Source organism: Herbidospora sakaeratensis, from assembly GCF_001570525.1.
GTDB lineage: Bacteria > Actinomycetota > Actinomycetes > Streptosporangiales > Streptosporangiaceae > Herbidospora > Herbidospora sakaeratensis.
Window position 1 is genome coordinate 938,679 of sequence record NZ_BBXC01000007.1, and the last position, 112,954, is coordinate 1,051,632.

Sequence of the window (112,954 nt, forward strand, 5' to 3'; positions counted from 1 at the left end):
CCGCCGCGGCGTTCACCGCCGCGCTGGCCGGGGCCGATCCCGTCCGGGTACGCCTCACGCCCGGCGACGTCCTGCTGGTCGACAACCGCCGCACCCTGCACGGCCGGACCGCGTTCGCCGACCCCCGGCGGCTGATGCTGCGCGTCCGGGTGTGGTCGCGATGACGCTGACCCGCGACGACTCGGCCATGTGGGCCTGGGCGGCCGGGCGGGCCCTGGCGGCCGGGGACGTCCCGGCGTCGGGCGCGGAGGCGGCCGCCTGGACGGTCCGGGGGTGGGCCGAGATCGCCCTCGGCTGCGCCCTCCTGGGGCCGGCGGCCTTCGACGGCCTCGACGCGGTCGTCCAGGCCACCGGCGTCCGCCACGGCGGCCCGGCGGCCGACCGGCTGCGCGCGTTGCGGGCCCGGTGCGGGCCGGTCCCGCGCGGCTACCCGGACGCCGCCGACCCCGGTCCCGTCGACCCGCCGGGGGAGGAGACCCGGGAGGCCTGCCGACGGCTGGCCGCCTGGTGCGCGACCATCCCCGACGGCTCCGGCCGGAGCCGCCCGGTCCGCGACCCCCTGCGCTGGGGCGAACGCCACCGCCCCCACGCCACCCGCGACGTCACGGCCGTCGACGGGTCCCGGTTCGCGGGTCTGGCCTGGCGCACCTGGATGCGCCTGCCCGGCGAGCACGGCCCGATCACCGTCGTGGTCGAGGGCACCCACCGCGCGCCCGAACCGCGCAGGCGGGTGTGGCGGGGCGTGCACGACGGCGCGCACCTCGACCTGCTGGCCGCCTGCGGCGACGAGGTCGAGTTCGGCCGGGGGCTGCTGGCGGCCGAGAGCTACGCCATGGCCGTCGAGCTGGTCGCCCTGGCCGAGACGGCCGACCCGGTGGTCCGGCGTGTGCTGAAGCAGGGGGTCAGGGAGCGTATCGGCCGCATCGCGGGCCACCCGGAGCTCGGCCTCCTGCCCACGCTGGCGGCGGCCTACGTCACGGGGGCGCTCGGGCTCCTGGAGGGCGGGGCGGGGGGCGTACCGGAGGAACTGGCGGAGCCCCTGCGGGCCCGCTGGGGCCGGGTCGGTCAGGTCTCGTTAACGCCTCGGTGACGGGGCAGGGGCACCTGCGGCCGACACCGTCCGAGTTCGAGGGGATCCCGCGGATGCGAGCGAGCGCGAAGGCACGGCACCAGAGCGTCGACGTCGACGGCATCGAGGTCTTCTACCGGGAGGCCGGCACTCCGGACCGGCCGTGCGTGCTGCTGCTGCACGGCTTCCCCAGCTCCTCCCACTGCTTCCGGCGGGTGCTCGCGCCGCTCGCCGGCGTGAGCCGGGTCGTCGCGCCCGACCTGCCGGGCTTCGGGTTCTCCGCCGCGCCCACGATCGACGAGTACGAGTACACCTTCGCCAACCTGGCCCAGACCATGGAGGGCTTCCTGGAGCGGATCGGCGTCGAGGAGTTCTTCGTCTACCTGCACGACTTCGGCGCGCCGGTCGGCTACGAGCTCGCGCTGCGGCGTCCCGAGCGCATCCTGGGACTGATCGTGCAGAACGGCAACGCCCACGACGACGGGCTGGGCGAGCAGTGGGACGGCGCCCGCGCCTACTGGGCCGACCCGTCGGAGGAGAACCGGGCGAAGTTGCCCGAGTGGCTCAATTTCGAGGGCACCCGGGGGCAGTACCTCGACGGGCTGCCCGAGCGGCTGCGCGTCCTGCACCCGCCCGAGACCTGGCACCTCGACTGGGAGCGCATGTCGCGGCCGGGCGACCTCGACGTCCAGTTCCAGCTGTTCCGCGACTACGGCGGGTACGTCGGCCGGTTCGGCGAGCTGGCCGGCTACCACCGCGAACACCAGCCGCCGTGCCTGCTGTTGTGGGGCCGCCACGACGCGTTCTTCGACCTGGCCGAGATCATGGGCTACGCCCGCGACCTCGACCGGATCGAGATGCACGTCTACGACGCCGGCCACTACCTGCTGGAGACGCACGCCGACGAGAGCGCGGCGGCCATCGCCGCGTTCGTCGCCGACGTCTCACAGGCCCAGTAGGGCGCACACCGCCTCGGCCGCCTCGTCGGGCGAGCCGGTCCCGTCGATCACCAGGTCGGGGTGGCCGGGCGGCTCGTAGGGCTGGCCCTGGCCGGTCAGGTTCGGCAGCCGCCCTGCCTTGGCCTGGGCGTAGAGGCCCCTCGGGTCGCGGCGGGCGCACTCCTCGGGCGGGGTGTCGACCCAGACCTCGGTGAAGTCGCCGTCGGCGAACAGGTCCCGGGCCGCGGCCCGGTCGGTGCGGAACGGGGACACCAGCGCCACGACGACGATGAGCCCGGCGTCCACCAGGATGCGGGCCACCTCGGCGACCCGGCGCACGTTCTCGGCGCGGCCCTGCGGGGTGAAGCCGAGGTCCCTGTTCAGCCCGCCGCGCACGTTCTCGCCGTCGAGCACGTAGGTGTGCAGGCCCATGCCGTGCAGCCGCCGCTCCAGGGTGTTGGCGACGGTCGACTTGCCGGCGGCCGGCAGGCCGGTCAGCCACACCACCCGGGCCCGCTGGCCCTTGAGCCGCTGCCGGGCCTCGCGGTCGACGGTGTAGGCGTGCGGGGCGACGTTGCGGCCGCGCCGCAGCGCGTGCCGCACCATGCCGGCCGCGACCGTCTCCTTGGTGACCCGGTCGACGAGCAGCAGGCTGCCGGTGTGCCGCGACTCGCGGTAGGCGTCGAGGGCGACCGGGGTGTCGGTGGTCAGCTCGACGGTGCCGATGTCGTTGAGGTCGAGGGTGCGCGCGGCGAGCTTCTCGCCGCTCACCACGTCGAGCCGGTCGCGCACGGCGGTGACCACGGCGGGCATCGTGCGCCCGCCGACGCGCAGCAGGTAGGAGCGGCCGTTGCGGAGCGGCTCCTCGGCGGTCCAGATCAGCGTGACGGAGTAGGCGGTCGCCGGGGACAGGCCGTCGTCGGGCGGGGCCAGCAGGTCGCCGCGGCGCACGTCGACGTCGTCGGCCAGCGTCACCGTCACGGCGGCGCCGGGCGCGGCCCGGTCGAGGCCGGCCCCGCCGGGCGCGAGCAGCCGCTCGATCGTGGACGTCGTCCCACCGGCCGTCCCACCGACCCGCACAGGGTCGCCCGGCCTGACCGGGCCGCCGAACACGGTGCCCGCGAAGCCGCGGAAGCCGTCGGCGCGGATGACGTACTGGACCGGCAACCGGTAGCCCTCGTCGGGAGCGGGGCCCGGTTCCCAGGCGGTCAGCGCCCCCAGCAGGGTGGGGCCGTCGTACCAGGGCAGGCGGGGGGAGGGCTCGACCACGTTGTCGCCGTCGAGGGCGCTGGCCGGGATGACGTCGGCCCGCATGCCGAAGCCGTCGGCCGCCGCCCGCACCTCGCCCGCCAGGGTCTCGAACACCGGCTGCTCCCAGCCGACGGCGTCGAGCTTGTTCACCACCGCGATGACCGACGGCACCCCCATCAGCGCGCAGATCGCCAGGTGGCGGCGGGTCTGCTCGCGCACGCCCTTGGTGGCGTCCACGAGCAGCACCGCGACGTCGGCGGTGGACGCCGCGACCGCCATGTTCCGGGTGTACTGCTCGTGGCCGGGCGCGTCGGCGACGATCACCCGGCGGCCCGACGGCAGGTCCATGAACAGGTGGGCGACGTCGATGGTGATGCCCTGCTCGTGCTCGGCCTCCAGCCCGTCGGTCAGCAGCGAGTAGTCGACCTCCCCGGCCGCCACCGTGGAGCCGCCGCGCCGCGTCTCGCGGGCGTAGTCGAGCTGGTCGTCGGTGGCGCCGCCGGTGGCGGCCAGCAGCCGGCCGATCAGGGTGGACTTGCCGTCGTCGACCGAGCCGCACGCCACGACCCTCAGTACCGCGACCATCAGAAATACCCTTCCGACTTCTTGCTCTCCATGGACGTGCCGCCCTCGCCGTCGATGAGCCGCCCGGCGCGTTCGGACCTGCGGTCGCGCCGCATCTCGTCGATGACCTCGTCGACGTTCTCCGCCTTGGACTCCACGGCCGCCGTCAGCGGGTAGCAGCCGAGGGTGCGGAACCGGACCCGGCGCTCCTCCGGCCGCTCGCCGGGCTCCAGGGGGTAGCGGTCGTCGTCCACCATGATCAACGAGCCGTTCCGCTCGACGACCGGGCGCGGCGCGGTGAAGTAGAGCGGCACGACGGGGATGTCCTCGCGCCTGATGTAGCGCCAGACGTCGAGCTCGGTCCAGTTCGACAGCGGGAACACCCGCATCGTCTGGCCCTCGGCGAGCTCGGTGTTGGCCTGCCACCAGAACTCGGGGCGCTGCGAGCGGGGCTCCCAGCGGTGGCCGGGCTCGCGCAGCGAGAAGATGCGCTCCTTGGCCCGCGAGCGCTCCTCGTCGCGCCGCGCGCCGCCGATCGCCGCCTCGAACCCGCCGTCGTCGAGCGCCTTGCGCAGGGTGAGGGTCTTCTTGATCCGGGTGTACTCGTGGGCGCCGTGGGAAAAGGGGGTGGCCCCGTCGGGGTTGGTGTGCACCCGCAGGTCGAGCCCCAGCCGCTCGGCCGTGGCGTCGCGGAAGGCGATCATCTCGCGGAACTTCCAGCCGGTGTCGACGTGGACGACCGGGAACGGCATCCGGCCGGGCGCGAACGCCTTCAGCGCCAGGTGCAGCAGCACCGAGGAGTCCTTGCCGATCGAATAGAGCAGCACCGGCCGCCGGAACGCACCGGCGACCTCGCGCAGGATGTGCACCGCCTCGGCTTCGAGCGTGTCGAGGACGTCGTCTTCTCCGGCCATGTCCCGGACCTCCGGCTTCTGGTTGGAGTAACCTGTAAATAGATGTTCATGGGTTATCTGGAGGTGGCGCGATGAGTTCCCTGACCGTCAGAGAGCTGTCGAAGGAGACCTGGGGCGACTTCGAGTCGGTTCTGGGCGCCAACGGCGGCGCCCGCGGGTGCTGGTGCATGCACTGGCGGCTGTCCATCAAGGAGTGGACGGCGGGCAAGGGCGAGGGCAACAAGAAGGCCATGAAGCGCCTGGCCGGTCGCGAACCCGTGCCCGGCCTCGTCGTCTACGACGGGGACGCCCCCGTCGCGTGGTGCTCGCTCGGCCCGCGTTCGGCCTTCCCCCGGCTGGAGCGCTCGCCGCTGCTGTCGGGCGTCGACGACGAGGAGGTCTGCGCGATCGCGTGCGTGTACGTCGAGAAGGGACATCGTGGCTCCGGGTTGTTGCCGGGCATCCTGGAAGCGGTCTGCGACTGGGCCTCGGCGGCGGGCTACGCCACCGCCGAGGGCTATCCGGTCGAACCCCGTGCGGGGAGACGGGCCGGGGCCGACACGGCGATGACCGGCATCGCCAGCGCCTTCCTCGACGCCGGGTTCTCCGAGGTGGCCCGCCCGCGCGCCGACCGGCCGATCATGCGGCGGAAGGTCTAGCCCGCGCGAGGGCCTCGTAGTAGGGCCGGTGGTGGTCGGCGACGCGGCGCAGGTGCTCGTCGGTCGACGGCGTCGCCCGCGGCTTGGGCGCCGTCGCCACCAGCCCGCTGCTGCCGGCCACCTCCGTGTGCCACCGGTTGGTGCGCCGCCAGTCGGCCTGCTCGCCCGGGTCCCAGCGCATCGCCTCGGGCCGGAACTCCAGCCCGACGTGCGCGCAGTAGGCCCGGACGGTCTCCTCCGGCCGCGCCACCAGGTCGTCGCCGTCGATCACCAGCGGCGTCTCGCCGGTGGCCGACCGCACGGCCTCGAAGACGGCGTGCAGGTACTCGAAGCCGTACTCGTCGAGCGTCGCCTCGGGGTTGACGGCGTAGTGGGAGGCGATGGCGCTCTCGGGCTCGCGGATCATGAACGTGTTGATCACGTCGGTGAACAGGCGCTCGTCCTGGAACAGCGGCGTGTACGTGTAGTCGGAGGTGTCCTTGGCGAACACCCGCCGCCCGGCGGCCCCGAGGTCGAGCATCACGTCGAGCAGCTCGACCGGCGAGGTGACGGTCCGGCCGGCCAGCGTGAAGCTGCCGTCGTCCTGGAGGTAGGAGAACGGCTCGTGGGCCACCTCCAGGTCGCCGCGCTCCATCATGATGCGCAGGAACGCGGTCGACCGCGACCGGGGCACCGCCCACAACAGGATCGGCTTCACTGCGACCACTCCGTCGGCCGGCGGTCCCATCGGTGCTCGCGCAGCTCCGCCATCAGCGCCTCGCTCAGCGGTTCGGCGTCGCTCGCGGCCAGGTTGGCGCGGACGTGGGCGGGTTTGCGCATGCCCGGGATGACGGTGGAGACGTCGGGGTTCTGCAGGATGAACCGCAGGGCGAGCTCGGGCAGGGTCATGCCCTCGGGCAGTACGCGTTTGAGCCGCTCGGCCCGGTCGACGCTCGGCCCCAGGTTCTCCGGCACGAAGTAGGTGTTGCGCCAGTCGCCCTCGGGCCAGCGGCTGTCACGGGTGAGGGCGCCGGTGAGCGTGCCCTCGTCGAAGGGCACCCGGGCGACCACCGCGACGTCGAGCTCGCGGCAGGCCGGGAACAGCTCGTCTTCCGGGGCCTGGTCGAAGATGTTGTAGATGACCTGGACGGCGTCGATCAGCCCGGTCTTCAGGGTCTCCAGCACGTTCCAGGGCTCCCAGCGGTTGACGCTGACGCCCACCCCCTTGATCAGCCCGCGTTCGCGCATCTCGGCGACGGTGTCCTGCCACGAGCTGTCGTGGGCCCAGGCGTCCTCCCAGACGTGGAACTGGAACAGGTCGACCGAGGAGGTCCCCAGCGCGTCGAGGCTGCGGTGCAGGTACTCCCAGAGGTGGTCGGGCGGGTAGACGTCGGCCAGCTTGGAGTCGCGGGTGGACGGCCACGCGCGGTCCTTGGGCGGCGGTTTGGTGGCGACGTGGAGGCGGCGTTCGGGATGGCGTGCCAGCAGCCGGCCGAGCATGCGCTCGCTCTCGCCGCGGCCGTAGATCCAGGCGGTGTCGAAGTAGTCGCAGCCCAGCCCGACGGCCTCGTCGAGCGCGGCGTCGCCGGTCGCGTCGTCGGCGCCGGTCCAGCCGCCCTCGCCTCCCGCGATGCCCCACATGCCGTAGCCGACGTCGCCGACCGTCCAGCCGAGCCGGCCGAAGCGGCGCTCACGCATGGCCTTCTCCTTCCCGGCTCCAGCGGTTGCCGCCCGAGCCGAAGCGGGTCTGCTGCACGACGTGGCTCGCCGCCTTCATGCCCTCGGGGCGGGCCACGCCCCGGTGCACCGACAGGGTCACGCTGCCGCTGAGGTCGCCGACGAGCCGGTCGATCGCCTCGCGCGCCGCCTGGGCGGCGGGGTCGAGCCAGCGGGCCTCGTACACGGCGGCGCCCAGGACGGCGGCCAGCCGGTCGTAGAGCTCGCGGCCGGCCGCGTCGAGACCGGCCTGCAGAATGCGGGTCCAGGCGCGTTCGAGCAGCTCCAGGCCGGGCGACTCGTAGATGCCCCGGCAGACCGTGCCGATGATGCGCCGTTCGACGACGTCGCGCAGCCAGACGCCGTGGCGGGCGCCGACCGTGTTGGCCGCGGCCATCCAGGCGACCGGGTCGGGGCCGCTGCCCTCGACGTCGGCGACCCGCCCGTCGCGGAAGGTGATGGTGACGGTCTCGGGGTCGGCCGGGGCCTCGTGGGGCCAGGCGCTCCAGCGCGGCCGCAGCCGGGTGACCGGCGTCGCCAGGTCTTCGAGCTCGGCCGACTCGTGGGACGCGCCGGCGAGGTTGGCGTCGGTGGACCGGTCGGCGGCGCTGCCCCGGTCGAGGCGCAGCCCGCTTCGGGCGACCGCCGCCGCCATGGCGGTCCGGTCGGGGAACCGGCCGAGGGCGCCGGGGTCGGTCCACGGTTCGACGCGGGCCATCCCGGGGGCGACCTGGCCGCCGTAGCGCGCGAACCGGCGCTGGTCGTTGCCGCCGCCGACGCAGCCGTGCACGAAGGTCTCGCAACCGTCGGCCCGCATCAGCGGCAGCAGTTCGCTCACCAGCACGAAGCGGGACGCGCCGGTGGTGTTCCAGTAGCCGCCGTCGTGGCGGGCGCGGTAGCGCAGCAGGTCGGACGCGACGGCGGCCATCGCCGCCCGCAGGTCGACGACGACCACGTCGGCGCCGGAGTCGCGCAGGGAGGACGCCAGCGCGTCGATCTCCGCGCGGTCGGACTGGCCGAGGTCGGCGAGGTAGTGCCGCGCCGGGACGGACGTCTCACGCAGCCACACTCCGACGGCCAGAGAGGACAGCCCTCCTGATTGGAATAACCCCGTCGTCGGGGTGCCATCGGCTATTCCCACGACCTCCTCCTTGCGTTGGGAGATTTCTGACAATGTGTCAAGCCTTGCCCACGATACCCAAGGAAATCAAGTCCGCACGCCATTGTCGGCCGATGATTCGAATGTGTCTCCTGGTGCCTCTGTGACTCGGAATGATCGTTCACGCTTTTTTCGAGAAAGAACGCCGATCTGTGATTAGCCCCTGCGGCCTCGGGTATCGGGGCGCTCGGACACCGGTCGGCGCCTGCCGCCTGCCGGGTAGGGATAGAACAATCGTTTCCGCAGGTGAACGCTGTGTTTTGGGCGGCCTCGGCGACGTCCGGGCTTGCGGACCGCAGCCCGTTGGCACAGTATGGAGTAACCCGTAAGACCCGGAATGATGGTTACTCAATCTTTCCCAGAGGGGAGCGACCGGTCACGCCGAAAAGCATTTTCCTGCCCATCTGAATAGTGACTGATCTGCCTGACCTGACCATGGAAGCACGATGCCACGCCATCAGCAGACGCACTTTGACGAAAACGCTCATCCATTCCTCGGCCCGCAGCGCGAATTTCCGTCGCGAAGCACCGTCCTCGACCTTTTCCTCGAACAGGTGGAGAACGCGCCGGACCGTCCCGCCGTCCGATATCGCGACCTGACGACCACCTACGCCGACCTCGACGCGGCGGCCGGCGCGACCGCCCGCCGGCTGATCGGCGGCGGCGTGGAGAAGCACCGTCTGATCCCCGTTCTGGTGGCCGACGGACGCGAGTTCCCCGCCGCGCTCATCGCGGTGCTGAAGGCCGGCGCGGCGTTCGTGCCGCTCGATCCCGCCTGGCCCGCCGACCGGCTCAACGCGATCGTGGCCGAGCTGTCGCCGCCCGCCGTCGTGGTCTCCCCGGCGACCGCCGACATCCTCGCGGGCCTCGACGCACCCGTCCCGGCGGTGGTCGTCGACTGCGACGCGCCCGGCGACGCCGGGCCGATGCCCGCCGACCGGCGGCCCGCCCCCGGCGACCTCATCTACGGGTTCTACACCTCCGGTTCGACGGGCCGGCCCAAGTGCGCGCTCAACCGCCACCGCGGCCTGGTCAACCGCCTGACCACGATGTCGCGCCGCTTCGGCGACGGGGCCGGCCACGTGACCCTGCAGAACAGCCGCTCCACCTTCGACTCCTCGATGTGGCAGGTGCTCTGGCCGCTGACCTCCGGCGGGCAGGTCGTGCTGCCCGACCGCGACGGCATCCTCGACCTGGAGCAGACCGCGACCACCATCGGCCGGTACGGCGTCACGATGACCGACTTCGTGCCGTCGGTGCTGGCCGCGTTCGTGGCCCTGCTGGAGGAGCGCGACGACCTGCGCGCCGCGGTGTCGAGCCTGCGCCGCATGCTGATCGGCGGCGAGCCGGCCGGTCCCGGCGTGGTGCGCCGGCTGCGCGCGCTGCTGCCCGGCCTGGCCGTCACCAACACGTTCGGCCCGACGGAGTGCTCGATCGGATCGGTTTTCCACGACGTCACCGACCCCGACGCCGACCGGATCCCCATCGGCCGCCCCATCGACAACACCGCCGCGATCGTGCTCGACGGCGACCTGCGCCCCGTGCCGCCGAACACGCCCGGCGAGCTCTACCTCGGCGGCGAGTGCGTCGGCGCGGGCTACCTGGACGACCCGGCGCGGACCGCCCGCACGTTCGTGCCCAACCCGTTCCCGGAGATCCCCGGCCCCACCCTCTACCGCACCGGCGACCTGGCGCGGGCCGGCGACGACGGGCTGCTCCACTTCGCCGGCCGGCTCGACGAGCAGGTCAAGCTCGGCGGGGTGCGGGTGGAGCTCGGCGACGTCGCCGCCGCCCTGGAAAGCCATCCGCTCGTCGGCGACGCGACGGCGGTCGTGCTCGGCGAGGCCCCCGACGCCACGCTGGTCAGCTGCGTCACCCCGCGCTCGCCCGCCGAGACGCCCTCGGCCGAGCAGCTGCGCGGCTACGCCGCCGGCAAGCTCCCGGCCGAGCAGGTCCCGCACCGGATCGTGGTGCTCGACGAGCTGCCGCTCAACCACAACGGCAAGGCCGACCGCAAGGCGCTGGCCGCGCTGATCGTCGCCGAGAGCGGGGAGGAGCACGTCGAGCCCCCGGAAGGCCCGATGGAGGAACTGGTCCGCGCGGCCTGGCGCGAGGTGCTCGGCCGCGACCGGATCTCGGTGGTCGTGCCCTTCTCCGATTACGGCGGCACCTCGCTGCTGGCCTACCGGGTCGTCACCGCCGTCGGCGAACGGCTCGGCCGGCCGGTCCGCCCCCGCGACCTGCTCGCCGAGCCGACCGTGCGGGCCCAGGCCGCCCGCCTTTCGGGTGGCGTCGACGACGACAGCGCCGAACTGGCCTACGTCCGGCAGGACCTGGCCTGGCGGCCGCCCCGCACGCTGCTGCTGACCGGCGCGACCGGGTTCATCGGGGCGCACGTCCTGGCCGAGCTGCTGACCCGCACCAACGCCGAGGTGGTCTGCCTGGTCCGGTGCGCCGACCCGGCCGACGGCGCCGACCGGCTGACCGAGGTCCTCGACCGCTACGGGCTGACCTCCGCCTGGCGGCAGCTGCCCGCCGCGATCAGCGCCGGACGCGTCGAGGTGGTGCCCGGCGACCTGGCCGGGGACCTGCTCGGGCTGCCGCAGCGGCGTTTCGACGCCCTCGCCTCGACCGTGTCGGGCGTCGTCAACGCCGCGGGCGCGGTGAACTTCCTGTCGGGCTACCTCGACCACCGGCCGGCCAACGTGCTGGGCGTACAGGAGCTCATCAAGCTGGCCGCCGGCGGCGGCGCGCGGCTGCACCTGCTCTCCACCCTGAGCATCTTCGGCCCCGCCGACCGGACCGGCCCGCCCATCACCGAAGACCGCATCCCGGTGCCCGACGAGGTCGCCGCCGACGGCTACAACCGGTCGAAGTTCGTCGCCGAGAGCCTGGTCGCCGACGCGCACCGCCAGGGCGTGAGCTCGGTGGTCTACCGCCTCGGCGAGGTCTGGCCGCACCGCGCGACCGGCGCGGCCAACCCCGACTCGCTGGCCCACAACCTGCTGTACGCCTGCGCCCGCACCCGGTGCGTGTTCCCGACCGAGGCCGCGACCGACGTGACCCCGGTCGACGTGGTCGCCCGGTTCCTGGCCGGCGCCGCGACCGGCGACCTCGACGTGCCCGACGGCGCGATGCACGTGTTGTGGCCGACGGGGCTGCGCTTCGCCGACGCCCTCGACGCGCTCGCCGGGCGGTGCGGCGCCGACCGGGTCGGCTACGCGGAGTTCCGCGACCGCCTGGAGGCGATCGCTGAGCCCGACGAGCGGCTCACCGCGCTCAGCCTGCTGCTGCCGCCACCCGAGGCCGGCCGCGACGCCGCCCCGGCCGCGTTCGACGAGATGTTCACCGACGGATCCCGCCACTTCGACATCCGGCGGTTCGACCGCCACGGGGCCGCGCTCGCCCGCCCGGAGGCCGACGGCCTCGCCGCGATCGACCGCTACCTCACCCAGCTGACCGACACGCTGACCGACACCTCCGCCTTCGTACCTCAAGAAAGGTAGGCGCAATGGAAGAGCAGTTCGCCGTGGTGATCAACCACGAGGAGCAGTACTCAATATGGCCCGCCGGCCGCGAGATCCCGAACGGCTGGCGCGCGGCCGGATTCGAAGGCGGCAAGGACGAGTGCCTGGCGCACATCGCGAGCGTGTGGACGGATCTGCGACCGCTGAGCGTCCGACGGTGAAGGAGGAGAAGGAGACCATGTCCACGCCCGAAGAGCGCAACGTCGGCGACATCAAGCGCGCCCTACTGGAGCGGAAGGTCCGCCAGCGGGTGGCCGAGAAGGCCGAACGCGAGAAGATCGTCCCGGTTCCGCGCACCGGCAAGATGGCCATCGCGGAGCAGCAGCGATTCCTGTGGTTCCTGCACCAGATGGTGGCCGGCGCCCCCGTCTACAACGTCCCGTTCGCGATGCGCCTGCGCGGCCCGCTCGACGTCGACGCGCTCTCGCGGGCGCTGCGCGGCATCGTGACCCGCCACGAGAGCCTGCGTACCCGGTTCGGCGACGAGCACGGCGTGCCGTTCCAGACCGTCGACCCGCCGCCCGAGAAGTGGGACCTGCCGGTCACCGACGGGACCGAGGCCGGGATCCAGGAGTGGATCGACGGCCAGGTGCGCGAGGAGTTCGACCTGCGCAACCACCCGCCCTACCGGTTCGGCCTGCTGCGCCTGGGCGACGGCGACCACGTGCTGTCCATCGTCTGGCACCACATCGTCATCGACGGATGGTCCTCGCGCCAGTTCGCCGAGGAGCTGACCGCCCGCTACGCCGACCCGGAGGGGGCGCGGTTCCCCGACCTGACCCTGCACCCCGCCGACTTCGCGGCCTGGCAGCGGCTCTGGCTGCTCAGCGAGGAACCGGCCAAGCAGATCGAGTCGTGGCGCACCGCCCTGGAGGGCATGGAGCCGCTGGAGTGGCGCGGCGACCGCGAGCGCCCGTCGGCGCCCACCGGGGCCGGCCGCATCTACGAGGGCCGCCTGCCCGACGACCTCGCCCGCGGCATCCGCGACCTGGCCCAGGCCGAGAACGTGTCCCTGCTGGCCCTGACCATGACCGGCTACCAGATCGTGATCAACCGCTACACCGGCCAGGACGACATCGCCCTCGGCTCGGTCTTCTCCGGGCGCACCCGCTCGGAGACCGAACCCATGATGGGCTTCTTCGCCAACACCGTCGCGGTCCGCGGGAACCTCGCGGGCAACCCGGTCTTCCGCGACCTCGTCCACGTCACCAACGACACCGTGCTCGACGCCATGGCCCGCCAGGACATGCCGTTCGGCCGGATGATCGAGGAACTGAGCCCCGAGCGGGTGCCCGGCCGCAACCCGCTGGTCGCGCACCTGTTCACGCTGCTGCCCGAGCCGATGATCGCGCGCTGGGAGTTCCAGGGCCTGGACGTCGAGATGCTCACCCCGCAGCCCGAGACCACCCGGTTCGACCTCACCTTCCAGATCAACGACCTGCCCGACGGCGGCCTGGGCGTGTGGATCGAGTACTCCTCCGAGTTGTTCGACCACGAGCGGGTCGAGGCCCTCGTCGAGCACTTCACCACGGTCATGGCCGACGCGCTGGCGAACCCGGCCGCCCGGATCGACGAGCTCGACCTGATGTCCAACGAGGAGTACCTGCGGGTGCTCACCGCGTGGAACCCCGAGCCCCGCGAGCGCGACGAGCGCCTGCTGCACGAGCTGGTCGCGGCCCGCGCCGCCGAGGCGCCCGACGCGGTCGCCATGCGGTTCGGCGGCGACGACCTGACCTACCGGCAGCTCGACGAGCGGTCGAACCGCCTGGCCCACACGCTCGCCGACGAGTTCAAGGTGACCGCCGGGACCGTGGCAGGGGTGCTGCTGGAGCGCGGCTTCGACCTGCCGGCCGCCGAGCTCGGCGTGCTCAAGGCGGGCGGCGCGTGGTTGCCGCTCGACCCGCAGTACCCGCCCGACCGGCTGGCCTACCAGCTCGGCGACGCCGAGGTCGCGGTGGTCGTGACGACGTCCGACCTGGCCGACAAGGTGCCCGCCGAGGTGCCGCGCATCCTGCTCGACGGCGACGCGCTCGACGGCCGCGCCGACGCGCCGCCCTCGGTGACCGTGTCGCACGAGGACACCGCGTACGTCATCTACACCTCCGGCTCCACCGGCACCCCGAAGGGCGTCATGGTGCCGCACCGCGCGGTGGTCAACTTCTGCACCGCCTTCCAGCGCATGTTCCAGGTCACGCCCGACGACCGGATCCTGCAGTTCTCCAACCCGGCCTTCGACGTGAGCGTCTCGGACGTCTTCTCGACCCTCACCGCCGGCGGCACCATCGTCGGCGCGCCGCGCGCCGAGCTGCTCGACCCCGAGTCGCTGCAGGACCTGCTCGCCCGCGAGCGGGTGACGATGGTGGACATCCCGCCCGCCGTGCTCGGGCTGCTCGACCCCGCCACCCTCGACGACCTGCGGGTCTGCTTCATCGGCATGGAGCCCTTCGGCCCCGAGCTGGTCAACAGGTGGAGCCGGCCGGGCCGCGAGTTCCACAACGGCTACGGCCCCACCGAGGTCACCGTCACCTGCGTCGACTACCTGTGCCCGCCCGAGCCCATCGAGGGCGCCCCGCCGATCGGCCGGGCGATGGACAACCAGCGCGCCTACGTCCTGGACAGGGCCCTGCGGCCGGTCCCGGTCGGCGTGCCGGGCGAGCTGCACATGGCGGGCGCCGGGCTGGCCGTCGGCTACCTCGGCCGGCCCGACCAGACCGCCGAGAAGTTCCGGCCCGACCCCTTCGCCGCCAAACCCGGCGAGCGCATGTACGCCACCGGCGACCTGGCCCGCTGGAACTCCGACGGCCAGCTGGAGTTCCTCGGCCGGGCCGACCGCCAGGTGAAGCTGCGCGGCCTGCGCGTGGAGCTCGGCGAGATCGAGCACGCCATCGAGGGCGTCGACGGCGTGCGCCAGTGTGTCGTGACCGTGCGCGACCAGGGCACGCCCTCGGCGTGGCTGGCCGCCTACGTGGTCGGCGACGTCGAGCCGGACGCCCTGCGCGAGCACCTGTCCGGGCGGCTGCCCATGCACATGGTGCCCACCGACTACGTCACGCTCGACCAGCTCCCGCTGACCCCCGCGGGGAAGGTCGACCACAAGAAGCTGCCCGACCCCCGTCCCGGCGGCGGCGCGGCCAAGGTCGAGCTGACCACCGACACCGAACGCCGCATCGCCGAGATCTGGACCGGCCTGCTCGGCCTGGAGCCCGGCAGCGTCGGCGCGCAGGACAACTTCTTCGTCCTGGGCGGCAACTCGCTGCAGGTGACCCAGATGATCTCCCGGGTGCGGGACGCCTTCCAGGTGACGCTCGACCCCCGGCGGTTGTTCAGCTACCCGCTGCTCAGCCAGTTCTCCGCCCAGGTCGACGACGCGCAGCGCGCGCTGCTCGGCGACGACGAGGTGGCCAAGCTGGAGGCGCAGGTCGCCGACCTGTCCGAGGAGGAGCTCGACCGCCTGCTGAAAGAGCAGAGCTGATGGACGCCACCCTCGAGGAGAAACGGAAGGCGCTGCTGCGCCACGAACTGCGGCGCAGACGGGAGGAGGCCCTCCGGCTGCCGCGTCCCGAACGGCGGCCGGAGTCCGCCCTGGTCCCGCTGGGCGGGGCGGGGGACCAGCCGCCGCTGTTCCTGGTGCACGCCGCCGGCGGCTCGGTCGCCCCCTACGTCGCGCTGGCCGCGGCCCTGGGCGACGACCGCCCCGTCTACGCCCTGGAGGACCCGGGCCTGCACGAGGGCGTCACCGGCGACCGCGACCTCGCCGACCTGGCCGCCCGCTACCTGGCCGAGGTCCGCGAGCTGCGGCCCTACGGCCCGCTCCACCTGGGCGGCTGGTCGGTCGGCGGCGCGGTGGCGCTGGAGATGGCCCGCCTCGACGGCGGCGCCGCGCTCACGTTCCTCCTCGACACCGGCCTCGCCGACGAGCCGTCGAGGCCCGGCGACGACGAGCTGGCCGCCTGGTTCGACGCCGACCTCGCCGCGATGGACGCGGAACTCGACGACGCCGAACGGGCCCGGCGGTTCCCGGTGTTCGCCGCGAACGTGCGCGGCCTGCTGGCCTTCCGCCCCACGCGGGTGGAGGGCCGGGTGGTGCTGCTCTGCGCCGAGGGTTGCGAGCCGGCCAGGCTCGACCGCTGGCGGCCCTACGCCGACCACGTCCAGGTGGTGGCGGGCGACCACTACACGATGCTCCAGGCGGCGCGCGCCGAGGCGCTCGCCGCCGTGATGCGCGAGAGATTCAGCGAGGTGAGTGTGCGATGACCGACTTCAGGGAGGAAGTCTGCGCGCTGCTGTGCGAGGACGCGGTACGCGCGGAGATCGCCCAGTCGCGGCGGATGCCGTACGGGCAGGAGAGCGGGCTGCTCGACGTGCACCGGCGGCTCGGCAAGCTCGGCTGGCTCGCGATCAACTGGCCCGAGCGGTACGGCGGCTCGGGGGCCACGATCGTCGAGAAGGCGATCGTCACCGAGGAGATGATCCGGCATGGCGTGCCGGAGAACGTGCACTCGCTCGGCGTCGACATCGTCGGCAACGCCATCAACCTCATGGGCACCGACGAGCAGAAGGAGCGGTACCTGCCCGGCCTGGCGCGCGGCGAGACCACGGCCAACGTGCTGTTCAGCGAGCCCGACGTCGGATCCGACCTCGGTTCCCTCGGCGCGCGCGCCGAGCCCGACGGCGACGGCTACCGGCTGACCGGCCGCAAGATCTACAACATGAAGGCGCAGCACAGCGACTTCGCGTTGTGCGCGGCCCGCACCTCGACCGGCCCGGTGAACTACGCCGGGATCACCCTGTTCCTGGTCCCGCTGCACAGCCTGGGCACCGTCATCGAGCCGGTGTGGAACCTGTCGGAGGAGCGGTTCGACCTGATCACGCTCGACGGCATCAGGATCGGCCGTGAGGACGTGCTCGGCGAGGTCGACGACGGCTGGCAGGTGCTCAACCGGGTGCTGCCGTTCGAGCGCACCGGGCTCGACCACTCCGCCAAGGCCGAACGCACGCTGGCCGCGCTGCGCGAGCACGCGCCGCCCGGCTGCGAGGAGCGCCTGGACCGGCTGGAGACCCGGGTGCGCGCGGCCCGGCTGCTGGCCTGGCGGTGCATCGCCAACCTGCACGAGGGCAAGCCCGACGAGATCCACTCGGCGACCGCCAAGTGGTACACGTCCGAGACGGCCAAGGAGGTGTCGGTGGCGGCGGTCGAACTGCTCGGCCCGCGCGCCCTGCTCGACGCGCGCGACCCCGACGCGATCGCCGACGGCGTCTTCGACGCCGTGTTCCGGGAGGCCCCGGGGCTGACGCTGGCCCAGGGCTCCTCGGAGATCATGCTCTACTTCGTCGCCACATCGAAACTGGGGTTGCCGTCATGACGACCACGATCGCCGAGTTCTTCGAAGGGGACCTGGCCCCGCTGGTCCGGCGGATGGCCGACCGCCCGCGCGGCGAGGGCGGCGACACCGACGACGACCGCCGCGAGACCCGCGCGATGGTGTGGGAGGGCCTGGTCGGCCTCGGCGCCCTCGACGGCTCCGACGCCGTGGGCCTGGCCGAACTCCTCGGCTCGGTCCTCTACCAGGGGCCGCTCCTCGACACCCTGACCGCGCGGGAGCTGTTCCCCGACCTCGGTCCCGCGCCGGTGGCGCTCGCCGAGGGTTCCTGCTCCGACCAGGACGACACGGTCACCGCCCGGTGCGACTTCGTCGGGTTCGCCGCCGAGGTCGAGCACTTCGCCGTGGTCGGCGGGGCGCGGTCGGCGCTCGTCCGGGCCGGGCATCCGTCCATCACGACGCGGCGGCACGAGGAGACCGGCCGGGGCGAGCTCTACCGGGTCGACTTCGACGGCACGCCCGTGACCGCCTGGGCCGGCCCGCTCGACTGGGCGGGCGCCCAGGTCCGGCAGGCGGCCTATCTCGTCGGCCTGGCCCAGGCGGCGCTCGACCACGCGGTCGACCACGCCAAGACGCGCCGCCAGTTCGGCCGCGCCATCGGCGCCAACCAGGCGCTCTCCTTCCGGCTCGCCGAGATGTCGATGCGCGTCGACGCGGCCCGCCTGCTGGTCCACGACCCCGGCACGGCCGCGCACGCGGCGGCCACCCTCGCCGAGACCGCCGACCTGGCCCGGACGGTCACCACCCGGACCATGCAGATCCACGGCGCGGCGGGCATGCGGTCCGACGACGACGCGCAGCTCTACTACCGCAGGGCGGCGGCCGAATCGGTCCGGCTCCCGCAGCCGCGGGGGTGACCGATGAACCTGGTGATCCAGAAGTACGGCGGCACATCACTGGGTGACGTGGACAAGATCGCTCACGCGGCGAAGCGCATCGCCGCCGCGAACGCGTCGGTGGTGGCCGTCGTCTCCGCGATGGGCGGCGCCACCGACGCCATGCTCGGCCTGGCCCGCGAGCTCACCGACAACCCGCACGCCCGGGAACTCGACCTGCTGCTCAGCACCGGCGAGCAGGCGTCCGCCGCCGCGCTCGCCATGGCGCTGCACGAGCTGGGCGTGCCGGCCCGCTCGTTCAACGCCCGCGACGGCGGCATCGTCACCGACGGCGTCCACGGCTGCGCGAGCATCGTCAACGTGCGGCCCGCGCTGATCCGCGAGTGCGTGCGGACGGGCTACGTCCCGGTGGTGACCGGGTTCCAGGGCATCGCGGCCGGGAGCGGCGAGCTGACCACGCTCAGCCGGGGCGGCTCCGACACCACCGCCGTCGCGCTGGCGGCGGCGCTGCGGGCCGACGCCTGCGAGATCCTCACCGACGTCGAGGGCGTGTTCACCGCCGATCCGCGGCACGTCGCCGACGCCCGCAAGCTCGACCGCCTCTCCTACGAGGACATGGCCGAGCTGGCCGCCGGGGGAGCCACGGTGCTGGCCCACTCCAGCGTCGCACTCGCCGGGGCGCACCGCGTGCCCGTCCACGTGCGGTCGAGCACGACCGACGGCGCGGGCACCTGGGTGACCTCGGCCCCGCCCGACGACGGGACGTTCGCCGCCGTCGGCGTCGCCCACCGGACCGGCCGGCTCCGCGGCCGCCTCGACGGGGTCGACCCGGCCGCGCTGACCACGATCGCCGCCGCGCTGGCCGACCTCCCGCTGACCGTCGACCTGCTCGACCACTTCACCGCCGCGAGCGGCTACGCGTTGCGGTTCACGGCAGACGCCGACGACCGCGACCAGATCGAGGAGCTGCTCGACGGCCTGCGCGCGGCCGGGGCCTGCACCGGCTGCCACTGGTCGCCGCCCGTGGGCACGGTGTCGCTGGTCGGCCGGGGGTTCCGGCCGCACCACCCGCAGGTGCGTCTGCTCCCCGACACGCTCCGCGCGGCCGGCGTCCGGGTGCGCGACCTGACGGTCCGTCCCCGGCGGATCTCCGTCACCTGCCCCGAGCCCGACGTCCTGAAGGCGGTGACGCGACTGCACGGCCTGTTCCTGACCCCCGGCTGAACCGAAAGGCATGGGCATGAACCTGGCGACGCACGAGAACGGACGGGCCCACGGCACGTCCCGATCACGGCGGTTCTGGCCGCTGGCCGTCATCTGCGGCACCCAGTTCCTGATCGCCGTCGACTACTCGATCATCAACGTGGCCGCCCCGAGCATCCGGGAGGGCCTCGACTTCGGCCCCGGCGGCGGCGTCGCCTGGGTGTTGTCGGCCTACCCGCTCACCTTCTGCGGCTTCCTCCTGCTCGGCGGCCGGGTCGCCGACCTCTACGGCCGCAGGCGGGTGTTCGTCTGGGGCCTGGCCGCCTTCGGCCTCGCCTCGCTCCTCGCGGGCCTGGCCTGGTCGCCGGCCGCGCTGATCGCGGGCCGCGCCCTCCAGGGGGTGGCGGCGGCGTTCATCGCCCCGGCGGGCCTGGGCCTGCTCCAGGCGACCGTCCCGGAAGGGCCGCAACGCGAACGTGCTCTGGGCGTGTACGGGGCGGCGCTGTCGGCCGGGTTCGTCTCCGGCATGGTGCTCGGCGGCATCCTCACCGAGTACGCCGGATGGCGGTCGGTCTTCCTGGTCAACGTGCCGATCGTGGTGCTCTTCGGCGTCCTTGCCATCATGCACCTGGAGGAGAGCCGCGACACGAACGCCTCCCGCCACCTCGACCTCGCCGGGGTCGTGCTGGCCGCCACCGGCATGGTCGCCTTCGTGTTCGCGCTGACCGAGGGGGAGGAGTACGGCTGGACGTCGCCCCCGATCCTGCTGGCGGCGGCCGTCGCGATCCCGGCGGCGGCCCTGTTCGTCTGGCTGGAGTCGCGCAGGCGGGACGCCCTGGTGCCGATCTCGCTCTTCCGCACCGCCGCGATCGGCCCGGCCAACCTGATCACCGTCCTGCTGATCTGCTCGTACGGCGGCATGCTCTTCATCCTCACGCTCTACCTGCAGACCCACCTCGGCCTGGGCGCGCTCGCGACCGGCCTGGCGTTCGCCCTCTCCGGCGCGGTGGCGGTCGTCACCGGGATCTACGCCGGGAAGCTGGTCGAGCGGTTCGGGCTCTACCGGGTGCTGCTGGGCGGGATCGTCGTCGAGACCGCCGGCATCGTGGTCATGGTGGGCCTGCCGGACGACCACGGGCTCACGCTCGTGCTGGTCGGCACCTCGGTGAACGCCTTCGGCCACATCCTGGCCCTGATCACGACCAGCATCGCCGGCACGAACGGCGCGGAGGAGGGCCGCCGGGCCACCGCCGGGGCGCTGATCAACGTCTCGCAGCAGCTCGGGCTGGCCGTCGGGGTCGGCGTCGTGACATCGGTGGCGGCCCACTTCGCCGCCGGGCCGGGCGGCGAGTTGTCCGGCTGGCGCTGGGCCCTGTGGTGCTCGGTCGCGTTCGCGGCGGCGGCCGCCGTCGTGACCGTCGTGCTCCGGCGACGGCTGAAGGGGGAACCAGATATAGTGGGTTAAATGGTTACTCTGACGTCTCGGGTCAGGCCACCGTGGGAGGACGCCCACTTCGTCGGCGGCCACCTGGTCCTCGACCTCACGAACACCGTCTTCGACCGGACTCTCCCGGCCGGAGAGGACGTCGAACTGCTGCGCACCCCCTCCGACGTGCTGAGCTGGTGCCTGTCGGCCGGGCTGTTCGACGAGGCGCCCGATCCCGTCGCCGGCGCCCTCGTCACGGAGACGCGGACCGTCCGCGAACAGGCCTGGGCCGTGTTCGACACGATCGCCCGGGGCGGCGCCGCGCCCGCCGGCCCCTTCGGCGCGCTGCTGGAGCGGGCCGGGAAGGGCCTGCGGGCGTCCGCCGGCTGGGCCGCGCCCGGGGCGATCCCCGCCGCGCTCGCGCTCCAGGCGGTCGAGGCGGTGTTCACCCTGCCGCCCGCCCGGATCAGGGCGTGCGGCCGGTGCGGCTGGTTGTTCCTCGACTCCTCACGCGGCGGCCGCCGCCGCTGGTGCAGCATGAGCATCTGCGGCAACCGGGAGAAGGCCCGCCGTCACCGGCAGAACCTCACGAGTTGAGGAAGGCCGCCACCTCTTTGACGAAGCCGTCGGGATCCTCGGCGTGCACGCTGTGCCCGGCGCCGAGCACCACCCGCCGCCCGTCGGGCAGCGCCGCGGTGAACGCGGCCAGCGCCTCCTGCGGCACCAGCTCGCTGTACGCCCCTCCGACGACCAGCACCGGCATGGTCAGCTCGCCCAGCCGCGCCCACCACGTGGGGTCGACCGTGCGCACCCCGGTCCTGATCAGGTCGACCACGGCCGGGTCGAAGTCGACCTCGTCGCCCAGCTCGACGTAGGGCTCGATCACCTGCGGCTCGTGGGGGGCCGGGAACGAGTCCTCCAGCACCAGCCGCCGGACCAGCCCGGGCCGCTCGCGCGCCACCAGCGTGGCGACCCGGCCGCCCATCGAGTGGCCGACCAGGTCGATCTCGGTGAGGCCGCGGGCGTCGAGGAACGCCAGGGTGTCGGCGGCCATCAGGTCGAGGGTGTAGGCGGAGTGACGGGGGCTCGCCCCGTGACCGCGCATCTCGGGGGCGATCCAGTGCCGCCCGAGGGCGGGCGCGATCTGGTCCCACGTGCCGGAGGTGCCGGTCAGGCCGTGGATCAGGACGACCGGGACGTCTCCGGGCGGCCCGCCTTCTTTCCAAGCGAGGGGTAGCGCATCCATGGCGTCACCCTACGGGCCCGGGACCGTGATCCAGATGGCGCGCGCCCGCGCGACCACCCCGTCCGCCGACAGCAGAGCCGAGGCGCTGAACGACTTGCGCCCGGACGACCCCAGCGCCCACCCCACCGCCACCAGGCGTTCCCCGGCCCGCACCCCCCGGCCGATCTCGGCCTCCAGCGTGCCGAGGAGGGCGATGACGTCGGTGCCCTGGGCGAACGGCGGATAGCCGGCGCAGTCGAGCGCCGCCCACAGGATCTCCGGCCGCACGATCCCGTTCTCGGCGACGCTCTCGTCGGGTTCGAAGGGCGAGGCGCACACGTCGGCGTCCGGGAGCCGCCCGGGGGTGACCCGCAGCCCGTCGGCCCGGCCGTGCCCGCAGACGAAGCAGCCGGTCAGCAGGTTGCCGGCGCCGATCCACGGGTGCCGGTCCCGGGCCCGCGCCGCCTCCGCGAGGTCGGGGCGCACCGGCGGGTCGAGGAATCCGGCGTCCGAGGGCCCGGCCTCCATCACCAGCGCGCCGTCGTGCAGGACGCGGACGGCCCCGCCGTCGCGCACCACGTCGAGCGGGGTCTCCAGCGGCGGCGGCCGGCGCAGGGACACCCGCGCGGGGCCGTCGACGAACGCGGCGGCCAGCCCGGCGGCGTATCCGCCGTTGGCCGTGGTGGGCGGCCCGTTGTACCGGGCCCCGATGACGATCTGCGCTGCCACGCCCCCAGTGAACCGCACCCGGGCCGCCGGGAGAGGATCCGGGTATGGACACCGCCGACGTCTACCGCGCCTTCGGCCGCCGCGAGGCCCGGGGCGCGTACCGGGAGCTCGCCGTCGCGATCGCCGCAGACCCCGCCCTGATCGCCCTCATCGACGCCCTCCCGCAGCCGAAACGGCAGCCCAACCTGGTCCTGGCCGCGGTCCGGTTCGAGGGCGGCCCGGACACCGAGGAGGGCGGCTTCCGCGCCTGGGCCAGGGAGCACTGGCCCCGCGTCGAGCGCACCGTCCTGGCCCGCCGCACCCAGACCAACGAGGCCGGCCGCTGCGCCAGCCTCTTACCCGTCCTCGCGCGCATCCCCGGCCCGCTGGCCCTCGTCGAGGTCGGCGCCTCGGCCGGCCTCTGCCTCCAGCCCGACCGCTACCGGTACGCCTACGACGCCCGCCCGGCGGTCGGCACCGGGCCGGTGACCCTCACCTGCGCGACCGAGGGCGATCCGCCGATCCCCGGCGCGCTGCCCGAGATCGCCTGGCGGGCGGGCGTCGACCTGGCCCCGATCGACGTCACCGACCCCGAGGAGCGCCGCTGGCTCGAATGCCTGGTCTGGCCCGGGGAGGACGCCCGCCGCGACCGGCTGCGCGCCGCCCTCGCCCTCGCCGCCGGAGACCCGCCCCGGCTGGTGCGCGGCGACGCCGCCGAGGCCCTGCCCGGCCTGGTCGAGGAGGCGAGGGAGCACGGCACGGTGGTCGTCTACCACTCGGCGATGTTGCCCTATCTGACCCCCGAGGCCAGGGACCGGTTCGTCGGCCTGGTCACCGGCCTGGGGGTGCGGTGGATCTCCAACGAGGGCACGATGCGCCTCCCGGGGCTGGTGATCCCCGAGGGTGTGGTCCCCGGCGACCGGCTCGTGTTCGTGACCGCCCTCGACGGCGTGCCCCAGGCGATCACCGACCCGCACGGCTCCTGGTTGCGGTGGCTCTGAGGCGTCAGGCCCGGCGGCCTTCGGCGAGCAGGGTCTCGATGCGGATCAGGCGCTCCTCCAGCCGGGCGACGTCGGCCAGGGTCGCGTTCTCCTCCTCGGGCCGGAGCCGGACCACCACGGTCCCGCCCGGTTCGAGGGTCGCCTCGGCGACGTCCTCGACCCGGGTGCCGCCCTGGCGTTTGATCGCCACGTCGAGGTCGGCGTGCCGCAGGCCGAGGCGTCTCAGGGCGCGGTCGTCGTAGCGGCCGTCGTGGGCCAGGACCGTCGGCTTGCTCTCGAACAGCCTCGCCAGCCAGCCCCACTGGGCCGCCGCCCGGGTCAGCAGCGCGTTGCCCGACACCAGCACGACCGCCCCGATGATCCCGCCGAGCAGGGAGTTGTCGGGGCCGATGATGGCGTTCTGCACGACGTTCGACAGCAGCAGCATGACCACCAGGTCGAACGTGTTGAGCTGGGCCATGTCCCGCTTCCCGACCAGCCGGAGCAGGACCACCACGCAGAGGTAGACGGCGACGGTCCGGACCACCTTGTCCAGGACCGGCACCCCGAGGGTCAGGATGTCGCTCATGCGACACGGTAACGCAGCCAGACCAGGCCCCCGCGGAAGGTGTCGCTGTCGATCAGCTGGAGCGACCGCGCCGGCGGCGGGGCCTCGCCCCACCACGGCCGGGTGCCCGCGCCCATGACCGGATGGACCAGCAGGCTGACCTCGTCGACCAGCCCCGCGGCCAGCAGCCGGCCGACCAGCCGCCCGCCGCTGACCACCCGCACCACCGCGACGCCCGGCCGCCGCCCGATCGCGCGCAGCGCCGCCGCCAGGTCGACCTGGTCGTCGCCGACGACGAGTTCGGGCACGTAGCGGCCGACGGGGCGGGGCGGGGTGGCGCGGCAGTGCAGCGCGAGCACCTCCGACCAGTGGCCGGCGGCGCGCAGCTCCTCCCACTGGGTGACCCGGGCGCGGCCGTCGACCACGGCGAGCAGCGGCCCCGGGTCACGCGTGCGGGGGCCGTGGACGAGGGTGGGGTCGAAGGCCAGCACGGAGTCGGATCCGGCCAGGGTGGCGTCCTCGTGCCAGGTGGTGCCGACGAGCTGGTGGAAGCGGGTGCGGTCGAGGGGGAACCCGTCGGTCTTCCCGTCGAGCGAAACGGCCAGGTGGGCGACCACATAGGGCGTGTCGGTCGGCATGTCACCGAGCGTAGTCGAGGGTAAACCGGTTGCCCGGGTCGGCTCGCGTGACCACACTGACCGGATGCTGATCAGACGTGAGACCCCGGGCGACGTGGCCGCGATCCGCGAGGTCGTCCGGCGGGCCTTCGCCCGGCCCGAGACGCCCGACCCGGTCGAGTCCCCGCTGGTCGACGAGCTGCGCGCGGACAAGGGCTGGATCCCGGCCCTGTCGATGGTCGCCGAGGCCGACGGCGCGGTGGCCGGTCACGTGGTCTGCACCCGCGCCGACCTCGGCGGCGCGCCCGTGCTCGGCCTCGGCCCGCTCGCGGTCGCGCCCGAGCGGCAGCGCCAGGGGGTCGGGCTGGCGCTGATGCACGCGGTCCTCGGGGCCGCCGACGCGCTCGGGGAGCCCCTCGTGGTGCTGCTGGGCAACCCCGCCTACTACTCCCGCTACGGCTTCGGCCCCGCCGCCGACCTGGGCGTCGTCTCTCCCGACCCGCAGTGGGGCCACCACTTCCAGGCGCGGACGCTGTCGGCGTACCGGGGAGAGCGGGGCGTGTTCGCCTACGCCGAGCCGTTCACCCGGTTGTGAACGGCCGCAGGGCGGCCAGCTGCTGCTCGAACGGGATGAGCGTCTCCTCGGCCGGCCGTTTGGGCGCGGCGTGGGAGAGCAGGGCGGCCAGTTCGCCCGCCGCCCGGTCGACCCGGGAGGCCAGGCCGTCGCCCGAGGCGGCGCCCCAGTCCTCCGAGGCCGCGTAGACGGCCGTCGGCACGACGACCGCGCGCAGGTAGGTGAACATCGGCCGCAGCGCGTGCTCCAGCGCCAGCGAGTGGCGGGCGGTGCCGCCGGTCGCGGCGATCAGCACCGGGGTGCCCTGCAGGGCGGTGTTGTCGAGCACGTCGAAGAACGACTTGAACAACCCGCTGTACGACGCCGTGAAGATCGGCGTGACCGCGATCAGCCCGTCGGCCCGCTCCACCGTCTCCAGCGCCTCCTTCAGCGCGGGGGAGGGGAACCCGGTCACCAGGTTGTTGGCGATGTCGACGGCCAGGCCGCGCAGCTCGACGACGCGGATCTCGGTGTTCTCCGCGGCGAGGTGGCGGCCGGCGGCCTCGGCCAGGCGGTCGGCCAGCAGCCTCGTGGAGGAGGGCTGGCTGAGCCCGGCCGAGACGACGGCGATGACGGTCATGGGGGTCTCCTAACCGGCGACGAGGGCGGCGTCTCGCTTCTGCACGAGCGCGGCGTGGGTGGGGGCCTCGGCGACGCCCTGCTTGCGGCGGGCGGCGAACTCCTTGCGCAGCACCGGCACGACCTCCTCGCCGAGAAGGTCGAGCTGCTCCAGCACGGTCTTCAGCGGCAGGCCCGCGTGGTCCATCAGGAACAGCTGGCGCTGGTAGTCGCCGAAGGAGTCGCGGAAGGTCAGCGTCTTGTCGATGACCTCCTGCGGGCTGCCGACGGTCAGCGGCGTCTGCTCGGTGAAGTCCTCCAGCGACGGGCCGTTGCCGTAGACGGGGGCCTTGTCGAAGTAGGGGCGGAACTCGCGGACCGCGTCCTGGGAGTTCTTCCGCATGAACGCCTGGCCGCCGAGGCCGACGATCGCCTGGTCGGGGGTGCCGTGCCCGTAGTAGGCGAACCGGGTGCGGTAGAGCTCGATCAGCCGGGCGAAGTGCTCCTTCGGCCAGAAGATGTTGTTGGCGAAGAAGCCGTCGCCGTAGTAGGCGGCCTGCTCGGCGATCTCCGGGCTGCGGATCGAGCCGTGCCAGACGAACGGCGGCACGCCGTCGAGCGGCCGGGGCGTCGAGGTGAAGCCCTGGAGCGGGGTGCGGAAGTTGCCCTCCCAGTCGACGACGTCCTCGCGCCACAGGCGGTGCAGCAGCGCGTAGTTCTCGATGGCCAGGGGGATGCCGTTGCGGATGTCCTGCCCGAACCACGGGTAGACCGGGCCGGTGTTGCCGCGGCCCATCATCAGGTCGACCCGGCCGTCGGCCAGGTGCTGCAGCATCGCGTAGTCCTCGGCGATCTTCACCGGGTCGTTGGTGGTGATCAGGGTGGTGGACGTCGACAGGATGAGCTTGTCGGTCCTGGCGGCGATGTACCCGAGCATCGTGGTCGGCGACGAGGGCACGAACGGCGGGTTGTGGTGCTCGCCCATGGCGAAGACGTCGAGCCCGACCTCCTCGGCCTTCAGGGCGATCGTCACCATGGCCTTGATCCGCTCGGCCTCGGTGGGGGTGGTGCCGTTCGTCGGGTCCGTGGTGACGTCACCGACGGTGAAGATCCCGAACTGCATCTCTGCTCCTTTTTTCGAGTACGCGCCCTCAAGCGCCACCGCGCGCCAACTTATTCCGCGCCGCAAGTATCTCTGTCATGGGAGGCTGTGCCAATGCGACGTACCGGACAGACCTTGATTTTCGACGCGGATGACACCCTGTGGGAGAACAACGTCTTCTTCGAGCGGGTGATCGACGACTTCCTCGACTGGGCCGCGCATCCGACGCTCGACCGGGTCCAGATCCGGCAGATCCTGAACGACATCGAGCGGGCCAACGCGGTCACCCACGGCTACGGCAGCCGGGTCTTCCTGCGCAACCTGCACGAGACCTTCGAGCGGCTCCAGGAACGCCCCGCCTCGCTCGACGAGCGGGAGCGCATCGACCGGCTGGCCGACCGCCTGGTCCGGGGCGAGGTCGACCTGATCCCGGGCGTGGCCGACACCCTGGCCGAGCTGGCGTCGCGGCACGAGTTGTTCCTGCTGACCAAGGGCGACCCGGAGGAGCAGCAGCGCAAGATCGACGCCTCGGGCCTGTCCTCCTGGTTCCGCAAGGCGCACATCGTCCGGGAGAAGGACGCCGAGGTCTACCGGCGGCTCGCGCGGGAGTCGGGCTTCGCGGTCGACCGCACCTGGATGATCGGCAACTCCCCGAAGTCGGACATCGGCCCGGCCCGCGCCGCCGGGATGGGCGCCGTGTTCATCCCCCACGAGCACACGTGGGTGCTGGAGTTCGCCGAGCTCGACCCGTCGGACGCGGGCGTGCTGACCCTCCAGCGGTTCACCGAACTCGTGGACCATTTCTGAGCCCCGGTGATCCGTTGGCGGGGCATAGTGCGGCAAACTTAGGCGTATGGTGCATCAGCGTGCTGGGCAGCCCGCGCTGCCGACCGATCTGGTCGACGTCCCCCGCCTCCTGACCAGCTACTACGCGTTGCGCCCCGACGTGGAGCAGCCGTCGCAGCGGGTCGCCTTCGGCACCTCGGGACACCGGGGTTCGTCGCTGAACACGGCGTTCAACGAGGACCACATCCTGGCCACCACCCAGGCCATCTGCGAATACCGCCGCGCGCAGGGCGTCGACGGCCCGCTGTTCCTCGGCGTCGACACCCACGCCCTCTCGGAGCCCGCGCGGGTGTCGGCCCTGGAGGTGCTGGCGGCCAACGAGGTGCGGGTGCTGATCGACGTCCACGACGGCTTCACGCCCACCCCGTCGATCTCGCACGCCATCCTGACCCACAACCGGGGCAAGACCTCGGGCCTGGCCGACGGCATCGTCGTCACCCCCTCGCACAACCCCCCGCAGGACGGCGGCTTCAAGTACAACCCGCCCAACGGCGGCCCCGCCGACACCGACGCCACCGGCTGGATCCAGAACCGCGCCAACGAGCTGATCGCCGGCGGCCTGAAGGAGGTGCGCCGCATCCCGTTCGAGCGCGCCCTGAAGGCCGACACCACCGGGCGTTACGACTTCATGGGCTCCTACGTGGCCGACCTGCCCTCGGTGGTCGACCTCGACGCGATCCGGGCCGCGGGTGTACGGATCGGCGCCGACCCCCTCGGCGGCGCGAGCGTGGCCTACTGGGGCGAGATCGCCGACCGGCACCACCTCGACCTCACCGTGGTCAACCCGCTGACCGACCCGACGTGGCGCTTCATGACGCTCGACTGGGACGGCAAGATCCGCATGGACTGCTCCTCGCCCTACGCGATGGCCTCCCTGATCGCGTCCAAGGACACGTTCGACATCGCCACGGGCAACGACGCCGACAGCGACCGCCACGGCGTCGTGACCCCCGACGGCGGCCTGCTCAACCCCAACCACTACCTGGCCGTCGCCATCTCCTACCTGTACGCCCACCGCGACGGCTGGCGGGCCGACGCGGGCGTCGGCAAGACCCTGGTCAGCAGCAGCATGATCGACCGCGTCGTGGCCGGCCTGGGCCGCCGCCTGGTCGAGGTCCCGGTGGGCTTCAAGTGGTTCGTCCCCGGCCTGCTCGACGGCTCGCTCGGCTTCGGCGGCGAGGAGAGCGCGGGCGCGTCCTTCCTGCGCCGCGACGGCCACGTCTGGACGACCGACAAGGACGGCCTCATCCTGGCGCTGCTCGCCTCGGAGATCACCGCCGTGACCGGCAAGTCGCCCAGCGCCCACTACCGCGACCTGACCGAACGTTTCGGCGACCCCGCCTACGCCCGGGTCGACGCCCCCGCGTCACGCGAGGAGAAGGCGGTGCTGGCCAAGCTCTCGGCCGGTCAGGTGAGCGCCGACAGCCTGGCGGGCGAGCCGATCACCAACGTGCTGACCCACGCCCCGGGCAACGGCGCGGCCCTGGGCGGCCTGAAGGTCGAGACGGCCAACGCGTGGTTCGCGGCCCGGCCGTCGGGGACCGAGGACGTCTACAAGATCTACGCCGAGTCGTTCCTCGGGCCGGAGCACCTAGCCGAGGTTCAGCAGGAGGCAAAGACTGTGGTCTCGGCGGCACTCACCGCCTGAAAATCACCATAAAGGCCACTCTTTCTGGATTATTCGGGCAGCTAGTGTCCGAATGGTGGATCGTTGGCTGAGACGCGAGGACGAGCGCCTGCTCACCGGGGCGGGCCGCTTCGTCGCCGATCTGCGCGTGGACGGCCGCCTCGACGCCGTCTTCGTGCGCAGCGAGGTCGCCCACGGGGTGCTGCGCGAGGTCGACTGCTCGGCCGCCCGTGAGACGCCGGGCGTGGCCGGGGCGTGGTCGGCCGCCGACCTGCCCGGCCTGCCGCCGATGCCCGGGGGAGAACCCGCCCGGGAATGGCCCGCCCTGGTCGAGGACCGGGTGCGCTACCCCGGCGAGGCGCTGGCCGTGGTGCTGGGCGACGACCGCTACCACGCCGAGGACGGGGCCGCCCGGGTCCGGACGCGGATCGACCCGCTGCCCGCCGTGGTGACGGCGCGGGACGCGGCCGCCGATTCGGTCGCCTTGTTCGACGGGCTCAGCAACGTCGCCCTGCGCGGCGAGGCCGGGTCGCCGATCGCCGGCGAGGTGTGGGAGCGGGCGGCCGTCGTGGTCGAGAGCCGCTACCGGCAGCAGTTGCTGATGCCCTCGCCGATGGAGTGCCGGACCATCCTGTGCGTGCCCGAGGGCGACCGGCTGACCGTCTGGTCGGGCCACCAGGCCCCCCACCGGCTGCGGAGCGAACTCGCCGCGCTGCTCGACCGGCCCGAGGAGAGCGTGCGGGTCGTCGTGCCCGACACCGGGGGCGCGTTCGGCTCCAAGAGCGCGGTGTTCCCGGAGTTCATCGTCGTCGCCTGGCTGGCCGTCCGGCTCGGCCGCCCGGTCCGGTGGGTGGAGGACCGGCGCGAGTCCCTGCTGGTCGCGACCCGGGGGCGGGGGCAGGACCAGCACGTCCGGCTGGCCGCCGACGCCGACGGGCGGCTGCTGGCCTACGAGCTGACCGTCGAGGCCGACGTGGGCGCCTATCCGCACCTCGGCGTCGCCTTCCCGATGCAGACGGCGTGGATGGCGACGGGGCCGTACACCACCCCGCTCGTGCACGCCACGGTCCGCTCGGTGCTCACCAACACCATGATCACCTACCCCTACCGGGGCGCCGGCCGCCCCGAGGCCACCAGCCCCCTCGAACGCACCATGGACGTGCTGGCCAGGCGGCTGGACCTCGACCCGGCCGAGCTGCGCCGCCGCAACCTCATCCCGCCGGAGCTGTTCCCCTACCGCACCCCCACCGGCCGCACCTACGACAGCGGCGACCACCCCGCCGCCCTCGACCTGGCGCTGCGCACCCTCGGCTACGACGGCTGGCGCGCCGAGCAGGCCCGCCGCCGCGCCGACCCCGCCGCCCTGCCCGTCGGCATCGGCCTGTCCTGCTACGTCGAACGGTCCGGCGGCGAACGGGGCTCCCTCCACGACTACGTCGGCGTCGAGGCGGGCGAGGACGGCACCGTCGTCGCCCGCTGCGGCGCCGCGTCCAGCGGGCAGAGCCACTCGACCGTCTTCCCCGCGCTCGTCGCCGAGACCCTCGGCGTCGAACCGGCGCGGGTCCGCCTGATCGAGGGCGACACCGACGAGCTGCCCGGCGGCGTCGGCTCGTTCGGCAGCCGGTCGGCCCAGATCGACGGCGCCGGATTGCAACACGCCGCCGGCCTGCTCATCGAGGAGGCCAGGGAACGCGCCGCCCGGATGTGGGACCTCCCGGTGGAGGAGACCGCCTGGTCGGAGGGGGCCGTCCACCCGGTGCGCGGCACCGCCGCCATGGGCCTGTCGGAGCTGGTCAAGCGCACCGGCCCGCTGCGGATCGACGAACGCTACGAGGCCGACATGGCGTTCCCGTTCGGCACCCACGCGGCCGTGGTGGAGGTCGACCCCGACCTGGGGACGGTGCGCGTCCTCCGGCTGGTCGCCGTGGACGACTGCGGCCGCGCCCTCGACCCGGCGGTGGTCCGGGGGCAGGCGTTCGGCTCGATCGTCCAGGGCCTCGGGCAGGCGCTGTACGAAGGCGTGCCCTTCGGCGACGACGGCGTCCCGCTGCTGGCCAACGGGCTGCTCGACTACCTGCTGCCGACGTACGCCGAGATCCCGCCCATCGACCTGAGGGAGACCCGCACCCCGACGCCGCGCACCCCGCTGGGCGCGAAGGGCGCGGGGGAGTCGGGCTGCATCGGCACCCCGCCCGCGATCGTCAACGCCGTCGCCGACGCGCTCCGGCTCGACCACCCCGAGAGGCTCCAGATGCCGCTGACCCCCGACGTGGTCTGGCGGGCGGCGGCATGAAACCCTCCGCCTTCGACTACGTCGCGCCCCGGACGGTGGCGGACGCCGTCGACGCCCTCGCGGCCGGGGCCCAGGTGCTGGCCGGCGGGCAGAGCCTGCTGCTGGACATGCACCTCCAGCGCGCCCACCCGGCCCTGGTCGCCGACATCAACCACGTCCCCGGCCTCGACGAGCTGACCGCCTCCGACGGGACGCTGACGGTCGGCGCGCTGGTGCGCCACCAGACCTTCGAGTCGCCCGGCGCGGTGCCCGGCCCGCTCGGCGACCTGTTCGCGCGGGCCGTGGTCACCATCGCCCACCCGCCGATCCGCGCCCGCGGCACCATGGCCGGCAGCCTGGCGTGGGCCCACCCGGCCTCGGAGTGGTGCGCCCTGGCGGTCGCCCTGGACGCCGTCGTCGAACTCCGCAGCACCCGGGGCACACGGGAGATCCCGGCCGGAGAGTACTTCCTGGGCCCCTTCCAGACCGCCCGGGAGCCGGACGAACTCCTCACCGCCGTCCGCTACCCCCTGCTCGCCCCGGACACGGGCGTCGCCTTCACCGAGCACCGCCGCACCGGCTTCTCCTTCGCCCAGGTGGCGGTGGGGGCGGCCCTGACCGTGCGGGACGGAGTGATCACCGAGGCGAGGATCGGCCTGGCCAACTGCGCCGACCGCCCCCTGAGGGCCCACGCCGCCGAGCGGACGTTGATCGGCGCCGAGCCCTCGTCACCCGCCTTCACCATGGCCGGCGAGGCCGCGTCCACCGAGGACGCCGCCCCCGTGCCCGAGCCGTACGCCGACGTCGACTACCGCCGCCACGTCATCGCCGTCCTGGTCGCCCGCACCCTGAGAGAGGCCGCCCCGGTATGAAGATCACCCTCACCGTGAACGACGCGGCCTACCCGCTCGACGTCGAACCCCGCCGGGTCCTGGCCGACGCCCTCCGCGACGACTGCGGCCTCACCGGCACCCACCTGGGCTGCGAACAGGGCGTCTGCGGCGCGTGCACGGTCCTGGTCGACGGCGAGGCGGTGAGGTCGTGCCTGATGCTGGCCGTCCAGTGCGACGGCGTCCCCATCCGCACCGTAGAGGGCCTGGCCGGCCCCGGCGGCGAACCGCACCCCCTGCAACGCGCCTTCTCCGCCGAACGCGGCCTCCAGTGCGGCTTCTGCACCCCGGGCTTCCTGATGCTCGCCGCCGGAGCGCTGGACCACGACCCGCGACTCGGCGACGAGGAGGTGGCCGACCTGGTCCGCTCGAACCTGTGCCGCTGCACCGGCTACGAACCCATCCGCCGCGCCATCACCCGCGCCGCCCGAGATCACCAGAACGGCCAGGAGGGCCGCCACCGGTCGGTGTGAAGGACGTAGTGCCAGCCTTCCTGCCACCCGAAGGGCGCGTCGACCAGGTCCTCGATCGCGGCCTTGTCCAGCAGGCAGTCGAGCGCCCATTTGCTGGCCGAGTGGCCGATCAAGAGGATGCGTTGGCCGTCCCAGTCGGCGGCCAGGTCGTGCAGGAAGTCGCCCGTGGCCTCCAGCACCTGGCGATAGCTCTGGCCGCCGGGAAACGGATCGTCGACGTGTTCGGCCCGCATGGCGGCAACGACGCTCACCGGGCAGCCGTTGAACGCGCCGTAGTCGCACTCGCGCAGCCGCCGGTCCTGATGGACGGTGACGGGTGCGCCCGCGAAGGCGATCTGCGCGGTCTCCACCGCCCGGTGCAAGGTCGTGCGCCGTGAGGGCTCAGACGGCGAGGCCGATCGCCAGGAGCAGGGCGAACAGCCGGACCGCCTGCTCGTCGAGTTCGTTCAGGCCGCCCGCCACCGGCGAGTCGAGCGCCAGCACGCCGAACACCTGGTCGCCCAGGGCGACCGTGGCGCAGGTGAACGCCTTGTAGCTGCGCTCCCCGTTCCAGCCCTTCATGTCCCATCCGGGTGGACGCCCCCCGGGCGAGTCGACGTCGCGGACCAGGACGTGGCCGCGTTCGTCGACCATGCGGAGCATGTAGGAACCCCGGTCGGTGCCTTCGGCGAATATCGTCCGGGGAGGCCGGTCGCGGCCGTGCCAGAGATTGTCGGCGCAGAAAAGGCGCCGGCCCGCCGGCGTCGCCGAATAGGTCAGGAACGACGCCCGGACATTCTGCTGGTCGATGCGGTTGCACAGCAGGTCGACGGCCAATCTTTTGAGCTGGCCTTTTCTGATGTCGCGCCGGTTGGCGTCGTTTTCTTCCACGATCGCGGCCACTTGGGTGGAAAGGACGAAAACGCGGTCCTGTAATCCGCTGCGCACCTTCGCCGCCTCGATCGTGGCCAGCGTCGTCGCCTCCTGGGTGAGGATCTCCTGCTTCTTCTGCTCGCGCAGCGGGAGGACGATGGCGACCGCGGCGCTCAGCGCTCCACCGGCCAGCAGTCCGATGTGCCCCCAGAAGGGAAGTTCCTGGCCGAGCTGCACCTGGGCGATGTAGCCCACCCCGGAAAGGGCGGCCGCGCCATAAGTGATGCGCCTCCAGCGCGGCCATTGTGTAGCCGGGCCCTTCTCCTCTGTCACGAGCCGCAGATTACACCCAAGATTGGGGCCAAGTGGCTCTCATGGTCACATGTCGGCCACAAGGTAAATATGATGAAATCGGGCAGGCGCTTACCCGGGTTTCGGGCCCGACATCCAGGTTTCGAAGATGCGGCCCCCACGCCCGACCTACGATCGGTGCCAACAGTGTCACTTGACGTTAATTCGCCCCCAAGATTGAATGCAGACAATCGCCGATCGAGGAGGTGGCCGATGCGGAACGACGATTTGATCGACGAAGTGCTCGCCGATTCCGACGCCTATCTGATCCGCGCCAACGACCTGCGCAGGCGGGAGGCCAGGGAGTTCGTGCAAGAACGAATGGAACAGGCCGCCGAGAAAATCCGGGAGCGCAGTTTCGGCCAGAAGGCGTTGCGCATCCTGCGGGGCATGAAACCGTCGGCGTGAAAGTTTCGTGAAGTTCGCTGCGGGCTGATCGCCAATCGGGGACGAAACCCCAGATGATGGCCTCATGCCCTTCTCCGATCTGCCGCTGCCCCAGCTGCGCGCCCACGTCTCCGCCGTCGCCGAGCCCGACGACTTCGACGACTTCTGGGCCGCGACCCTGTCCGAGACCCGCTCCCACGAGCTGGCCCCCGTCTTCTCGCCCGTCGCCACGGGCCTGACCACGGTCGACGTCTTCGACGTCGCGTTCCAGGGGTGGGGCGGGCAGCCGGTGCGGGGCTGGTTCCTCGTCCCGGCCAATGCGGAGGGGCCGCTGCCCTGCGTGGTGCGCTACCAGGGCTACGGCGGCGGCCGGGGCCTGCCGCACCAGTGGCTCTACTGGCCGAGCGCCGGCTTCGCCCACCTCGTCATGGACACCCGGGGTCAGGGCAGCGGCTGGTCCACCGGCGACACCCCCGACCCCGAGGGCTCGGCCCCGGCCCACCCCGGCTACATGACTCGCGGCATCGGCGACCCGGCCACCTACTACTACCGCCGCGTGTTCAGCGACGCCGTCAGGGCGGTCGAGACGGTGCGGCAACATCCGCTCGTCGACCCGGCCAAGGTCGCGATCACCGGCGGCAGCCAGGGCGGCGGCATCACCCTGGCCGTGTCGGCGCTGCTGCCCGACGTCGCGGCGGCCATGCCCGACGTGCCGTTCCTGTCGGACTTCCCGCGCTCGATCCGGGTGACCGGCAAGGATCCGTACACCGAGATCGCCCGCTACCTGAAGATCCACCGCACCGAGGTGGCCCGGGTGGAGAACACCCTGTCCTACTTCGACGGCGTCAACTTCGCCAAGCGGGCCGCCGCCCCGGCGCTGTTCTCGGTCGGGCTGATGGACGAGATCTGCCTGCCCTCGACCGTCTACGCCGCCTACAACGCCTACGCGGGGGCCGCCAAGCACATGGAGGAGTACGCCTTCAACGACCACGAGGGCGGCGCCGACGCCCACCTGCCGGTGCAGCTGGCCTGGCTGAAGACCTGGGTCACCGCTCAGTAAGCAGCGCGGAGGTCTCCGCCGACACCGGCGTGGCCAGCACCGACGCGACGACGTCGATCAGGTGGCTGGTGAAGAGCCGCTCGTCGCGGCCCTCGCCGGTCTCGGCGCGGCGGGCCAGTTCCGTGTACGTCACCCGGATCGCCGTGAACCGCCGGTGCAGCCGCGTCACGGCGATCTCGGGCAGCAGCGGCCCGACCGTCTCCCGCCACCGGTTGACGCTCGTCGGCTCCTGGGTCGAGGCCCGCAGCGCGCCGGGGCTCGCCCGGCGCACCACCTGGTCGAGCAGCCGCAGGTAACGCCGGCCGCCGGGCTCGGCCAGGCAGGCGGCGAGGGGCCGCACGAACGCCGCCGCCAGGGGCCGCAGCGGCTCGGCGGGCGGGGCGGCGTCGAAGGCGTCGAGCAGCGCGTGGCGGGCCGTCTCCACCGACGGGTGGTGCCGGGCCAGGACCGCCCGCAGCAGGCCCTCCCGGTCGCCGAAGTGATATTGCAGCGCCGACGCGTTCCGCTGCCCGGCGGCGGCGTTGACCTCCCGGAGCGACACGGCGTCGATGCCCCGCTCGGCGAACAGCTCCTCGGCGGCCAGCGTCAGCTTCAGGCGGCCGTCCACGATGCACCCCCTGTGCGGATTAAGGCGATCGCATTAATATACGGCCCATGGCCATCGACTTCACGCTCGATCCCGAGCACGAGGAGATCCGCCGCCGGGTCCGCGCGTTCGTCCAGGACGTCGTCGTCCCGGCGAAGACCGAGGGCCTGCCGCGCGACGACTACCTGCGCACGATCTTCGGCCTCCGCGAGAAGGCCAGGGCCGAGGGCCTGTGGTTGCCGCACATGCCCGTCGCGGTCGGCGGCATGGGCCTCGGGCACGTCGCGCTCGCGATGGTGCAGTCGGAGGCGGCCAAGACCCGGCTCGGCCCGTGGGTGCTCAACTGCCAGGCGCCCGACGAGGGCAACATGCACACGCTGCTCCACTGGGCCACCGAGGAGCAGAAGGAGAAGTACCTCCGGCCGTTGCTGGAGGGCCGGGCCATGTCGTGCTTCGCGATGACCGAACCCGAGGTGGCCGGCTCCGATCCCACGCTGATCCGCACGACCGCCGTCCAGGACGGCGACGAATGGATCGTCAACGGCCACAAGTGGTTCATCTCCAACGCCCGCCGGGCGAACTTCGCGATCCTCATCGCCCGCACCGAACCGGACGTGCCGGAAGGACAACGGGGAGCCACCACGGCGTTCCTGGTCGACCTGCCGTCACCGGGCTGGACCGACGTGCGCGAGGTCGAGACGATGCACGGCTCGACCGGCCACAGCGAGATCGTCATCGAGGACCTGCGCCTGCCGGAGTCGCAGATCCTGGGCGGCCGGGGCAACGGCCACCGCCTGGGGCAGTACCGGCTGGGCCCGGCCCGGCTGGCGCACTGCATGCGGTGGATCTCCCAGGCCGAGACGGCGCTCGACATGATGGTCGACCGGGCGCTCAACCGCTACAGCCACGGCTCGCTGCTGGCCGACAAACAGGGTGTGCAGTGGCTGATCGCCGACTCGGCGATGGAGCTCTACCAGTGCAAGCTGATGGTCCTGCACGCCGCCTCGAAGATCGACAAGGGCGACGACTTCCGCACCGAGGTCTCCATGGCCAAACACTTCGTGGCCAACTCGCTCAACCGCATCGTCGACCGGGCGATCCAGGTGCACGGCGCGCTCGGCTACTCGACCGACACCCCGCTGGCGAGCATGTTCCAGCACGCCCGCTGGGCGCGCTTCGCCGACGGCGCCGACGAGATCCACCAGATGCGCATCGCCGAACGCACCATCGCCGCCTATCGTGACACCGGCTCGACGCGGGCCGCGACGGGAGGACTGCCGCTGTGAATGACACGGTGAAGGTCGCACTGGTCACCGGGGGCAGCAGCGGCATCGGCGCGGGCGTCGCCCGCCGCCTGCGGGCTTCCGGGACGAAGGTCGTGGTCGCCGACGTCGCCGAGCCGGCCGACGTGCGCTGCGACGTCTCCGTCTTGGAGGACAACCTCAACGCCGTCGACTTCGTGATGAAGGAGCACGGCCGCCTCGACCTGGCCTTCCTCAACGCGGGCGTGGCCTCCGGCTGCGGCGTCGGCGACGACTTCGACCCGGCCCTCTACCGCCGCGCCATGGGCGTCAACCTCGACGGCGTCGTCTTCGGCGCGCACGCCGCCATCCCCGCGCTGAAGGCGTCGGGCGGCGGCGTCATCGTCGCGACCGCGTCGATGGCCGGCATCGTCGGCATCCCGCTCGACCCGATCTACGCGGCCAACAAACACGCCGTCGTCGGCCTGATCCGCTCCCTGGGCGCGACCCTGGCCGCCGACGGCATCAGGGCCCAGGCCCTCTGCCCGTCGTTCGCCGACACCGCGATCCTGGGCGACGCCCGCGTCCTGCTCGAATCCGAGGGCTTCCCGATCCTGCGGGTCGACGACGTCGTCGACGCCTTCGAGCAGGTCGTCGCCAGCGAGGGCACCGGCGAATGCTGGTTCGTCGTCCCCGGCCGCGAAAGCCAGCCCTTCGCCTTCCGCCGCGCTCCCGGACCCCGATAGACATTCTTTCCGTTACGGCTCCGCCCACCCCGGCCCCGCCCGCCGCTCGGGGCCCCTGCCGCAGCCGGCGCCAACCGGCCGCGCGGGCCCGGCTCCGCACCGAGAAACCCGAATGCGCCGGTTCGACGTGATCGGTTATGGTTCGGCCATGACCTGGCGACATTGATCCACACCTGAGTCCCGATTCGCCCGGCGTCTCTACGCCCTGGCGTTCTTCGAGGAGTTCGTCCTCCTCTACCCCGTCTACGCGCTGCTGTTCGCCGACCACGGGCTCTCACCCGGCCAGATCTCGACGCTCTTCGTCATCTGGTCGCTGACCTCGTTCCTGCTGGAGATCCCCTCGGGCGCGTGGGCCGACGCGTTCTCGCGCCGCCGCCTGCTGGTGCTGTCGCCGCTGCTCACCGCCGCCGGTTTCGGGTTGTGGACCTTCCTGCCGGGCTACTGGTCGTTCGTCGCCGGGTTCGTGTTGTGGGGGGTCGCGACCGCGATCGGCTCTGGCACCTCCGAGGCCCTCGTCTATGAGGAACTGGCCCGGCTCGACGCCGCCGACGCCTACCCCCGGATCACCGGCCGCGCCGAGGCCGTCGGCACCACCGCCATGATGATCGCCAGCGGCATCGCCGCCCCGGCGATGGCCTGGGGCGGCTACGAGGCGGTCGGCGTCGCGTCCATGGCCACCCTCGTCGTCGCCGCCCTGGTCGCCCGCACCCTCCCCGAGACCCGGGAGGAGCGGGACGAGGACGACGGCTACCTCGACGTCCTGACGGCGGGCTTCCGCGAGGTGCGCGGCTCCAGGACGCTTGGGCGGCGGTTGCTGCTGGTCTCGACCGTCACCGGCCTGAGCGCCTTCGACGAGTACCTGCCGCTGCTGGCCCAGGGCACCGGCGTCGGCGACGAATGGGTGCCGCCGCTGATGGTGCTCGTCTCGGCCGGGTTCGCCGCCGGGGGTTTCCTGGCCGGTCGCGGCCTGCGGTGGACCGGCCCGATCACCTGCGCCGGCGGCCTGCTGCTGATCGCGGGGGCGGCGGTGCGCAGCCCGTGGGGCTTCGTGTTCGTGGCCGCCGCGTTCGGGGTGATCCAGTGGGCGATCACGGCGGCCGACACCCGCCTCCAGCACGGCCTGTCGGACCGGTCACGCGCGACGGTGACCTCGATGTCGGGCTTGGGCACCGAGGTCATGGCGGTGCTGACCTTCGCCTTCTACGGGTTCGGGTCGGCGCTCGCGCCGTCGTGGGTGCTGTTCGCCGTGCTGGCGGTGCCGTACACGCTGATCGGGGCCTTTCAGGGCCGCAGGGCCGAGTAGAGCACCTGGTCGTGCCAGGCCCCCTCGCGCCACTGCCCCCGGCGGATCACCCCTTCGCGGACGAACCCGGCCTTCTCCAGCGCCCGCTGCTCGGCGACGTTCTCGGCGTCGGTGAACGACTGGATGCGCTCGGCCCGGGTGTGCGAGAACAGGTAGGCGGCCAGCTGGACCTGCGCCTGGGTGCCGACGCCCTTGCCCCGGTAGCCGGAGAACACGCAGATCCCCGTCGACCAGCACCACGAGGTCAGGTCGGGCCCCCACGAGTTCATCCACCACGCCACCCACCCGACGGGCACCCCGTCGCCCTCGATGGTCATCCGGCCGGAGTCGGGCCCGAGGAACCCGTTCTCGGCGAACTCGCGGTGGAACGGCTGCGGCGGGCGGTGCCCGAACCACTGGTAGGGGCCGGTGCCCTCCCGGTCGGCGCGCTCCCGCTCGAAGAGCTCGAGATCCTTGGCCCGGACGGGGCGAAGTGTGACCTCCATGGAAACTCCTTTCATGCGGGTATGACGCAATCTTCCTCCTATACACCCGGGCGGCGGAAAGATTCGTACACAAACGGAAACCCCACGTCCGGGGGCCGCACGCTGGTCGGGATGGACCGATCCCCGCGCGAGCGCGCGTTCACCGCGATCTACGACCGGCAGCTCCGGGGGATCGCCGCCTGCCGCTGCGGCCAGGTCGACGTCGAGGACCTCCATGAGCACCTGATCGCCGCCTACCACGACCACGCCCCCTGGGCCCCGTGGCCCGGCCACGGCGACTGCCCGCCGTCGCGGGGGCCGTCCGACGACCAGGTCCGCCGCCTGCTCGACCAGGTGGCGGCCGGGCTGCCGGCCCGCGACCGGCGGCTCTACGACCTGGTGGTCCGGCGCGGCGCGAGCGGCCGGGAGGTGGCCGAGGCGCACTGCGTCGACCTGCCCCGGGCCGGGCTGCTGCTGCGCGACCTGCGCCGGACGCTGACCGGCGGGCTCCGCCTGCTGCTGCTGGCCCGGGAGGCGCCCGGCTGCCTCGACGCCGGCGGCTGGGACGGGGTGACGCTGACCCGGCCGGTCCGGCTGGCCGCCGAGCGGCACCTGAGGACGTGCGACGCGTGCGGGAAGACGGCCGAGGAGGCGGTGCGCCGCCAGCTGCCCGGCCTGGTGCCGGTGCTGCTGCCCGCGATGCGGGAGGAGATGCTGGCCCGGATCGCCCGGCCCGCGCGCGGGTTCGGGCCGTTGTGGCAGCGGGCGGGCGCGGTCGTGCTGGTGGTGGCGGCGCTGGTGCTGCTGGCCGCGTGGGCGGCGGGCGGCTGAGGTCAGACGTCGAGTTCCAGGCGTGACAGCGGCTCGACGAGTTCCTCCTCCTCGTACGCCAGATGCGACAGCAGCGCCTCGGTCAGGGCGGCCACCTGGCGGCGGACCTCGTCGAGGCCCGAGGGGTCGGTCACCATCGCCACCAGGGCCGCGTCGAGGCCGGTGAGGAGGCCCGCGATGACCTCGTGCTCCTCCTCCAGCCGCCCGATCACCGGGGCCAGCGACGCCTCGGCCGCGACCAGGCCGGGGAACATGTGGGCGTCCTCGATCGAGTGGTGGGCGGTCAGCACGCGGCAGTAGGAGGCGCAGAAGCTGCCCAGCGTCCAGTAGTTCTGCCGCATGGTCAGGTCGTTGATCAGCGACCGGACCTCCGCCGCCTCGGCCCGGCCCTGCGCGACCTGCTCGACGGCCGTGCCGATGCGGGCGAGCTCCTGCCGGAGGTGGTCGTGGATGAGGACCAGCCGGTTGCCGATCTCCCGCTGCCGGGGGGACAGCAGGGCGAAGTCACGCTTGGCCGACCTCGGCCGCGTCGCGTCGTCGATGCCGGTCTTGGTGGTTTCCGTCCGGATAAGATCGCCCACGCCGCCCAACGCTACCAAAGGAAGCAGGTCAGCCCATGTCCGTGCTCGTCGCGTTCAGCGTCACCCCGATCGGCGCCGGCGAGGAGGTGGGGGAGCACGTCGCGGAGGCCGTCAGGGTGGTCCGGGCCTCCGGCCTGCCGAACCGGACCGACGCGATGTTCACCACCGTCGAGGGGGAGAGCTGGGATCAGGTGATGGCGGTCGTGCAGGCCGCGGTGGCCGCCGTCGAGGCCCGTTGCGACCGGGTGAGCCTGGTGCTGAAGGCCGACATCCGGACCGGCGCGGCCGGGCGCATGGAGGAGAAGGTGGCCTCGATCGAACGCCACCTGGCCTGACTCAGAACTCCTCCTGCTGCACCATGAGCCGCACGTCGTCGAGGTAGGGGTCGAGCTCGCCCGGGTCGAAGCGGCACATCGCGATGGCGAACCAGAACTCGCCGTGGACGTTGCCCTCCTGCTTGTAACGCCCGTCGGGGGCGAAGGCGGCCCACCCGCCGGGCACCCCGAGCAGGCTGACCCTGCGGACCGGTTCGGGGCCCGACAGGTCCCACAGGATGATCAGGCCGTCGTTCCCGGCCGAGGCCAGCAGCGGCTCGGCCGGGCTGAACGCCACCGACACCACCCGGCGCGAGTGGCCCGCCAGCGTGTGCAGGTGACGGCCGGTGGCGACGTCCCACAACCGCACGAGCCGGTCGTCGCCGGCCGTCGCAAGGATCGAGCCGTCGGTGCTGAAGTCGCCCGTCCACAGGCGGCCCGTGCCGGTGGCCAGCGCCTGCAGCTCACGGCCGGTGGTGTGGTCCCAGATCCGGGCCACGCCGTCGTTGCCGATGCTGGCCAGCGCCGTGCCCATCGGGTTGAACACCACCCGGTAGACGCGGTCGGTGTGCCCCGACATGATCCGCAGGCACTCGCCCGTGGCGGCGTCCCAGACGCGGACCAGCCGGTCGTCGCAGCCCGTCGCCACCAGGCGGCCGTCGGGGCTGAAGTCGATCGAGCGCACCCGGCCCTGGTGCGGGGCCGGCCTGGTGACGTGGGTGTTGCTGGTCCGGTACCAGAGCTGGAGCGTGTCGTCGTCGTTGGCGGTGGCCAGCACCTTGCCGTCCGGGCTGAACGCCTGCGCCCAGACCGACTCGGTGTTGGTGTCGAGTTCGCGTTCGAAGTCCCAGCCCGCCGTCTGCCGCAGGTGCACCGCGCCGTCGTTGGTGGTGGTGGCGATGCGCTCGCCGTCGGGGCTGAACACCGCCGAGGTGAGCTGGTCGTTGACCCCGCTGAACTCCTTGATCAGCCGCCCGGTCGGCGGCTCCCAGATGCGCACCGCCCCGTCGTTGCCGCTGCTGGCCAGCATCGTGCCGTCGGGGGAGAAGTTCACCGAGGTGACCCGGCGGCCGTGCCCGCGCAGGGTGCGCGTCAGCTGGCCGGTGCCCAGGTCCCACAACCGGATCGAGTCGTCGTTGCTGGTGGTGGCCAGCTGCGCGCCGTTGGGGTGGATCGCGAACGGCCAGATCGACCCCCGGTGCCCGGCCAGCCCCGCCCTCGGCTGCCCCAGCTCGCCCTGCCACATGCGCAGCGACCCGTTGCTGTCGACGCTGATGAGGTTCTTCCCGTCGGGGGTGTACGACACCTGGTAGACCGCCCCGGTGTGCCCGGCCAGCTGGCGCGGCACCAGCGGGGCGCGCAGGTTCCACACCCGGATGGTGCCCATGGTGTCGCCGGTGGCCAGGTGGGTGCCCTCGGGGTGGAAGTCGACGGCGTAGACCCGCCCGGGGTGGCCGCGCAGCTCGTGCACGACCCGCCCGCTCGCCGTCTCGAACAGCCGGATCAGGCCGTAGTGGTCGCCGGCGGCCAGCAGCGACCCGTCGGGGCTGAGCGCCAGCCGGTAGACCGGCCCGGTGCCCTCCGACAGCACCACCCGCAGCTCGCCGGTGGTCAGGTCCCACACCCGGACGTTGGCGGAGGCGTCGCCGGTGATCAGGCTGGTGCCGTCGGGGCCGAACACCGCCGTGTAGACGGGCGGGGTGTGCCCCGGCAGCTCGCAGCGCAGCGCACCGGTCGCGGTCTCCCACACCAGCAGCGTGCCGTCGGGCGACCCGGCCGCCAGCAGGGTGCCGCCCTCGTTGAACAGCAGCGGCCAGACCCCCTTGGGATGCACCGGCAGCACGTGGGCGCACTCGCCGGTCGCGGTGTCCCAGATCCGCACGTCGCCGTCGGCCGACCCGGTGGCCAGCAGATCCTGCGCGCCGAAGGCCAGGGCGTAGGCCCGGTCGCGGTGCCCCCACAGGGTGCGGACCGGCCGCCCCGAGGGCGCCTCGAAGACCATCACCCCGCCGTTGTCGCAGCCCACCGCGAAGATCTGCCCGTCGGTGTTGTACGCGATCGGGTTCGGCAACCGGGTCGTCAGCGGGTCGAACCCGTAGGGCACGCCCACCGCCGGGGGAGCGACCTGCACCTCGATCGAGCAGCCCGGCACCACGGCGGCGTCGCGCAGCTCCGGGGCGCGCAGCACCCGGTCGCCCGCCGTCACGTTGACCAGCGTGGCCCGCGTCCACCGGCTGCCCGACACGACCGCGTCGCGCAGGTCGGTTCTGGCCAGCCGGGCCCGGGTCAGGTCGGCCCCGCGCAGGTCGGCGCCGGTCAGCCGGGCCTCGTCGAGCCAGGCGCCGGCCAGCTTGGTGCCGCGCAGGATCGCCCGCGACAGGTTGGTGCCCACCAGCCGGGCGTCGGTCAGGTCGGCGTCGGTGAGGTCGACCTCCTGCAGGTCGCGGTGGGACAGGTCCTCGCCGCGCAGCTGCGCGCCGCGCAGGCTCGTCTGGGCGGGGGTGCGCAGCCTGGTGATGATCTTGAGGGCGTTCTTGCGCGCGGTGTTCCCGGCCCCGGGGTCGGCCAGCACCCGGTCGGCCCACAGCTGGCAGTCGTGCGCCTCGGCCAGGTCGCACAGGAAGTCGACGGTCAGCTGCGACAACTCCCGGCGGCTCAGCGCGGTCGGGTTGGCGCGGTCGCGGCCGAACTCGTCGGCGATGAAGTGGGCGACCAGCCACTCGGCCACCGACCCGTGGATGAACCCGAACAGGCCGTCGTAGGTGCGCACCAGCAAGCTCGCGGTGCCCACGGTGTGGGTGGCCTGCTCGCCCGACATGCGCCCGTCGGCCAGCCCCGACAACGTCTCGGCGACCTCGGCCAGCTCGGCCAGCCGCAGGTAGGGCTCGTTGGTCTCCCAGAGCCGCATCGCCAGGGTGCGCACGGCGTGCCACAGGTCGGCCTCGTCGAGCCCGGCCTGCGCGCCGCGCTGGTTGCCCAGCCGCCGCTGCTCGTAGCGCAACCAGGTGCCGAGGATCTCCTGGTAGAGCGTGGCCGCGCTGACGGTCCGGTGGGCGTGCGCGACCGCGCGCAGCCGGTCGTCGGCCAGGTCGGCGATGAAGGTCAGCATGCGCGGGTTGCGGGCCAGCCCGCTCAGGTCCTGGATGCTGCGCAGCAGCCGGAGCCGCTCTTCGGCCAGCGCCCGGTCGCCGTAGGCGTTGATCAGGTAGGCCAGGACCTGCTCGGACGAGAAGCCCTCGATGCTGAAGACCCGCCGCTGCGGCAGGATGCCGACCATCTCGCCGAGCTTGGTGAACACCTGGGCGTCCGACTTGAAGTGCTGGGTGCGGCTCGCGACGACGATCTTCGCCTGGTCCTGCGCCGCCTGGAGCAGGGTCTCGAGGTGGTCGGCGGCCCGGTCGTAGGTGACCCGGGTGACCAGTTCGTCGAACCCGTCGAAGAACAACACGATCCGGCCCTGCCGGAGCATGTACTGGACGGCCTTGAGGTCGATCTGGTCTTCGCCGTGGTTGGCCAGGTGGGCGGCGATCAGGGTCTCGACCGAGTGGGCCTTGTCGAGGGTGCGCAGGTCGATCAGGATCGGCGTCAGGTGGGGGGTCTCGGTGGCCATCCGCCGGACCACCTGGCGCAGCACGAACGTCTTGCCGCGCCCGAAGTCGCCCAGCACCAGCACGAACCTGCCCTGGTCGCCGTGGAGCTGGGAGATCAGCTCACCGGCCAGGTCGTGGCGGATCTCGCCGCCGGTCGGGTCGAGCTCGCGGTAGTCCTGGGTGACGTAGAGGTGGGCGGGGTAGGTCGTGTCGGCGTTCAGCTGCCGGGTCTGCGCCGCGACGTAGCCCGACAGGTCGACCAGGCCCTGGAACTCGATCAGGCTGCGCAGCCGCACGCCCCGGCGGGCCGCGTCCTCGCGCAGGCTGCGCGGCGGGGTCGGGCCCAGGTAGACCAGCTCGGCCGACTGCCCCATGTGGCCCGCGTGCACGTGGCGGACGAACTCGTCGACCTCGTCGGCCGTCGGCTCGCCCACGATCACGCCGGCCCAGAACTCCCGGACGAACCCGCCGTCGCGGTAGCTGACCCGCAGGTGGGGCGGGTCGTCGTCGACGGTCCGGATGACGGCGTGGTCGAAGCGGGTCTCGCACGCCTCGGCGACCCGGTCGAGCAGCTGGGCGCGCGGCCCCTGCGCCCGCGCCGGGGCCGGCCGGTCGGGCTCGGGACCGCCGACGGCCAGCGGCACCGGCACCGCGCCCGGCGCGGGGAAGATCCCGCCGGCCGAGATCCAGCGCCGTTCGACCGTGTTGGGCGGCGCGCTGGTGCGGTGGACGACCAGGCCGTCGGGGGTGAACTCGAGCACCTGCTGGCGGCCCGGCTCCAGTGGCGGCAGCACGAGCGCGCCGGCCCCCAGCTCCGACGGGTCGCCGTCGCGCCCGCCGCCCTGCAGGATCGTGTGCAGCTTGCCGCCGAGCAGCCCCTCGACGACGGCCGCGTCGGTGAGCGACTCGGGGTGGCCCGGCGTCAGGGCGTGGTGGACCACGCCGAGGCGTAACCAGCCCTCCCGCTCGAAGGCGCGCACCCGCTCGGCGAACCACGCCGCCTGCGACTCGCCCACCAGGCCGAACCGGTGCTCGGTCCGGTGGCTGATCGCCATCGTCGAGTTGAGCCCGGCCACCACGACCTTGATCTCGGGGATCGCGAAGAGCGTCCACGGCTGGGCGCTGTCGAACATGACCGAGTCGACGCCCTGGTAGAACTCGCGGAACAACGACGCGAAGTGCCGCCACTTCGGCCAGTAGGGCGCCTCGGGGCGTTCGTCGTCGGCCTTGCAGTCGTTGAAGTAGGCCTCGCAGGCGGCCAGGTTCACGTCGCGCGCGCCCGGCACCAGCACCACCCGCTGGGGTTCGAGCCCGGCGAGCGCGCGCAGCCCCGTGAGGAAGGTGAGCGCGTCGGTCATCTGCTTGCGGCTGCCCGCCGCCGTCAGGTCGCCGGCCACCACCATCAGCTCGGGCCGGGGCACCCCCGCGTCGGTCAGCCGGGTCAGCTCGGCGAAGATGTGGGACTGCAGGCCGGCGGGGCTCAGGGGCGGCTCGGCGCCCATCGTGCGGCCGAACCGGGGGCCCGCGACGTGGAGCACGCTCAGGCTGTCGCGCCGGGCCGGCGGCTCGAAGTCGGCCGGATAACCCGGCGGCACCACCGGCACCCGGCGGGCCCGCCGCTGCCCGGTGAGCACGGTCGGCCGGGGCGAGGTGAGCGGCGCGGGCGGCTCGGCGCCGGACCCGGGGGTCGGGAAGGCGGGGCGTGACTCGGGCTTGGCCCGCCCGGCCAGCGCCTCGCGGATGCGGGTCAGCACCAGCCCTCGCGCGTGTTCGGGGGTGGTCACCCCGACGAGGTCGACCCACGTGATGTTCGAGAGGAGCCCGTCGACCCGGCAATCCTCGATGCGCACCGTGATGAGTTTGTTTTCTGGATTATCCGGATTGGCGCGGAGCGCCGCCTGCCATTCGAGTTTCCCGTAACGCGAACCCAAATAGTTCTCGGTCAGCAGGGCGAGGACGACGGCGGCCTCCCGGACACCTCGGTCCATGAAGTCGACGAAATTGGTGCCGGGTACGAAATCCCAGGCCTGCAGCATGGTGCGGTATCCTGCTGCCTCGAGTTCCCAGCCCAGCCACGACGCCCAGCGTTCGTCAGCCGGAGAGTAGCTGATGAAAATGTCGATCGGCCGCTCCATGACGCCGGTATCACCCGCCTCGCCGGAATGAAGTCATGATACTTTCTACCGTGGGCGACGAAGGGTCACCGTCCGTGCCGTTCTGGAAACGGGCCGTACGAGCACCGAGTGTACTCGATTGGATTCGAATCGGCCTGCTTTTCATCGGGGTCGGTTGCGTATTGACGGGTCTGCTGCCGATTGCCGAGGCGCGGGCGAGCGTCGAGCGAATAGCTCCGCTCATGCTGTTTCTGGTCAGCGTTATCGTGCTGGCCGAACTCACCAAAGAGGCGCAGGTATTCGACGTCATCGCGGCGCGGCTCGCGCTGCTGGGCCGGGGGGCCTATCCGGCGCTGTTCCTGCTGTGCGTCGCGTTCGCCTCGGCCACCACGATCTTCCTCAACCTCGACACCACGGCGGTGCTGCTCACGCCCGTCATGCTGGCGCTCGCCCCGCGGGCGAAGATCGCGCCGCTGCCCCTGGCGATGACCACGGTCTGGCTGGCCAACACCGCCAGCCTGCTGCTCCCGGTGAGCAACCTGACCAATCTGCTGGCGCTCAACAAGCTGGGCCTGTCGGCGCCCGAGTTCGCGGTCCGCATGTGGCTCGCGCAGACGGTCGCGATCGCCGGCACGATGGTGTTGTTGTGGGTGTTCTACTGGCGGCGCGGGGTGCGCGGGGCCGACCGCTACGAGCCCGCCCCGCCCGAGCCGATCAGAGACCCGGTGCTGTTCTGGGGCACCGGCGCGGCCTGCCTGCTGTTCATCGCGGCGATCCTGGCCGGGGTGCACATCGAGGTCGCGGCGATCGTCGCCGCCGCGCTGGCGGTCACCGCCTACCTGTTCCGCGACCGCGCCGCGCTGCGCCCCTCGCTCATCCCGTGGCAGCTGATCGTGTTCGTGACCGGGTTGTTCCTGGTGGTGCCGACGCTGATGCGCCACGGCCTGAACGACCTGATGACCTGGCTCGTCGGCACGGGCGAGGGGTTCGCCGGGCTGCTGCGCACCGCCGCCGCCGGCGCGGGCCTGTCGAACACGGTCAACAACCTGCCCGCCTATGTCGCGGGCGAGCAGGTCGTGCCCGCCGCCAATCTCGACCAGTTGCTGGCCCTTCTGGCGGGCACCAATGTCGGCTCGGTCATCACGCCCTGGGCGTCGCTGGCCACGCTGCTCTGGTTCGAATGGTGCCGCCGCCGCGACGTCAAGGTGCCATTGGGGAAATTCGTGCTGACCGGGGCGGTGCTCGCCATTGTCCTGCTGCCCTCGGTGGTCTGGGTGCTGACGTTCACCTGAAATATAGACTGAGCCCATGTCGGGTCTTCCGGTTTACGACGCGGTGCTGTTGCCCGGCGCCGAAGTCGAAGAACGTTCGACACGCCTGAGCGCGTGGTGCGCGGAATTCGCGCCGGTCGAATTCACGCTGCGGAGCGGTGCGCTCTATCCGCACATCTCGCTTTACATGGCGAATTTCGAATCATCCCGGCTGGGCGAGGTGGGCGAGACGCTGCGCCGCGTCGGCGCGGCGACCCCCGGGATCCCGCTCGAAGGCGGCCATTTCGCCGCCAACGACCAGGGCATGTTCGAACTGTTCTACCGGAAGACCGCCGCGGTCACCCGGCTCCAGGAAGACCTGCTCGCCGGGCTCGGCCCGCTGCGCACCGGGCTGCGCGAACGCGACCCGGTCGGCCGGGTGCTGGCCGAGCACCGGCTCGTCGCGCCGCCGGAGGCCCGCGCCAACCTCGACCGCCACGGCTACGACGAGATCGGCGGGCTGTTCCGCCCCCACATCACCCTGACCCGGTTCCGCGACCGGGGCCGCCAGGTGCCCGCCGACCTGCTGCCGCCGGTCGGCTCGTTCGACGAGGTCTACCGCACCCTCGCGTTGTGCGTGATGGGGGAGCACGGCACCTGCACCGAGGTCGTCGAGGTGGTGGAGCTGGGCTCAGCCGTCTGAGGGCCAGACCCGGGCGGCGGCGACGGCCACGGCGGCGCCCTCAGCCGGTGGTGTACTGGGCGGCCAGGCCGGCGGTCGCGACGGCGGCGGCCCTGGCCGACTCGGCGTCGCCGCACACGTGCCGGCGCTGGGTGTGGCTGGGCGCGTCGAGCGGCCCGAGCGACAGGTCGGCGCCCGAGCGGATCATCCGCCCGAGCGCGACGGTCGCCGCCTCGCCCGAGCCCTCGATCACCGTGCTGTGGAAGACGCCGGCGGCCAGCGAGTAGCTGTCGCCCGCGCCGAACCGCTCCAGGCGTTCGGGCCGGTAGTCGACCACCCGGCCGGTGGCCGTGATGACGTCGTCGTCGCCGCGCCCGCCCACCTCGAAGAGCCGGTGGACGGTCCCGTCGGAGACCCGGCCGAGGACGTTGCACACCCGGCCGTACAGGACGAAGCTCAGCAGGTCCCAGCTGTGGCAGTGCACCAGCGAGGTGCTGCTGCCCGAGGTGGTCAGCTGCGGCGACCAGATGTGCAGGCAGACGCCCAGGTCGCCGTCGCGTTCGACGGGCAGGCAGAAGAAGCCGAGCGGGTGGCGCACCGCCGGGACGCGCAGGGCCCCGGCGGTGACCGCCTGGAGCACCGACCCGGCCCATGCCGGGATGGTCGAGGCGGCGGTGCCCTGGTCGATCTCGTGCCGTAGATCGGAGTAGCGCATGTCGCCTCTCTGGGTTCTATCTCACCGGTAGGGCTCGGCGGGCGGCAGCGCGCGGCGGGTCAGGTCGGCCACCTCCGGGTCGTCGAGGTGGTCGAGTGACAGGCCGAGCATCTCGAAGACGTCGCGCACCTCGTCGACCGTCGGCTCGTCGCCGAGCGAGGCGGTCAGCACGTTCTCGACGGGCAGCTTCCGCGACTGGGCGAAGCTGGCGTTCAGCTCGGTCTCGCACCAGGCGTAGTAGAGCTTGCCCTGGTGGGCCAGCAGCGCCGGGGCGGTCGGATCCTCGCGGGTGACCACGACGCGCGAGGCGGACATGTCCCAGCGGCAGGTCGACATCGTCGCCGACAACCCGACCCGGATGGTGAGGAAGTCGGTGTGCCGGGCGTACCAGCTCGCGGCCAGGATCGTCGCGTACGCCTCCCTGCGGACGCGGTCGGCCGTCCAGGGGTCGGCGCGGTTGGTGAGGAGCGACTGGCGGAACCGGGCGTACACCTCGCAGGTGATCGGGTTCTCGGGGTCGATGATCTCCAGCTGCACCTGGAGGCGGCGGCGGGCGACCCGGGAGTGCTCCACGCACTCGGGCAGGGTGACGCCGCGGACGAAGGCGCCGGTGCCGCCCTTGAAGATCCACGTGTTGGTGTGCTGGGCCGCCGCCAGGAGTTCGGCCCCCACCTGCGCGCCCGGCAGCAGCGACACCACCGACATCTGGTCGATCGCCTGCCGCGACTTCTCCAGCAGTTCGGAGACCTCGCCGAGCCGCTCGGGCACCTGGTGCAGCGCCTCGCCCGAGTCGGTCAGCGCCCGCCGCAGCTCGTTCTCGACCGCCCCGGTGCGCATCCGGCTGCGCACCAGCGTGCTGGCGATCAGGGCGAGCACGACGAGCGTGGCCTCCTGCACCGGCTGGTCCACGGCGTCGGTCAGGCCCCAGATCGCGACGCCCACGGCGATCAGGAACGCGATGACGACCTCGGGTTCGTCGCGCAGCCAGGCGAACCGTTCCGCCAGCGACTGCCTGCGCGTATCGCCCCCGCCGTGCTCGACCGACATGAACCCATCCCCATGGACCGCATTCCGGCTTACCCCGCGTATATCGTCCCTGGCGTGGTGGAAATCCGCCACCCAAAAGCCGCAGCGCCCGTGGATCAGGTCGAGATCGTCGTCGCCCATTCCGAGCGCGCCCCCTGCGCGTCGGCGAGCCGTTCCTGAAGGTGGACGCCGACCGGGCGCGCCTCGACGCCGAAGCCGAGGCGATGGCCCTGGTGCCGGTCCCGACCCCGGAGATCCTGTGGCGCCGGCCGCACGTGCTCGCGCTCGCCGCCCTGCCGGGGACGGCGCTCGCCCGCCTCGGCGAGCCGTCGCCCGCGTCACCGGCGCCGCGATCCGGAGACTGCACGACGCGCCGCCGCCCCGGTGTTCACCCACGGCGACCTGCGGGCCGATCACGTGTTCGTCGACGGTGACGAGGTCACCGGCGTGCTCGACTGGTCGGAGGCGGGCCGCGGCGACGCCCTGTTCGACCTCGCCGTCGTGACGCTCGGGCACGAGGAGAACCTCGGCGACCTCCTCAACGGCTACGGCAACGGCTACGGCGCCGGCGTCGACCTCGACGTGATCCGCGGGTGGCGGGCGCTGCGCAGCCTGGTCGCGATCCGCTGGCCGACCGGGCACGGCTTCGACCCGTTCGCGCCGGGGTGCGAGGTCGACGTGCTCAGGCGGACACCAGCTTCACCACGTCGAGGGCGCAGCCCCAGCTCATGCTGACCCCAACGCCGCCGTGCCCGTAGTTGTGGATGAGCCGCCCCTGATCGACCTGCTGCTCCTCCAGGCGGATCGAGGGCCGGGCCGGGCGCAGGCCGACGTCCACCTTGATCACCCGGGCGTCGGCCAGGCGGGGCTCGACCTCGGCGCAGCGCCGCAGGATGTCGGCCGTCTGGGCCTCGTCGGGTTCGAGGTTCCAGTCGCCCTTGCGGGCGTTGCCGCCCAGGACGACGCGGTCGCCGTGCGGGAAGAAGCCGGTCCAGTCGTCGTCGGCGCCGCCCTCGTAGAAGAACTCGGTCAGGCCGGGGTTCTCGACGACGACGTGCTGGCCGCGCACGGGGGTCACCGAGTCGTCGCAGGCCAGCGTGCCCCCGGCCACGCCGGCGCAGTTGACCACGACGGGCGCGTGGGAGGTGGGCTGCTCCAGCGAGGCCACCGTGCAGATCTCCAGGTCGCCGCCCGCGCGGCAGAGCCGGTCGACGAGGTAGTCGAGGTAACACGGCATGTCGGCGATCGGGCTGGTGATCCAGAAGCCCGCCTTGAACCCGGCCAGTTCGTCGGGGGAGCACTCGGCGAAGCCGGGCAGCTCGTGCGCCCACGGCGGGGTGCCCTCGTCCATGCGGGTGACCAGGCGGCCGCGCGCGGCGGTCACGCCGCTGTGAGCGTGGGTGGCCAGCTCGTCGAAGATCTCCAGCCCGGTCTTCTGCCAGCGCACCGCCTCGTCGCGGGGCTCGGTCATGACGGGACCGCCCAGCAGGGCGCCCGCGACGGCGGAGGTGGTCAGCCGGGGGACCTCGGCGGTCCACACGACCGTCCGGAGCCCGGCCTCGTTCAGGGCGATCGCGGTCGTGAGACCGACGACGCCTCCCCCCACCACGACGACATCGGCATGCTGCGCCATCGACGACGACCTCCTCGGCAAACGAATGGTGCGGAACTTCCCGCAAAAAGGGCCCGCATGCACGAGACCCGCCCCTCACCTGTCGAGGGGCGGGATCGCGGTGCATTCAGCGGTGCATTCAGTGGTGCGGTTCGCGATCGGCCGGGGCGGCCAGCCGATCGGCTTCCCATTGGAGGGCCTCCACGAGGACGAGCTCCAGCCGGAGATCTCCGTCGAGGAGGGTGTCCAGGACGTCCATACGGGCCTCCCTTGCCAGACAGGACGCCCCAGGGGTCACTTCGGTTCACCGGATTGAACCACCGCCGTCCACCCCGCGTATCCCCGGGCGTGCTGACTGTTTCGCGCCATGCCGCCTTCGCCGCCGCCGCTCTGGCGGTCGCGTCGCTGTCCGCCTGCTCGGGCGGCGATCCATCGCCCGCCGGGGGCGCCTACCAGGTGTCCGACCCGGCCCCCGCCGCGGCCGCCGCACCCGTCGAGGCCGGGCCCGCCCCGACCGTCGAGGAACTCGCCGAGAAGGTCGGGTGCGACGTCAAGATCCAGGTCGACGCCGAGGAGCTGCGCACCGGCGCCTGCTCGACCAAGGCCGGGGACTTCTTCGTCAACACCTTCGCCACCGAGAAGGGCAAGGACGCCTGGATGGACCAGGCGCCCGAGTACAACCCCCATCTCGTGGGCCGGCTCTGGACCGTGCTCGGGACCCGGGAGACCCTCGACAAGCTGCGCCCCGACCTCGGCGGCGACCTGCACCTCAGCGACCACCGGGTGACCCCGAAGGCGGTGCCGTCGGCCCCGGCCGCGTACTGAAACGATCTTGTGGTTGAGTTCGGTGCGTGGAGATCCTCGTCCTTGCCCTGGTGGGGGTCGCGACGGGGATCGTGAGCACGGTCGTGTCACTCGCCTCGATCGTCTCCTACCCGGCTCTGCTGGCCTTCGGGCTGCCGCCGCTGGCGGCCAACGTCACCAACACGGTGTCGCTCACCTTCACCGGGGTCGGGTCGGCCGCGGCGTCGCGGCCGGAGCTCAGGGGCCAGGGGCCCCTGGTGCTGCGCCTGTGCGCGGTGACCGCGCTCGGCGGCGCCACCGGGGCCGCGCTCCTGCTGCTGACCCCGCCGACGGCGTTCGAACTGGTCGCGCCCGTGCTGGTCGCGGGCGCGTCGCTGGCCCTGCTGCGGGTGCCCAGGCCCGCGGCCCTGCGCGGGTGGGCGTTCTACGCGGGGGTGTACGCCGTCGCGATCTACACCGGCTACTTCGGGGCGGCCGGCGGGGTGATCATGTTCGCCATCCTGACGGCGGCCCTCGACCAGAGCCCGGCCCGCGTCAACGCCGTGAAGAACGTGATCGCGATGTCCTCCAACGGCGTGGCCGCCCTCGGCTTCGCGCTGTTCGGGCCCGTGCGCTGGGACGTGGTCGTGCCGCTGTCGGCCGGCATGGTCGTCGGCGGCTGGATCGGCCCGCTGATCGCCCGCCGGCTGCCCGGCCGGTCGCTGCGGATGCTGACCGCCGTGGCGGGGCTGGTCGTCGCGGTCAAGCTCGGGCTCGACACCTACACCTAGGACACCTGGGAGCGGCGCCGGGCGTCCTCGTCACCGCCCGGCACCGCCGTCTCAGAGGGTGCGCCGGGCCATCAGCGTCGACAACGCCGTGAGCTCGGCCGCCGGGCGGGCCGCGCAGCCCGCCTCCGCCAGGTGCACGGGCGCCCGCGCGAGCAGCCCGTCGGCGGTCTCCCGGCACCAGTCGCGGCCCCCGGCCCGCTCGACCAGGTCGGCGGCCCTGGCCAGCTCGGCGTCGGACAACACGGTGCCCGACCGGTAGATCGCGGCCAGCTCCGCGGCCTCCCCGGTCGCGGAGGTGAGCGCGGCCACCACCGGCAGCGACTTCTTCCGGTTGGCCAGGTCGGAGAACACCGGCTTGCCGGTCACCTCCGGGTCGCCCCAGATGCCGAGCAGGTCGTCGGCCAGCTGGAAGGCCAGCCCCAGCTCGGCGCCGAACGTGCGCAGGTGCTCGATCGCCCGCGCGTCGGCTCCCCCGTAGAGGGCGCCCAGCGCGCAGGCGCACGCGATGAGCGCGCCGGTCTTCGACCCGGCCATCCGGATGCACTCCGGCAGCGTCACGTCGGCCCGGTCCTCGAACCCGACGTCGGCGCTCTGCCCGTCGAGCAGGTCGAGCACCGTCGCGTTCAGCAGGCCCGCCCCCTCGTGGGCCAGCGGATGGCCGCTCTCGGCCAGCCGCGCGAACGCCAGCGACACCAGCGCGTCACCGGCCAGGATCGCCTGGCTCACCCCGAACACCCGCCACGCCGTGGGCCGGTGCCGCCGGGTGGCGTCGCCGTCCATCACGTCGTCGTGCAGCAGCGAGAAGTCGTGGACGAGCTCGACCGCCACCGCGGCAGGCAGCGCCCCCTCGGCCGTCCCGCCCACCGCCTCGGCGGCCAGCAGCGCCAGCGCCGGGCGCACCGACTTGCCGGAACCGTTCGCGGTCGGCCGGCCCCGCTCGTCCCACCAGCCCATGTGGTAGCCGGAGATGTGCCGCATCGAGGCCGGCAGGGTGGCGGCCGCCTCCCGGATCGCCGGCTGCACCAGGTCGCGGCTCCAGGCGAGCACCTCCGCGACGTCGCGAGCCCCCGTCTCGGTCGTCGTCATCGATGCCCGAGTTCCACGTTCTCCAGGACGCCGAGCGCGTCCGGGATCAGGATCGCCGCCGAGTAGTAGGCGCTGACCAGATAGTTGATCACCGCCCGGTCGTCGACGCCCATGAACCGCACGTTGAGGCCGGGCTGGTATTCGTCGGGGATGCCGGTCTGGTGCAGGCCCACCACGCCCTGGTTGTCCTCGCCGAGCCGCATCGCCATGATCGAGGTGGTGCGGGCCTCGCTGATGGGCAGCTTGTTGCACGGCAGGATCGGCACCCCCCGCCACGCGGTCAGCCGCACCCCCTCGACCTCCACGTTGGTCGGGTAGACGCCCCGCTTGGTGCACTCGCGGCCGAACGCGGCGATGGCCTGGGGGTGGGCCACGAAGTACTGCGTCTTGCGGCGGCGGCAGAGCAGGTCGTCCATGTCGTCGGGGGTGGGCGGGCCCGACCGCGACTGGAGCCGCTGCTTCAGGTCGGCGTTGGCGAGCAGGCCGAACTCGCGGTTGTTGACGATCTCGTGTTCCTGGCGCTCGCGCAGCGCCTCGATGGTCAGCCGGAGCTGCTGCTCGACCTGGTCCATCGGGTCGTTGTAGAGGTCGGCCACCCGCGAGTGCACCCGCAGCACGGTCTGCGCGACGCTCAGCTCGTACTCGCGGGGCGAGGTCTCGTAGTCGACGAACGTGCCCGGCAGCGCCGCCTCGCCGTGGTGGCCGGCTGCGAGCGCGATCTCGGCCTGCCCGTGCCGGTCCTGCGGTCGTTCGGGGCTGCTCCGGTACGCGTCCACGTGGGCCCGCAGCGTCTCGAAGCGGTCGGCCAGCTCCTCGAACGCGCGCCGGCCCAGCGTCAGCACCGTGCCCGCCGTCGTGGCCTTCACGGTGAACTCCCACGTGCCGGGCGCGAGCAGGGCGTGATCGCCGACGTGGTCGCCGTCGCCGAGGAGGCCGAGCGCGGTCTCGCCCCCGTAGGCGCCGGTGCCGACCTTGGTGAGCTTGCCGTGCGCGACCAGGATGACCTCGTCGGCCTGGTCGCCCTGCCCGGCGATGACGTCGCCGGCGGCGAAGTCGCGCTGGGAGAACCGCCCCGCGAGGGCCTCGAGGGCCTCGGGGTCGTCGAAACCGCGGAGGAGGGGGAGTTCGGTGAGCTCGGCCGGGATGACCCGCACCTGGCCCGACTGGACGGTGAAGGTGACCCGCCCGTCGCCGACGGCGTAGGACAGGCGCCGGTTGACCCGGTAGGCGCCGCCGGAGACCTCGACCCAGGGCAGCACCTTCAGCAACCACCGGCTGCTGATGCCCTGCATCTGGGGGACGGTCTTGGTGGTGGTGGCCAGTTTCCTGGCTGCCGCCGTGCCCAGGCTCAGTTGATCGTTCACGGCACTCCCTTGCTGGTGGGAATCAAAAAGGGCGGCCCGGGAATTCACGCGTGGGCCGCCCTGGGGGAACCTTTTTCTAATGACCGACTTCGACGTTCTCCAGAATTCCGAGGGCGTCGGGGACGAGGATCGCGGCCGAATAGTAGGCGCTCACCAGATATTTGATGATGGCCTTCTCGTCGATGCCCATGAAGCGCACCGAGAGGCTCGGCTGGTATTCGTCGGGGATGCCGACCTGGTGGAGGCCGACCACCCCCTGCTTCTCCTCGCCGAGCCGCATCACGATCATCGAGGAGGTGCGGGTGTCGGTCACCGGGATCTTGTTGCAGGGCAGGATCGGCACCCCGCGCCACGACGGGAAGTGGTGCCCCCCGACGTCGACGCTGGTCGGGTAGACCCCGCGGGCGCTGCACTCCCGCCCGAAGGCCGCGATGGCCAGCGGGTGGGCCAGGATGTACGACGGCTCCCGCCACACCAGCGACAGCAGCTCGTCGACGTCGTCGGGGGTCGGCGGGCCCGACCGGGTGTGGGTGCGCTGCTTGAGGTCGGCGTTGGCGAGCAGGCCGAACTCGCGGTTGTTGACGATCTCGTGCTCCTGGCGCTCTCGCAGCGCCTCGATGGTCAGCCGGAGCTGCTGCTCGATCTGGTCCATCGGGTCGTTGTAGAGGTCGGCCACCCGCGAGTGCACCCGCAGCACGGTCTGCGCGACGCTCAGCTCGTACTCGCGCGGTGAGGTCTCGTAGTCGACGAACGTGCCGGGCAGCGAGGGCTCGCCGTGGTGGCCGGAGGAGACCTCGATGGCGGCCTCGCCGTATTCGTCCTGCGGGCGGCCCGAGCCGGCCTGGTAGGACTCGACGTGGGCGCGCAGCGCGTCGGACTGGTCGACCAGCCGCTCGAACTCGCCGCGGGGGAGGGTCAGCACGGTGCCGGCGGTGGTGGCCTTGACCGTGTAGTCCCAGGTGCCGGAGGCCAGCAGGGTCTGGTCGCCGATGTGGTCGCCGTCGGCCAGCAGGCCCAGGGCGACCTGGTCGCCGTAGGGGCCGGTGCCGATCTTGGTCAGCTTGCCGTGGGCCACCAGGATCACCTGGTCGGCGGGCTGGCCCGCCTCCACGATGACGTCGCCGGCGGCGAAGTCGCGCTGGGTGAAGCGCTCGGACAGGGCGGTCAGGGTGTCGGGGTCGTCGAATCCGCGGAGCAGGGGCAACTCGGTGAGCTCGGCCGGGATCACCCGGACCTGGCCCGACTGGACGGTGAAGGTGACCCGCCCGTCGCCGACGGCGTAGGACAGGCGGCGGTTGACGCGGTAGGCGCCGCCGGAGACCTGGACCCAGGGCAGCACCTTCAGCAACCACCTGCTGCTGATGCCCTGCATCTGCGGGACGGTTTTCGTGGTGGTGGCCAGTTTCCTGGCCGCCGCCGTGCCCAGGCTCAATTGCTCGTTCTCAACGGTCAACTCGACTCCTGTTCCTGCGGCGAAGCGAAAACAATTCAGGGGGGCCCGCGCGAGAAACCTCATTGGGCTGGCCGAACGGATCAATAATGCAGGGGCGATCTTCGGAGTGTCAATTGCGAGTTTGCATTCGAATGACTCAACCCCAAAACACCGAAATAGGTGGTGATTATCCGTAGTGGGTCCGTTACCCCTTTTGGTAGATTGTTCCCGTGTTAACCTCTGAAAGGGCCGCGTCTGTGGGGTCGGGGCCCGTAGGAGGCGAGGGCAGTGCAGCAGCGTGCACTGGCGACCCGTGAACGGCTGCTCCGGGCGGCCGCCGAGATCTTCGCGGCCAACGGGTACGCCGGGACCAGCCTGACCGAGATCCACGAGCGGGCCGGTGTGACCAAGGGCGCGATCTACTTCCACTACCCGAACAAGGAGTCGGTGGCCGAGGCCATCGTCGAGCGGCAGCTCGAACGCTGGCCCGCCCTCGTCAAACGGTTCTGCGGCGAGGAGTCCGACCCGGTCGTGGTGGTGGTCGCGCTGACCTTCGCCATCACCCGCGCGTTCCGCGACGAACCGGTCATGCGCGCGGGGGCCCGGCTGGCCCTCGACCGCAACGTCGGCGCGTGGGAGGCCGCGTTCACCCAGGTGCTCCAGCCGGCCGAGCGGGCCGGCGAGCTCGCCGAGGGCGTCACCGCCGAGAAGGCCGCGCGGGTCGTCGTCAGCTCGTTCTTCGGGGTCTTCCAGGTCAGCGACACGCTCGGCCGGGCCGACACCGAGGAGCGGCTGCGCGAGATGTGGCGCGTCGTGCTGTTCGGCATCCAGGCCGAACCCTCGCCGCGGACCACCGTCCGGCGGGCCGAGGCGCTCGCCCTCACCTGAGCGACAGGTTCTGCTGTCCCCCCTTCAGTTCGCCCCGAGTCGGCCCTATAAAAATACATTCCGGTCGGTTTTTTTCGGGGACGTCTAACGCGCTGAAGGGACCGTCATGGAACGGATCGGCACGCTGGCCAAAGCCATGATCGTGCTGCGCACTCTGGCCACGTCGCCGGAGCCGGTCAGCCTCACCACCCTGGCACGCCAGGTCCAGATGCCCAAGTCCACGGTCCACCGGCTGCTCGCCGCTTTGGAGGCCGACGACCTGGTGGGCCGTACCGGAGCCGACTACCGCGTCGCCGCCACGCTGCGCCCCTACGCGCAGCCCGAGCGGGTCCGGCACTTCCAGTGGTTGCGCCGCATGGCCACGCCCCACCTGCTGGAGCTCTACGAGAACACCCGCCAGATCGTCTCGATCGCGGTGCTGACCGACCGCCAGGCCGAGTACGTGATGACGCTCTATCCGCGCACCCACACCAAGGCGTTGTGGCGCACCGCCGAACTCGCCCCCGCCCACTGCACGGCGGCCGGGAAGGTGCTGCTGGCCTACCAGGGCGGCCCGCCCGACCTGCGCGTCCCGCTGCGCCGCCACACCGATCGCACCATCACCGACCCGGGCGTGCTCGACCGCCAGCTGGCCGTGATCCGCCGCCAGGGGGTGGCGTGGTGCGTCGAGGAGTACGTCCAGGGGCTCAGCGCCATCGCGGTCCCGGTGCTCGGCGTGCCCAACTTCGGGGTGGTGGCGGTGGGCGTGTCCGGGCCGATGAAGCTGCTGCAGGCCGGCCCGGCCGAGGCGGCGGTGCGCCGGGCGGGACACGAGCTGGCGGTCACCCTGCGGACGGCCCGGCTGGCCGGATGAACGGCCCCCGCCTTAGGTGCCATTTGTTCCAATATTTGGAACGTGTCGTGGCGTCCCGGAAAAATCCCGACTTACGCTCTCGGTCCGAGAGCACGCCCCCCTCTCCGACCGAGGAGCGCCCCATGCCTCCACAACGGACCTGCGCAGCGATCCCCCGCCCCCGGCTCCTGTCCGGGCTCGCCCCGAACGCACCGCGCGGCCGGGCATCCGCGCGGCCGGGCAGCGGGCCCGGCCAGGACGGTCCCGCGCTCGACGCGCGCGACACCCGGGTGATCGACGCGCGCACCGACGAGATCCTCTACGGCCCCGTGCTGCGGCGGGCCGTCCAGCGGGCCGCGCTGCGGCTGGCGCGGCTGCCCGGCGGGCTGCTGATGCTGGCCGCGTCGGCCACCGCCGAGGTGATCGTCACCTACCTGGCCGCCCTGCGCGCGGGGCGGCCGGTCGCGCCGGTCGATCCGCGGCTCGTCCGCTCCCGCGCGGGCGACCTCGTGACCCGGTTCGCGCCGGCCGCCCTGCTCGGGGCGCCGGGGGCACCGCCGCCCGGATACCGCGCCGACGGGCGGGCGTGGGTGCGCACGGACCCCGGCGCCCCGGTCCACCCCGATCTGGCGGTGGTGCTGCTCGACGGGCCCGGCGGGATGCGACTGTCCCGCCGGGCCGTGCGGGCCGAGGGCGAGGCGGTGGCGCGGGCGCTGCGCATCCGCTCCGGCGAGGCCACGCTGACCAGCCCGCCCCTCTTCACCGGCGCGGGGCTGGCGCTGCTCAACGCCCACCTCGCCGCCGGTGCGGCCGTCGTCGCGGCCGAGGGCTCGGTCGCGGGCGCGGAGTTCTGGGCCGCCGCCGAACGGTGGGCGTGCGGGTCGTTCGCCGCCTCCCCGTGCGTGTTCGCGCTGCTGCACCGGCTCGGCTGGGCGCCCGTCCGGCACCGCTCCCTGCGCACGCTGACCATGGTCGGCGGCGCGCCGCCGGAGGGCTTCGCCTCTCTGCTGTACGGGGTCGCCGCCACCCCGCCCGGCCAGGCCCGCCCCGGTTCGGTCGGCCCGGCGCTGCCCGGCGGGCGGTTGTCGATCACCCGCGGCGAGGTCGTCTACGAGGGCGACACCGTCGGCATGGGCCCGGCCCGGTCGGCCCGCGACCTGGCCCGGGGCGACGACCTGCGCGGCGTGCTGCGCACCGGCGAACGCGGCCGCCTCGACGCCGACGGCTTCCTCCACCTGGCCCGCGACCACCGCTACCTGTTCGACTCCGGATTCGGCACGGTGGCCTGAACACGGTGGCCTGAGAGCGGACGGCCCGCGCGCGAAACAGGAGCCCCCCACCCGCTCCCGTCTTGGTTCGCCGCGCGCGGGCCGTTCAGGTCAGCAGCCGCACCAGCTCGACCCGCGACCGGATGTCGAGCTTGGCGAAGATGTTGCGCAGGTGGTGCTCGACCGTCCGGGGGCTCAGGTAGAGCTGGGCGGCGACCTCCCGGTTCGTCGCGCCGTCGGCGACCATGCGGGCGATCTGGAACTGCTGGGCGGTCAGCTCCTCGGCCGCCTTCGGCCGGGCCGTCCTGACCGGCTCGCCGGCCGCGCGCAGCTCGCTCCGCGCCTGGTCGGTCCAGAGCCGGGCCCCGTAGCGGTCGAAGGTGTCGAGGGCGCTGTAGAGGTGTTCCCTGGCGGCGCCCGGACGGCGGTCGCGGCGCAGGGCGGAGCCGTACAACAACTCGGTTCTGGCCGTCTCGAACTCCGAGAAGCCCTGGTGATGCAGGTCGAGGGCGGCGCGGAACAGGTCGTCGGCCTCGCCCGGCGGGGCGAGCAGGGCGCGGGAGCGCACGGCGAGCGCCCGCCGGTCGGGGCTGGCCGTGCTGTCGGCCCAGCGTTCGAAGACGCGCAGCGCGCGGACGGCCTGGTCGCGCTCGCCGGTCCGGGCGGCCGCCTCGACGAAGTGCGGGGTCGCGGTGACCTGCACGACCAGGTGGGTGTTGCGCACGTCGGCCCGCGCGGTCGGCCGCAACCGCTGCACCGCCGCCGCCGGCCGGCCCGAGGCCAGGTCGATCTGGGCCAGCGCCCAGTTGCCCAGCGCCCCCGCGATGCTCACGCCGTGGGCGCCGGCCAGCTCGATCGCGGCGCGGGCCCGGGTCTGCACGGTCTCCTCGTCGCCCTGGACGGCGGCCATCATCGACAACCAGCCCAGGTGCTGCCCGGCGCTGCCGCGCTGACCGGTCTCCTGGGCCAGCCGCAGCCCCTCCGAGGCGTTGGCGGCGGCCGAGGCGAACCGGCCGAGCCAGAACTCGCTGTTGATCGCGAACTCCAGCACCTGCGGCACGGTCGCCACCGCGCCCAGCGCGCGGGCCGTCTCGACGGCGCGGGTGGAGAGCCGGAACGCCTGCGCGTCGTCGCCCAGCATCAGGCTCGACACGGCCGCCCACACCAGCACAGACGGGCTGTGCACGTGCGGCGCGAGCTCGACCACCCGGCGCAGCGGCCCGGCCGCCTCGCCGTGGCGGCCCCGGAACGAGGCGGCCATGCCGGTCAGGTACTCGAACATGAGCCGGATCGCGGGCGGGTCGTCGTCGCGCCGCAGCGTCAGGGCGTCGCGGGCGATGGCGACGAACCGCTGGTGGTCGCCGGCCAGGTAACTGGCCTCGGCGGCGCGCACCAGGGCCCTGACCGCCATCGTGCGGTCGCGGTCGAGCAGAGAGGAGGCGACCGCGAGGAGCTCGTCGCGGGCGAAGCTGGTCTCGCCGCCGCGTAACTCCAGCCGCGCCCGGATGCTCTCGGCCTGCTGCCGGAGCTCGGCCGAGACCGCGCCGGTGCGCAGCCGGTCGAGCAGGGCGTGCGCGCGGTGCGGGCGGCCTTCGAGGCGGGCGTACTGGGCGGCGGCGGCCAGCCGGGCGGCCTTGGCGTCGGCGCGGGTGCTCAGCTCGGCGGCCCGCTCGTAGGCCAGCGACAACGCCGGGAACGGGCAGGGCGAACCGGTCGCGGTGGCGGCGGCGTCGAGTTCGTCGGCCAAATCCTCGGGCGGCCCGTCGAGGGCGGCGGCCCGGTGCCAGGCCCGCCGGAGGCGGTGGTGGGCCAGCGCTCCGGCGAGCGATCGGTGGGCGGCGCGGCGGGCCAGCAGCGACGTGCCGTGGTAGACCACCGGCCCGGCCGCCGGGTCGCGGAACCGGAACCGGTCGCCGGCCACCTCGACGACCCCGGCCCGCTCGGCCGCCTCCAGCGCCGTGAAGGCGTCGCCGTCGAACGCCCGCACCAGCGTGGCCGTGTCGAGGCGCGGGTCGGCGGCCAGCAGGAGCAGCAGGGCGCGCGTCGGGCCGGGCAGGTCCTCGATCTGGCTCGTGTACGCCCGCCACAACCGCCCCTCGCGCGGCAGGGTCGCCGGAGGGGCGGCCGTCCCGGCGAGCTGCTCGGGCGTGAGGGCGGCGGCGAGTTCGGTGAGCGCCAGCGGGTTGCCCCGGGCGATCTGGTCGAGCGCGGCCCGCAGGTCGTCGGGCAGCCCGCCGGGCACCAGGTCGTCGGTGAGCTCCCGGGCGGCCCGTTCGTCGAGGTTGTCGAGCTGCCGCACCGGCACCGCCCCCGCCCACACGTCGGAGCGTGCGGCCGCGACCAGCGCCACGGGTTCACCGGCCAGGCGCCGGGCGGTGAACAGCAGGGCCTCGCGGCTGGGCGCGTCGAGGTGGTGCAGGTCGTCCACGACCGCGACGACCGGACGCTCGGCCGCCGCCAGCGACAGCAGCGTGAGCACGGCGGCCGGGACGACCAGGCGGCCCGCCGGCGCCCCCAGGTCCAGGGCCTCGGTCAGCGCCTCGCCCTGCGCCTTCGGCAGCGCCGCCAGCCGGTCGCGCAGCGGGCGCAGCAGGCCGTGCAGCCCGGCGTAGGGCAGGTCGCGTTCGCACGCCACCCCGCGCGCGTGCAGCACCAGCAGGCCGGCCGCCTCGGCGGCGCAGAGGTCGAGCAGCGCCGACTTGCCCGTTCCCGCCGCGCCGACGAGAAGGAGGGCGCCGCCCGACCCGGCCCGCGCGCCGGCCGGCACCTCCCGCAGCGCGGCCAGTTCGGCCTCACGGCCCCGCAGGTGTTGGGCTGCTGACATCTCCTCAGTGTTACGGCCGCCTGACATCGCTGAAAGAGGGATATGCCGGAAAAGTCGTGACACCTTTCGTCACCTGCGACGCACAGGCCAAGACTGGTGATTCCACCGATGCGCGACCCGGTCACCGCTGCCGAGACTCTGCACCGTTCCCCGGACAGGCGACAAGGCGATGGTGCCCATGCTTGAAATCGGCCGGCTGACCGTGCGCTTCGGCGGGGTCACCGCACTCGACGCGGTCGGCCTGGTGGTCGGCCCGGGAGAGGTGGTGGGCCTGATCGGCCCCAACGGCGCGGGCAAGAGCACCCTGTTCGACTGCGTGACACGCCGCCGCGACCCCGACGACGGCGTCATCCGCTTCGCGGGCCAGGACGTGCTGGCCCGCCCGCCCCACCTCGTGGCCGGCACGGGCATCGCCCGCACCTTCCAGCACCCGGCCGTCTTCCCCGGGTTGTCGGTCCGGGAGAACGTCATGACGGGGGCGCACCGGTTCGGGGCGGCGGGCTTCTGGCGGGCCGCCTTCGCCCGCGACGGCGAACGGCGGTTGCGCGCGCACGCCGACCGGGTGCTCGACCTGTTCGGCCTGCTCGGCCTCGGCGACCACCCGGCCGCCGGGTTGCCCCACGGGGTGCTGAAGCGGGTGGAGATCGCCCGCGCGGTCGCCGCCGAGCCTCGGCTGCTGCTGCTCGACGAACCGGCCGGCGGGCTCGGCCCGGAGGAGGCGCTGGCTCTGTCGGGCCTGATCAGGGACCTGCACCGGGCGACCGGACTGACGGTCGTGGTGGTCGAGCACCACATGGAGTTCGTGCTCGGCCTGTGCGGGCGCATCGTCTGCCTCGACCTCGGCCAAAAGATCGCCGACGGGCCGACGCACGTGGTGCGCCGCGACCCGGCCGTGATCGCGGCCTGCCTGGGGGCCCGATGAGCGGCCTGGAGGTCGGCGGGCTGCGCGCCGGATACGGCGCGGTGCGGGTGCTGCACGGGGTCGACCTGGTCGTGGGGGAGCGCGAGGTCGTGGTCGTGCTCGGGCCCAACGGGGCCGGGAAGACGACGCTGTTGCGGGCGCTGTCGGGGCTGGTGGCGGCCCGGGGCGTGGTCAAGGTCGGCGGGACGCCGGTGCTCGGGCTCGCGCCCGAGGAGATCGTGCGGCGGGGCCTGGGGCACGTGACGGAGGAACGCGGCGTGTTCGGGCCGCTGACCGTGGAGGAGAACCTGCGGGCCGGGGCGTTCGCGCGGCCGTGGCCGCGCCGGGGCGTCGACGACGACCTCGCGCGCGTGTTCACCTACTTCCCGGTGCTCCAAGCCCACCTGCGGCAACCCGCCGGCACCCTCAGCGGCGGCGAGCAGGGCCTGCTCGCGATCGGGCGGGCGCTGATGGGGCGGCCCCGGGTGCTGCTGCTCGACGAGCCGTCGCGCGGGTTGTCCCCCGGGCTGACCGACCGGCTGTTCCAGACCCTCGCGGTCGTCGCGGCGCGCGAGGGCGGCACGATCGTGGTGGCCGAGCAGAACGCGCGGGCCGCCACCCGGGTCGCGCACCGCGTGTACACCCTCGACGGCGGGCGGCTGGCCGCATGATCGGGCAGATCGTCCACGGGCTGGGGACCGGCGCGGTCTACGCGGCGCTCGCGCTGGCGCTGGTGCTCGTCCACCGGTTCACCGGCGTCGTCAACTTCGCGCAGGGCGAGCTGGCGATGGTGTCGGCCTACGTGGCGTGGCAGCTCGTCGAGGCCGGCCTGTCCTACTGGGCGGCGCTGCCGCTCACCATGGCCGTGGCGTTCGCCGCCGGCGCGCTGGCGCAGCGGGTCGTCATGCGGTGGGCCGGCGACGCGGCGCTGATCATGACGATCGGCCTGTACGTCCTCGTCCACGCCCTGGCCGCGCAGATCTGGACCTCGGCGCTGCGCACCTTCCCCAACCCCTTCCCCGGCGGGCCACTGGGGGTTGCCGGCCCGCTGGCCGTGGTGGCCGCCGTGCTGGCGCTGCTCTACCTGGTGATCCGGCACAGCGGCGCCGGGCTGACGCTGCGCGCGGTCGCCGCCGACCCCCGGGCGGCCCGGCTGGCGGGCATCCGCGTGGGCCGCGTGCACGCCCTCGGCTGGGGCCTGGCCGCCGTCGCGGGCGCGGTGTCGGGGGTGCTGGTCGCGCCGGTGGTGTTCCTGGAGCCCGGGATGATGGGCAACGCGCTCGTCTCGGCCCTGGCCGCCGCGGCGGCGGGCGGGTTCGTCCACCCCGTCGCGGCCGTCGCGGGCGGGCTGCTGATCGGGGTGGCCGAGACGCTGGCCGGCACCTACCTGTGGGCCGACCTGCGGGTGGTGGTGCCGCTCGCGGTCCTGCTGGCGCTGCCGGCCGTCCGGTCCGGCGGGCTCGCGCGGGTGCGGGCATGAGCGCGCGTCCGGCCACGGGGCTGCGCGCGGGCACCGGGCACCGCCGCCCCGCCGTCGGACAGTACGCGGGCGACCGGCGGCGGGCCTGGCCCTACCCCCGGACGACGCTCGGCGCGGCCGCCGCCGGGGCCGTCGCGGTGCCGTTCCTGGTGCCGCCCTACCCGCTGCACCAGGTGACGCTCGTGCTCGTCTACGTCGTGGCGCTGCTCGGGCTCGACCTGGTGACCGGGCACGGCGGGCTGATCTCGCTGGGCCACGGCGCGTTCTTCGGCGTCGGCGCCTACACCGCCGCGATCCTGCTCTCCTCCGGGGCGCCCTATCCGGTCACGCTGCCGGCCGCCGGGCTGGTCGCCTACGGGCTCGGGCACGCCTTCGGGCGGCCGGCGGTCCGGCTGAGCGGGCTCTACCTGGCGGTCGTGACGTTCGCGGTGGCGGTGGCCGTACCGCCGCTCATCAGGCGGCTGGCCCCGGGCGGCGCGATGGGGCTGCCGGTGCGCACCCCGGGCGCGCCCTCCTTCACCGGCCTCGACGACGACCAGTGGGTCTACCTGCTCGTGCTCGCCGTCGCGGCGGCCGCGTTCACGCTGATGCGCTCGGTGATCCGGTCGAGCCTCGGACGGGCGCTGGTGGCGCTGCGCGCCGACGCGGGCGCGGCCGAGCTCCTCGGCATCCACCCCTCCGCCACCCGGGCGCACGCCTTCGCCTGGTCGGCCGTGTACGCGGGCCTGGCCGGCTGCCTGTTCACCTGGACGACCGGGTTCGTCGCGCCCGAGTCGTTCACCGTCACGTTGTCGATCACCCTGCTGGCCGGGATCGTCATCGGCGGCCTCGGCACCGTGTCGGGCGCGGTGATCGGGGCGGTCGTGGTGACCTTCCTGCCCGCGCCGGGCCTGGTCTCCGGCCTGGCCCTCGTCCTGGTGCTCGCGGTCGCCCCCCACGGGGTGACCGGGCTGGTGCGGCGCGCGCCGGCGTTCCTCGGAAGGAGGCGCCCGTGAGACGACTCGCCCTCGTGGCGCTGCTGCTGGTCTCGGCCTGCCGGCCGACCTCGGCGGAGGTGGTCCTGAGCGGTCCTGCCGGATGCGCCGGGCAGCACGCCGACGGGCTCACCCCCGCGACGGTGCGCGTGGGCGGCGTCTATCCGCTGTCGGGCCCCGCCTCGGCCTACGGGGCGGTCGCGCAGGGGGTGTCGGCGTACTTCGCCTGGGCGAACACGCGCGGCGGCGTGGCCGGACGCCAGGTCGAGTTCCTGGTCCGCGACGACGGCTACCAGCCCGCCCGCGCGGTCGAGGAGGCGCGGCGGCTGGTCGACTCCGACCGGGTCTTCGCGCTGTTCCAGACGCTCGGCACCCCCTCGACGGCCGCCGTGCGCGCCTACGCCGACCGGCGGAAGGTCCCGCAGCTGTTCGTCGCCTCCGGCGCCTCCGAATGGGGGGACGCCGCCTATCCGTGGACGATCGGCTTCCAGCCCACCTACGCCGCCGAGGCCCGCGTCTACGCCCGCCACCTGCTCCGGACCCGCCCGCACGCCACGGTCGCGGTGCTCTACCAGAACGACGACTTCGGCCGCGAACTGCTGACCGCCTTCGAGGACGCCGTCGCCGGGACCGGCGTCCAGGTGGTCGCCCGGCGCGGCTACGAGGTGATGGACGCCGACGTCCAGGCCCAGATGGCCGGCCTGGCCGAGTCGGGGGCCGGGGTCTTCCTCAACGTCGGCACCCCCAAGTTCGCCGCCCAGGCCCTGGCCGCCGACGCCGCCATGACGACGTGGAACCCGCTCCACCTGCTCAACGGCGTCGCCAACACGCCCTCGGTGATCGCCGCGGTCGGCCCGGCGGCGCTGCGCGACGTGCTGACGACCGGCTTCTACAAGGACCCGGTCACCTGGGAGACCGACCCGGACGTGCGGACCTTCGTCTCCGCGGTCCGGCGGCACGTGCCCGACGCCGACCCGGCGAGCTCGCAGGTGATGTTCGGCTGGACGTCGGCGGCGGCCTTCGCGGCGGCCCTGGAACGGATGGAGTGCCCGTCGCGGGAGGGCCTGATGGCGGCCGCCCGCGATCTGCGGGACGTCGAGATCGGCACCCTGCTGCCCGGCATCACCGTCTCGACCGGCCCCGGCGACCCCTATCCGGTGGAGGACCTGCGGGTGTTCCGGTTCGGCGACTCGGGGTGGGAAGCGGTTTAATCGGTTTTGCGATGTCTCACATTCACGTTGACCGTAAAACCCTGGAGGCGGGCGCGGTCTACCGCAACCTGCTCGTGTCGTCGACCGGCCTGACCCCCGACGAGCCGACGACCGTGACGACGGGCTGCGGGATCGAGGCGCCCTACGCCCTGACGTCGGTCCGGCCCGAGAGCGTGACGTGCCTGCCCTGCCGCGAGCACGCCGCCGCCGAGCACCTGCGCTACGCCGACCAGGTGGAGCGCCTGAGCCGGATGACCGGATCGGTCGTCGCCCCCGCCGAGGCCGACGCGGCCGCGGCGTGGGCGCGCGACACGGCCCGGAAGTTCGCGAACTGAGCCGCGCAGCTCGGCCGTTTCATGGTGATCATGTGATGACCGGCGGATATTCGGGGAGACGCGGTGGTTGATCGGTTGTTGCTCGACGTCGGCGACGCCGCCTGCCCGCCCGATCCGCCCGACCTCCGGTGGTATCTGGAGGACTACCGGCGGGTCCCCTACGGCGTCGGCGCCGCCCGGGGGGCCGAGGTCGCCGCCGCGCTCGCGGAGTGGGGCGAGGCGCTGTTCGCGGCCGTCTTCGCCGCCGACGACCGGCGGGCGGCCTACGAGGCGGCGCGCGAGGCGGCCGGCCCGGTCGAACTGGTGATGCGGGGCGGCGACCTGCCGTTCGAGCTGCTGCGCGACCCGGCGCGCGGCCGGTTCCTGGTCCTCGACCAGGTCGCGGTGGTCCGCGCCGCCCCCGGCGCCGAACCCGGCGAACCGGCGGCGGTGCCCGGCGAACGGCTGCGCGTCCTCTCCGTGGTGACCCGGGGAGAGCAGGCGATCGTCGCCCGCCCGCTGCTCGACCGGCTCGGCGGCGACGTCGACCTCGTCGTGCTGCGCCCGCCCACCGTGGCGAGGCTCCGCGAGGTGGTGGCCGGGTTCCACGTCGTGCACTTCGACGGCGGCGGCCTGCCCGGACCGGCCGGCGAGGTCGCCGAGGCGCTCGGGCACGCCGACGTGCCGCTGGTGGTCGCCAACGCCTGCCCGCCCGGGGACGCCGCCGTGCTGGCCGAGGCCGCCGGGTCGGTGGTGGCGCTGCCCCACCGCCTTGACGCGGCCGCCGCCGCCGACTTCCTGGCCGCCCTGTACGGCCGCCTGATCGCCGGCGACACCGTCACCGCCGCCGTCACGGCCGGTCGTGAGCGCCTGGCCGAACGGCCCGAGCGCCCCAGCCTCCGGGGCCCGCTGCGCCTCGACGACTGGCTGGTGCCCGTCCACCACCTGCGCCGCGACGCGCGCTTCCCCGACCTGCTCGATCCCAAGGGCGACCCCGCCGCCGACCGGGAGGCGTTCGTCGGCCGCGACGACCTCTTCCACGAGCTCGAAGACCACCTCCACCACCGGCGGGCCGCCGTCCTGCACGGGCCGCCCGGGATCGGGAAGACCGCGCTGGCCGAGGCGTTCGGCCGCTGGTGGGCCCGGACCGGCGGGGCCGAGCCCGGCGGCGTGGTCCGGCACGCCGCCTCCGGCCCCGACGGCGTCGTCGCGGCCCTCGGCCGGTCCCGCCTCGGCGCCGAGTTCGCCCGCGCGGGCCGCGACCGGCGCCGCGAGCTGGTGCGGGAGCTCCTCGCCGAACGGCGGCTGCTGCTGATCCTCGACGGCCTCGACGCCCTCGACGGCCTCGACGACGAGGGGCCCGCCGCCCTGCGCGACCTGGTGGAGGACATCACCGGTTCGGCGGGCGGCGCGGTGCTGATCACCAGCCGCGCCCCGGAGACCCGGCTCGGCGACCTGCCCCGGATCGAGGTGGCCGGACTGAACGCCGACGACGCCACCGGCTACGCCGACCGGCTGCTCGCCGCCGTCCCCGGCGCGGCGGCGCGCCGCCAGCGGTGGCTCTTCTCCGACCTGATGGCGGCCCTGGCCGGGCACCCCCTCGCCATGCGGCTGACCCTGCCCCGGCTGGCCGACACCGAGCCCGAGGAACTGCTCGACGCCCTGCGCCACCGGGGGCTCGGCCGCGACCTGCTCGGCGCGGGCGTGCACCACGCCCTCACCTACCTGTCGGCCGACGAGCGGCGGCGGCTGGGCGCCGCGGCCCTGTTCCCGGGGGTGGTGATCACCGACGTGCTGGCCGTGTTGTCGCGGTTCTGGTCGGCCCCCGACGCCTTCCGCGGCCTCGGCCCGGCGGCCTGGCGCGCGGAGCTCGACCGGGCCGTCGCGACCGGCCTGCTCACCCGGGTGCGCGTCAGCACCGAGACCGCCCACGGCCTGGGCACCGGCCCGGCGCTGGCCATGGCCCTCGGCATGTACGCCGTCCACCCGGCCCTGCGCCCCTACCTGGTCGAGGAGTGGCGGGCGGCCGGTCAGCGCGCCTTCGACCAGGAGTACGCCACCACCCGGTTCGCCCTGCTGGAGTCGACCGCCGAGTTCGCCGAACGGCTGCACCGGCAGCTCACCGAGGGCGACGCCGAACTGGCCGCCCGCGTGTTGCGCGTCCAGTACGACAGCCTGGCCGGGGTGTTCGGCGCGGCCCTCGACGGCCGCCAGTGGGGCACCGCGCAGCGCATCGCCACGGTGCTCACCGCGCGCTGGTCGGACGACCTCGACGACGACGCGCGCGAGTGGACCGCCCGGGGCCGCCGCGCCCTGGAGTTCGCCGGCGGCATCGCCCCGGCCCTCGACGGCCCCGCCGGGGAGTTGTGGTTCTCCCTGGTGGCCGGCGACGCCGAACGCCACCTCGCCGTCGGCCGCCTGGCCGAGGCCGGCCGCGCCTACCGCGACCTGCTCGCGGCGCTGCCGCAGCGGCCCCCCGGCGCGCAGCTGGCCGCCGTCCAGCACCAGCTCGGGCGGGTGGCCGAGGAGCGGGCGGAGTGGGACGAGGCCGAGGAGTGGTACCGCACCTCCCTGGCCACCGGCGAGGAGATCGACTACCGGCCGGTCATGGCCGGCAGCTGCCACGGCCTCGGCCGGGTGGCCTTCGAACGCGGGCGGCTCGACGAGGCCGACCGGTGGTTCCGCCGGTCGCTGGACGCCAACGGGCGTCTCGGCGACCGGCGGATGACGACCGCCACCTGTCGCCAGCTGGTGAGGGTGGCCGTGGCGCGGGGCGACGCGGACGCCGCGATCGACTGGCTCGTGCGCTGCGTCGCCCCGGCCGGGCCCGGCGAGATCGCCGACCGGTGGCGGGAGATCACCGGCGAGCCGGTCCCGCCCTTGATCCACGACCTGGTGGCCGAAGAAGGAGGCTAGGCGGGCGGGGGAACCTGGTACTCCTTGGCCAGGTCGGAGATCGTGTGCTCCTTGAAGATCACCGATCCGCCGATCGCGGCCTTGTCGGGCTTCACGATGTACGTCGACAACGACGCCGGCTTGTCGTAGACGGAGAAGTCCTGCGGGGTGCCGCCGAAGCCGCCGTCCCAGGCCGTCTGGGTCCGGTGGGCCTTGATGATGCCCTCGCGGCTCAGGTCCTTGGCCGCGCACGCGGCCTTCAGGGTGTCGCCGATGATGACGGCCTGCGTGTAGCCCGAGGCCACGCCGGAATCGAGCGGCTCACCGGGGAACTTCGCCTCGTAGTCCTTGATGAGCTTCTCGTACACCGGTAGCGGGGCCGAGATGGGCGCCCCGGCCGTGGCCACGTAGTAGTCCTTGAGCAGCGCGGGCGCGGCGGGCGTGTCGAGCAGCAGCGGGCTGTAGGCCGAGTTGCTGCCGACGAAGGGCACGTCGAGGCCCGAGGCGAGCGCCACGCCGACCAGCGAGGCGGCCTGGCGGGGGCCGACCGAGACGAGGATCGCGTTCACGCCGGCCTTCTTGAAGGCGGTCGCCTGGGCGGTCATGTCCTGGTCGGTGGCCTTGATCTTCTGCTCGACCAGTTCGAGGCCGACCTTCTCCGAGGCGAACTTCGAGCCGTTGAGCGCGCTCTCGCCGTAGTCGCCCTCGAAGTACAGGTGCCCGATCTTGTCGCCGGACTTGAGGCCCTTCTCCTTCGTCAGGAAGTCGACGGCGTTGATCATGTCGACGTCGTAGGTCGTGCCGGTGACCTGGATCGCGTCGCTGCCGAGCAGGCTGGTCGCCCACGCGTTCGGGAGCGTGAGGATCTTGTCGGCGGTGATCTTCTCCTTCAGCGCCGTCACCATCGGCGAGCCGATGAACTGCGGGATCGCGGCGGTGCGCGGCGCGACCTCCGCGTAGGCCGCCATCGCCTTCTGGACGTCGTACCCGTGGTCGCGGACCACCGTCTCGATGGTCCGCCCGCAGATCCCCCCGGCGGCGTTGAGCTGCTCGAAGTACATCTGCTGGGCCTGCGTGACGCTCTTGCCGAGCGAGGCGTAGGGCCCGGTCAGGTCGGTCAGCAGGCTCAGCGTGATCGTGGTCTCGGTGACGCCCGCGCCGGTCTTCACGCCGTCGCCGCCCGTCGCGGTGGCCGGGGCCGCCCCGCCGGTGGCCTTGTCGCTGGCGCAGGCCGACACGGCGAGCGCCAGGGCCGCGATGACGACCGCGGCCTTCCTGTCAGGGGACATGCGGACTCCTGGTTTCTGGTGAGGGGGAGGGAGGGGAGAGGGGCAGCCGCAGGCGCGGCGGTCGGATACGGATTTTCCTGATCAGCCCGAGGAGGCCGCCCGGCAGGAACAGCACGACCGTCACGACGGCCGCGCCGTAGAGGATGCGGGCGGCTTCGGCGGGGGAGACACCCCCCGGCGTCCCCGGGGCGGCCACCAGCGGGATCGAGTCGCTGTACTTGGTGAGCAGCTGCGGCAGCAGGGAGACGAACAGCGCGCCGAGGACCGCGCCGCCGACCGAGCCCAGGCCGCCGATGACGATCATGGCCAGGTAGTCGAGGGAGAGCAGCACGCCGAAGTACTCGGGCACCGTCCGCTGGAAGACCAGGGCGAGCAGGACGCCGGCGAGGCCGCCGTACATGCTGGAGAGCACGAAGACCCCGGCCCGGTACCGCGCGACCGGCACCCCCATCACGCCGGCCGCGATCTCGTGGTCGCGGATGGTGTTCATGGCCCGGCCGGGGCGGCCCTTGAGCACGCCCTGGGCGAAGGCCATCGACAGCGCCACCAGGACGAGCCCGAGGAACCACAACCGTTCCAGGGTGCCGAACGGCACCTGGAGCACGATCAGCTCCGGGGTGTCGCCGAAGGAGAAGCCGAACAGGTCGAGCTCCGGCACCGCCCGGCCGTTGAAGCCGCCGGTCAGGTGCTCGGCGTTGAACAGCACGTGCTGGCCGCCGAAGATCAGCGCGAACGTGGCGATGCCCAGGTAGGCGCCCTTGAGCCGCCCCGCGATCGGGCTGAACAACCCCCCGGCGACGCCCGCGACGAGCACCGCCAGCACGGCCGCGATCCCGGTCGGCAGGCCCAGCCCGCCCAGCCGCTCGGTCGGCTCGGCGGAGAAGAACACGTACGCGTAGGCCCCGACCGCCAGGAAGAACGCGTGGCCCATCGACAACTGGCCGGTCGCCCCGGTCAGCAGGTTGATGCCGATCGCGCCGATGGCCGCCGACATCGCGAACAGCCCGGTCTGCAGCCAGAACCCGTCGAGGTAGAACGGCACCAGGCAGAGCACCGCCGCCACACCGGTCCAGGCGAGGTACCTATACACGGGCCAGCTCCTTCGTCCCGAACAGCCCGGCGGGCCGGATGAGCAGGATCACGAGCATCACCAGGAACGGCGCCACGTCGCCGATGCCGCGGCCGAGGAACGCCATGTCGTTCTGGTAGCCGCTCATCATCGACTCGGTCACGCCGATGATCAGGCCGCCGACCAGCGCCCCCGTGGTCGAGTCGAGCCCGCCGAGGATCGCGGCTGGGAACGCCTTCAGCGCGACCAGCGAGGTGCTGCGGTCGAGCCCGGGGGTGGGGAAGACGCACAGGAACAGCGCGGCAACCGCGGCCAGGCCGCCCGCCACCGCCCACGCGCTCATCGACACCCGGCCGAGGCGCACCCCCATCAGCGCGGCCGTCTCGGCGTCCTCGGCGGCGGCGCGCATCGCGACGCCCCAGCCGGTGTACTTGAACGCCAGCAGGAACGCGGTGATCAGCGCCGCCGCCGTCACGAGCGCCACGATCCGGGTCTCGGCCAGGGTCACCCCGCCGAACCGGACCACCTCGCTGCCCCAGGGGTCGCCCATGGCCAGCACGTCGGTGCCGATCTGCCGGGTCAGCTCGGTCGTGATCACGATGTCGACGCCGATCGTGACGATCGCGAGCACGCTGTGGGAGGCCACGTTGGCCCGGCGGATCACCAGGAACTCGATGGCCGCGGCGACCAGCGCCGCCGCCGCGACGCCGATCAGCAGCGCCGCCCAGAAGCCCACCACCGGCCACAACCGGGCCACCAGGTAGCCGCCGGCCAGCAGCAGCGAGGCGTGCGCGAAGTTCACCACCTCGGTCGCCTTGAAGATGATGACGAAGCCGAGCGCGATGAGCGCGTACACGGCCCCGATGGAGATCCCGTTGACGAGCAGCTCCACGAACGTGGTCACGTGCCCTCCGTCCCGAGGTAGGCGCCGATGACGGCGGGGTCGGCCTGCACCTCGGCGGGGCTGCCGTCGGCGATGCGCCTGCCGAAGTCGAGGACGGTGACCCGGTCGGCCAGCCGCATGACCATGCCCATGTCGTGCTCGACCAGCACGATCGAGATGCCGAGGCTGTCGCGGACCGAGAGGATGAGCTCGGCCATCTCCTGGCGTTCGCCGCTGTTCATCCCGGCCACCGGCTCGTCGAGGAGCAGCAGCCGGGGCTCCATGCACAGGGCGCGGGCCAGCTCCACCCGCTTCTGCACGCCGTAGGGCAGCAGCCCGACCGGGAACGCGAGCTTGCCGGTCAGCCCGACGAACTCGGCGATCTCGGCGACCCGCGCGGCGTGCCGCCGTTGCTCCCGCCGGGCGTTCGGCAGCCGCAGCCCGGCCGAGACGAACCCCGACGAGGTGAGCCGGTGGCGGCCCAGCAGCAGGTTGTCGTGCACCGGCAGCCGGGGCGACAACGCGATGTTCTGGAATGTCCGGGCCACGCCGAGCGCCGCGATGCGGTGCGGCTTCAGCGTGGTGAGCTCGGCGTCGCCGAACCTGACCGAGCCCGAGGTCGCCTTGTAGACGCCCGACAACACGTTGAAGCACGTCGACTTGCCGGCCCCGTTGGGCCCGATGACGGCGTGCACGGTGCCCGGGGCCACGGTGAAGCTCACGGCGTCGAGGGCGGTGAGCCCGGCGAACCGGACGGTCACGTCGCGGACTTCGAGCGGTTCCATACCGTCCGGTTGGTATGCCGTCGTCATACTACGACCACCTCGACAGGGTGCGTGTCTCGAGCGCGCCCTCCACGGCGTCGCCGATGCCGAGGTAGCGCCGGCGCACCTCGTCGCTCTCCCTGAGCTCGGCGGCGGTCCCTTCGAGGACCACCTCGCCGACCTCCAGGACGTAGGCGTGCGAGGCCAGCGACAGGGCCATCGCCACGTTCTGCTCCACGAGCAGGACCGAGGTGCCCAAACTGTTGATCTCCTTGATCGTCTCGGTGATGCGGGCGGCCATCAGCGGGGCCAGCCCCAGGGTGGGCTCGTCGAGCAGCAGCGTCGTCGGCCCGGCCATCAGCGCCCGCCCGATGGCGAGCATCTGCTGCTCGCCGCCCGACAGCAGCCCGGCCCGTTGCCGCGCCCGCTCCTTCAGGACCGGGAACAGCGCGGCCACCTGGTCGTGCGCCTTCGCGTAGTCGCGCCGGGACCGTCCCAGGCCGCCCGCCCGCAGGTTCTCCTCCACCGTCATCCGGGCGAACACCCGGCGTCCCTCGGGCACCTGCACGACCCCGCGGCCCACCACCGACGCGGCGTCGAGCCCGGTCAGCCGCTGGTCGCCCAGTGTCACGACGCCCTGGCAGCTGCCCCGGTGGAAACGCAGCGTGCCGGAGATCGCCCGCAGCAGGGTCGACTTGCCCGCGCCGTTCGCCCCGAGCACGGCGACGATCGACCCGGACGGCACCCGCATGGACACCCCGCGCAGCGCCCGCACCGGCCCGTAGCCCACCACCAGATCGCTGACAGCGAGATCGGCCATGACGTGATTCCTCCAAGAGCGTCGGTGGTGCACACCAAACCCCGCGCTCGCACGGCCGTCCAGAGCACGCGGTGAAGTCGCGGTGAAGTCGCGACCCCTGCCCACTCATGACGCGACCCGGTTGTGCAACCGCACAACGGCGTGTCACGAAACGAAACCGAACCTTGTTCCGGAACGGGCCGGGTGGCAGTTTGGGGAGATGCGCTCCCTTACGCAGTCCAACCATGACGCGGAGGTCCGTGAGCTGCTGCGCGGCGCGGCCGGGGCCCTCCTGGCCCGGCTCCCCGAGCTGACCGACGAACTGGTGACGCGGGTCCGCGGCGGCGACGAGGCCTACTGCACATTCGTGCCCGCCGACGACCACTGGCAGAGCACCCGCGAGGGCCTGCGCATCGGCATCACCACGATCCTCCAGGACCGCCACGAACGCCGCGACCTGCCGTTCACCGAGTCGATGGCCCGCCGCCGCGCCGAGCAGGGCCTCCCGGTCGACTCCCTCATGCGCATGTACCGGCTGGCCGCGCAGGTGATGTGGTCGGCCATCGTCGACTACGTCGAGCGCGAGCAGCCGGGCCGCATCGGCGTGCTGGTCAGGGTGGCCACCCATGTCTGGCACGCCATCGACCGGCAGGCGCTGGTGGCCGGCGACACCTACCGCAGAAGGGAGCAGGAGCTGCTCGGCCGCAACCACGAACGCGTGAACGCGCTGCTCGACGCCCTCCTCGACGGCACCACCGACGCCGGCGTGGTGCGCGGCGCCTCGGCCGCGCTCGACCTGCCCGAACGGGCCCGCTTCGCGGTCGTGACGGTGCGGTTCCCGATCCGGCACGACCACGAGGGGCCGCGGCTGCCCGACAAGATCGGCCAGATGCGTTTCATGTGGCGCATGCGGACCGGCCACGAGGTCGGCGTGGTCGCCCTCGGCGACGCCACGCTCGACGACCTGACCGAGGGGCTGCGCCTGGTCGTCAGCGGCGTGGCCGGGGTGAGCCCGGTGGTGGAGAGCCTGGTCGACCTCGGCGACGCCCACCGCCTGGCCGAACTCGCCATGCGCACCTGCGCCGACGCCGGGCCCGAGATCGCCCGCCTCGACCAGCGGCTGGCCACCGTGCTGGTCATCTGCCAGCCCGAGTTGTCGGGCCACCTGGTCGGGGGAGTGCTGGGGCCGCTGCTGGCGCTGGAGGGCGCCGACCGCGACGTGCTGCTGACGACGCTGGAGACCTGGTTGCTCTGCGAGGGCTCGGCCGCCCGCGCGGCCGGGCGGCTCTACTGCCACCGCAACACGATCATCAACCGGATCCGCCGGGTCGAGCAGCTCACCGGCCGTTCCCTGTCGCGCCCGCGCGACATCGTCGACCTCACCCTTGCCTTGGACGCCGTGCGCCTCTTACCCCTCTGATGGAGAGCGCTCTCCGCTAAAGTGGCGGATATGAGGGAAGATCGGGTGGCGTCGCCCACGCTGGAAGACGTGGCACGGGCCGCCGGGGTCTCCCGCGCGACGGTATCCCGGGTGATCAACGGCATCCGCAACGTCGACCCGTCGATCCAGGAGGTGGTCCGCCGGGCCATCGCCGAGGTGGGCTACGTGCCCAACCGGGCGGCCCGCCAGCTGGTCACCGGCAAGACCGGCTCGATCGCCCTGATCGTCTCCGGCGCGGGCCAGTTCTTCGCCCGTGTCTTCACCGACCCCTTCTTCGGCCGTGTCGTCGAGGGCATCAGCGGCCACCTGCGCCCGCTCGGCGTCCACCTGGTGCTGATGCTGGCCGAGGCCGCCGACGCGCGGGCCCAGGTGGTCGACTACGTCCGGCAGGGCCACGTCGACGGCGCGATCCTGGTCACCACGCACGCCGACGACCCCCTCCCGGCGATGCTGGCCGAGTCGGGCACCCCCGTCGTCCTGTTCGCCCGCCCCGACCAGCCCATTCCCATCTCGTACGTCGACCTCGCCCACGGCGCCGGCGCGCGCATGGCCGCCGACCACCTCGTCGCGCGCGGGTGCGAACGCGTCGCCACCATCTCCGGCCCCCTCGACGTGCTCGCCTCGATGGAGCGCCTGTCGGGCTTCCGCGAGGCGATGGCCCGGCACGGCCACGCCTACGTGCCGAGCGTGGCCGGCAACTTCACCAAGGAGAGCGGCGAGGCGGCCATGACGCGGCTGCTGGAGGAGCACCCGCAGATCGACGGCCTGTTCGTCGCCAACGACCTGATGGCCCAGGGCGCCCTGGAGGTCGCCGCCGCCCGGGGCCTGCGCATCCCGGGCGACCTGCGGGTCGTCGGCTTCGACGACAGCACCGCCGCGCTGGCCTGCCGCCCGCCGCTGACGACCATAAGGCACCCGGTCGAGGACATGTCGGCGGAGATGTCCCGGCTCCTCCTCGCCCAGATCGAAGACCCGTCCCGCCGCCCGAAGTCGGTCATCTTCGAGCCGGAACTGGTCGTCCGCGAATCGGCCTAGCGGAACAGCCGGGCCGGGACCGAGTCGGCGATGGCCTGGTAGCCCGCCGGGTTGAAGTGCAGGTGGTCGCCGGTGTCGTACGCCGGGAGCAGCTGGCGCGGGTTCGCCGGGTCACGGGTGACCCTGTCGAAGTCGACGACGGCGTCGAACCGCCCGCTCGTGCGGATCCAGTGGTTGACCCTCTGCCGGGTGGCCTCGCGCAGGCCCGCCGGGTCGTCGTAGCCGGTGTTGCCGCCGAAGGCGGTGATCGTGGCGCCGTACACGCGGATGTCCTGGGCCTGGGCCCGGACGACGATCTGCTCGTAGGCGGCGATCAGGTCGGCGGCGACCTGGGCCTGGGCGGCCTCGGTCGCCTCGGCGGTGCCGATGTCGTTCACGCCCTCGAAGACCAGCAGCCAGGCCACGCCGCTGGTCGCCAGCACGTCGCGGTCGAGGCGGGCCAGCACGTTCGGGCCGAGGCCGTCGTTGAGCACCCGGTTGCCGCCCGCCGCCTGGTTCAGCACGGGGGTGTCGCGCAGCCGGTCGAACAGCAGGTCGGGCCAGCGGTTGTTGCCGTTCGTCGTCGAGCCGCGCCCGTCGGTCAGCGAGTCGCCGACCATCACGACGGCCTTCTCGTCCGAGACGGTCTCGACGCCGCTGAGGAAGTACCAGTGGTCGGTCGGCGTCGCACCCGGCAGTTCGGCGGCCGCGACGTGGTCACCGGCGAGCAGGTGCGAGGTCGTGCGCGACCCCGGGTGGGAGGTCACCAGGTTGGAGGCCTGGCCCTGCGCCAGGTACAGGGTGACCGTGAGGTTGGTCCCGGCGGCGACCGGGAAGTTCAGCGGGTCGGAGACGGCCTGCGCGCCGATCGGCACGCTGACCGAGGTCCGCCCCTGGAAGGTGACCGGCCGCGACGACCCGGGCCGGATCGCGGCCACCCCGGCCTGCCCGTTCGCCGGAAGCGCGACCGCGACCTTGGTGATGGGCAGCGCGACGCCGCCGAACGCGTTGGAGAACCGCAACCGCAGCTGCCTGCCGCCCGCCGTGACCCGGACGGTCTGCCGCAGCGTGGTGTCGTTCATGACCAGGTTCTCCTGGGTGAACGGCGCCGGGGGCAGGTTGTGCGGCTCGGTGAGCTGCGGCATCGACGTCCAGGTGTGCACCCAGTCGGGGCGACCCTGGCCGAGGGCGGGCGTCACCCCCAGCAGCGCGACGGCGAGCACCGTCACGACGAGTAACCGGACACGCTTCATCAAGGAACCTCCCGCTTGTCTGGGTGGCGCAGACCGCCGGGAGCGTTCTTGATCGGCCCGCGGGAGGCCTCAGTGTCAGGGGCGCGCAGACGGCCCGTCAATCTCCGCCGTCAAGCGCCGAGGTCGCCGCCGAAAGGTTCATCAGGGCTCGCGGCCGGGGCTCGGCCACGGGTTGGGCTTGCAGCCGCGCAGGGAGATCGTCTGCTGCACCATCACCGGGGCCGCGCGCCCCCGGCCGGGGCAGTCGCGGTGCCCGTGCCCGAGGCCGTGGCCGACCTCATGGCTGATCACGTACTTCCGGTAGAGGTCGAGGTCCTTGTACGTCTCGGCGCCGAACGCCCAGCGGCGCGCGTTGATGACCGCCCGGCGGCCGTTCCAGCAGGACAACTGGCCGAAGGTGCGCAGCGGGAGGCACTCGCGGTTGGTCGTGCCGGGAGTGGCGAGGGTGACCCGGAGCCGGGCCGAGCCCTTGGAGACCCGCTCGAACCGGCCCCACCCCCGGGGGTCGTTCAGGATCTCGTGGACGGCCGCCGCGAACGCGTCCACGTCGAAGGGCAGCCCCTTCTCGACCTCGACCATGTACCTGATGACCGGCGCCTTGCCCGTGCGGGCCTCGGCCCCGCCGGCGGCCGTGCGGAACGTGCCGGAGCCCTTCTCGGGCACCTTGACCTTCTTCGGCGGCGGCGGCGTCGGGGCGGGCGGCGGGATGTAGGGCAGCGTCGCGCGCGGCGCGGCTGGCGTCGGTGGTGGCACGGTCCCGACTTGGGCCACGGGCTCCGGGACCTCTTCGGAGGGCAGCGCGAAACCCCAGGTCACCGCGCCCACCACGACGATCCCGGCCGCCGCGTACAGAACACGGTGGTTCACGACCCTCCCAAAACGAACTGAACGTGATCATACGGGAGGAGATCATCCGCACAGTTACGGTTGGGGGGTATTGCTCGCCCTTTCTGGTGAATCGGGAGCGTACTTCCGATTTCCGAATTACAGTCGAGGCATCGGGAGGCATGGAGGACAGAGCGGGTGGAACGTTCCCCAGAGACGATCACCAACGACCTTTTAGCCGTCGTCACCCGAGAGCTCGGATACCGGGAGAAGCCCGGACAGCACACCAAATATGGCGCGTGGTACGCCCAGACCGTCAAGGATCCGCAGTACCGCAACGCCGCGTGGTGTGACATGTTCATCGCCTGGGCCGCGGACAAGGCCGGAGTCACCGACTACGTCGGCGCCTTCGCCTGGACGCCCTCACACGCGCGCTGGTTCGAACAGCGCCAGGCGTGGACGGACGAACCCGAGCCGGGGGCCCTGGTCTTCTTCGACTGGGCGGGCGGCGACGACATCAAGGGCATCGACCACGTCGGCATCGTCGAGAGGGTCGACGGCGGCAAGATCCACACCATCGAGGCCAACGTCGACAAGGTCTGGCTGAAGCGCAAGGTACGCGACGAGAGCAAGGTCGTCGGTTACGGCATCCCCCGGATGGTGAAGCCCGACCTGACGGTCGAACCGGCCGACGTGACACTGGCGTTACGGCCCGACGCGGTCAGCGCCAGCACGAGCCAGGCGGCGGGGGTCGACCCGGTCGCGGCGATGGCGACGGGGGTGCTGGTGGTGGCGGTGGGGGTGAGCCTCATCTTCGGCGGCTTCCATGTACGCAAGCTCGCCTTCTCGGTCGGCCGCCACCGCAGGGCGGCACCGCCGCCGGAGCCGTCCCCGGAACCGCAACCGGAGGAGCGGCCCCTGGCGGGGGCCGTGGCGATCAGGTCGTCGACGGCGCCGGGGGAGACGCCGCCGCCCCGCAGACGTGCCCGGCCGTACGCGTAGCCCTCGGCGGCGTCCGCACCTCTGGCAGTTCCTGGCGCGGGCGATCGATGCAAGGCGGGCGATGGGAAGTGACGGATGTCCGGATCGCCCTCCGACCGATCACGGGTGGCGGCCCGGCCGGCCGCTCCTGGTTCGTCATGCTTTCGTCCGGACCGCTCGCCGCCGCGCTCGGCAGCCTGTGCCGCGAACTCGCCGATTCGTATGGGCACACGACCTTCGGCTGGACCCTGGTAAAGCGCCGGCTCGTGCCGGAAGCCGCAGGGGGTTCGTGTTCACCGATCAAGGCCATATAGCTTCTGGGAAGCGCGGTGGTCACTGGGTGAAAGTTGTCACCGTGGCGCTCGACATTGAGCGCCACGAATTGCCGTATATCGGTTGCAGCAACGCCGCCTGCGGCAGTCCGGCGCGCCGACTGTCGTACCGGCCGAGATTCCCGGCCGAACCGCACCCTGGCCATGGGCGAGCACGCGGTCGCGACTTCGAAGACCTGGAAATTCCTGGCCGAACTCCGCCGCTGCCCGCACCGGGCCACCGCGTTCGTGCGGGCGATCCGGAGGGCTCACTGATGTGATCGGCGCGGGTGGATCGCTCTGGACGACCGCATGCGACCGTCACTTTCTCCATCTGCGGTTGTGAATCACCCGTCCGCGTTCCCGCAGGAATAAGATCGGTCCATCCGGACCGCAGGGGTGCCCATGGATCTTGATCTCGGGCTCGTGGCCAATTTCTTGGTGCTCATCGAGGAAAAGCATTTCGGGCGTGCCGCAATTCGCCTCCACATGACCTCATCGGCACTGAGTAAGCGCATTAAGCGCCTGGAACGGCAGGTCGGGGCCGACCTCATAGAACACGATCCCGGCGGTGTGTTCGCGGTCACCCCGGCAGGGCGGCGGTTCGCGGCCGACGCCGTGCCGCTGATCGCCTGGGCCGACGCCGCCCGTGCGAACGCCAGGACCACGCCGACCCGCCACACGGTGCGGCTCGGCGTCCCGGCGGGCACGATGGCGATCCTCAGTAAGGTCGACCTGGGGGGCGTCACGCGGGAGGTCCGCCGCAGCTTCCCCGAAGCCCATCTGGTCCGTCAGGACGTCGCATTCACCGAACTCGCCACCTGCCTGCCCGACCGTCAGGTGGACCTCCTCTGGACGTTCGCTCCCGTGCGGCACCCCGTCGTCGACACCTGCCCGTTGCCCCTCAGCGCCCCACGCGTCGGCGTGGTCCCCGCCCGGCATGCCCTCGCCGATGCCGGGACGATGAAGGTGGAGGACTTCAGCGAGCAGCCGATCCTCTACAACCCGATCTGCCCCGAAGAGTGGATGAGCCAGTTCTGGCTCGGCGACGTCAGGCCGCGCCGGGAGGCGCGTCTGGTCGAGACCTACGCTCAGAGTTTCACCGGAGTCCTGCGCCACGCCTCCGGCGGGACGGCTGTGATCGCGACCGTTCTCGAAGTGAAACCGCTGCTGGGCGCCGCGTTCCGCCCCATCGAACTGACCGGCGCCGCCCCCGTGGACTTCCACCTCGCCCGCCGCCGCACTGATCGGCACGGCGCCGTCGACGCCTTCTGGAAGGCCTTCCAGGGCGTCAGCCCCCGCTGAGTAGCCGGCCCGCGAACCATTCCGTTGCGGGCTGTCGCCCCCGCACCGGATGTCTGAGCGTCATTCCCTCCGCTCCACCGCACGGGCACGGCTTTCGGCCACGCGGTTCGCAGAACCTGGCGATGAACGTCCGGCGGCTGTCAAGACCCGATTCCTCATCGGAACGAGGAGACGGCGCGCTCCACCGCTGCCGATAGAACGGAAGCACCCGATCCAGGGCTGCGTGGATCGCTGGGCCGAACGGAGAAGCCGACGCCTCGGGAGAGCGGAATGCCCGCTGAAAGACGTGCGGTGGTCATGCAGGCGTTCGCCACCGCGTGTTCGGACGCCCGGCCGCGCCGGAAACGTACGGCGACGTCCACGCGACCGGCGACCCCGAATGGGCCGCCAACGTGGAAGGCCCGCCCTACGAACTCGGGGCCACGGATCGCACCACTCGACACCTCCAGGAAACCCCGAAACTCATAGTCGACCGTGGTGGCGGTCGTTCGTGGCCACTGAACTTGTAAATCCCGTCGACCAGGACTGGCGGCCTTTCCGGGGTTCACCGATTTCGAAATCAGGTCCCGGAGCCGTGGTTGCCGCTCCAGGATCATATTGTGATACTGGGTGTTCCCCGATGAAGGGTGCAGCAGATGAATATCCGGATCTCCGTCGCCGCTTCGGACACCGATGAAGAGCTGAGATCCCTGTACACCTGGCTACGTGATGAGCCGGCCATTCGCGAAAACTGCCGTATCAGCCTCGACGGCAGAGGGATCGGTCCCGGAGAGATGGGCGAGATACTCGATGTCATCACATTGCTTGTAACCAGCGGCCTTCAACTTCCCGCCTTGGCTCAGACGCTCTCGGGCTGGGCGGCGACCCGCCGTAACCGGCCGACGGTGACCGTGAGCAGGGGTGATTTCCAGGTGGTGATCACCGGCGCGAACATCGATGAAGTGCTGGAGGTCCTCGACACCCTGGACGTCCGCGATCAAGGTTGACCCTTCGGGGCGTCCGGTCCCGGCGGGCAGATGTTCCGGGTAAATCTGTACACGCTTCAATGGGGGATATGGTCGGGCACGCTTTTCATTGCCGATGATCTCTCCTAAAGTTCTCGTATATATCTATCACTCGTAACAGGGTCGGGGGGCCGGAGGGGTGATCGGGTAGATGATCTGGCAGGGGAGCCGATGGAGCCGGGTGGCATCGTCAGGGAAACAGCAGTTCACCTCCAGGTGAACTCGCCGCGTAATGGCTGTTGGCCGATTTCACCGCCGGAGGCGGGCCCTGAATCCGCCGACCAGGGAATGACCGATGCGCCTGCCGGACCCTGAGAATTCCAACGCCGTGCTGGTGGGCGTGAGCACCTACCGGAACCGGCAGAAACTGCCTCCGCTGCCGTCGGTGGCCAACAACCTCACCGGTCTGGCCCGGGCGCTCACTCATCCGCGGACCGGCGGTCTTCCCACGGAACGTGTTCTGCTGCTCCGCGATACCCCCGACCCTTACTCCTTCCTCGAGAAGCTCAAGCCGATCGCCCACAGCACCAGAGACACCCTGCTGGTCTACTTCGCCGGGCACGGCAGCATCGGGCTCCGGAACGAGCTCCATCTGGATTTCGCGAACACCGACCCGGAGCCTTCGATCCTCCCGGCCTCCGCCCTGTCGATCAACACGCTCAGCGACCTCCTCCAGGAGAGCCCGGCCGCGAACCGCATCCTCATCCTCGACTGCTGCTACAGCGGCAGGGCGATTCGCGACATGGCCGGCCCGGTCGAAGAGCAGATCCTCAACGTGAGCGGCACCTACATCCTCACCGCGACCCCGGCCAACGCCCGCGCGCTCGCCCCCGTAGGCGAGCGGTACACGACCTTCACCGGAGAACTGTTGAATCTGCTCCGCGAAGGGGTGCCCGGCGAGGCGGAACTTCTCACTCTCGACCGGCTCTACGCCTGGCTGAACCACAACCTGGGCTCACGCTCCCTTCCGCTGCCCAGGCAACGCGGTGTCGACAGCACCGCCGTCCGGCTGGCCCTGACCCGCAATCCCGCCTTCCGCCACCCGGCGGCGCCCGCGGCGACGGCTACGCCGGAGGCCGGCCCAGAGCCGGTGTCCGCCGCCCGCGAAGGCGGCGGCGAACACCGCGACTCGCTTGATCAGCTCGATCGGCATCTGCTGCGCGGTGACACCGAGAGGGCCGATCGGTTGACCACGACGCTGGTGCTGGAAGCGGCGCGGCGCCGGGACGACGGGTGGATCTCCTCGGCTGCGGCGAAAGGGCTGCCGACGCATCTCCTCGAACAGATCGACGCGCGCTGGGCGGCCCACTCCGACCGGCGGCAGGGCTTCCGGATGCAGGCGGATCTGGTGCGGCCGGGCCGTGACACGTTCGCGCAGTTCGCCAAGGTGTCGGATGCGTTCGGCTGGCAGGTCTTCGCGGACGACGACGGCCCGGTCGGCCGTTACGAGGAGTTCGTCGCCCTGGGCGCCGGCGGCGGGCATGACGGCTTCTTCCCGACGCTCTACAACCCGGAGAACGAGCGGCGTCGCGACTGGCACGAACTGTGGTTCATGACCGTTCTGGCCGTTCATCGGCGATTCAGCGAGCTGAGCTTGCCAGGGAGGCGTTGATGTTGATCGTCCGGTTGCTGATGGTCGTGGTCGTCTTCGGGGGCCTGAAGATCCGCTACCAGGTTCCCGAAGGCAAGGTGGGCATCGTTTGGCGCTGGAGTCTCCGCACCGACTCGGAGTTCCCCAGCGTCACCCCAAGGGGCCTGCACGGCTGGCAGGCCGACACGATCACGGAAGGCCGCCGAGGGTGGCACATGCCCGGGGTGCACAAGGTCCATTACGTGCCCTGGACGGTCGTGCCGCCCGACCAGGTGGGACTGGTCACGGCCAAGGAAGGCCGCCGCCGGGGGCGGGGCCAGGTCGTCGGCGTCCTCAGCGACCAGGCGAGGGACGCGGTCGACGACTTCCAGAACGGGGCGGATTTCCTGCTCGGCGGCGGCTACCAAGGGCTTCAGGCGAGCGTCCTTCCCGGCGGTCAGCATTACGCGATCAACCCGCGCCTGTTCGACGTCACCTTCGCGCCGCGCACCGAGGTGCCCCAGGGGTCGATCGGGCTGGTGGTCGCCAAGGCGGGCCAGATCCCGTCGCACGACCGGCCGTTCTGCCGGCCCGTCGCCTGCGAGAACTTCCAGGACGGCGATGCCTTCCTGGCGGGCGGCGGGGAGCAGGGCAGGCAACTGGCGCTGCTGCCCGGCGGGGCCGTGTACGACATCAATCCCGTGCTCTTCGACGTGATCACCCGTAACAACGTCGACGCCCAGGGTGGCGGCCTGACGTCCGCGCACCTCGATCTGGTCGACATCCCGGCGGACCACGTCGGGGTCGTGATCACGTTGGCGGGCAAGATTTCGGGAGAACCGCTCGGACCCGTGGTGCCGGGACACTCCCAGTTCCGTGAACCGGCCGCTTTCCTGGCGGCAGGCGGGCACTTGGGCGTACAGCAGGAAACCCTCGGTGAGGGCGTCTACCAGCTCAATCCCTGGTTCGTGTCGGTGGTGACGGTGCCGACCCGGATGATCACCCTGGAGTGGAGCGTCAAGACCCCCTCCGACGCCGACAACTACGACGTCGAACTCGACCGGCTCACGGTCACGGTGCAGGGGTTCGCCGTGGAGATGGACCTCACCCAGACCCTGAAGATCCCCAGGGAGGCCGCCCCGAGACTGGTCAAGGAGTTCGGCGGCAAGCTGATATCGCCCGCGGGCGGCCTGGGCGGCCTGGTGAAGGACAGGAAGCCGGTCCAGCGTTTCGTCGAGCGTGTTCTCGGCGCAACCGTCACCAGTTATCTGAGCAGGGCCGCGTCGGAGACCACCATCGGGGAGTTCCTGTCCAGACACCGGGAGGTCAGTTCGAACCTCACCGATGAGGTGCGCAAGGCCCTGCGACGGCAGGGAGTCGAGCCGATCGACACGAGTCTGGGCCTGTTCCAGCCTGACGCCGAGCTCAAAGAGGAGCTGCAGAAGGAGGGCAAGGGGCAACTGGAGCTGGGGCGGTCCAGCCAGACCAAGGATCTCGCCACCAAGCAGGACGAGATCCACTCGATCACCAACAACCGGGTCAAGCGGGAACTCGCCAACAGCCTCGAGGTGCTGATCGAACAACTCGGCAGGGACAACGCGGTCGTGATCCAGATGATCGAGGCGATGAGCAACCTTCCGATGCCGTCCACGATCATGGGCGGCGACGTGTCGGGCCTTGTGCAGGCGCTCCCGTCGGCCCAGGTCGCCAAGCTGATCGACGGCCTGCGGGAACAGGCGGACAAGCGGGCGCTGCCGGGCGCGCACGCGAAGGCGCTCGGCGCCCCGAAGTTCGTGCTCAACCCCGACACCAAGGAGTTCGCGGTCGCCCTGGTGCTCTGTGAGGCCCGGTTGCGAGATCCCGGCCCGACGGGGCCTCCCCCCTCGAACCAGCAGATCGCCGACACGATCATGGAGCTGCTGAACTTCTCTCCGGGTCCGGGGGTCCGTGACCATTTCATCAGGGAAGTCGATCTCCAGCTGACGGCGGTACGCACCAGGATCCGCCGGGCCCGCCTGGTCCCCGCCACCCAGCAGCTGAAGACCGCCGCCTTCCCGGGGCTACTGCTCGACAACGCGGTGCTCGGCCCGCACCACCTGGCCTACCTGCAGGACCGCGACTGGCTCGACTACCAGGCTGCCGAGTGGCGGGAGGGCGTGTGACCGAGGAACCCGACGCCCGGGATCGGCTGCTCGCCGCGCTGGAACGCCAGCTGAGCGAGTTCCATCGTCGTTCCGCGCACCGTGAGGCCGTCATCGATCGCCTCCACGAGGAGAACAGGGTGCTGCGCGAGGGACTGCGCCGGTCGATCCTCGATCCCGTAGTGGCCGACCTGTTCCGCCTCCACGACGCCCTTCTCGGTGAGTCCGCGCGGCTGGCGGACGAACCCGCCGGGCCGAACTTCGCCGGCTTCGCCGACGAGACCGAGATCATCCTCGACCGTTGCGGCATGGAGGTGTTCGTCCCGCGTCCCGGTGATCCGTTCGAGCCGAACAGGCAGACCCCGGTGACCGTCGTGCCGACGGGCGACCCCGCCCTGCACAACACGGTCGAGCGGGTGCTGTCCACCGGGTTCACCGAACGGGAGACGGGCCGGATCCGTCGGACCGCCCGGGTCCGGGTCTGGCGGTTCGAGCGGTCCGACGACCTCCCCGAGGAGCACATCCGGCCATGACCACCTTCGGCATCGACCTCGGCACCACCTACTCCTGCATCGCCTACGTCGACGACTCGGGTCGGGCCGTGATCGCCAAGAACGCGGTCGGAGAGGACACCACCCCTTCGGTCGTCTACTTCGAGACCGCCGACAACGTGGTCGTCGGCCCCGAGGCCAAGAGATCGGCGCTGCTGGACCCCGACCGGGTCGTCTCCCTGGTCAAACGCAGCATGGGCCAGCGGCTCGACCTGGATTTCGACGGCGCGCGGCACACGCCGGAGTCGGTGTCCGCGATCATCCTGAGGGAACTGGCGCGGGCCGCCGCCGAGCAGACCCGGCTGGAGGTCCGCGACGTGGTGATCACCGTGCCCGCCCACTTCGGCGTCGCTGAACGGGAGGCCACCAGGAACGCGGGAAAGATCGCCGGACTGAACGTTCTCAACCTGGTTCCCGAACCGGTCGCCGCCGCCCTCCACTACGAGGCGATCACCGGCGCCGGCAATCGGACGATCTTCGTCTACGACCTCGGCGGCGGCACGTTCGACACCACCGTCCTCCGGATCGACGGCACGGAGATCAGCGTGGTGTGCACCGACGGCGACCACCGTCTCGGCGGCGCCGACTGGGATGCCCGCATCGTCGACCACCTCCTGTCCGAGTTCATGGACGCCAATCCGGAGTCGGCGGCCGACGGGAGCGAGGATTTCCTCCAAGGGCTCGCCATCGCCGCCGAGGAAATGAAGAAGGGACTGAGTTCCGCCCGCTCCCGCAGACACCACGTGCGCTTCGACGGCGAGGCGGCGAGGGTCGAGCTGAGCCGGGAGGAGTTCGAGGAACTCACCGCCGATCTGCTGGAGCGCACGTTCGAGATCACCCGGCGCACAGTCGGACTGGCGGCCGAGCGGGGTGTCACCGTCTTCGACGACGTGTTGCTGGTCGGCGGCGCCGGCCGGATGCCGGCGGTCGCGGCGGGCCTGCGGGAACAGTTCGGCTTCGAGGCCAAGCTGCACGACCCGGATCTGGCGGTGGCCAAGGGCGCGGCGCGATTCGCGCTCATCGAGTCGGTCAAGGTCAGGTTGCCCGGGGAGGACGCGTCCGACAACGCGGTGGTCTCCCAGGTCGCCGACCAGCTCGGCCTCGACGAAGCCGAGGTGCGGATGCTCGCGCGCAAGCGGATCACGACCGTGGTGCCCCGGGCCTTCGGCGTGAAGGTGCTGAAGTCGGGGCCGGGAGAAGCGGAGATCCACCAGATCGCCCATGTGCTCCAGGCCAACACCCCGCTGCCCGCTCACCTGGTTCCGCACCGGTTCCGCACGGTCTATCCGGACCAGACGGCGATCTTGGTGGAGATCTGGGAGCAGGCCGGGGCCGTCGCCTCCGCCGAGCTGCCCGACAACACCAAGATCGCTGAAGGTCTGGTCTCCGGGTTCCCGCCGCTGCCGGAACACTCCCCGCTGAACGTCACCTTCTCCATGGACGAGCTGGGCACGCTCCGCGTGCATGCGGTGGAGCTGACCACTGGCAAGGACCTGCGCTTGGAAGTCCGGATCGAGGGCCTGTCCGCCGCCGAGGTGGGCCTGGCCAGGGACACGGTCGCCCGCTACGACCTACGCGAATGATCGACGAGGCAGCCTACCGGCGAGACGTGCTGGATCCCGCGCACGCGAACGGCTCAACCCGGCCCGCGGATCTCTTCGTCCGTTACGGGCTCGACCCCCGGCGCCCGCTGGACGAGCCGCAGTTCCAGCAGCACGTCACCGACGTCGAGCGATACTGGCGCAGAATCGGGCGGCAGAAGCGTTACGGCAGGTTGGCGGAATCCCTGCTGGCCGGGCATCGCGAGCTGGTGGACGCGGGGGAACTGAGCTGGGCCGCCTTCGTCCGCCACCAGGAAACCCGCCTGGCGACGGCCCGGAGATCACTTGATCGCCGACTCGAGAACCTGGCGGCGAGCGGTCCCTGCGTGTCCGCCGCCACAGTCGCCCGCCTGGTCGCGCACACCGACGGCGCCTGCACGGCGGATTACGTCGCCGGGCGGCTGGCCCTGGCAGGGCTGCGCGTCGTCGATCCCCTGTGGGCGCTGCCGTCGGCCCCGCCGGGCCACGCCCTGCTCCGCGGGCATCTCCGGCTGCTCGGCGTCCGGTTCTCCCTCGACCTGGTGCTCGGAGCCCGGGAGCGCGAGTTCCGGTTCCGTCCCGGCTTCCAGGTGGACGGCTCTGGCCCGATCTCCGAGCTGATCCGCACGGCGCTGGAGCACAACCGCCGCAGGGCGAGGGACGAGCGGACGCCCGTCGTCGATGGGGTGCTCACCCTGCTGGAACGGGCGTCGCGCACGCCGGGCGCGCTCGACGAACTGCTGCTGTGGGAGCTCGCCGAGGTGCTGCGGCCATTGGCCGAATTCATGCCGACCAAGGAGGTCGCGGACGAGGCGACGTCGCTCGGCCTGGTCAGAAATGAGGCCGAGGAACTCGCTCTGGCCCTGCGCGAGCACCGAGCCGAACCCGTCGCGCGCCCTCAGGCGGAGGTCGAGGCCGCGCTTGCCGGCGGAGACCCGAGGGCGGCGCGACGACTGCTGGATCAGCTGCCGGAGGTGGAGGACGAGCTTCGCGAACGGGTCGAGGCCGCGCTGGCCCGCGTCGACGAGGCCCTGACGCGAGCCGGCAGGCTGGTCGACGAGGGCAGGTCCGAGGAGGCCGCCGAGGTGCTCTCCGCTGCGCGGCGGCTGGCGCCGGCCGACGAGTCGCTGGCCGGGCGGCTGGCGGCGATAGCGCCGCCCCCGGCCGTCGGTGTGGTGGCCGGAATCGAAGCCGGCCGGGCCGCCGTCTCCTGGACGTCGGGGGCCGCCCGGGTCGGCCCGGTCACGTACCGGGTGGTCCGGACCCTGACCGGCCCGGCCTCCTCTGCCTCGGCCGGAACGGTGGTCGCCGAGGTGACCGGCGTCAACGAAGCCGTCGACGGCACGCCGCCGCTCGCGGCCGATCTGTACTACACGGTGTTCGCCCGGAGGGAGGACGGTGTCTGGTCGGCGCCGTCGGCCGCGTCTGAGGTCCGGTTCGCGCCGGAGGTCGCGAACGTGATCGCGGTCGCGGATGAGCGGTCGATCCGGGTCTCCTGGCTGGCGCACCGTGACGCGGTGGACATCCGGGTGGTCCGGCTCGGCGACGGCAGGACCATCCCGGCCGGCATGAACGGCTTCACCGACCACGAGGCACGTCCCGGCGATACGCACCGATACCGGATTCAGGCCGTCTACACCCCGCCGTCAGGCGGCCGCCGGCTCACCCCGGGCGTTGAAGTGGCGGCCACTTCGCGGGAACGGCCGGCGCCGGTGTCCCGCCTCAGCGCCGTCCGGCAGGGTCCGGACTCGGTGATGCTCTCCTGGGAGCGGCCGAGAACGGGCCGGGTCGTCATCCGCGCCGGGCGGAACGCGCCCCCCTGGCGGGAGGGTGAGGCCCTGCGGCTCGGCGATGCCGACAGGTACGGCCGGGAACTGCCGGAATCCCCGCAGGTCACGGACGACGGACGGGTCACTCTGACCGCCGCCGTCGAGGCGGGCCCGGTTCACTTCGTCGCGGTGACCCTCGGAGACGGAGAGGCGGTCGCGGGTCCGGTCGCCGTCGTCCGCGCGGCCGATCCGGAACTCGGGCTGACCGCACGGCGCGTCGGTGATCAGGTGCGGCTGAACTGGGACTGGCCGCAGGACGCTGTCGCCGTCGAGGTGACGTGGAGCCCGTATTCCGGTACGGGTTTCGTCCTGGAGCTCACCCGCCGGGCCTTTCTCGCCGACGGGTGCGCGCTGTCCGTGGGGCCCGGCAGGGGATGGGCGGCGGTCAGGGTGATCCGGGAGGACCGCGCGACCTACGATTCCGCCCAATCCGCGGTTCAGGTGCCAGAAGCCCCGCCCCGGGTCGACTTCGAGTTCCGCCGCCGGGTGTTCCGGCCCGGTGTCGCGCTGTTGCGGCTGAGCGCCGAACGGCCTGTCCAGGTGCCCGAACTGATCGTCGTGCACGGCACCGGCCCGACGCTGCCGCTGCGGCCGAGCCAGGGCCGGATCGTGCACAGGGTGCCCCCGCAGCTGCTGAACCCCGGTTGGCCCTCGGAGAGCGAGATCATGGTCCCGAAGTCTCATCCGTCCTGGCTGGTGTGTTTCCCCGCCCACCCGGGCGACGGGGTGGCGCTGGTCCGGCGCCCGGGGAACTGGTGAGGCCCGTGTCCCTCGTCTGCCCGTACTGTTACGAGTCCTTCTCAAAGATCCTTTTCCGCTGCACCGGCCAGTTGGGCCCGACCGGCCGGAGGTGCGAGATGGGCCGCGACGAGCGGCTCTACGAGCGCTTCGGGCTGCAGGACGGGCTCCCGGTGACGGTGTTCCCGGCCGGATCGCGCTCGACGAGCGCCTTGTGCCCTGAGTGTGGATCTCAGACTCATCGCCGTATCTGCCCTTTGTGCCATAGCCAGCTTCCCCCGTACTTCGGGCAGATCCGCAGCGACCTGATCGCGATGATCGGTGCGAAGGAGAGTGGGAAGACCGTCTTCCTGACCGTTTTGCTGCACGAACTCGGCAACAGCGTCGCCCGAAGGTTCCGCCTCTCCGTCCAGGGTTCTGACGACCACACGCGCGACCAGCTCCGGCTGCACGGTAGCGGGCTCTACGGGGACGGCCGGTTGCCGTTCACGACCGTCAGCGCGGCGGCCCGGTACACCAGGCCTCTGGTTTTCAACGTGCAGCAGCCCGGCAACGGGCTGGTCGGCGGGCGGAGAGAGACGATCATGTCCTTCTTCGACACGGCGGGGGAAGATCTGAGCCTCCAGGAGAGCGTCGAGCTGAACACCCGCTACCTCGCCGCGGCAGGCGGCGTGATCCTGCTGCTCGATCCGCTGCGGATGCCCGGCGCGCGCAGGTTCACCTCGGGGCAGGACGTCGCAGCCGGTGTCCGTGGCGGCTTCGACACCCCGCTGAACATCCTGTCCCGGGTCACCGACCTGCTGCGCGTCACGAGCGGACGCGGCCCGGCCAAGAAGATCAGGGTGCCGATCGCCGTCGCCTTCTCCAAGCTGGACGCGCTGTGGGACTCCTTCGATCCGGGCAGCCCGCTGGCGCGCGAGCCCCACGACGGCAGGCCGGTGCTCGACCTGGACGACTGCACCGCCGTCCACGACCACGTACGGGCGCTGCTGTACGAGTGGGGCGAAGAACAGATCGACCAGCTGCTCGACGCCAACTACGAGCAGTACTCCTTTTTCGGGCTATCGGCTCTCGGCGGGCCGCCCCGTGAGGGCCGGGTGGTCGGCGCCGTTCGCCCCTATCGTGTCGAGGATCCGTTCCTCTGGCTGCTGGCCCAGTTCGGCGTCATTCCGGTCCGCTCCTCGAAACGGAGGAAACCGTGGCGGACATGACCTACCGGCAACTCCACTACACCTCCTGCGAGAAGGGGCTGACCGGCCGCTCGGGGTTCCAGTTCTCGGCGGCCACCCCCGGCACCTCCGCCGAGGCCATGCGCCGGGTGGAAGCCCTCGCCGGCTACGAGGCGCCCCGGTGGCTGGGGCCCGCGCCGACCCCCGGGCAGATCGCGGCCTGCCCGGTCAACCTCTGCTACATCCCCGGTGGACAACCGGTGATCGTCCGGGTCGTGTACGTCGGCGCCGACTACTCCGGCCGACTGGGGAACTACTTCGCGCACGCACTCGTCGCCGACCGCGCACCGGACGTGCTGCCGATCCAACTGTGGGGGGCCGGGATCTGGCGGGCGGCCCAGGCCGATCGGCCGGAGTTGCCACATCTCGACGGCCCGTTGTCGACCGGCCCGCTGACCCGGTCCCGGATCGACGAGTTTCTGCGGGACAACGGGGGTCTGCCGTTCCTGCCCGCATTGCTGACCGCCGTCGACCTCGCCGTCCACGAGGGCCGCCGGTCGGTCGTCATCCTTGACCGGGACGCCGACCGGGTGGCGTGCTGGATCGCGGCGATCTCCTATCTGCTGCCGCCGGCCACGGTGCGCGACATGTCGTTCGCCACCTACGAGCACCGCCCCCGGTTCAGCAGGCACCATGTGATCGGCACCGTGCCGGAGGCCGACTTCGCCGTCACTGACACGGCGCTCGAAAGCTTCTACGTCTTCGACTTCGTCGGGATGAGAGCCTCGGAGGTGCCGGCCGAGCCGCTCGCGCGGCACCTGGCCGGCGACCGCACGCTGGGAGCCGCGCCGTTGTGGGAGCGGGCGAGGACGCTGGCCGACGGATCAGAGCACCGGCTGGCCTCCTGGTATCCGGTGGTGCTGGCAGTCGACCTGCTCTCGGGGCGGCCGATCAGCGGGTCCGCCGCCGGGGTGCTGACACGCTGGCTCGTGCCGGCGCGATCCCGGCTGCCGGCGGCCGAGTTCGAGGCGCTCAGCCATGGCGTGCTCGGGGAGTCACGCCCGGACGCGGTCGCCGAGCTGGTCCTGCGGGACCTGGCGGCGTCGGGTCCCCGCGAGCTGACCGACTGGCTCGAACTGATCTCCCGGCATCGGGTCAGCTTGGATCCGCACACGCTCCGGCGGCTCGGCTTCGACCGAGTCGGTCCCTGGTTGCTGGACCGGGTGGAGCCCGAGATCGTGGGCGCGTCGCTGGCCGACCAGCCACTGATCCGGGACGGCGCACTGAGGTTCCTCGCCGCCGTCCCCGGAGAGCGGCTCCTCCCGGCTCTCGCCGCAGGGCTGAAGCACGACTCCGCACTACGCGATCTGGCCGGTCACCCCCGGCTTGCCGAGGCGATCACGCTGGTGGAGACGGCCGAGAGAGGGGAGCGGCCCGGCGGGAGTCTGCTGACGGTGGCCGGCGGGCTGCTCTCGGGGGAACTGCTCGGCTTTTTCTGGCGCGAACGCAAGTGGACGCTAGACGAGGCGGTCGCCGTGCTCGGAGAGGGCGCCGTCGCCGTCCGGGTGGCCCGGCCATGGCTGGAGTCGCTGATCGACGGCGGCCCGCACGACCACCCCGGAAACTACGCCCGATTGTGCCGCGCGCTGGAAGTCGCAGTCCAGCCGGACGAGGAGTACACCGAGCCGACGGTGAGCCGGCTCGCCGTCATGCACCGGGTTCTGGAGCGGGAGCACGTGTACCGCACGCCCGGCCGTGACTCGGCCCGCTACTCCGCCCTGGACGACCTGATCACCGGGTACGAGCACGAGTACCGGCCGGCGCGCGAGTACCTGCGGTTGCGGCTTCCCGCGTTGTTGCTGACCCTGCCACCGCGCATGGCGATCCGAGCCCTGCAATCCGCGCCGGGCGTCGTCCAGGCCGCTTTCGCCGACGCGGTCGACCACCTCTTGACGGGGCACGGCGAAGGCCGGCCGGTCGGCGCGGCGGCGGAACTGTTCGCCGTCGCGTGGCAGGCCCGCAGAGCCCTTCCCGAGCTGGCCCGTGCTGTGGAGGAACGCCTTGCGCTCACGCTCCGCGGGTGGCGGCGCAAAGACCTGGCGCAGGTCGGCCGACTGGTCGCCGACCTTGACGAAGGGCTCGAAGCCGCGTTCGAGTCATGGCGCCGAAGGCGTCTCGGGTGGTTGCCGCCGCCGGTCCGCAGGCTGGTTCGCCGACTCGGAGATCCCTGACGAGCGCGATCGTCTTCCTCCGCCCCGGGGTTCGAGACGTCGTCACGCGGCCCGGCTCTGAAGGGGACGAGCCGGATCCGATCACTGATCCAGAGCGGACCATCCGCCGGCGATGTCGGCTCGGCGGAGTCCTCCATCAGTATTCGCATGGCGCTCGGATGGAATTTTCGGCACTGACGAGGCGAGCGCGGGCTGGGTCCCCCGTGTGGTCGCTGTGGGGAGGGATCCGAGACCGTCGGTCTCCCTTCGGCCTTTCGGGTGGGGGACCGCGATCAAGGGGCTCCTAGAAGATACAGGTCAGGAGGTCACGAGATGGTGGGGCGCCAGGGATCCGAACCCTGAACCTACGGATTAAAGTTCGAGGCATTACTGCCGCCCAATGCCGCAGAATTTCAATTTCTATTGAGCCGCCCGGATTTGCCGCTGTCGAAGTGCCCCCTGGTGATGCGCGGTGTCGCCCCGTATCGCGTACCAATGAGCAACCACCGAGCAACCGTGAACTACCCGGCCGGGCTTTACCCGACCACAAGGACGTGGTGCTTAGTAGCTCCGGGAGCGGGCTCACGGCCCGCGAAGCCTGCCTGGCCTGAGCCTGCCCCACACTCGCAAGAACACCGTCGAAGGCGTCCGAGCCAAACTCAAACGCCTCGTCGGCCGGGATTTCGCCCCCGAACCCAGAACATGACTTTTCGCCGTCAAGGCATCAAGAACTAACGAAAAACCCTCTCAGATCTCTACATGGAGTCCCATGTGTCTCCGCCATCAAGCGACATGTCCGGCCGGCTTGCCGATTTCATGTCGCCCATGACCAGCCCCTAGGATCCAACACCCCGGCCACAAGGCTCCCGACTGATTGCGGCCACCGCTGATCTGTCAATCGTTTCGCTGGTCATGGGCGAAGCGCTCGCGCTGATGAGCGTTGCTCCAACGGCACCTGCCCTCCCACCTGGCAGATGTGGTGGATCGTCATCAGGCTGGTGGGTGCACCGCTCGTCGGGATCGTCTCGGTGGTGTGGCTGTCCAGGACCACGTGGCTCGATCCCTTCATGAAGGTCTTCTGCATCCTCGGGAGTGACCGCAACCGCACGGGCGCAGCCGATTCTGTTCGTGAAGGCGCTCGTTCCGGCTGAGGCACGCCGTTCACTGGGCGTCTGGTCGTAGCGGTGAGGCGCGCTGCCGTCGGCGTGCGCTGTAGCTCGAACCGGTGCAGGAGCACTCGTGTACGGCCTCTCCCAAGCATCGTCTCAGGGCTTTGCAACCTCGACGGTTCTGATCGCACTGATCGCGTCCGCAGCGCTGCTCGGCCACTTCGCCGTTCTCGAAAGCCGGAGCCGCGTCAGCCTGATTCAGTCGCCATGGACAGACTCCTCGATGTCCTGCCGGTCAACGCGCTCATGGCGCTCGTGACCGCCACGCTGTTCTTCCTGTCGCGGGGACCGGGCTGTGGCTCCCGCCGATGAGCGCGGTTGTGGTCCTAGTCGGGAGACGCAGGGTGAGCGGGCGCCGTAGGCGCGGATGAAGGTGTTGGCGCCGTCGGTCATGATCTGGCGGATGGCACCGATCGGCTGCTGATCTACGGTGAAGGCCATCTCCACAGAGTCCTGCAGGCATACGGACGGCAGTACAACCGCACTGTCCTCAGCACGAGACCGTCGGCCGCCTCAACCACCACATGCCTCGGCTCCACCCGCCGATCTCGATCAGGTCCGCCGGCAACGCCGACAGGTCCTCGACCAGTACCGGCGGGTCTGATAGACGGAGTCAATAACCGCCGTTCAGGGGCCATATCCTGGTATTTGCATCCCGCAGGGGGAGGTGGCCGAGGATTTCCGGCGCCGCGAAGCGCTCAGAACGCCTGCGACGTCACCCCGAGCAATCTCTGCGGTCGTGACCGGCTCCCGTTGTGCAAGCAGGAAGCCTTCCGGCACGTGTCGTACTCAGATCTCCGTGACCCGCCCCGCACTGACCCGCAGGCGACGGCTCACCTGCACCGCCTCGAGCATGCGCCGATCATGCGTGACCAGCAGCAGCGTGCCTGGATAGTGCGCGAGCGCCGACTCCAACTGCTCGATCGCGGGCAGGTCGAGATGGTTGGTCGGCTCGTCGAGCACGAGCAGGTTGACGCCCCGGGCCTGCAGCAACGCCAGAGCTGCCCGGGTCCGCTCGCCAGGTGACAGAGTCGCGGCCGGGCGCATCACGTGGGCGGCCTTCAACCCGAACTTGGCCAGCAGCGTACGCACCTCGGCGGGCGGCATCGGCGAGACCAGCGCCCCGAAGGCGTCCAGCAACGGCTCGCCTCCCAGGAAGAGTCCCCGTGCCTGGTCCACCTCCCCGACCACCACGCCGGGGCCGAGCGAGGACTGCCCTTCCTCAAGCGGGAGCCGGCCGAGCAACGCGGCCAGCAACGTGGACTTGCCTGTGCCGTTGGCCCCGGTGATGGCCACCCGGTCGGCCCAGCCGATCTCCAGATCGACAGGACCGAGTCTGAAGGAGCCGCGGCGGGCCACCGCCCCGCGCAGGGTGGCGACGACCGCTCCGGCGCGGGGCGCGGCGGCGATCTCCATCCGCAGTTCCCACTCCTTGCGCGGTTCCTCCGCCACCTCGAGTCGCTCGATCAGCCTTTCCGTCTGCCGGGCCTTGGCGGCCTGCTTCTCGGTCGTCTCGCCCCGGAGGTTCCGCCCGATCTTGTCGTTGTCGCTCATCTTGCGGCGCGCGTTCCTGACGCCCTTCTCCATCCATGCACGCTGGGTACGGGCGCGGGCCTCAAGCTGGGCGCGGGTCTCGGCGTACTGTTCGTACTGCTGTCTGGCGTGCGTCCGCGCGACCTCACGCTCGGACAGGTAGGCCTGGTAGCCGCCGCCGTACAGCCGAACCTGCTGCTGGGCCAGGTCGAGCTCGAGCACGCTGGTGACGGTCCTGGCGAGGAACTCGCGGTCGTGGCTGACCAGGACCGTGCCCGGGCGCAGGCCGGTCACGAATTTCTCCAGCCGGTCGAGCCCGTCGAGGTCGAGGTCGTTGGTCGGCTCGTCGAGCAGGAAGAGGTCATAGCGGCTCAGCAGCAACGAGGCGAGCCCCGCACGGGCCGCCTGGCCTCCGGACAGCGAGGTCATCGGCTGGTCGAGGCCGATTGTGAGGCCCAGGTCGGCGGCCACCTGGGCGGCGCGCTCGTCGAGGTCGGCGCCACCCAGCGAGAGCCAGCGTTCCAGGCCCGTGCTGTAGGCGTCCTCGGCGCCCGGCAGACCCTCCACCAGTGCCTGCGTGGCGGCGTCGAGGTCGCGCTGCGCCTGGGCGACGCCGGTACGTCGGGCCAGGAACAGACGGACGGTCTCGCCTGGCCGGCGCTCCGGCTCCTGGGGCAGGTGGCCGACGACCGCCGTGGCCGGGGCGAGGCTGATGCCGCCCTGCTCCGGCGCGTCGAGGCCGGCGAGCAGGCGCAGCAGCGTCGACTTGCCCGCGCCGTTGACCCCGACGAGCCCGATGACGTCGCCGGGGGCGACCACGAGGTCGAGCTCCGAGAACAGGACCCGCTCCCCGTGCCCGGCCGCGAGATCCTTCACGACGATTGTTGCGCTCATGTCCTGAACGATGGTAGCCGCCATCTCGCGCGCCACCTGTCGGTTACAACCGCAGTGACCGCCCTAGGCAGGGACTCCACTGACCGGCCCACCTCACCCAGCCCCAGTGACGAAAGCAATATCAGGCAGGCCGGAGATGAACTCATCGGCCAGGGCCGCCTTCGCCGCCGCGAAGTCAGGATGGCTGGACGGCGTCGAAGAGGGCGAGGTTCGCACCCGCCCCCAACGAGGGCATCAGGTGGGCGGCGTCGTCCAGCAGCGTCACCCGGGGACGTGGGCCCAGGTCGTGGGACACGGGCAGGACGTAAAGGGGCGGTGGACGAAAGCGGTGCCGCGGCGGAGGAGGTCGAGGACGGGAGCGGCCCAGCCGTCGAACAGAGCCAGAAGCTCTTCGGAGTGGCCTGCGGGCTGTGCGCCGACCCTGCGGTCCTCTTCCTCGACGAGCCGCTCGCCGGGGTCAGCCCGCACACCGCCGACGCGCTCCAGGAGGTCGTGCCGCGGCTGCGAGCCGGAGGGCGGACGCTCGTGATCATCGAACACAACAGCGATCTCGTCTCGACCGTGAGCGACACGGTCGTGGTGATGGAGTCCTCGCTCATCGGGCTGGGAGCCGAATCGTGATTCTCGAACTCCACGACGTCGTCTCGGGGTACGGCCGGTCGGCGAGCGTCCGCGGCGTGACCGCCGCCTTCCACGAGGGCAGCGCCACTACCGTGATCGGCCCCAACGGCACCGGGAAGTCCACGCTCATGAAGGCCGTCGGAGGTCTGCTTGTTGGCGTTCGAATGAGAACATGCCGACGCTCGGGGGCCAGGACGATCGCCGGGTCCGCGCCACGTATGGCGGGCGAGTCCATGACAGCGTTGCGATCGGAGTAGGGCGGCGTACTGGGCGCGGTATTCGGTGTGGAGCTCTGAGAGACGGTCGGCCCCCACCTCCAGAGGAGCGTCGGGGGCAGGTGCACGACGAGCGAGGAGACCTTGGTCCGAAGGAAGTGGCCGGAGCACGATGCGCCCAGAGGGCCAGGCGCGGGTGCTCCCGGGCGATGCGGCCCCCGGAGACCGCCCCGGCTCAGTTCCTCACCGTCGACGGAGGTCGCGATGGCGATGCCGCCGGCGGGGTGAGGTAGTCCACGCGGGCGGGCTTCTGGCGGTCACGCTCGCGCTGGGCGGGGGACTGCCTGGCCTATGTGGCGGTGCTGCGCTCCTCATCGCGACTGTTCGGGCCGGTGGCCTCCGACCCAACCGTCTCCCGCCTGATCACCGTGCTGGCCGAGGCCGGACCACCAGCATCACGCCTGATCCAGAAGGCGCGGGCGGCGGCACGGGAGCGGGTCTGGAAACTGGCCGGAGAAAGGGCCCCGGGCGCGGGAGGCGCGCTGATCCCGGTGGACCTGGACGCCACCCCGACCAGCACGTACACCGACGCCCGCGGCCTCACCACCGAGCTGCGCCAGCACAAGAGCGTCGGATACGACCGCACCCAGTACGGCTACACCCCGGCGGGACAGCTCTCCAGCGTGACCGACCCGGCGGGTAACCAGTGGACCTACACCTACGACCTGCGCGGCCGTAAGACCCAGGACGAGGACCCCGACAAGGGGACCACAACCTTCACGTACAACGACCTCGACCAGATCACCTCCACCACCGACGCCCGCGGCGTCACGCTCGCCTACACCTACGACACACTCGGCCGCAAGACCGGCCTCTACAAGGGCTCCGCCTCGGGCGCCAAGCTCGCCGACTGGACCTACGACACCCTGCTCAAGGGCACCCAGACGGCGTCGACCCGTTATGTCGACACACCAAACGGCGTCCAGACATACGTGACGAAGGTCGACACCTACGACGACGCCTATCGCCCCATCGCCCAGTCAGTGGTGATCCCATCGGCCGAAGGCACCAAGCTGGCCGGCACCTACCAGTACACGTTCGGCTACAACGTCGACGGGACGACAGCCCAGTACGCGATCCCCGCCGCGGGCGGGCTGCCACGCGAGCAGCTCATCACCGGCTATGACGAGCTCGGCAACCCGCTCACCACCAGCGGAATCTCCAGCTACGTCACCGAGACCCGCTACAGCAGCCTCAGCCAGCTCGAGTTGATCCGGATGCGGACGAGCGCCACCGCCAAGCAGACCGTGCGGCAGTGGAACTACGAAGCGGGCACCAACCGCGTGCAGCGGCTGGCCACCTACCGGGAAGTCGCGCCCATCATGGTCAGCGACCTGAACTATGGCTACGACACCGCCGGCAACATCACGTCGATCACCAACAAGGCGAGCCCGACCGACGCCCAGTGCTTCCAGTACGACCATCTGCGTCGCCTGACCCAGGCGTGGGCGCAAGGCACCGAAGGCTGCGCGGCCACTCCGGCGCAATCGGTGGTCGGTGGCCCGGCGCCATACTGGATGAGCTTCGGCTACGACGTCACCGGAAACCGCACCAGCGAGGTCAAGCACGCCGCCTCGGGTGACACGACGCGCACCTACTACTACCCCGCGGCCGGTGCGCCGCGCCCGCACGGGGTCACCGCGATCAGCGGCGGAGACACCTACACCTACGACGCCTCCGGCAACACGATCACTCGCAAGGCGGGTGCCGACCCGCAGCAGACACTGGACTGGGACGCCGAAGGTCATCTGTCCAAAGTCACCACGACGGCGGGTGTCACCAGCTATCTGTACGACGCCGACGGCAACCGGCTCATCCGCCGCGACCCGACGGGCACCACCCTGTACCTGCCCGACCAGGAGATCCGCCTGACGACGGCGACCAACACGACCACCTGTACCCGCTTCTACACCCACGCCGGGCAGACGGTCGCCCAGCGCGTGCTCGGCACGGTGACCTGGCTGGCCAGCGACCTGCAGGGCACCGCGAGCGCCTCGGTCGTCGGCAACGACACCCAGACCACGGCGGTCCGCCGCCAGACGCCGTTCGGCACCAGCCGAGACGCCACCACGGTGGTCTGGGCCAATGAGAAGGGCTTCGTCGGCGGCACCGCCGACCCGTCCACCTCACTGACGCACCTGGGCGCGCGCGAGTACGACCCACGCGCGGGCCGCTTCCTGTCGGTCGACCCGGTGCTGGACATCGGTGACCCGCAGCAGATGAACGGCTACAGCTACGCCGCCAACTCGCCGGTCACGTTCTCCGACCCCACCGGTCTGATCCCGGCCGACTACGCCAACGGACGGAACGGCGGCTACCGGGGCTGGCAGGCCGACGTGGCCGCCAAACAGGCCAACCGCCCGATCGTCCCGCACGCCGACTACAAGCCGATCGGCCGCTACACCGCCCATCCGGCGGCCAAACAGGGCTGCGGCACGTGGGACTTCGGGTGCAAGGCCCGCTCGGTCATCAGCGGCGCCGGCCAGTGGATCGCCGAACACAAGACAGTGATCATCTCCACGGCCGTCTCGATCGGCGTGGGCGCTCTGTGCACCACGATCACCGCGGGGGCGGGCGCCGTCGGCTGTGCCGTGCTGGGCGGCATGGCAGGACGGCTGGTCTCCGACGGGATGAGCGGCAACATCAACAGCCTGGGCGACGCCCTCACCTCAGCCGCATGGGGAGCCGGCGAAGGACTGCTCGGCCTGGGCATAGGGAAGCTGATCGGCGCCGGGGCGAGCAAAATCGGCGCAGGCTTCCGGCGCGCTCCCACCAGGGCGGCCCCGGCCTCGCCAACCCCCCGGGCGGCGACCTCCTGTACGACCAACAGTTTCACCTCCGCCACCCTGGTCCTGCTGGCAGGTGGCGCCAAACCGATCAGCGACGTCCGATTCGGCGACGAGGTCCTTGCGGCAGACCCGGCCACCGGCCACGTCGAGCCCAAGCCGGTCACCGCTCTGATCACCGGCACCGGCGCCAAACGCCTGGTCGACATCTCCGTCGGCGACGCGCCGATCATCACCGCGACCGCCGGCCATCCCTTCTGGGTGCCCGCGCTCAAGACGTGGGTGCCGGCGGAGGAACTGACCCCCGGCACGTGGCTGCAGACAGCCTCGGGCACCTACGTCCAGGTCACCGCGACCGCCCACCGGACCGCCGCCCAGCAGGTCCACAACCTGACCGTCGCCGGGCTGCACACTTACTACGTCCTGGCGGGCACGAACCCGGTTCTCGTCCACAACTGCGGAGACGCCTCCGAGGAGGTCTACCGGGTGATCAGGCCGGATGAGGACCCGACGGTCGGTCTGATGCCCAAGGACTCCACGGCGAAGGTGAGCGTCGACGAACACGTACGGTTCGGATCGCGACGTGACTTCGTCAGCCAGTACATCTCGACCACGAAGAATGAGGCGATCGCGCGGGGCTGGGCCGCCCGGTCGGGCAACCGGATAGTCGCGATCGACCTGGGTAAGGTGAAGGGCGAGATCATCGATCTCTCGACCTATCAGGACCGCGCGTACCACCTCCTTGACTGGAAGGGACGTGGATATGCGATGAAATCCGAAGAGGTCCTGATCAACGGGTCGGTCCCGCCGAACGCCGTCAGAGTGGTGGATTGATCATGAGTAACGCGGAGCGGACCCAGGCCGGACGAGAGTTACAGGAAGCAGCTGACGAGTTCATCGGCGCCCTTCGCCTCGCCCACGGAATGGACGAGACGGCTTTCGCCCGGCTGGCAGACGCGATCACCGGATTCGGGGCCGCCTGGGAGGCGGAGGAGCACCTGCCCAAATCCGCAGTGAACGCTCTGGTCGGACTGTTCTCCTGGATAGATTCGGCGAGCCACCTCTACGAAGGCGAGGAGGCCAAGCGCATCAGGCAGGCCGCCATGGAGGCCGAGACCCTGATCTTCCGCCATGTGGTCCCGGCTCGCGGCCCTGAGAGCTGACACGCCATCGCCATGAGGGCCGGGAAACCGCCAGCGGTCTCGGCCCTCATGGCGGCCCCTCTTCGGACCACGCGCGCTGAAACCCGATGGTCTCAGCGGCGCCGGATGTGCTCGCTCACATTGCCAGCCCGATCAGGCGCATGAAGTCGATTCTGTTCGGCACCTTCATGCTGACGACCTGCATCGAGGCCGCGGTCGCCGCCTCGGCGGGCTCGGGCCACAAGGTCCCGTGCAGGATGGCCAGGGTGTGAGCGGTCAGCTCCACCCGGTCGGCCTCGCGGCCGCCTCCGAGAGAGTGAACGCACGAACAATCACGACGATCCGTTCCGGGAGGAGCCGTCAAAACGGCTGCCATCCTGAAACGATGTTCCCTCGCGCGTCGGCGATTTGACCACTGCTTGACCATAAGCCGACCCGTTAGGGGAGGAACGGCACCCGTGAGCCCGCATCTGATGGGTGCTCTGTGGTCGTCACCTGCATCCGGCTTTACGCCGACGCCCTAAGCGATCTCCACGCCGCGCTGGGACGTACCAATGAGCAACCGCCGAGCAACCACAGCCGGTCTCGCCTCGCTGCCCGAGGCCCCAAACCGGGGTATAGCCACCGGTCAAATCGGGACAAGAGTGGTGGGGTGCCAGGGATCCGAACCCTGAACCTACGGATTAAAAGCGCCGCTATGGCCAGGATCGCCGATTGCACGGAAACAGATCGATGGCCCGAAGGAAGGTGGGTGTCAGCCGTCGGCCGCCCAGCTCCACGTCTTCTTCAGCACCGCCGCCACCCGCGCGAACCGCATCGGGTCGAGCACCGCCCCCTCGCGCCGGATGTCGTCCTCGTCCATCTCGAAGACGCGGTCGAGCCGGAGGAACGATGGCCGGTCGTCGCCGCCCCACACCCCCAGCGGCAGCCAGTCGGGGGAGTCGTCGCCCTTGCTCGACAACATCATGCCGAGCAGGCGGCGGCCGTGGCGGCCGACGACGAGCAGCGGGCGGTCCTTGCCGCGCGAGGGGTCCTCCTCGTAGGGGACCCACGTCCAGACCACCTCGCCCGGGTCGGCCAGGCCGTCGAGGTCGGGCGAGTACTCCATGCGGGCCGCCCGGTCGATCCGGTGGACCTCGCGGACGGCGCCCCGCGACGGGCGCGGGTCAGCTCCATGATCACGCACGATAGGAACCCTATCGGACGGTCTTCACCCAGTATGGGTCGTCATAGAGGACCGCTCCCGAATCGTCCAGAAGCTGTTCGGGCGCGGAGATGAGCGCGACCTCGCCCTCCTGCTGGAGCTGGAGCAGGACGTCGCGCACCCGGGGGCCGACCGGCAGCTTGCCCGGCGGCAGGTTGAGGCGTTCGCGCACCAGGTCGGCGAGCTCCGACAGGCGGAACGGCCGGGCCGGCAGCAGCGCCAGGACGACCCGGACGGGGATGACGGTCTCGGCTTCGGCGTGCGCCAGCTCCCACACGAGCTGCGGACCCCGTCGGCCGGTGCCGCCGCAGGCCAGGCAGCGCCGGCGCCAGCCGGGGAAGGGCTCCTCTTCGAGGGTGCCGAAGCAGGCCGTGCAGAGATTGGCCTCGGAGGCGTGGAGTTCGGCCGACATCTGGTCGGGCAGGTCGGCCCCGCAACTGCACCCCAGGGGCGCGGTCGACATGACATGGCGGGATTTTTCCTGGTTCATCTCTTGGCACTGTAGCCACTCGGAGGCCACTCGCGGCGCGACACGGCCTCTCCCGGCCGGGTGATCAAGGTGCTGTGACACCATTCCTCGTATGCGAAAAACCGGATGGCTTGTCGCGGGGGCACTGGCCGCTGGAGTCGCGTGGAAGCTGCGCGACGTCCCCGAGGCGATGGGCGCCCACCCCACCGGCGTGCGCGCCGATCGGGTCCGCCGTTCCCCGCAGTTCCGCGGCACCGCGTTCGCCAACTCGGCGCCTGCGGTCGTCACCCCGCGCGAGGAGACCGCCAAGATCCTCCGCGATCTCCTGTTCGGCCGCGAGCAGCGCCGCCCGCGCGGCGTCATCCCCGTGCTCACGCCCGCGCCCGACCCGATCAGCGACCTCGACCTCGTCTGGTACGGCCACGCGACCGTGCTGGCCGAGATCGAGGGCCGCCGGGTCATGTTCGACCCGGTGTGGAGCGACCGGTGCTCGCCGGTGCCCTTCGCCGGCCCCCGGCGCAACCACGAGCCGCCGCTGCCGATCGACATGGTGCCCCGGCTCGACGCCATCGTGATCTCCCACGACCACTACGACCACCTCGACATGCGGACCGTCCAGGCCCTCACCGGCTTCCAGGACGCGCCGTTCGTCGTCCCCCTCGGCGTGGGCGCCCACCTGGAGCGGTGGGGCGTGCCCGAGTCGCGCATCGTCGAGCTCGACTGGAACGAGAGCGTCACCATCAGGGGCCTCACCCTCACGGTCACCGAGGCCCGCCACTTCTCGGGCCGCTCCTTCACCCGCAACGGCACCCTGTGGGGCTCGTGGGTGGTGGCCGGCGAACGCCGCAAGATCTTCTACACCGGCGACTCCGGCTACTTCGAGGGGTACGCCGAGATCGGCCGCCGCCACGGCCCGTTCGACGCGGCGCTGGTCCAGATCGGCGCCTACAGCGAGAGCTGGCCCGACATCCACATGACGCCCGAGGAGGCGGTCCGGGCCCACCTCGACCTGAACGCCGGGCTGCTGGTGCCGGTCCACTGGTGCACCTTCACGCTGGCCTTCCACTCGTGGGGTGAGCCGGTCGACCGGCTGTGGCGGGAGGCGAAGGGCCGGGGCGTGCACCTGGCCGTGCCCAGGCCGGGAGAGCGGTTCGCGGTCGACGAGCCGCCGCTTGTGGACGGCTGGTGGCAGCAGATCGAATAGGCTGTCGGCTTCCGTAATCGTGAAGACCGGGGGAGTAGCCACGTGGCCGAGAAGGTCGTCCTGATCGATGATCTCGACGCGTCCGAAGGGGAAGACGTCTCGCGGCGGGAGTTCCGCCTGCTCGACAAGCTGTTCGCGATCGACCTGTCGGAGGCCAACAACGAACGCCTCGCCGAGGCCGTCGGCCTCATCGAGCTGGCGATCGAGAAGGGCCGTGAGGTCAAGCAGGCCGGGCGGGGCCGCAAGCCGGCCGAGCCGAGCAAGCTCCAGGGCTTCACCAACACCGACGTCCGCGACTGGGCCAGGGCCCAGGGCCTGGAGGTCCCCGCGCGCGGCAAACTGCCCGACGATGTGATCGACGCCTTCGTGGCGGCGCAGCGGGAGCCCGTGGAATCCTGATCGGGTGCGGATCGACCTCCACAGCCACAGCACCGCCTCCGACGGGACCGAACGCCCCGCCGAGGTGGTGTGGCGCGCCCGTGAGGCCGGTCTCGACGTGCTGGCCCTCACCGACCACGACGGCGTCGGGGGCCACGCCGAGGCGCTGGCGAACCTGCCCGACGGCCTGACCCTGGTGCCCGGCATGGAGTTGTCGTGCCGCCGCGACGGCATGAGCATCCACATGCTCGCCTACCTGTTCGACCCCGACCACCCGGGCCTGGCCCGGGAGACGGCGCTGATCCGCGAGGCCAGAGACGGCCGGGCCGCCGAGATGGTGGCCCGGCTGATCGACCTCGGCGTGCCGATCACGCTGGAGATGGTCGAGGGCATCGCGGGCGGCGGCGTCATCGGCCGGCCCCACGTGGCGCGGGCGATGCTGGCGGTCGGCGCCGTCGCCGACATCGAAGAGGCCTTCTCGAACCGCTGGATCGGCTCGGGCGGCCGCGCCCACGTGGCGCGCTACGCCCTCGATCCGATCCGCGCCGTCCAGCTGACCCGCGCCGCCGGGGGCGTGGCGGTGCTGGCCCATCCCCGGTCGGCCAAACGCGGCCGGGTGGTGCCCGACGAGTGGATCGCCGAGATGGCCGCCGCCGGGCTGACCGGCGTCGAGGTCGACCACCGCGACCACACCACGACGGCCCGCGAGGAGCTGCGCGGCCTGGCCAAGGACCTCGGCCTGGTCGTGACGGGGTCGAGCGACGACCACGGCGCGCTGACCGGCCACCGCCTGGGCTGCGAGACCACCGCGCCCGAGGCCTACGAGGCGCTGCTCGACGCCCGGCCGTAGTCCTTGAGCGTGATCGCGGTCGCCGCCGTGCGGATCGGCTCGGTGACCCGCTTGATCATGGTGTCCCGGCCGGGCAGGTAGGGCATCAGGCGCAGCAGGAACATCTGGAACCGGATCTGCGCGGCCGACTTCAGCACCATGCCCTTGAGGTTGGCCGGAGCGAGCTTCTGGTTCTCCTCGACGAAGTGCCGCAGGTCGTCCTCGTAGGCGGCGAACGCGGCCCGGTGGTCTCCGCCCGCGGCGGCGAGTGAGCCCGCCAGCACGTACGCGCCGACCAGGGCCAGGCTGGTGCCCTGACCCGAGGCGGGGGAGGGCCCGTAGGCGGCGTCGCCGACCAGCACCACCCGGCCGGACGACCAGCGGTCCATGCGTACCTGGCTGATCGAGTCGAAGTAGAAGTCGGGCGCGCCGGCGGCGGCGTCGAGCAGCCGGGGCACCTCCCAGCCCTGCCCGGCGAAGACCTCCGCGAGCAGCGCCCGCTGCCCGGCGACGTCCTTGCGGTCGTAGGCGAGCGGGGGCGAGGCGAACAGGAACATCGCCGTGGCGTCGGCGCCGCGTGCGGTGCTGTACATGCCCGCGCTGCGGCCCGGCGCGGGGTGCATCATCTCGGTGCGGTCGAGCCCGAGGTGGTTCGGCACGGTGCAGATCGAGATGTAGTGCCCCAGGTCGTGGACGTAGGAGGACTCCGCGCCGAAGGCCAGCGCCCGCACGTTGGAGTGCAGCCCGTCGGCGCCGACCACCAGGTCGAAGGTGCGCGGGGGCGCGTTCTCGAAGGTGACCCGCACGCCGTCGGCCGTCTCCTCCAGCGCGGTGACGGAGTCGTCGAAGAGGTACTCGACGTCGTCCCTGGTGGCGTCGTGGAGGATGCGCGCCAGGTCGCCGCGCATGATCTCGACGTCGTCACCCTCGCGTCCGCCGAACAACTCAGCGCTCATGGTGGCCCGCTGCCGGCCGGTTGCGTCCACGAACCGCGCGATCCGCATGTCGGTGCCGTGCCGGGCGACCTCCTCGCGGAGCCCCATGCGGTCGACGACCTCCAGCGCCGCTCCGCGCACGTCGATCTTGTAGCCGCCGGTCCGCAGGGCGGGGGCGCGCTCCACGACGGTCGGGGTGAAGCCGTGCCTCCGCAACCAGAAGGCCAGCGCGGACCCGGCGACGCTGCCGCCGGAGATGAGGATGTTCGTCATGCCACGAACTGTACAAACGTCTAGGACGATTGTGCAAGACGTTTGTGCTACGCTGCTGAGCATGGGAAATCGGGAAGATCTGCTCGCCGGGGCGAAATTGTGCTTGATGGAGAAGGGCTACGCGGGCACCACTTCCCGCAACATCGCCGAGGCGGCCGGCACCAGCCTCGCGGCCATCGGCTACCACTTCCGGTCGACGAAGGCGCTGCTGAACGAGGCCCTCATCGAGGCGATGGAAGACTGGGGCAAGGAGATCGAACGGGCCCTGTCGACCGAGGCCCCGCCCGGCACCACACCCCTGGAGCGCTTCGAGGCGATCTGGACGCAGATCATCGAGTCCTACGTCCGCCTCCGGCCCCTCTGGGCCATCCAGTTCGAACTCGTCGCGCAGATGGACCGGCTGCCCGAGGTGCGCGAGGCGTTCGCGAGCGCCAACCGGCAGGCCCGGCTGGGGCTGGCGGCGCTCTTCGAGAACCTCGACCCCGAGGCCGACGAGCGCAAGGCGATGGCGGTGGGGGCGTTCTACCAGGCGCTGCTCGGCGGGCTGGCCACCCAGTGGCTGGTCGACCCCGACAGCGCGCCCTCAGCCCAGGACCTGGTCGAGGCCCTGCGCACGATCACGGCCGGGCAGTACGCGCGGTGATCGTGTCGCGCCGAGCCGGGCAGCGGCCGGAGAGCAGCACGACAGCCGCGCTGTGAGCACTTCCTGCCGTGACAGGAGTCCTCATGAACAGACTGACCGCGAGCCTGGCCGGCGGGCTGCCGGTCACCGGCGCGATGAGCGCCGTCATCCTGGCCGAACACCCGCCCAAACGGGTGTGCCGCCCCTCCGCGTCTCAGATCTTCTTCCGTTACGGCTCCGCCTGGCCGGCCCCGCCCGCCGCAGCGCGTCGCGGCCCTGTGCGGGGCGGCAACCACCCGCTGCGGTGCCGCGCCGTCACGGCTTGCAGAGCCTGAACAGAGTTGCTCACCGCGTGCCAACGGGTCACCCAGAAGGGGCATGTTTGCCCATGTCGCCGCAGGTAGGACCCGGACCATGACTCACGAGCCCGGATCGCCCGGGGGGATGACCTCGGGAGAGGTCGACAGCCGCAGTGAGCCGGCCAAGTGGATCAGCGGGACGCAGGTGTTCCCGGCCGACCGCGAGGCCCTGCTGAAGCAGGCCCGGTCGTGGGGGGCGACCGAACCCGTTCCTGGTGCAGCAGGATGCGGTCGACGAACCCGCCGCGCCCCGCGCCGAGCACGATCCCGGGCGATCTCAAACTCACGACGGCCGCTCCCGCCTCTCCGTTACAAGATCACGTGCACCCTGCTCCCCGGGACGCGACCGCGCGGCGGGAGCGGCCCCGGCTCACATACGGTCCCTGGCCTGGTCCGCCGTGGTGTGGGCCGCCTCGCCGGCCGTCTGCCGGACCTTCTCGGCGGCCTGCTGGGCCGTCTCCTTGACCTCGTGGCCGAGCGACTGGGCGCTGTCCCTCATCTGGTCGACGACCGGCTGCACGTACTTGCCGACCTGGGCGGCGGCGCGCTTCTCCGCGCGGCTCTCCGGGATGAGGGCGGCGGCCAGCGCGCCGACGCCGAAGGCGACCAGCCCGGCGGCCAGCGGGTTGCCCCGGGTCCCGCGCATCGCCTGGTGCGGCGTGTTCCTGAGCGTCTCGCCCGCTTCGGCGAGGTTGTCCTGCACGGTCCCGGCCGCGTGCCCGGTGGTGCCCATGACGCGCTCCTTGATGGTTCGGGTGGTGGTCCGGATGCCCTCGGTGCGCCGGCGCATGATCTGCCGGGGGCTCGTGTGCTCCCCGATCCGGTCGACGTCCCGGGCGATCTCGGCGCGGGTCCGCTCGATGTCGCGTTTCAGCTCGTCCGGTCGCGCATCCACTGGGCGTCCTCCTTCAGGGTCTGAACGGTCTTCTCCGGTACGGGGTTGATCTCCCGCGCCTGGCGGCGGGCTCGGGCGTACATGGCCGCGGCCGCGCCACCCCACAGGACGGCGACGACGAACGCGGCCCACCCGGCGTCGATGACGGCGTCGAGCGCCCACACGACGGCCAGGCTCAGGAAGATGGCCGCCATCCAGCCGGCCACGCCCGCGCCGCCGAACAGCCCGGCCGCCTTGCCCGCCTTGGCCGCTTCGGCCCTGATCTCCGTCTTGGCCAGCTCGACCTCCTGCCGGAACAGGGTCGACAGGTCGCCCCCGAGCCGCCCCACCAGTTCGCCGAGCGTGGGCTCCGGCCTGACGGGACCGCTCATCGCAGATCCTCGTCGGTGCGCCGGGTGGCCGGGTCGGGGGCGGGCGTGCCGTAATCGGTCGGGTAGCTCTGGCCGGGGGCGGGCGGGGTCCGATCGGTCGCCGGGAAGGCGGGCGTGGTGTAGTCGGTGGGGTAGGTCGTGACCGGGCCGGTCGTTCCTGAACCGGTAGAGCCGGTCGATCTTGAGCCGGTTGGTCCTGAGCCGGCCGATTCCGAGCCGGTGGATGCGGAGCCGGTCGAGGTCGAGCCGGTCGGTTCCCAGCCGGACGTGCCTTCGGTGCTCGCCTTCGCGACGCGGCCGATCAGGAAGCCGGCCGCCAGGGCGGTCGCCAGGAACACGCCGGGGCGGCGGCGGGCGAAGTCCTGCAGGTCGCCCGTCGCGCCGCCCAGGCCGCGGTCCTCCAGGTAGTCGGCGGCCCGGTGGCCGGTGCCGGCGACCTGC

104 protein-coding genes, 1 tRNA gene and 2 pseudogenes (1 of these 107 running past the window's edge) are annotated in these 112,954 nt (G+C 72.1%); 67 read left to right on the forward strand and 40 right to left on the reverse strand.

Annotated elements, in window-relative coordinates:
• Positions 1 to 23 precede the first annotated feature (23 nt).
• From AW271_RS43065 to AW271_RS03820, 3 genes are read left to right on the forward strand one after another with little or no spacing between them, the layout of a single operon-like run.
• Positions 24 to 164, forward strand: a complete 141-nt coding sequence (locus AW271_RS43065; protein ID WP_218007974.1) for a TauD/TfdA family dioxygenase — start codon at positions 24 to 26, stop codon at positions 162 to 164.
• A complete protein-coding gene (locus AW271_RS03815) occupies positions 161 to 1,090 on the forward strand; it encodes a hypothetical protein (RefSeq protein WP_062331728.1) in 930 nt (309 codons plus the stop codon). The genes AW271_RS43065 and AW271_RS03815 overlap by 4 nt, the downstream gene beginning before the upstream one ends.
• A gap of 53 nt (positions 1,091 to 1,143) precedes the next feature.
• On the forward strand, positions 1,144 to 2,028 hold the full coding sequence (locus AW271_RS03820) for an alpha/beta fold hydrolase (protein ID WP_062333059.1): 885 nt from the start codon (positions 1,144 to 1,146) through the stop codon (positions 2,026 to 2,028).
• Here AW271_RS03820 and cysC read toward each other — a convergent pair.
• Entirely contained in the window at positions 2,014 to 3,843 is a 1,830-nt protein-coding gene (gene cysC / locus AW271_RS03825; RefSeq protein ID WP_062331732.1) for an adenylyl-sulfate kinase, read from the reverse strand. The genes AW271_RS03820 and cysC overlap by 15 nt on opposite strands.
• Positions 3,843 to 4,736: a sulfate adenylyltransferase subunit CysD gene (cysD, locus tag AW271_RS03830; RefSeq protein WP_062331737.1), complete on the reverse strand. Its 894-nt coding sequence runs from the start codon at positions 4,734 to 4,736 to the stop codon at positions 3,843 to 3,845. Before cysD ends, cysC begins: the two co-directional genes overlap by 1 nt.
• Before the next feature lie 71 nt (positions 4,737 to 4,807).
• Between cysD and AW271_RS03835 the strand changes: the two genes are divergently transcribed.
• Positions 4,808 to 5,374, forward strand: coding sequence for a GNAT family N-acetyltransferase (locus tag AW271_RS03835; RefSeq protein ID WP_063817841.1), 567 nt, complete (start codon positions 4,808 to 4,810; stop codon positions 5,372 to 5,374).
• On the opposite strand, the gene AW271_RS03840 is transcribed toward AW271_RS03835, so the two are convergent.
• From AW271_RS03840 to AW271_RS03850, 3 genes are read right to left on the reverse strand one after another with little or no spacing between them, the layout of a single operon-like run.
• Positions 5,355 to 6,071 carry a sulfotransferase-like domain-containing protein gene (locus tag AW271_RS03840; RefSeq protein WP_062331740.1) on the reverse strand — a complete coding sequence of 239 codons (717 nt, stop codon included), beginning with the start codon at positions 6,069 to 6,071 and terminating at the stop codon, positions 5,355 to 5,357. The two genes, AW271_RS03835 and AW271_RS03840, sit on opposite strands and share 20 nt — an antisense overlap.
• Positions 6,068 to 7,051: an aldo/keto reductase gene (locus AW271_RS03845; RefSeq protein ID WP_062331743.1), complete on the reverse strand. Its 984-nt coding sequence runs from the start codon at positions 7,049 to 7,051 to the stop codon at positions 6,068 to 6,070. Before AW271_RS03845 ends, AW271_RS03840 begins: the two co-directional genes overlap by 4 nt.
• The gene (locus tag AW271_RS03850) at positions 7,044 to 8,210 is read right to left on the reverse strand and encodes an argininosuccinate synthase domain-containing protein (RefSeq protein ID WP_169806273.1); all 1,167 of its coding nucleotides are present in this window, start codon (positions 8,208 to 8,210) and stop codon (positions 7,044 to 7,046) included. The genes AW271_RS03845 and AW271_RS03850 overlap by 8 nt, the downstream gene beginning before the upstream one ends.
• A 572-nt stretch (positions 8,211 to 8,782) precedes the next feature.
• Between AW271_RS03850 and AW271_RS03855 the strand changes: the two genes are divergently transcribed.
• The 9 genes from AW271_RS03855 to AW271_RS03895 are packed head-to-tail and all read left to right on the forward strand — an operon-like array spanning position 8,783 to position 21,198.
• Positions 8,783 to 11,734 (forward strand): non-ribosomal peptide synthetase, encoded by a 2,952-nt coding sequence (locus AW271_RS03855; RefSeq protein ID WP_062331750.1) that lies wholly within the window; start codon positions 8,783 to 8,785, stop codon positions 11,732 to 11,734.
• A 5-nt stretch (positions 11,735 to 11,739) separates the two neighbouring features.
• Positions 11,740 to 11,916: an MbtH family protein gene (locus AW271_RS03860; RefSeq protein ID WP_062331753.1), complete on the forward strand. Its 177-nt coding sequence runs from the start codon at positions 11,740 to 11,742 to the stop codon at positions 11,914 to 11,916.
• Positions 11,913 to 15,227 carry a non-ribosomal peptide synthetase gene (locus tag AW271_RS03865; RefSeq protein WP_062331756.1) on the forward strand — a complete coding sequence of 1,105 codons (3,315 nt, stop codon included), beginning with the start codon at positions 11,913 to 11,915 and terminating at the stop codon, positions 15,225 to 15,227. The genes AW271_RS03860 and AW271_RS03865 overlap by 4 nt, the downstream gene beginning before the upstream one ends.
• Positions 15,227 to 16,009, forward strand: a complete 783-nt coding sequence (locus tag AW271_RS03870; protein ID WP_062331758.1) for an alpha/beta fold hydrolase — start codon at positions 15,227 to 15,229, stop codon at positions 16,007 to 16,009. Before AW271_RS03865 ends, AW271_RS03870 begins: the two co-directional genes overlap by 1 nt.
• Positions 16,006 to 17,118, forward strand: coding sequence for an acyl-CoA dehydrogenase family protein (locus tag AW271_RS03875; protein ID WP_062331761.1), 1,113 nt, complete (start codon positions 16,006 to 16,008; stop codon positions 17,116 to 17,118). Before AW271_RS03870 ends, AW271_RS03875 begins: the two co-directional genes overlap by 4 nt.
• A complete protein-coding gene (locus tag AW271_RS03880) occupies positions 17,115 to 17,993 on the forward strand; it encodes an acyl-CoA dehydrogenase family protein (protein ID WP_062331764.1) in 879 nt (292 codons plus the stop codon). Before AW271_RS03875 ends, AW271_RS03880 begins: the two co-directional genes overlap by 4 nt.
• A gap of 3 nt (positions 17,994 to 17,996) precedes the next feature.
• On the forward strand, positions 17,997 to 19,196 hold the full coding sequence (locus AW271_RS03885) for an aspartate kinase (RefSeq protein WP_062331767.1): 1,200 nt from the start codon (positions 17,997 to 17,999) through the stop codon (positions 19,194 to 19,196).
• A gap of 16 nt (positions 19,197 to 19,212) precedes the next feature.
• Positions 19,213 to 20,640, forward strand: a complete 1,428-nt coding sequence (locus tag AW271_RS03890) for an MFS transporter (protein ID WP_169806274.1) — start codon at positions 19,213 to 19,215, stop codon at positions 20,638 to 20,640.
• The gene (locus AW271_RS03895) at positions 20,641 to 21,198 is read left to right on the forward strand and encodes a CGNR zinc finger domain-containing protein (RefSeq protein ID WP_062331774.1); all 558 of its coding nucleotides are present in this window, start codon (positions 20,641 to 20,643) and stop codon (positions 21,196 to 21,198) included.
• On the opposite strand, the gene AW271_RS03900 is transcribed toward AW271_RS03895, so the two are convergent.
• Together AW271_RS03900 and AW271_RS03905 are read right to left on the reverse strand one after the other, a co-directional pair.
• Positions 21,188 to 21,847, reverse strand: a complete 660-nt coding sequence (locus AW271_RS03900) for an alpha/beta fold hydrolase (protein WP_062331777.1) — start codon at positions 21,845 to 21,847, stop codon at positions 21,188 to 21,190. The genes AW271_RS03895 and AW271_RS03900 overlap by 11 nt on opposite strands.
• Positions 21,848 to 21,856: 9 nt before the next feature.
• A complete protein-coding gene (locus tag AW271_RS03905; protein ID WP_062331781.1) occupies positions 21,857 to 22,555 on the reverse strand; it encodes a hypothetical protein in 699 nt (232 codons plus the stop codon).
• 44 nt (positions 22,556 to 22,599) lie between these two features.
• Here AW271_RS03905 and AW271_RS03910 point away from each other — a divergent pair, with 44 nt between their 5' ends.
• Positions 22,600 to 23,535: a DUF2332 domain-containing protein gene (locus tag AW271_RS03910; RefSeq protein WP_062331783.1), complete on the forward strand. Its 936-nt coding sequence runs from the start codon at positions 22,600 to 22,602 to the stop codon at positions 23,533 to 23,535.
• Between the two features lie 4 nt (positions 23,536 to 23,539).
• On the opposite strand, the gene AW271_RS03915 is transcribed toward AW271_RS03910, so the two are convergent.
• Together AW271_RS03915 and AW271_RS03920 are read right to left on the reverse strand one after the other, a co-directional pair.
• A complete protein-coding gene (locus AW271_RS03915; RefSeq protein WP_062331786.1) occupies positions 23,540 to 24,103 on the reverse strand; it encodes a DUF421 domain-containing protein in 564 nt (187 codons plus the stop codon).
• Positions 24,100 to 24,720: a RibD family protein gene (locus tag AW271_RS03920; protein WP_062331788.1), complete on the reverse strand. Its 621-nt coding sequence runs from the start codon at positions 24,718 to 24,720 to the stop codon at positions 24,100 to 24,102. Before AW271_RS03920 ends, AW271_RS03915 begins: the two co-directional genes overlap by 4 nt.
• Before the next feature lie 64 nt (positions 24,721 to 24,784).
• Here AW271_RS03920 and AW271_RS03925 point away from each other — a divergent pair, with 64 nt between their 5' ends.
• Entirely contained in the window at positions 24,785 to 25,294 is a 510-nt protein-coding gene (locus tag AW271_RS03925; protein WP_062331791.1) for a GNAT family N-acetyltransferase, read from the forward strand.
• On the opposite strand, the gene AW271_RS03930 is transcribed toward AW271_RS03925, so the two are convergent.
• A complete protein-coding gene (locus AW271_RS03930; RefSeq protein WP_062331801.1) occupies positions 25,281 to 25,892 on the reverse strand; it encodes an FMN reductase in 612 nt (203 codons plus the stop codon). The genes AW271_RS03925 and AW271_RS03930 overlap by 14 nt on opposite strands.
• A gap of 9 nt (positions 25,893 to 25,901) precedes the next feature.
• A complete protein-coding gene (locus AW271_RS03935) occupies positions 25,902 to 26,993 on the reverse strand; it encodes an LLM class flavin-dependent oxidoreductase (protein ID WP_062331804.1) in 1,092 nt (363 codons plus the stop codon).
• A gap of 93 nt (positions 26,994 to 27,086) precedes the next feature.
• Between AW271_RS03935 and AW271_RS03940 the strand changes: the two genes are divergently transcribed.
• Genes AW271_RS03940 through AW271_RS03960 form a run of 5 tightly spaced genes read left to right on the forward strand, consistent with a single transcriptional unit; the run spans position 27,087 to position 33,080 of the window.
• Positions 27,087 to 27,779, forward strand: coding sequence for an HAD family hydrolase (locus tag AW271_RS03940; RefSeq protein WP_083976037.1), 693 nt, complete (start codon positions 27,087 to 27,089; stop codon positions 27,777 to 27,779).
• A gap of 46 nt (positions 27,780 to 27,825) precedes the next feature.
• Entirely contained in the window at positions 27,826 to 29,466 is a 1,641-nt protein-coding gene (gene pgm, locus AW271_RS03945) for a phosphoglucomutase (alpha-D-glucose-1,6-bisphosphate-dependent) (RefSeq protein ID WP_062331810.1), read from the forward strand.
• 55 nt (positions 29,467 to 29,521) lie between these two features.
• Entirely contained in the window at positions 29,522 to 31,738 is a 2,217-nt protein-coding gene (locus AW271_RS03950) for a xanthine dehydrogenase family protein molybdopterin-binding subunit (protein WP_218007930.1), read from the forward strand.
• Positions 31,735 to 32,589, forward strand: coding sequence for an FAD binding domain-containing protein (locus tag AW271_RS03955; RefSeq protein ID WP_062331813.1), 855 nt, complete (start codon positions 31,735 to 31,737; stop codon positions 32,587 to 32,589). Before AW271_RS03950 ends, AW271_RS03955 begins: the two co-directional genes overlap by 4 nt.
• On the forward strand, positions 32,586 to 33,080 hold the full coding sequence (locus AW271_RS03960) for a (2Fe-2S)-binding protein (protein WP_062331815.1): 495 nt from the start codon (positions 32,586 to 32,588) through the stop codon (positions 33,078 to 33,080). The genes AW271_RS03955 and AW271_RS03960 overlap by 4 nt, the downstream gene beginning before the upstream one ends.
• On the opposite strand, the gene AW271_RS03965 is transcribed toward AW271_RS03960, so the two are convergent.
• On the reverse strand, positions 33,041 to 33,442 hold the full coding sequence (locus AW271_RS03965) for a histidine phosphatase family protein (protein ID WP_062331819.1): 402 nt from the start codon (positions 33,440 to 33,442) through the stop codon (positions 33,041 to 33,043). The two genes, AW271_RS03960 and AW271_RS03965, sit on opposite strands and share 40 nt — an antisense overlap.
• 19 nt (positions 33,443 to 33,461) lie before the next feature.
• Positions 33,462 to 34,265, reverse strand: coding sequence for a hypothetical protein (locus AW271_RS03970; RefSeq protein WP_157553883.1), 804 nt, complete (start codon positions 34,263 to 34,265; stop codon positions 33,462 to 33,464).
• 231 nt (positions 34,266 to 34,496) lie between these two features.
• Here AW271_RS03970 and AW271_RS03975 point away from each other — a divergent pair, with 231 nt between their 5' ends.
• Together AW271_RS03975 and AW271_RS03980 are read left to right on the forward strand one after the other, a co-directional pair.
• Entirely contained in the window at positions 34,497 to 34,691 is a 195-nt protein-coding gene (locus AW271_RS03975; protein WP_062331826.1) for a hypothetical protein, read from the forward strand.
• Between the two features lie 64 nt (positions 34,692 to 34,755).
• Positions 34,756 to 35,730 (forward strand): acetylxylan esterase, encoded by a 975-nt coding sequence (locus AW271_RS03980; RefSeq protein WP_062331829.1) that lies wholly within the window; start codon positions 34,756 to 34,758, stop codon positions 35,728 to 35,730.
• Here the strand turns inward: AW271_RS03980 and AW271_RS03985 are convergent.
• On the reverse strand, positions 35,717 to 36,337 hold the full coding sequence (locus tag AW271_RS03985) for a TetR/AcrR family transcriptional regulator (RefSeq protein WP_062331832.1): 621 nt from the start codon (positions 36,335 to 36,337) through the stop codon (positions 35,717 to 35,719). The two genes, AW271_RS03980 and AW271_RS03985, sit on opposite strands and share 14 nt — an antisense overlap.
• A gap of 47 nt (positions 36,338 to 36,384) precedes the next feature.
• Here AW271_RS03985 and AW271_RS03990 point away from each other — a divergent pair, with 47 nt between their 5' ends.
• The 3 genes from AW271_RS03990 (at position 36,385) to AW271_RS04000 (ending at position 39,606) form a co-directional block, all read left to right on the forward strand.
• A complete protein-coding gene (locus AW271_RS03990) occupies positions 36,385 to 37,602 on the forward strand; it encodes an acyl-CoA dehydrogenase family protein (protein WP_062331835.1) in 1,218 nt (405 codons plus the stop codon).
• Positions 37,599 to 38,303: an SDR family oxidoreductase gene (locus AW271_RS03995; RefSeq protein WP_062331838.1), complete on the forward strand. Its 705-nt coding sequence runs from the start codon at positions 37,599 to 37,601 to the stop codon at positions 38,301 to 38,303. Before AW271_RS03990 ends, AW271_RS03995 begins: the two co-directional genes overlap by 4 nt.
• Positions 38,304 to 38,556: 253 nt before the next feature.
• The gene (locus AW271_RS04000; RefSeq protein ID WP_245652943.1) at positions 38,557 to 39,606 is read left to right on the forward strand and encodes an MFS transporter; all 1,050 of its coding nucleotides are present in this window, start codon (positions 38,557 to 38,559) and stop codon (positions 39,604 to 39,606) included.
• Here the strand turns inward: AW271_RS04000 and AW271_RS04005 are convergent.
• Complete coding sequence (locus tag AW271_RS04005; RefSeq protein WP_063817844.1) at positions 39,585 to 40,091, reverse strand: GNAT family N-acetyltransferase; 507 nt, start codon at positions 40,089 to 40,091, stop codon at positions 39,585 to 39,587. The genes AW271_RS04000 and AW271_RS04005 overlap by 22 nt on opposite strands.
• Before the next feature lie 111 nt (positions 40,092 to 40,202).
• Between AW271_RS04005 and AW271_RS04010 the strand changes: the two genes are divergently transcribed.
• Entirely contained in the window at positions 40,203 to 40,901 is a 699-nt protein-coding gene (locus AW271_RS04010) for a hypothetical protein (protein WP_062331854.1), read from the forward strand.
• Between the two features lie 2 nt (positions 40,902 to 40,903).
• On the opposite strand, the gene AW271_RS04015 is transcribed toward AW271_RS04010, so the two are convergent.
• A complete protein-coding gene (locus tag AW271_RS04015) occupies positions 40,904 to 41,482 on the reverse strand; it encodes a hemerythrin domain-containing protein (RefSeq protein WP_169806275.1) in 579 nt (192 codons plus the stop codon).
• A gap of 35 nt (positions 41,483 to 41,517) precedes the next feature.
• Between AW271_RS04015 and AW271_RS04020 the strand changes: the two genes are divergently transcribed.
• Positions 41,518 to 41,817 (forward strand): MTH1187 family thiamine-binding protein, encoded by a 300-nt coding sequence (locus AW271_RS04020; RefSeq protein WP_174553065.1) that lies wholly within the window; start codon positions 41,518 to 41,520, stop codon positions 41,815 to 41,817.
• A gap of 1 nt (position 41,818) precedes the next feature.
• Here the strand turns inward: AW271_RS04020 and AW271_RS04025 are convergent, their stop codons facing one another.
• On the reverse strand, positions 41,819 to 47,521 hold the full coding sequence (locus AW271_RS04025) for a WD40 domain-containing protein (protein WP_062331860.1): 5,703 nt from the start codon (positions 47,519 to 47,521) through the stop codon (positions 41,819 to 41,821).
• A gap of 35 nt (positions 47,522 to 47,556) precedes the next feature.
• Here AW271_RS04025 and AW271_RS04030 point away from each other — a divergent pair, with 35 nt between their 5' ends.
• A complete protein-coding gene (locus AW271_RS04030) occupies positions 47,557 to 48,792 on the forward strand; it encodes an ArsB/NhaD family transporter (RefSeq protein ID WP_083976045.1) in 1,236 nt (411 codons plus the stop codon).
• 16 nt (positions 48,793 to 48,808) lie between these two features.
• Complete coding sequence (locus AW271_RS04035) at positions 48,809 to 49,453, forward strand: hypothetical protein (protein ID WP_062331863.1); 645 nt, start codon at positions 48,809 to 48,811, stop codon at positions 49,451 to 49,453.
• A gap of 40 nt (positions 49,454 to 49,493) precedes the next feature.
• Here AW271_RS04035 and AW271_RS04040 read toward each other — a convergent pair whose 3' ends face one another.
• Both AW271_RS04040 and AW271_RS04045 read right to left on the reverse strand, forming a co-directional pair.
• The gene (locus tag AW271_RS04040; RefSeq protein ID WP_062331866.1) at positions 49,494 to 50,147 is read right to left on the reverse strand and encodes a hypothetical protein; all 654 of its coding nucleotides are present in this window, start codon (positions 50,145 to 50,147) and stop codon (positions 49,494 to 49,496) included.
• Positions 50,148 to 50,168: 21 nt separating this feature from the next.
• Entirely contained in the window at positions 50,169 to 51,194 is a 1,026-nt protein-coding gene (locus AW271_RS04045) for a hypothetical protein (protein WP_062331869.1), read from the reverse strand.
• A 12-nt stretch (positions 51,195 to 51,206) separates the two neighbouring features.
• Between AW271_RS04045 and AW271_RS41360 the strand changes: the two genes are divergently transcribed.
• Both AW271_RS41360 and AW271_RS41365 read left to right on the forward strand, forming a co-directional pair.
• The gene (locus tag AW271_RS41360) at positions 51,207 to 51,353 is read left to right on the forward strand and encodes a hypothetical protein (RefSeq protein ID WP_218007932.1); all 147 of its coding nucleotides are present in this window, start codon (positions 51,207 to 51,209) and stop codon (positions 51,351 to 51,353) included.
• 177 nt (positions 51,354 to 51,530) lie between these two features.
• A pseudogene (locus AW271_RS41365) lies at positions 51,531 to 51,908 on the forward strand (phosphotransferase); the annotation flags it as partial.
• Here AW271_RS41365 and AW271_RS04055 read toward each other — a convergent pair.
• Positions 51,856 to 52,806 carry an FAD-dependent oxidoreductase gene (locus tag AW271_RS04055; protein ID WP_062331872.1) on the reverse strand — a complete coding sequence of 317 codons (951 nt, stop codon included), beginning with the start codon at positions 52,804 to 52,806 and terminating at the stop codon, positions 51,856 to 51,858. The pseudogene AW271_RS41365 and the gene AW271_RS04055 sit on opposite strands and share 53 nt — an antisense overlap.
• 327 nt (positions 52,807 to 53,133) lie before the next feature.
• Between AW271_RS04055 and AW271_RS04060 the strand changes: the two genes are divergently transcribed.
• Both AW271_RS04060 and AW271_RS04065 read left to right on the forward strand, forming a co-directional pair.
• A complete protein-coding gene (locus AW271_RS04060; protein WP_062331875.1) occupies positions 53,134 to 53,610 on the forward strand; it encodes a hypothetical protein in 477 nt (158 codons plus the stop codon).
• A gap of 26 nt (positions 53,611 to 53,636) precedes the next feature.
• Positions 53,637 to 54,359, forward strand: coding sequence for a sulfite exporter TauE/SafE family protein (locus AW271_RS04065; protein ID WP_169806276.1), 723 nt, complete (start codon positions 53,637 to 53,639; stop codon positions 54,357 to 54,359).
• A 51-nt stretch (positions 54,360 to 54,410) separates the two neighbouring features.
• On the opposite strand, the gene AW271_RS04070 is transcribed toward AW271_RS04065, so the two are convergent.
• From AW271_RS04070 to AW271_RS04080, 3 genes are all read right to left on the reverse strand, one after another.
• On the reverse strand, positions 54,411 to 55,445 hold the full coding sequence (locus AW271_RS04070) for a family 2 encapsulin nanocompartment cargo protein polyprenyl transferase (RefSeq protein ID WP_062331879.1): 1,035 nt from the start codon (positions 55,443 to 55,445) through the stop codon (positions 54,411 to 54,413).
• A complete protein-coding gene (locus tag AW271_RS04075; RefSeq protein ID WP_245652913.1) occupies positions 55,442 to 56,809 on the reverse strand; it encodes a family 2B encapsulin nanocompartment shell protein in 1,368 nt (455 codons plus the stop codon). The genes AW271_RS04070 and AW271_RS04075 overlap by 4 nt, the downstream gene beginning before the upstream one ends.
• A gap of 76 nt (positions 56,810 to 56,885) precedes the next feature.
• On the reverse strand, positions 56,886 to 58,262 hold the full coding sequence (locus AW271_RS04080; RefSeq protein WP_062331884.1) for a family 2B encapsulin nanocompartment shell protein: 1,377 nt from the start codon (positions 58,260 to 58,262) through the stop codon (positions 56,886 to 56,888).
• 267 nt (positions 58,263 to 58,529) lie between these two features.
• Here AW271_RS04080 and AW271_RS04085 point away from each other — a divergent pair, with 267 nt between their 5' ends.
• The 3 genes from AW271_RS04085 to AW271_RS39400 all read left to right on the forward strand — a co-directional run bounded on the left by AW271_RS04085 (position 58,530) and on the right by AW271_RS39400 (position 61,250).
• Complete coding sequence (locus AW271_RS04085) at positions 58,530 to 59,129, forward strand: ScbR family autoregulator-binding transcription factor (RefSeq protein WP_062331890.1); 600 nt, start codon at positions 58,530 to 58,532, stop codon at positions 59,127 to 59,129.
• A gap of 106 nt (positions 59,130 to 59,235) precedes the next feature.
• Positions 59,236 to 59,982 carry an IclR family transcriptional regulator gene (locus tag AW271_RS04090; RefSeq protein ID WP_062331892.1) on the forward strand — a complete coding sequence of 249 codons (747 nt, stop codon included), beginning with the start codon at positions 59,236 to 59,238 and terminating at the stop codon, positions 59,980 to 59,982.
• A 122-nt stretch (positions 59,983 to 60,104) separates the two neighbouring features.
• Entirely contained in the window at positions 60,105 to 61,250 is a 1,146-nt protein-coding gene (locus tag AW271_RS39400; protein ID WP_157553884.1) for an acyl-CoA synthetase family protein, read from the forward strand.
• 85 nt (positions 61,251 to 61,335) lie between these two features.
• On the opposite strand, the gene AW271_RS04100 is transcribed toward AW271_RS39400, so the two are convergent.
• A complete protein-coding gene (locus tag AW271_RS04100) occupies positions 61,336 to 64,053 on the reverse strand; it encodes an AAA family ATPase (protein WP_083976051.1) in 2,718 nt (905 codons plus the stop codon).
• A gap of 178 nt (positions 64,054 to 64,231) precedes the next feature.
• On the opposite strand from AW271_RS04100, the gene AW271_RS04105 reads away from it, so the two are divergent.
• The 7 genes from AW271_RS04105 (at position 64,232) to AW271_RS04135 (ending at position 71,849) form a co-directional block, all read left to right on the forward strand.
• A complete protein-coding gene (locus AW271_RS04105; protein ID WP_062333080.1) occupies positions 64,232 to 64,975 on the forward strand; it encodes an ABC transporter ATP-binding protein in 744 nt (247 codons plus the stop codon).
• Positions 64,972 to 65,625 (forward strand): ABC transporter ATP-binding protein, encoded by a 654-nt coding sequence (locus AW271_RS04110; protein WP_062331898.1) that lies wholly within the window; start codon positions 64,972 to 64,974, stop codon positions 65,623 to 65,625. Before AW271_RS04105 ends, AW271_RS04110 begins: the two co-directional genes overlap by 4 nt.
• Positions 65,622 to 66,434 carry a branched-chain amino acid ABC transporter permease gene (locus AW271_RS04115; protein WP_062331901.1) on the forward strand — a complete coding sequence of 271 codons (813 nt, stop codon included), beginning with the start codon at positions 65,622 to 65,624 and terminating at the stop codon, positions 66,432 to 66,434. The genes AW271_RS04110 and AW271_RS04115 overlap by 4 nt, the downstream gene beginning before the upstream one ends.
• Positions 66,431 to 67,429 carry a branched-chain amino acid ABC transporter permease gene (locus tag AW271_RS04120; protein WP_062331906.1) on the forward strand — a complete coding sequence of 333 codons (999 nt, stop codon included), beginning with the start codon at positions 66,431 to 66,433 and terminating at the stop codon, positions 67,427 to 67,429. The genes AW271_RS04115 and AW271_RS04120 overlap by 4 nt, the downstream gene beginning before the upstream one ends.
• Positions 67,426 to 68,619, forward strand: a complete 1,194-nt coding sequence (locus tag AW271_RS04125) for an ABC transporter substrate-binding protein (protein WP_062331909.1) — start codon at positions 67,426 to 67,428, stop codon at positions 68,617 to 68,619. The genes AW271_RS04120 and AW271_RS04125 overlap by 4 nt, the downstream gene beginning before the upstream one ends.
• 11 nt (positions 68,620 to 68,630) lie before the next feature.
• The gene (locus AW271_RS04130; RefSeq protein ID WP_062331911.1) at positions 68,631 to 68,954 is read left to right on the forward strand and encodes a hypothetical protein; all 324 of its coding nucleotides are present in this window, start codon (positions 68,631 to 68,633) and stop codon (positions 68,952 to 68,954) included.
• 63 nt (positions 68,955 to 69,017) lie between these two features.
• Positions 69,018 to 71,849: an AAA family ATPase gene (locus AW271_RS04135; protein ID WP_157553885.1), complete on the forward strand. Its 2,832-nt coding sequence runs from the start codon at positions 69,018 to 69,020 to the stop codon at positions 71,847 to 71,849.
• Here AW271_RS04135 and AW271_RS04140 read toward each other — a convergent pair.
• From AW271_RS04140 to AW271_RS04160, 5 genes are read right to left on the reverse strand one after another with little or no spacing between them, the layout of a single operon-like run.
• Positions 71,846 to 73,117 carry an ABC transporter substrate-binding protein gene (locus tag AW271_RS04140; protein WP_062331917.1) on the reverse strand — a complete coding sequence of 424 codons (1,272 nt, stop codon included), beginning with the start codon at positions 73,115 to 73,117 and terminating at the stop codon, positions 71,846 to 71,848. The genes AW271_RS04135 and AW271_RS04140 overlap by 4 nt on opposite strands.
• Positions 73,107 to 74,207, reverse strand: coding sequence for a branched-chain amino acid ABC transporter permease (locus AW271_RS04145; protein ID WP_062331920.1), 1,101 nt, complete (start codon positions 74,205 to 74,207; stop codon positions 73,107 to 73,109). The genes AW271_RS04140 and AW271_RS04145 overlap by 11 nt, the downstream gene beginning before the upstream one ends.
• Positions 74,200 to 75,090: a branched-chain amino acid ABC transporter permease gene (locus AW271_RS04150; protein WP_062331923.1), complete on the reverse strand. Its 891-nt coding sequence runs from the start codon at positions 75,088 to 75,090 to the stop codon at positions 74,200 to 74,202. The genes AW271_RS04145 and AW271_RS04150 overlap by 8 nt, the downstream gene beginning before the upstream one ends.
• Complete coding sequence (locus AW271_RS04155; RefSeq protein ID WP_062331926.1) at positions 75,087 to 75,854, reverse strand: ABC transporter ATP-binding protein; 768 nt, start codon at positions 75,852 to 75,854, stop codon at positions 75,087 to 75,089. Before AW271_RS04155 ends, AW271_RS04150 begins: the two co-directional genes overlap by 4 nt.
• A gap of 28 nt (positions 75,855 to 75,882) precedes the next feature.
• A complete protein-coding gene (locus tag AW271_RS04160) occupies positions 75,883 to 76,653 on the reverse strand; it encodes an ABC transporter ATP-binding protein (RefSeq protein WP_062331929.1) in 771 nt (256 codons plus the stop codon).
• Positions 76,654 to 76,852: 199 nt separating this feature from the next.
• Between AW271_RS04160 and AW271_RS04165 the strand changes: the two genes are divergently transcribed.
• Positions 76,853 to 78,052: an RsbRD N-terminal domain-containing protein gene (locus AW271_RS04165; protein ID WP_062331932.1), complete on the forward strand. Its 1,200-nt coding sequence runs from the start codon at positions 76,853 to 76,855 to the stop codon at positions 78,050 to 78,052.
• 30 nt (positions 78,053 to 78,082) lie between these two features.
• Positions 78,083 to 79,108 (forward strand): LacI family DNA-binding transcriptional regulator, encoded by a 1,026-nt coding sequence (locus AW271_RS04170; RefSeq protein WP_062331935.1) that lies wholly within the window; start codon positions 78,083 to 78,085, stop codon positions 79,106 to 79,108.
• Here the strand turns inward: AW271_RS04170 and AW271_RS04175 are convergent.
• Together AW271_RS04175 and AW271_RS04180 are read right to left on the reverse strand one after the other, a co-directional pair.
• Entirely contained in the window at positions 79,105 to 80,340 is a 1,236-nt protein-coding gene (locus AW271_RS04175) for an SGNH/GDSL hydrolase family protein (protein ID WP_062331937.1), read from the reverse strand. The genes AW271_RS04170 and AW271_RS04175 overlap by 4 nt on opposite strands.
• A 141-nt stretch (positions 80,341 to 80,481) precedes the next feature.
• Positions 80,482 to 81,207: a DUF3152 domain-containing protein gene (locus tag AW271_RS04180; protein WP_275935746.1), complete on the reverse strand. Its 726-nt coding sequence runs from the start codon at positions 81,205 to 81,207 to the stop codon at positions 80,482 to 80,484.
• 156 nt (positions 81,208 to 81,363) lie between these two features.
• Between AW271_RS04180 and AW271_RS41370 the strand changes: the two genes are divergently transcribed.
• The 12 genes and pseudogenes from AW271_RS41370 (at position 81,364) to AW271_RS04230 (ending at position 96,575) form a co-directional block, all read left to right on the forward strand.
• Positions 81,364 to 82,167 (forward strand): CHAP domain-containing protein, encoded by an 804-nt coding sequence (locus AW271_RS41370; RefSeq protein WP_062331940.1) that lies wholly within the window; start codon positions 81,364 to 81,366, stop codon positions 82,165 to 82,167.
• Between the two features lie 68 nt (positions 82,168 to 82,235).
• A complete protein-coding gene (locus AW271_RS39405) occupies positions 82,236 to 82,460 on the forward strand; it encodes a hypothetical protein (protein WP_157553886.1) in 225 nt (74 codons plus the stop codon).
• Positions 82,461 to 82,610: 150 nt separating this feature from the next.
• A pseudogene (locus AW271_RS43250) lies at positions 82,611 to 82,733 on the forward strand (IS5/IS1182 family transposase); the annotation flags it as partial.
• A gap of 129 nt (positions 82,734 to 82,862) precedes the next feature.
• Entirely contained in the window at positions 82,863 to 83,762 is a 900-nt protein-coding gene (locus tag AW271_RS04190) for a LysR family transcriptional regulator (protein WP_083976055.1), read from the forward strand.
• A gap of 635 nt (positions 83,763 to 84,397) precedes the next feature.
• A complete protein-coding gene (locus AW271_RS04195) occupies positions 84,398 to 84,748 on the forward strand; it encodes an effector-associated constant component EACC1 (RefSeq protein WP_157553887.1) in 351 nt (116 codons plus the stop codon).
• Positions 84,749 to 85,061: 313 nt separating this feature from the next.
• Positions 85,062 to 86,378 carry a caspase, EACC1-associated type gene (locus AW271_RS04200; RefSeq protein WP_083976057.1) on the forward strand — a complete coding sequence of 439 codons (1,317 nt, stop codon included), beginning with the start codon at positions 85,062 to 85,064 and terminating at the stop codon, positions 86,376 to 86,378.
• On the forward strand, positions 86,378 to 88,498 hold the full coding sequence (locus AW271_RS04205; RefSeq protein ID WP_062331952.1) for an SPFH domain-containing protein: 2,121 nt from the start codon (positions 86,378 to 86,380) through the stop codon (positions 88,496 to 88,498). The genes AW271_RS04200 and AW271_RS04205 overlap by 1 nt, the downstream gene beginning before the upstream one ends.
• Positions 88,495 to 89,010, forward strand: coding sequence for a nucleotide exchange factor GrpE (locus AW271_RS04210; RefSeq protein WP_062331955.1), 516 nt, complete (start codon positions 88,495 to 88,497; stop codon positions 89,008 to 89,010). The genes AW271_RS04205 and AW271_RS04210 overlap by 4 nt, the downstream gene beginning before the upstream one ends.
• Positions 89,007 to 90,611: an Hsp70 family protein gene (locus AW271_RS04215; protein WP_062331957.1), complete on the forward strand. Its 1,605-nt coding sequence runs from the start codon at positions 89,007 to 89,009 to the stop codon at positions 90,609 to 90,611. The genes AW271_RS04210 and AW271_RS04215 overlap by 4 nt, the downstream gene beginning before the upstream one ends.
• A complete protein-coding gene (locus tag AW271_RS04220; protein ID WP_062331960.1) occupies positions 90,608 to 93,196 on the forward strand; it encodes a hypothetical protein in 2,589 nt (862 codons plus the stop codon). The genes AW271_RS04215 and AW271_RS04220 overlap by 4 nt, the downstream gene beginning before the upstream one ends.
• A 98-nt stretch (positions 93,197 to 93,294) precedes the next feature.
• Positions 93,295 to 94,386: a hypothetical protein gene (locus tag AW271_RS04225; protein ID WP_245652914.1), complete on the forward strand. Its 1,092-nt coding sequence runs from the start codon at positions 93,295 to 93,297 to the stop codon at positions 94,384 to 94,386.
• Positions 94,383 to 96,575, forward strand: coding sequence for a GTPase-associated protein 1-related protein (locus AW271_RS04230; RefSeq protein WP_245652944.1), 2,193 nt, complete (start codon positions 94,383 to 94,385; stop codon positions 96,573 to 96,575). Before AW271_RS04225 ends, AW271_RS04230 begins: the two co-directional genes overlap by 4 nt.
• A 313-nt stretch (positions 96,576 to 96,888) precedes the next feature.
• On the opposite strand, the gene AW271_RS39410 is transcribed toward AW271_RS04230, so the two are convergent.
• Positions 96,889 to 97,013, reverse strand: a tRNA-OTHER gene (locus AW271_RS39410).
• Positions 97,014 to 97,528: 515 nt separating this feature from the next.
• Here AW271_RS39410 and AW271_RS39415 point away from each other — a divergent pair.
• Positions 97,529 to 97,705: a hypothetical protein gene (locus AW271_RS39415; protein WP_157553889.1), complete on the forward strand. Its 177-nt coding sequence runs from the start codon at positions 97,529 to 97,531 to the stop codon at positions 97,703 to 97,705.
• A gap of 807 nt (positions 97,706 to 98,512) precedes the next feature.
• Here AW271_RS39415 and AW271_RS04240 read toward each other — a convergent pair.
• Positions 98,513 to 100,150 carry an ABC-F family ATP-binding cassette domain-containing protein gene (locus AW271_RS04240; RefSeq protein WP_062331971.1) on the reverse strand — a complete coding sequence of 546 codons (1,638 nt, stop codon included), beginning with the start codon at positions 100,148 to 100,150 and terminating at the stop codon, positions 98,513 to 98,515.
• 315 nt (positions 100,151 to 100,465) lie between these two features.
• Between AW271_RS04240 and AW271_RS40545 the strand changes: the two genes are divergently transcribed.
• The 4 genes from AW271_RS40545 (at position 100,466) to AW271_RS04260 (ending at position 104,995) form a co-directional block, all read left to right on the forward strand.
• Positions 100,466 to 100,771: a P-loop NTPase family protein gene (locus tag AW271_RS40545; RefSeq protein ID WP_062331974.1), complete on the forward strand. Its 306-nt coding sequence runs from the start codon at positions 100,466 to 100,468 to the stop codon at positions 100,769 to 100,771.
• A gap of 92 nt (positions 100,772 to 100,863) precedes the next feature.
• Positions 100,864 to 101,028 (forward strand): hypothetical protein, encoded by a 165-nt coding sequence (locus AW271_RS43070; protein WP_369408308.1) that lies wholly within the window; start codon positions 100,864 to 100,866, stop codon positions 101,026 to 101,028.
• 350 nt (positions 101,029 to 101,378) lie between these two features.
• Complete coding sequence (locus AW271_RS04255; RefSeq protein WP_169806277.1) at positions 101,379 to 104,666, forward strand: RHS repeat-associated core domain-containing protein; 3,288 nt, start codon at positions 101,379 to 101,381, stop codon at positions 104,664 to 104,666.
• 2 nt (positions 104,667 to 104,668) lie between these two features.
• Positions 104,669 to 104,995, forward strand: a complete 327-nt coding sequence (locus AW271_RS04260; protein ID WP_062331983.1) for a hypothetical protein — start codon at positions 104,669 to 104,671, stop codon at positions 104,993 to 104,995.
• 115 nt (positions 104,996 to 105,110) lie between these two features.
• Here the strand turns inward: AW271_RS04260 and AW271_RS40555 are convergent, their stop codons facing one another.
• From AW271_RS40555 to AW271_RS04270, 3 genes are all read right to left on the reverse strand, one after another.
• Positions 105,111 to 105,260 carry a hypothetical protein gene (locus tag AW271_RS40555; protein WP_169806278.1) on the reverse strand — a complete coding sequence of 50 codons (150 nt, stop codon included), beginning with the start codon at positions 105,258 to 105,260 and terminating at the stop codon, positions 105,111 to 105,113.
• Between the two features lie 468 nt (positions 105,261 to 105,728).
• On the reverse strand, positions 105,729 to 106,160 hold the full coding sequence (locus AW271_RS04265) for a type II toxin-antitoxin system PemK/MazF family toxin (RefSeq protein ID WP_062331986.1): 432 nt from the start codon (positions 106,158 to 106,160) through the stop codon (positions 105,729 to 105,731).
• A gap of 10 nt (positions 106,161 to 106,170) precedes the next feature.
• Positions 106,171 to 106,668 carry a hypothetical protein gene (locus tag AW271_RS04270; protein ID WP_062331989.1) on the reverse strand — a complete coding sequence of 166 codons (498 nt, stop codon included), beginning with the start codon at positions 106,666 to 106,668 and terminating at the stop codon, positions 106,171 to 106,173.
• 91 nt (positions 106,669 to 106,759) lie between these two features.
• Between AW271_RS04270 and AW271_RS04275 the strand changes: the two genes are divergently transcribed.
• From AW271_RS04275 to AW271_RS04285, 3 genes are read left to right on the forward strand one after another with little or no spacing between them, the layout of a single operon-like run.
• On the forward strand, positions 106,760 to 107,851 hold the full coding sequence (locus AW271_RS04275) for an MBL fold metallo-hydrolase (RefSeq protein ID WP_062331992.1): 1,092 nt from the start codon (positions 106,760 to 106,762) through the stop codon (positions 107,849 to 107,851).
• Positions 107,852 to 107,893: 42 nt separating this feature from the next.
• On the forward strand, positions 107,894 to 108,250 hold the full coding sequence (locus tag AW271_RS04280; protein ID WP_062331995.1) for an Lsr2 dimerization domain-containing protein: 357 nt from the start codon (positions 107,894 to 107,896) through the stop codon (positions 108,248 to 108,250).
• Positions 108,251 to 108,254: 4 nt separating this feature from the next.
• Entirely contained in the window at positions 108,255 to 109,079 is an 825-nt protein-coding gene (locus AW271_RS04285) for a PHP domain-containing protein (protein WP_062331998.1), read from the forward strand.
• Here AW271_RS04285 and AW271_RS04290 read toward each other — a convergent pair.
• The gene (locus AW271_RS04290) at positions 109,049 to 110,266 is read right to left on the reverse strand and encodes an FAD-dependent monooxygenase (RefSeq protein WP_062332001.1); all 1,218 of its coding nucleotides are present in this window, start codon (positions 110,264 to 110,266) and stop codon (positions 109,049 to 109,051) included. The genes AW271_RS04285 and AW271_RS04290 overlap by 31 nt on opposite strands.
• 61 nt (positions 110,267 to 110,327) lie before the next feature.
• On the opposite strand from AW271_RS04290, the gene AW271_RS04295 reads away from it, so the two are divergent.
• Together AW271_RS04295 and AW271_RS04300 are read left to right on the forward strand one after the other, a co-directional pair.
• Positions 110,328 to 110,909 carry a TetR/AcrR family transcriptional regulator gene (locus tag AW271_RS04295; protein ID WP_062332004.1) on the forward strand — a complete coding sequence of 194 codons (582 nt, stop codon included), beginning with the start codon at positions 110,328 to 110,330 and terminating at the stop codon, positions 110,907 to 110,909.
• A gap of 83 nt (positions 110,910 to 110,992) precedes the next feature.
• Complete coding sequence (locus tag AW271_RS04300; protein ID WP_062332007.1) at positions 110,993 to 111,223, forward strand: hypothetical protein; 231 nt, start codon at positions 110,993 to 110,995, stop codon at positions 111,221 to 111,223.
• A 394-nt stretch (positions 111,224 to 111,617) separates the two neighbouring features.
• Here AW271_RS04300 and AW271_RS04305 read toward each other — a convergent pair whose 3' ends face one another.
• The 3 genes in view from AW271_RS04305 to AW271_RS04315 are tightly spaced (each overlapping or abutting the next) and all read right to left on the reverse strand, a layout consistent with a single transcriptional unit that may run on beyond the window.
• On the reverse strand, positions 111,618 to 112,142 hold the full coding sequence (locus AW271_RS04305; protein WP_062332010.1) for a DUF3618 domain-containing protein: 525 nt from the start codon (positions 112,140 to 112,142) through the stop codon (positions 111,618 to 111,620).
• Positions 112,118 to 112,513 carry a phage holin family protein gene (locus AW271_RS04310; protein ID WP_062332013.1) on the reverse strand — a complete coding sequence of 132 codons (396 nt, stop codon included), beginning with the start codon at positions 112,511 to 112,513 and terminating at the stop codon, positions 112,118 to 112,120. The genes AW271_RS04305 and AW271_RS04310 overlap by 25 nt, the downstream gene beginning before the upstream one ends.
• A protein-coding gene (locus AW271_RS04315) for an ATP synthase subunit B family protein (protein ID WP_062332016.1) crosses the window boundary here: on the reverse strand, positions 112,510 to 112,954 show its 3' portion. 269 nt of this gene lie beyond the right edge of the window; the window shows 445 of its 714 coding nt (coding positions 270-714); the start codon falls outside the window, past its right edge; the stop codon is at positions 112,510 to 112,512. The genes AW271_RS04310 and AW271_RS04315 overlap by 4 nt, the downstream gene beginning before the upstream one ends.

Coding starts and splice junctions, on each gene's coding strand:
- AW271_RS39400 (WP_157553884.1), top strand. CDS start 60,105: ATGCCTCCACAACGGACCTGCGCAGCGATCCCCCGCCCCCGGCTCCTG.
- AW271_RS03910 (WP_062331783.1), top strand. CDS start 22,600: ATGGACACCGCCGACGTCTACCGCGCCTTCGGCCGCCGCGAGGCCCGG.
- AW271_RS04005 (WP_063817844.1), bottom strand. CDS start 40,091: ATGGAGGTCACACTTCGCCCCGTCCGGGCCAAGGATCTCGAGCTCTTC.
- AW271_RS04190 (WP_083976055.1), top strand. CDS start 82,863: ATGGATCTTGATCTCGGGCTCGTGGCCAATTTCTTGGTGCTCATCGAG.
- AW271_RS03960 (WP_062331815.1), top strand. CDS start 32,586: ATGAAGATCACCCTCACCGTGAACGACGCGGCCTACCCGCTCGACGTC.
- AW271_RS04225 (WP_245652914.1), top strand. CDS start 93,295: ATGGGCCGCGACGAGCGGCTCTACGAGCGCTTCGGGCTGCAGGACGGG.
- AW271_RS03875 (WP_062331761.1), top strand. CDS start 16,006: ATGACCGACTTCAGGGAGGAAGTCTGCGCGCTGCTGTGCGAGGACGCG.
- AW271_RS04130 (WP_062331911.1), top strand. CDS start 68,631: ATGTCTCACATTCACGTTGACCGTAAAACCCTGGAGGCGGGCGCGGTC.
- AW271_RS04110 (WP_062331898.1), top strand. CDS start 64,972: ATGAGCGGCCTGGAGGTCGGCGGGCTGCGCGCCGGATACGGCGCGGTG.
- AW271_RS03815 (WP_062331728.1), top strand. CDS start 161: ATGACGCTGACCCGCGACGACTCGGCCATGTGGGCCTGGGCGGCCGGG.
- AW271_RS04170 (WP_062331935.1), top strand. CDS start 78,083: ATGAGGGAAGATCGGGTGGCGTCGCCCACGCTGGAAGACGTGGCACGG.
- AW271_RS04300 (WP_062332007.1), top strand. CDS start 110,993: ATGAACAGACTGACCGCGAGCCTGGCCGGCGGGCTGCCGGTCACCGGC.
- AW271_RS04295 (WP_062332004.1), top strand. CDS start 110,328: ATGGGAAATCGGGAAGATCTGCTCGCCGGGGCGAAATTGTGCTTGATG.
- AW271_RS03870 (WP_062331758.1), top strand. CDS start 15,227: ATGGACGCCACCCTCGAGGAGAAACGGAAGGCGCTGCTGCGCCACGAA.
- AW271_RS04030 (WP_083976045.1), top strand. CDS start 47,557: ATGATACTTTCTACCGTGGGCGACGAAGGGTCACCGTCCGTGCCGTTC.
- AW271_RS04140 (WP_062331917.1), bottom strand. CDS start 73,117: ATGTCCCCTGACAGGAAGGCCGCGGTCGTCATCGCGGCCCTGGCGCTC.
- AW271_RS04220 (WP_062331960.1), top strand. CDS start 90,608: ATGATCGACGAGGCAGCCTACCGGCGAGACGTGCTGGATCCCGCGCAC.
- AW271_RS04120 (WP_062331906.1), top strand. CDS start 66,431: ATGAGCGCGCGTCCGGCCACGGGGCTGCGCGCGGGCACCGGGCACCGC.
- pgm (WP_062331810.1), top strand. CDS start 27,826: ATGGTGCATCAGCGTGCTGGGCAGCCCGCGCTGCCGACCGATCTGGTC.
- AW271_RS03890 (WP_169806274.1), top strand. CDS start 19,213: ATGAACCTGGCGACGCACGAGAACGGACGGGCCCACGGCACGTCCCGA.
- AW271_RS39415 (WP_157553889.1), top strand. CDS start 97,529: ATGTGGTGGATCGTCATCAGGCTGGTGGGTGCACCGCTCGTCGGGATC.
- AW271_RS04055 (WP_062331872.1), bottom strand. CDS start 52,806: ATGGCGCAGCATGCCGATGTCGTCGTGGTGGGGGGAGGCGTCGTCGGT.
- AW271_RS04215 (WP_062331957.1), top strand. CDS start 89,007: ATGACCACCTTCGGCATCGACCTCGGCACCACCTACTCCTGCATCGCC.
- AW271_RS04200 (WP_083976057.1), top strand. CDS start 85,062: ATGCGCCTGCCGGACCCTGAGAATTCCAACGCCGTGCTGGTGGGCGTG.
- AW271_RS04035 (WP_062331863.1), top strand. CDS start 48,809: ATGTCGGGTCTTCCGGTTTACGACGCGGTGCTGTTGCCCGGCGCCGAA.
- AW271_RS03955 (WP_062331813.1), top strand. CDS start 31,735: ATGAAACCCTCCGCCTTCGACTACGTCGCGCCCCGGACGGTGGCGGAC.
- AW271_RS04010 (WP_062331854.1), top strand. CDS start 40,203: ATGGACCGATCCCCGCGCGAGCGCGCGTTCACCGCGATCTACGACCGG.
- AW271_RS04045 (WP_062331869.1), bottom strand. CDS start 51,194: ATGTCGGTCGAGCACGGCGGGGGCGATACGCGCAGGCAGTCGCTGGCG.
- AW271_RS04175 (WP_062331937.1), bottom strand. CDS start 80,340: ATGAAGCGTGTCCGGTTACTCGTCGTGACGGTGCTCGCCGTCGCGCTG.
- AW271_RS04270 (WP_062331989.1), bottom strand. CDS start 106,668: ATGAACCAGGAAAAATCCCGCCATGTCATGTCGACCGCGCCCCTGGGG.
- AW271_RS03835 (WP_063817841.1), top strand. CDS start 4,808: ATGAGTTCCCTGACCGTCAGAGAGCTGTCGAAGGAGACCTGGGGCGAC.
- AW271_RS03915 (WP_062331786.1), bottom strand. CDS start 24,103: ATGAGCGACATCCTGACCCTCGGGGTGCCGGTCCTGGACAAGGTGGTC.
- AW271_RS04230 (WP_245652944.1), top strand. CDS start 94,383: ATGACCTACCGGCAACTCCACTACACCTCCTGCGAGAAGGGGCTGACC.
- AW271_RS04205 (WP_062331952.1), top strand. CDS start 86,378: ATGTTGATCGTCCGGTTGCTGATGGTCGTGGTCGTCTTCGGGGGCCTG.
- AW271_RS04275 (WP_062331992.1), top strand. CDS start 106,760: ATGCGAAAAACCGGATGGCTTGTCGCGGGGGCACTGGCCGCTGGAGTC.
- cysD (WP_062331737.1), bottom strand. CDS start 4,736: ATGGCCGGAGAAGACGACGTCCTCGACACGCTCGAAGCCGAGGCGGTG.
- AW271_RS03860 (WP_062331753.1), top strand. CDS start 11,740: ATGGAAGAGCAGTTCGCCGTGGTGATCAACCACGAGGAGCAGTACTCA.
- AW271_RS03930 (WP_062331801.1), bottom strand. CDS start 25,892: ATGACCGTCATCGCCGTCGTCTCGGCCGGGCTCAGCCAGCCCTCCTCC.
- AW271_RS04160 (WP_062331929.1), bottom strand. CDS start 76,653: ATGGCCGATCTCGCTGTCAGCGATCTGGTGGTGGGCTACGGGCCGGTG.
- AW271_RS03920 (WP_062331788.1), bottom strand. CDS start 24,720: ATGCCGACCGACACGCCCTATGTGGTCGCCCACCTGGCCGTTTCGCTC.
- AW271_RS03990 (WP_062331835.1), top strand. CDS start 36,385: ATGGCCATCGACTTCACGCTCGATCCCGAGCACGAGGAGATCCGCCGC.
- AW271_RS03925 (WP_062331791.1), top strand. CDS start 24,785: ATGCTGATCAGACGTGAGACCCCGGGCGACGTGGCCGCGATCCGCGAG.
- AW271_RS03940 (WP_083976037.1), top strand. CDS start 27,087: ATGCGACGTACCGGACAGACCTTGATTTTCGACGCGGATGACACCCTG.
- AW271_RS03935 (WP_062331804.1), bottom strand. CDS start 26,993: ATGCAGTTCGGGATCTTCACCGTCGGTGACGTCACCACGGACCCGACG.
- AW271_RS03975 (WP_062331826.1), top strand. CDS start 34,497: ATGCGGAACGACGATTTGATCGACGAAGTGCTCGCCGATTCCGACGCC.
- AW271_RS04020 (WP_174553065.1), top strand. CDS start 41,518: ATGTCCGTGCTCGTCGCGTTCAGCGTCACCCCGATCGGCGCCGGCGAG.
- AW271_RS04040 (WP_062331866.1), bottom strand. CDS start 50,147: ATGCGCTACTCCGATCTACGGCACGAGATCGACCAGGGCACCGCCGCC.
- AW271_RS04105 (WP_062333080.1), top strand. CDS start 64,232: ATGCTTGAAATCGGCCGGCTGACCGTGCGCTTCGGCGGGGTCACCGCA.
- AW271_RS04090 (WP_062331892.1), top strand. CDS start 59,236: ATGGAACGGATCGGCACGCTGGCCAAAGCCATGATCGTGCTGCGCACT.
- AW271_RS04025 (WP_062331860.1), bottom strand. CDS start 47,521: ATGGAGCGGCCGATCGACATTTTCATCAGCTACTCTCCGGCTGACGAA.
- AW271_RS03845 (WP_062331743.1), bottom strand. CDS start 7,051: ATGCGTGAGCGCCGCTTCGGCCGGCTCGGCTGGACGGTCGGCGACGTC.
- AW271_RS04100 (WP_083976051.1), bottom strand. CDS start 64,053: ATGTCAGCAGCCCAACACCTGCGGGGCCGTGAGGCCGAACTGGCCGCG.
- AW271_RS04165 (WP_062331932.1), top strand. CDS start 76,853: ATGCGCTCCCTTACGCAGTCCAACCATGACGCGGAGGTCCGTGAGCTG.
- cysC (WP_062331732.1), bottom strand. CDS start 3,843: ATGGTCGCGGTACTGAGGGTCGTGGCGTGCGGCTCGGTCGACGACGGC.
- AW271_RS04070 (WP_062331879.1), bottom strand. CDS start 55,445: ATGACGACGACCGAGACGGGGGCTCGCGACGTCGCGGAGGTGCTCGCC.
- AW271_RS03820 (WP_062333059.1), top strand. CDS start 1,144: ATGCGAGCGAGCGCGAAGGCACGGCACCAGAGCGTCGACGTCGACGGC.
- AW271_RS04195 (WP_157553887.1), top strand. CDS start 84,398: ATGAATATCCGGATCTCCGTCGCCGCTTCGGACACCGATGAAGAGCTG.
- AW271_RS04155 (WP_062331926.1), bottom strand. CDS start 75,854: ATGGAACCGCTCGAAGTCCGCGACGTGACCGTCCGGTTCGCCGGGCTC.
- AW271_RS03880 (WP_062331764.1), top strand. CDS start 17,115: ATGACGACCACGATCGCCGAGTTCTTCGAAGGGGACCTGGCCCCGCTG.
- AW271_RS41360 (WP_218007932.1), top strand. CDS start 51,207: ATGGACCGCATTCCGGCTTACCCCGCGTATATCGTCCCTGGCGTGGTG.
- AW271_RS03980 (WP_062331829.1), top strand. CDS start 34,756: ATGCCCTTCTCCGATCTGCCGCTGCCCCAGCTGCGCGCCCACGTCTCC.
- AW271_RS03900 (WP_062331777.1), bottom strand. CDS start 21,847: ATGGATGCGCTACCCCTCGCTTGGAAAGAAGGCGGGCCGCCCGGAGAC.
- AW271_RS04115 (WP_062331901.1), top strand. CDS start 65,622: ATGATCGGGCAGATCGTCCACGGGCTGGGGACCGGCGCGGTCTACGCG.
- AW271_RS03885 (WP_062331767.1), top strand. CDS start 17,997: ATGAACCTGGTGATCCAGAAGTACGGCGGCACATCACTGGGTGACGTG.
- AW271_RS03895 (WP_062331774.1), top strand. CDS start 20,641: ATGGTTACTCTGACGTCTCGGGTCAGGCCACCGTGGGAGGACGCCCAC.
- AW271_RS04240 (WP_062331971.1), bottom strand. CDS start 100,150: ATGAGCGCAACAATCGTCGTGAAGGATCTCGCGGCCGGGCACGGGGAG.
- AW271_RS04310 (WP_062332013.1), bottom strand. CDS start 112,513: ATGAGCGGTCCCGTCAGGCCGGAGCCCACGCTCGGCGAACTGGTGGGG.
- AW271_RS04260 (WP_062331983.1), top strand. CDS start 104,669: ATGAGTAACGCGGAGCGGACCCAGGCCGGACGAGAGTTACAGGAAGCA.
- AW271_RS04290 (WP_062332001.1), bottom strand. CDS start 110,266: ATGACGAACATCCTCATCTCCGGCGGCAGCGTCGCCGGGTCCGCGCTG.